Genomic DNA, 86,191 nt, shown 5'->3' with positions numbered 1-86,191 from the left:
CCCCACAGCGCGGCGGTCTCGCTGATCGGCAGCGCCGCCACGCGGACCTTCCGCAGGTCGCCGCTCGCCCCCGGGGACGGATCGGTGGCGGCGGAGTCCGTGCAGCCGGACAGGGCGACGCCCGCGAGGGCGGCGCGGCGCAGGATGGTCGGTTTCATCAGTACGTGGTCCTTGTCGTGAGGTGTGCCGGAACGGAGTCGTCGGGCCCGGGCGGGACGCCGGACCGTGCTCTCCTCACGTGCGCAGGACCGTTGCGGCGCGCAGTCGCAGCCCGATGGGCGGGCGGGGTGGACCTCGACCCGGGCCCGGTCCACGGGACCGAGGGCCGGTCGGCGTGCCGGTGGCACGGCGGGGCCGGCACAGCAGGGACAGGGCGCCGAGAACGAGGACGCCGCCCAGCACCGCCAGGCACACGGTGAACGCGTGCAGGCCGTCGCGGTGCCCGGGCGAGCCGTCCTCTCCGTGTACGACGCCGGGCGCGGCGGCGATCTCGTCGGCGGCGTGGGCGATGCCGGCGTGGGCGGCGCTCGCGTGGCCGGTGCCGGCGTGGGCGGCGCTCGCGTGGGCGGCGTCGGGTCCGGCCGGGTGACCGAAGGTGTGCATCCCGAACACCCCGAACGCCACGGCGACGAACAGCGCCGACCGCAGCAGCGGGTGTGCGCGTCCCATCCCACCCCCTCCGCACGTCCGGCCCGGCGTCAGCGTCTACTACAGGCGCATAGTAGATGGGATACCACGGCGGCCGGGCGCGGGGACGGCAACACGCACAACCCGCTGCCGGGAACGACTACGTGACGCGGTAGGCGGTGTAGCGCACCCGGTCGGCCTCGCGGATCGCCGACGCCACGAAGACGCACTGCTCCAGCACGGCCAGCGCGGGCACCGACGTCTCCAGCCGTACGCCCAGCCGGAAGTAGTACTCGGCGGGGTCGACCGCGTCGCCGCGCAGCAGGGCGTCGAGGACCTCGGGGCGGCCGCTGCGGACGCCGAACGTGCGGAGGTAGACGTGACCGCCGTCTGCGGTGCGGGCCGAGTAGCGCGTGTCGATCTCGATCGCGCCGTCGGGGCGGACCACCTGCCAGTCGGCGCCGCCGGGAAGGATGTCGGCCTCGAACAGGCCGGTGACCCGGCCGCCGACGATCGGCACGACGCGGCGGTGACCCGCGCGGGTCGTCCCGTGGTCCTCCAGCACCCCGAGCCGGGCCTCCACCTCGAACGCGGCCTCCAGACCGGGCACCGGCGGGGCGCTCACGGCGTCCGGCCGGCGGGTCGGCGCGTACTCATGGGGTGTCCTTGGTCTGTGCGAGGGCGTCGCGGAGGCGTTCCAACGCGGGCACCGCGGCGGCGAGGGCCGCGCGGTCCGCCGCCGGCAGGGTGGCGGCGGCGCGGGCGACCAGCTCTCCGCTCGCGAGGTCGAAGCGGTCGAACAGGTCGAGGGCCTTCGGGGTGGCGAGGACGTCGACGTGCCGGTGGTTGCCCGGACGGGGGCGGCGCTCGACGAGACCCCTGCCCTCCATCGTGGTGAGCAGGTTGCTGACCGTCGAGCGGCTGAGGCGGAGCCGTTCGGCCAGCTCACCGGGACCGGAGACGGTGCCCCGGGGCAGGGCCCGCACGATCTCGATCTGCGCGTCCGGGATCTCCGGCAGGTGCTCGGCGGCCCGGGCGGCGGCGAGCAGCGTGCGGCGCAGCGGTGAGATCACCGACGCCAGTCGCGCGGCGTCCAGCTCGGGCGGTTCCGGGCCGGTCACGGCAGGACGCCCGAGAAGACCGTCGGCGTCAGGGAGGCCCGTTCGTTGAGGTCGGCGGGCAGGAAGCCGGCCGCCTTCTTGTATCCGGTGGCGATCTCGGTCAGCTCCTCCGGTCCGATGACGTCGTGGATGTGGTCGAACCCGTCCGGCGCGCGCTCGCGGGCGAGCACCATCACCTGTTCCGGGCCCTGCCGCCGGTTGCTCAGCACGAGCGCCGTGGTCGCCGGCCGCCGGTCCGCCTCGTAGGCGTCGAGCGCCTGCCCGACCGTCGGCGCGGTGGCGAGGTGGAAGGCGAGGGTACGCGCGTCCAGGATCGCCTGCGACGCCCCGTTGGAGCCGTTCGGATACATCGGGTGCGCCGCGTCGCCGAGCAGCGTGGAGTTCCCGTGGGTCCACGTGTCGATCGGGTCGCGGTCCACCATGGGGTATTCGAGGATCTCGTCGGCGGCGGCCAGCAGTTCCGGCACGTCGAGCCACGGGAAACGCCAGCCCGCGAAGAGCGAGACGACCGGCGCGGGGTCGACCGCCCGGTTCCAGTCCGCGTTCGGCCCGGCGAAACCAGGCCCGCGCCGCTCCGCTACGACATTGATCAGGCCGGCACCGATCGGGTACGCGACGAACTTCTGTTCCGCGTCCCCTGCCATGATCATGGTTCGCCCGTCCAGGAATCCGGGCGCCCGAGCGGTCCCCCGCCACAGCGTCAGCCCGTTCCAGATCGGCGCCCCTTCGCCGGGCTGATGTTGCCGGCGCAGCTCGGAGTGGATGCCGTCCGCTCCGACGATCAGGTCGCCCGCGACGCTCACCTCCCCCGCTGCCGTCTCGAAGCGGGCGACGCCGTCCCGGACGCCGACGAGCCGGTGCCCGGTGCGCACCGCGTCGGCCCCCAGCCGTTCCCGCACCACGGCGAGCAGTTCCATCTGGAACCGGCCGCGGTGCACGGAAAGCTGCGGCCAGCGATATCCGGCGTCCAGCCCGCGCGGCTCGCTCCAGATCTGCTGACCGTGCCGGTTGTAGTACGCCAATGTGCCGGGGGCGGCGCCCAGCCTTTCCACGCGTTCGCCGAGACCCAATTCGGTCAGCTCTCGGACCGCGTGCGGAAGCAGATTGATCCCGACGCCGAGTGGGCGCAGCGCGGCGGCGCGCTCATAGACGGCGATGTCCCGGAAGCCGGCCCGATGCAGGCTGAGGGCGGTGGTGAGGCCACCGATACCAGCGCCCACGATCACGATCACCAAGTCGTCGCCCCCTCCGCCGCCGCACCACCAACCACACAGTTTGGTCACAAAATCGTCACGCGTCAAGACGTATTCACATCGAGGCCGGACCACTCGTCCCGCATTGCGATTCGCCTTATCGGAATTCTTGACAATCAATCATCTCTGCATGACGCTGATCGACGCGGTCGGATGGTTCACCTCTCCTCGCCGGCCCTCACTCCTCCGGATGCACCAGCGCTTCGCACGGAAGGGCTCGTCCATGAAGAAGGTCACCGCCCTCGCTGTTCTCGCCGGCCTCACGATCGCCCTGACCGGCTGCACGGACTCCGACGCCACCGATCCGTCCCCGGGGGCGAGCGGCGACCTGCGGAAGGTCCGCGTGGCGGCGCTGCCGATCAGCGAGACCGCCGCGCTGTGGGGTGGCATCAAGGCGGGCATCTTCCGGGAGCAGGGGCTCGACGTGGAGGTGGTGCCCGCACAGGGCGGCGCACAGGCCATCCCGGCGCTGATCAACGGCGACATCGACTTCGCCATCGGTCAGCCGTTCGGCCCGTTCCGTGCCGATCTGCAGAACCTCGGCGTGGTGATCATCGGGAACTACGCGTCGTCCTACGCCGACGGTGACGACATCAACGCCGTGGTCGCGTCCGCGAAGTCCGGCATCACCCGGCCGGCCCAGCTCGCGGGGCGCAAGGTGTCGGTGAACAGCCTGGGCGCGGCCGGCGACGTCACGATCATGGCGGCGGTCGAGAAGGACGGCGGCGATCCCACCAAAATCAAGTTCGTCGAGGTGGCCTTCCCGGACGCGCCGGCCCAGCTCGCGGCCGGCAACATCGACGCCGCCTGGGTGACCGAGCCGTTCATCACCCAGATGCGCAAGCGCGGTGACGTCCTCGTGGTCGCCCCGTACCAGGCCACCGTTCCCGGGCTCACCACCCTGACGACGATCACGTCGAGCAAGCTGAAGGACTCCGACGCCGAGCTGATCGCGGACTTCTCGGCGGCGATGAAGAAGACGCTCACCTGGGCCAAGGATCCGGCCAACGAGAAGGACCTCCGCCAGGCCATCAAGGACAACCTCGAACTGCCGGAGCCGGTGGCGGACTCGGTACGGCTCCCGGCATTCGGGTGGGAACTCGACCGGGCCGGCCTGGAGCAACTGGCGACGCTGGCCCAGAAGTACCGCGTCCTCGACCGGCGACCCGACTTCGACCGCCTCATCCAGCAGCAGTAGCCGGCCGATGCGCAAGATCCTGCTGGGCGCCGTGGGTCTGCTGGGGTTCCTCGTCGTCTGGCAACTGATCCCGACACTGGGGCTGGCCGACCCGCACGACCTGCCGTACGCGACGGACGTGTTCGGGTGGCTGTTCCAGGAGGTCCGCGACCTGGCGTTCTGGCGGCGGCTCCGGCTCACCATGACGTCCTGGGCGATCGGCCTGACGCTGGCGACGCTCGCGGCCCTCGCGCTGGGGACCGTGGTGGGGATGGTGCCGTTCCTGCGTCGCGCGACGCACACGACAGTCGAGTTCCTGCGGCCGGTGCCGTCGGTCGCGCTGATCCCCCTCGCCGTGCTGATGTTCGGCCTGCAGATGCGCGCCGCGCTCGTCATCATCGTCTACGCCGCGTTCTGGCAGGTGTTCGTGCAGGTGATCTACGGCGTCGCCGACGTCGACACCGTCGCCCGCGACACGGCGCGGAGTTTCGGCCTCACCCGCGCCGAACGGCTGCGTTACCTAGTCCTGCCGACCGCCCTGCCGTACCTGATGACCGGGCTGCGCCTGGGCGCGGCCGTCGCACTCATCCTGGCCGTCACCGCGGAGATGGTGATCGGCAACCCCGGCCTCGGGCGCATGATCGAGCTGTCCCGCTCCTCCGGGGACGCCGTCGGCCTGTACGGCCTCGTCGTGGTCACCGGGGTCCTCGGCCTGCTGGTGAACGTCGTGTTCCGCTTCGTCGAACGCCGCTCGCTGGCCTGGCACCAGTCGGTGCTCGGCGACGAGGCGGCGCGGTGACCGCCCTCGGCGCGGGCCGGGCCCGTCCCCGCGACCTGGGCGTCCGGGTCGCCGAAAACGTGCTGTTCGCGGTCGGGCTTCCCGTCCTGGCCGTGGGACTCTGGGCCGTCTGGTCCACCCGGTCGACGAACCGGTTCCTCGTCGGCCCCCGCGCCCTCCTCGACGCGTTCCGGCAAACCTGGATCGGCCCGGCGTTCGTCGACGACGTCCTGCCGAGCCTGTACCGGCTCCTGATCGGACTGTTCGCGTCGATCCTGCTCGGCGTCGCCGCCGGCGTCGTCATCGGCCGGCTCCGCCCGCTACGCGAGATCCTCGAACCACTGCTGGAGTTCTTCCGCGCGATCCCGCCACCCGTGCTGATCCCGGTCGCCATGCTGCTGCTCGGCATCACCGACACCATGAAGGTCGTCGTCATCGTGTCCGGCGCGATCTGGCCGATCCTGCTGAACACGATCGAGGGCGTCCGGGCGACCGACAGCGTGATGATGGAGACCGCGCGCTCGTTCCGGATCTCCCGGTGGGACCGGCTGTGGCTGCTGATCCTCCCGGCGGCGAGCCCGCGCATCATGACCGGCGTACGGCAGGCGCTCTCGGTGGCCCTGATCCTCATGGTGATCTCGGAGATGTTCGCGTCGTCCGCCGGTCTGGGTTACCGGATCGCCTACTTCCAGCGGAACTACCTCATCGCCGAGATGTGGAGCGGCATCCTCCTGCTCGGCCTCATCGGCGTCCTCCTCGCCGTCGCCTTCGGTGTCGTCGAACGCCGCGTGCTGCGCTGGTACCACGGAATGAAGGAGGTGAGCCGTGGCTGACGGGAGCCCGCTGCTGAGGGTCGAGCACCTGCGGAAGGTGTACGCGTCCGGCCGGGGCGAGGTCGAGGCGATCGGGGATCTCAGCTTCACCATGGATCCCGGCGAACTGCTGTGCATCGTCGGCCCCTCGGGCTGCGGCAAGACCACGCTCCTGAAATGCCTGGCCGGACTGCTCCGGCCCACCAGCGGCCTCGTCGAGATGGAGGGATCGCCGGTGACCGGCCCGAGCCCGGCGATGGCAGTGGTCTTCCAGGAGTACGGCCGCAGCCTGTATCCGTGGCTGACGGTCCGGGGCAACGTGGAGCTTCCGCTCCGCCACAAGAAGCTGTCCCGCGCCGAACGTGCCCGGGCGGTCGCCGACGCCCTCGACGCGGTCGGGCTGCCGCAGTCGGCGCGCAGCCATCCGTGGCAGCTCTCCGGCGGGATGCAGCAGCGGGTGGCGATCGCACGCGCCATCGCGTACCAGCCGGACGTGCTGATCATGGACGAGCCGTTCGCCGCCGTGGACGCGCAGACCCGCGCGGACCTGGAGGATCTCGTCCGCGAACTGCACCTGACCCGTGGCATCTCCACCGTGTTCGTGACGCACGACATCGACGAGTCCGTGTATCTGGGCCAGCGCGTGCTCGTCCTGTCGAACTCGCCGACCCGGGTGCAGGAGGACCTCGTTATCGACCTCCCCCGGGAACGCGATCAGCTCACCACCCGGGCCCTGCCCCGGTTCACCGAACTGCGGACGCGCGTCTACGAGCAGATCCAGCGGGCCAAGCGCGGGCCGGCGGCGGCGCCCCAGCCGGCGCCGCAGCCGGCGCCGTGACTGTGCCTCGCCGGTCCCGGCACAGGGTCACGTAGCCCACGCGTACGGGCGCGGGCCGGTGGTCCCGTCCTCGCGGGTCCATCGGCCGTGCCCGCATCGATCGCCGGAGATCTATGTTCGGGTTACGGACCGATGGAGGGCGGAAGCATGATCGGCACCCTGGTGGAGAACGGTCTCACGGCGCTGGCCCGCTACGACTCCTACGGCCAGGAACAGATCGACGAGATCGTGAAGAAGGCGTCGGTGGCCGCGCTCGGCCGGCACGCCGAACTCGCGATGCTGGCGGTCGAGGAGACCGGCCGGGGCGTGTTCGAGGACAAGGCGGTGAAGAACATCTTCGCCTGCGAGCACGTCACCAACCACATGGCCGACATCCGTACCGTCGGGGTGATCGCGCAGGACGACATCACGGGCATCACCCAGATCGCCGAGCCGGTGGGCGTGGTGGCCGCGGTCACGCCCGTGACGAACCCGACCTCGACCACCATCTTCAAGGCGCTGCTGGCCCTCAAGACCCGCAACCCGGTGATCTTCGCCTTCCACCCGGCGGCGCAGCGCTGCAGCGCGGAGGCGGCCCGCACCGTCCGCGACGCCGCCGTCGCCGCCGGAGCGCCGGAGCACTGCATCCAGTGGATCGACGAGCCGTCGGTGGCCGCGACGAACGAGCTGATGCGGCATCCCGCCGTCTCGGTGGTCCTGGCGACCGGTGGCAACGCGATGGTGCGGGCCGCCTACTCCACCGGCAAACCGGCGCTCGGTGTCGGCGCCGGCAACGTCCCCGCGTACATCGAGGCGTCGGCCGACGTGGCCCGCGCCGTCAACGACGTGGTGCTGTCCAAGGCGTTCGACAACGGCATGATCTGCGCCTCCGAGCAGGCGGTCATCATCGACGACGCAATCCGGCCGGCGGCCCTCGCCGAGTTCCGGCGACTGCACGCCCACATCGCGACGCCGGAGGAGAAGTCGCTGCTGGAAAAGCTGCTCTTCGGCTCCGGGAAGCTCAACCCGGACGTGGTCGGGCAGCCGGTGACGTGGATCGCCGAACACGCCGGCTTCCCGGTCGCCCCGGACACCTCGATCATCCTGGCCCCGGTCGACCGGGTCGGCCCGGCCGAGCCGCTGACCCGGGAGAAGCTCTGCCCGGTGCTCGCCCTGCTGCCCGCGACCGGTCACGACCAGGCCTTCGGGTACGCCGAGCAGATGGTCGAGTTCGACGGTCTGGGTCACAGCGCCGTCATCCACACGCGGGACGCCGACCTGGCCGAGGCGTACGGCCGCCGGGTCAAGGCCGTCCGGATCATCTGGAACGCACCGGCCTCCCAGGGCGGCATCGGCGACATGTACAACGCCTTCCTGCCGTCGCTGACGCTGGGCTGCGGAAGCTACGGCCACAACTCGGTGTCGCACAACGTCACGGCGGTCGACCTCATCAACATCAAGCGGGTGGCCCGGCGGACGAACAACCTGCAGTGGTTCAAGGTTCCGCCGAAGATCTACTTCGAGCCGAACGCGATCCGCTACCTCGCCGACATGCCCGACGTGCACCGGGTCACCGTGGTGACCGACCACACCATGACCAGACTGGGGTACGTGGACCGGGTGCTGTCCGTGCTGCACCGCCGCCGCGAGCAGGTGGCCCTGCAGATCATCGACGACGTCGAGCCGGAGCCCAGCGTGCGCACGGTCGACCGGGGCGCCGAGTCGATGCGCTCGTTCCGCCCGGACACCATCATCGCGCTCGGCGGGGGTTCGGCGATGGACGCCGCCAAGGTGATGTGGCTGCGCTACGAGCACCCCGAGGTGGTCTTCGCCGATCTGCGGGAGAAGTTCTTCGACATCCGCAAACGCGCCTTCAAGTTCCCCACCCTCGGCGCGCTGGCCCAGCTCGTCTGCATCCCGACCACCTCCGGCACCGGAGCCGAGGTCACCCCGTTCGCGGTCATCACCGACACCGCGTCCGGCAAGAAGTACCCGCTCGCCGACTACGCCCTCACGCCGAGCGTGGCGATCGTCGACCCGGTCCTGGCCGCCGACCTGCCGGCGGTGGTCACCGCGGACAGCGGCTTCGACGCGCTCACCCACGCGATCGAGTCGTACGTGTCCGTCTACGCCAACGACTTCACCGACGGCCTGGCTCTGCACGCCGTCCGGCTCATCTTCGGCAACCTCGCCCGGGCCGTCCACCAGGGCGCCGCGGACCCGGTGGCCCGCGAGAAGATGCACAACGCCGGGACGATCGCCGGCATGGCGTTCGGCAGCGCCTTCCTCGGCATCGTGCACGCCATGTCGCACACCCTGGGTGCCACCTTCCACGTCGCACACGGGCGCACCAACGCGATCCTGCTCCCGCACGTCATCAGGTACAACGGCACCGTGCCGAGCAAGCTCACCGGCTGGCCCAGGTACGAGACGTACCGGGCGCCGCAACGCTTCGCCGACATCGCCCGTACCCTCGGGCTCCCCGCCGCGACCGACGCCGAAGCGGTGGAAGCCCTGGCCACGGCGATCGAGCGCCTGCGCGACGAAGTCGGCATCGAGCCGTCGTTCGCGGCAGTGGGCGTGGACGAGCGGGCCTTCCTCGCGGCGCTGCCGCAACAGGCGCTGAACGCGTACGAGGACCAGTGCGCCCCGGCCAACCCCCGGATGCCGATGCTCGGCGACATGCAGGAGCTGATGCGCGCCGCGTACCACGGACCGGCGACCGCCGGCTGACGCGGCGGTGACCGCCGCTTCGTTCAGGAGGGAGAGGTCATGAACGGAACAGTGCTCCGACGGCCCGGGCGGTGGCTCACCTGGGGAGCCACGGCGGCCGAGGTGGACGCGACGCTGCCCGGTGACGAGCTCCTCGCCGATCCGGACATCGTCTCCACCCGGGCGGTCACCGTCGACGCGCCACCCGAGGCGGTCTGGCCCTGGCTCGTGCAGATGGGCAGCGGTCGCGGTGGCGCCTACACCTACGACTGGATCGAGAACCTGTTCGGGCTCGACATGCACAGCGCCGACCGGATCCTGCCGCAGTTCCAGCAACTCGCCGGCGGCGACGAACTACCGCTCGGCAGGAACGGGCCGGCCATGCGGGTCGAGATCCTCGACCCGCGCCGGACGCTGGTGTTCCGGTCCGCCGACGGCGTCTGGGTGTGGGGCTTCCACCTGCGACGGTACGGCGCGGGCACCCGGCTGATCAGCCGCAACCGGATCTCCCTGGCCGGGCGTCCGGGGCCGGGCCGGGCCGCGTACCGAATGGTGATGGAACCGGGCAGCCTGGTCATGGAGCGCCGGATGCTGCTGGGCATCAAGCAGCGCGCGGAACGAACGTCATGAATGTGCCCGGCGGTGCGCAGCGGTCGCCGGCGAGGGCCGAAGGTCCCGCGGCTTCCGGCCTGCGGCCCCCCGCGGCCGGGCGCCGCCGGGCCTAGGCTGGGTCCGGACAAGACGAGATCAGTGGAAGGAAGCACGGTGACCGCGGTCGAATCCGAACTCCGTACGCTCGCCGAACTCGACGACACCGAACTCGCCCGTCTGGACGCGTGGTGGCGGGCGAACAACTACCTGACCATCGGTCAGATCTACCTGCAGGGCAACCCACTGCTGCGCGAGCCCCTGTCGGCTGAACACATCAAGCCGCGCCTGCTCGGCCACTGGGGAACGAGCCCCGGCCTGTCGCTGATCTACGCGCACGTCTCCCGGCTGATCCGGCACACCGGCCAGCAGGCGATCTACCTGGCCGGTCCGGGTCACGGCGGGCCGGCACTGGTGGCCGCCGGCTACCTGGAGGGCACCTACAGCGAGATCTACCCGGACGTCAGCCAGGACGAGGCCGGGATGCTGCGCCTGTTCCGGCAGTTCTCCAGCCCCGGCGGTATCCCGTCGCACGTGTCGGTGACCACCCCGGGTTCCATTCACGAGGGCGGTGAGCTGGGCTACGTCCTGGTCCACGCGTTCGGCGCGGTGATGGACAACCCGGACCTGCTGGCCATCGCGGTGGTGGGCGACGGCGAGGCCGAGACCGGGCCCCTGGAAGGCTCCTGGAAGGGCGTGTCCTTCCTCAACCCGGAGCGCGACGGCGCGGTCCTGCCGATCCTGCACCTCAACGACGCCAAGATCTCCGGTCCCACCGTGCTGGGGCGCAAGGACCCCGAGGAGGTACGCCACCTGCTGCGGGGCCACGGTTACGACGTCATCGAGGTCGAGGGCTCCGACCTGCCCGGCATGCACCACCGCTTCGCCGCCGCCCTGGCCACCGCCTGGACGAGGATCCGCGACATCCAGACCGCCGCCCGTGACGGCTCCTGGGACGGTACGCGTCCCACCTGGCCGCTGATCGTCCTGCGGTCGCCGAAGGGCTGGACCGGGCCGGACGCCGTCGACGGGGTCACCGTCACCGGGACGTGGCGCTCCCACCAGGTGCCGCTGTCCGGCGTCAAGGACAATCCGGAGCACCTCGCGCTGCTGGAGCGCTGGCTCAGGTCGTACCGTCCGGAGGAGCTGTTCGACTCCACCGGCGCGCCCGTGGCGCTGGTCCGGGACCAGGCCCCCGACGGCGACCTGCGGATGAGCGCCAGCCCGCACGCGAACGGCGGGCTGCTCACCCGGGACCTGGACCTGCCGGACTTCCGTTCCTACGCGATCGAGGTGCCCCGGCCGGCGCAGCAGCGGGCCGAGTCGACGCGCAAGCTGGGCGAGATGATGCGCGACATCTACGCCCGCAACGCCGACCGGTTCCGGTTGTTCTGTCCGGACGAGACGAACAGCAACCGCCTCGGCGGCGTCTTCGACGTCTCCGACCGCGCCTTCATGGAGCGGGTGACGCCGGACGACGTCGCGATCAGCCGCGACGGCCGGGTCATGGAGGTACTCAGCGAGCACAACTGCCACGGTTGGCTGGAGGGCTACAACCTGACCGGCCGGCACGGCATGTTCGCCACCTATGAGGCGTTCGCCATGGTCAGCGCCTCGCAGACCGTGCAGCACGGCAAGTGGCTGCAGGAGGCCAAGCATCTGCCGTGGCGCGCGAAGGTGCCGAGCCTCAACGTGCTGCTGACCTCGACGGCGTGGCGCAACGACCACAACGGCTTCTCCCACCAGGGCCCGGGCCTGATCCAGGTGGTGCTCACCCAGCGCGGCGACGTCGCCCGGGTCTACCTGCCGCCGGACGCCAACACCCTGCTGTCGGTGGCCGACCACTGCTTCCGGTCACGGTCGTACATCAACCTGATCGTCATCGACAAGCAGCCGCAGTTGCAGTACCTCTCCATGGACGAGGCGATCGAACACTGCGCCTGCGGCGCGGGGATCTGGGAGTGGGCCGGCACCGACGACGGCACCAGCGACCCCGACATCGTCCTCGCCTGTGCCGGTGACGTCGTCACCATGGAGACGGTCGCGGCGGCGCAGATCCTGCGCGACCGGCTGCCCGGTCTGAAGGTGCGCGTCGTCAACGTGGTCAACCTGATGACCCTGGTCCGGCCCAAGGACCACCCGCACGGCATGAGCGAGACCCTGTTCACCGAGCTGTTCACCGACGACGTCGACGTGGTCTTCTCCTTCCACGGCTACCCCGGCGCGATCCACCAGCTCGTCCACGGCCGCCCGGACGCGGACCGGTTCCGCGTGCGCGGCTTCATCGAGCAGGGCACGACCACCACTCCGTTCGACATGACGGTGCGCAACAAGGCGTCGCGGTACCACCTCGTGATGGACGCCATCAACAACGCCAAGCGTCTGCCACGCGGTGCGGCGGACCTCAAGGCGTGGTGCCGCAGTCAGCTCGACCGCCACGAGGCGTACGTGGTGGAGCACCTGGAGGACATGCCCGAGGTCCGCGACTGGGCCCTCGGCGACTGGGCCGCACGCGGCTGAGGTCGACGGAGACGGTGACGCCGGCCGGGCGTCACCGTCTCCTTTCGCGTACGCGGGTCCGTCGTCAGAGGACGCGCGTGCGGCGGGCCCCGGACGCGAGACCCGCGATCGGGCCGACGGCGCCGTCCCGTCCCGGTTGCCGGGGTTCCCCCAGCAGGTCGACGTCCATGACGGCCGGGCTGCCGTCCGCCTCCTCGAACTCCGCGTCGGCGCACCGGACCCGTTCCAGGTCCCGGCCGGTGACCACACCGACACGTGCCTCGGCGAACGCCTCGGGAAGGTCGGTGACGAGCCAGACCGCGTCGCCCTCGACGACGACCGTCGCCGTCGCGGTGCCCAGCACCCGTGGCTCCCGCTCACCCTCGAACGGGCGGGCACCCGCGGCGTAGGCGTTCGCGCGGGCGTACACCGGTTGTCTCACCTCGACGTACTTCTGCTGGTCGCTGGGCGGCTGGTCGGCGAGGCGGGCCAGGTACTCCGCGAACGACGCCGGATGCCCGTCGTATCCGGCCGTGCCGGCCAGCGGCGGTCCCTCACCCTCCGCGCCCGTCCCGTAGGCCGCGCCCGGGTCGCCGCCCACGAAGAGGTTCCCCACGTACCTGTCGTCGCCGCCGTAGATCACCGCGTACCCGGCGACCTGGGTGCTGTGCGGCCGGTGGTAGGGCGTGGCGCGGTCCAGCACCGGCTCCAGCCGCACCGTGCCGCAGATCAGGTTGCAGACGAAGGCACCCCCCTGGCTGAACAGCTCCAGCGCGGCGGGCGAGCCGAAGATGTTGTGCTCGACCAGGTAGGGGCCGTGGCTGACCTCGACGAAGAGGTCCCGGCAGTTGTCGTGGTAGACGTTGCGGGAGAGCCGGGTGCCCTGGGCCTGCCAGTCCAGCCAGGTGCCGAGCGAGCAGTCGTGGATCCGGTTGTGCCGGATCACCACGTCGATGGCGGCGTGCAGCTTGATGCCGGCGATCTCGTAGCCGTAGAACTCGCGCTTCACGCCGATGCGGTGGATGTGGTTGTCCTCGATCGTGGAGAACGCGCATCCGAGGTGACCGACTATCGCGTTCTGGCCGCAGTCGTAGATCGTGTTGCGGCGGATCACGTGGGAGCCGATGTGCTCCCGGTCCCACCCGATCTGGCGGGCCGCGAAGACCGACTCCAACTGGTACTGGTAGCCCGGCTTGTCGCCGCGCAGAGCCGAGTGGTTCTGCCCGGTCGACCCCTCCTTCCCGATCGAGATCGCCGAGCACTTGGCGTCATGGATCACGTTGTCCTCGATGACCCACCCCTTCGCCCAGTTCGGCCCGATCAGGCCCGGCTGGTCGGCGGTCGGCGGCGCCCACGGGCTGGCCGCCTGTGCCAGCTCGAATCCGCGCACGGTGATGTAGTCCAGGTGCGGTTGTTCCGGGTAGAAGACGCTGCGGCGTACGTTGATCTCCACCAGCTCCGTGTTCGGGTCGGCGCCCTGGAAGTTGGCCCAGATCGTCGTCCGCTCACCGACCTCGGCGTACCAGACGAGCCGGGTCTGGTCGGGATCGCTGACCGGACGGGGCAGCCTGGTCCAGTCGTCGACGACCTCCGTACGCCGGGGCGGATCGTCGACCTCCGCCCGGCTCGCCACCTCGAAGAAGCTCAGGCCGTTCAGATAGACGTCGCCGAGGTGCCTGCGCGGCGCATCCTTGCCGTACACGATCCAGTCGCCGGTCACCTCCTCGGCGAACGGGTTGAACGAGCCGAACAGCGAGTTGTCGACGACCGCCCGCCATACCGTCCCGCCGAGCGGCTCCCAGCCCGTGACCCGTTCCGATCCCTTGATCACCACGTGCTCGCCGGGCGCCGCCTCGTAGGTGATGCGGCGGGAGTCGCTCAGACCGCCCCGACGTGGCTTGACCCACTCGCGGTACTCCCCCGCGTGCACCACCACCGTGTCACCGGGCTGCGCGACGCCGGCCGCCCGGTCGATCGTCCGGAACGGCCGCTCGGCGCAGCCGTCGGCGCGATCCGAACCGCTGGTCGCCACATGGAATACGGATGTCATCCGGGGAGCCCTCCTTGTCGATTGATGGAGATGCCTTCGGCGCCGCGGGCGGCGCGGGCGCACCCGTTCACGTCCACACCGGCAGGTCGATCGCGGACGGGTGGGCGCCGTCGTGGGAGACCTCCTGCTGCGCCCGTACCGTGGTGGTCGCGGTGGCGGCGGGTTCGCCGGTGCCGGGATTGCGGGCGTAGCGCGGATGCGCTCCGGAGCTGACCTGCACGGCGACGCGGTGGCCGGCGGCGAAGCGGTGGAACGCCGGCCACAGTGGCACGTCCAGCTCGACGTAACCCTCCCCGTCGGGCCGCGGGTCGGTCGCCGCGGTGCCGACGCCGCCGACGCGGCGGATGCCGTCGCACACGGTCATCGAGCGGCCGTCCGGGTGCACGTCGCAGATCCGGATGAACACGTCCGCGCTGGCTGCCGTCGAACGGAACCGGATACGGGCGACCGGCTCCCCGGCGAGGACGACGGCGTGGTCCAGCGGTGGACCGCGGAAGACCGCAACGTCCGTACGGCGTTCGTGGGCGCTGTTGTCGACCGGCCCGGAGGCCGGGCCCAGGCCGGGACCACCGAGTACCGGCGTGGGCCGGTCCGGGTCGTAGGTGTAGCGGGTGCTGCCCCCGTCGGGAGCGGCGGGGCCGAGCAGCCCGTCCGGATGCAGGTACCACCGCTGCGCGGCGGTGCCCGGCGGCGGCCACGCGGGCAGGTCGCGCCACTGTTCCGCGCCGGTGAGGAAGGCGCGCACGGGCGCCGGCCGGGCCGCGGGCGTACCGGCGAAGTGTTCCTTGAGGAACGCGACCGACTCGGCGAGGAACGGGCTCTGCTCGCTGCTGTGGCCCCACGGGCCGATGGTCAACCGCGGCGGGCGACCGGCCGCGGCGAGCCGAGCGTAGTCGCGCAGCTGCCAGGGCAGGAAGATGTCGTACCAGCCGGTGGCCATGTACACCGGTGCGGTGACGTCGGGCACCGACGCGGTGTGCGACTGCCGGGTCCAGTAGTCGTCGGTGAGCCTCTCGTGGGCCAGCCAGTCCTGGTACCAGCCGATCGGGTGGCCGGCCACCACGGTGTCGCCGCGGGACAGGGGCAGGACGTCGAAGGCTTCGGCCAGCTTCCGGTCCGGCCGCCGCGCGAGCCGCGCCCGGACCAGGGCGCCGCGCATGCCCCGCAGGGCCATCAGGCGCGACCAGCCGAGCGAGCCGCCCAGCGAGAAGGCGCCGTTGTTCCAGGTGACCGCGCCGAAGTCGGCCATCGTGACGTTCAGGCACAGGGCATCGGGGGCGTTACCGGGGTCGTCCCGGCACATCCGTCCCGCCACGGCCCACTGGGTGTAGCCCAGGTAGCTCTCCCCGTACGTCGCGACGGTGCCGGTGAACCAGGGCTGGCGGCGTACCCACCGGTGGGTGGCCATGCCGTCGCGCTGCTCGTCGAGCTGCGGCCGGAAGCTGCCACCGGAGCCGCCCGTACCGCGGCAGCTCTGCACCAGGACCGTGAACCCCTCGCCGGCCAGCGCCGGCGCGTGGGTGAGCGAGCCGTGCCGGCCGTACGGCGAGCGGACGACGATCGTGGGCAACGGCGGTTCCACCGGGCCGACAGGCAGGTAGAGGTCGGCGATCAGTTCGACGCCGTCGTCCATCGGCACACGCAGCCCGCGCCGCACCGTGAAGGCGTACGAGGGCTCCGGGACCGCGCGGCGAAGCCGCCCGGACAGTCGGCGGCGGAGACTCCTCATCCCTCATCCTTGGTTCTGGAGTTCACGCCGGGCCGGCTGTGCGGATGCGCGCGCTGCCACCGGCCGGCGCCGTGCCCGTACGAGAAGGAGCGGATATGGAACCGAAGCCCGCGGACGGTGGCTACCGCAACCCGATCCTTCCGGGCTTCTGGCCCGATCCGAGCATCTGCCGGGCCGGCGACGACTACTACCTCGTGTGTTCGAGCTTCGAGTACACGCCCGGTGTTCCGATCTTCCACAGTCGCGACCTGTTCAGCTGGCGCCAGATCGGCAACGTGCTCGACCGCCCCGGTCAACTCCGGTTGCCCGCCGACACGCTCGCCTCGCGGGGCATCTACGCGCCGACGATCCGCTACCACGACGGCCGGTTCTGGGTCGTCACGACGAACGTCACGCTCGACCGGCACCTGATCGTCATGGCGACCGATCCCGCCGGCCCGTGGTCGGATCCGGTCTATCTGGACCTGCCGCACGTGGACCCGTCGCTGGCGTGGGACGACGACGGCAACTGCTGGATGACGGTGTCCGGGGTCGAGTCGTACCGGATCGACCCGCGTACGGGAGAGGTCTTCGAAGGCCCGGTGCCGATGTGGTCGGGAACGGGTGGCCAGTACCCCGAGGCGCCGCATCTGTACCGGGTGGGCGACTGGTGGTACCTGCTCGTCTCGGAGGGTGGTACCCACACCGGCCATGCGGTGAGCGTCGCCCGCGCACGCTCGCCGCGCGGGCCGTTCCAGCCCGGGCCGGCCAATCCGATCCTGACGCATCGCGGTAGCGACCGGCCGGTGCAGGCGACCGGGCACGCCGACATGGTCGAGGCCGCCGACGGCAGCTGGTGGATGGTCCTGCTGGGCATCCGGCCGAGGGGCCAGTGGCCGCCGTACCACGTCCTGGGGCGGGAGACGTTCCTGGTCCCGGTGCGCTGGGTCGACGGGTGGCCGGTGGTCGATCCCGTCTCGTGCGCGACCGGCCCGGCGGGGACGGGCCGGTGGGACGACCGGGACGACTTCGACGACGACCGGCTGGGGGCACAGTGGATCTCTCCCCGTGAGCGGCCCGCAGCCGCCTGGTCGCTGACCGACCGGCCCGGCTGGCTGACCCTGCACGCGACCGGCGACAGCCTCGACCGCAGTGGCGCCACCGTCGTCGGCCGCCGCCAGCAGCACCACGACTGCCGGGTCAGCGCCCGCGTCGATCCCGGCTCCGGCCGCGCCGGCCTGACGATCAGGATCGACGAGGCTCACCACTACGACCTGGAACTCGCGCAGGGGCGGGCTCGGGTCATCGGCCGGGTGGGGCCGTTCCGCCAGGTGTTCGGGGAATGTCCCGTGCCGGCGGGGGCGGTGACCGTGGCACTGAGCACCCGGACCGCCGACGTGCTGCCACCGACCGTCACCTCGTCCGACGATCTCGCGCAGGCGGGCCTCGTGGGCGTCACAGCTGCCGGCAGCGACACCATCGGGTTCGAGGTCGAGACCGGCGACGGCTGGTCGTCCCTGGCCGAACTCGACGGACGCTACCTGTCCACCGAGGTCGCCTCCGGGTTCACCGGCCGGGTCATCGGCATGTACGTCACCGAGGAAACCGCCGCATTCGACTGGTTCGACTACCGGCCGGCCGGATGACAGACCGGCACGGGACCTCACCCCTTGAACGCGCCTTCCATGATTCCCTGCACCAGACGGCGTCCGACGAAGACGAACAACACCAGCAGCGGAATGGTGGCCAGGAAGGAGCCGGACATCGCCAGGCCCAGATCGATGTCCCGGTTCTGCTGCAGCGCCTTGATGGCGATCTGGACGGTGTAGTTCTCCGGCGACTTCAGGACGATGAACGGCCACAGGAAGTCGTTCCACGCGTAGACGAACGTGAACAGCCCCAGCACGTACGCCGCCGGCCGGACCAGCGGGAAGGCTATCCGCCAGAAGATCTGCCAGGTGGTCGCGCCGTCCACCCGCGCCGCCTGCATCAGCTCGTCGTCGATGGTGCTGCCGATGTGCTGGCGCATCCAGAAGATGCCGAACGCGCTCACCAGCCCGGGAACGATCACCGCCTGGAGGCTGTCCACCCAGTCCAGCTGCGAGATGATCAGGTACTGCGGCACCACTGCCAACTGCGCCGGCACCGTCATGGTCAGCACGACGATGAGAAACAGCGTGTTGCGGCCCGGGAAGGACAGCTTGGCGAAGGCGAAGCCGGCCAACGCGCAGAGCACCGCCTGGCCCACGGCGATCGTGCCGGCGACGATGAGGCTGTTCAGCAGGGACTGCACGAACGGCACGATGGTGAAGACCAGCTCCGCCAGGTGCAGGAAGTTGCCTCCGGGCGTGAGGGTCGGGGGGAGGGTCGTCGCGGTGGCGGAGTCGGTCGTCGCCACCACGAACATCCAGTAGAGCGGGAAGACGCTGACGAGCGCCATGAGGGTGAGCAGCGCGTACACCGGGATCGGGACGCGGTTGGCCTGGCGCCGCCGGGCCCGCCTGGGCGCGGCGGTCGGGGGTACGGGCTTCATGGGCGCTCCGAACGGATTCGGGTGGTCAGCAGATAGTTGAGTGCGGAGAAGGCCACCACGATGACGAAGAGCGCGACGCCGACCGCCGCGCCGTAGCCGAAGTGGAACTGCCCGAAGGACTGCTCGTACAGGTAGAGGGTGACGGTCTGGCACTGCCGTGCCGCCCCGCACGTGAGGCCGCCCACCGGGTTGACCAGCAGCGGCTCGGTGAAGACCTGCAACCCGCCGATGGTCGACGTCACGACGGTGAACGCGATGATCGGCCGCAGCGAGGGGATGCTGATGTGCAGGAACTGTCTCCAGCCGCTCGCACCGTCGGCGGCGGCGGCCTCGTACAGTTCCCGGGGAACCGCCTGGAGCGCGGCGAGGTACAGCAGTGTGTTGTATCCGGTCCAGCGCCAGGCGATCATCGTGGCGATCATGACGTGGCTGCCCCACAGCGACGCCGTGAAGTCGATGTGGTCGAAGCCGAGCAGCCCGAGGAACCAGTTGATCATGCCGTAGTCCCGGTCGAACATCTGGGCGAACACGATGGTCGTGGCCGCCACCGAGGTGACGTAGGGAACGAGCACCGACATCCGGAACAACGCGGCCAGCCGCAGCCGCGCGTGGTTGAGCAGGTGGGCCAGGCCGAGCGCCAGGAGCAACTGCGGCACGGTCGACAGCACCCAGATGCTGAACGTGTTCCGCAGCGCCCCCCAGAAGCGCGGGTCGTCCAGGAGTTCGGAGAAGTTGTCCAGCCCCACGAAACGGTGCTCGCCGATGGGATCCCAGTCGAACAGCGAGATGTAGAAGGTGAACAGCAGCGGGAAGAGGCCGAAGATCAGGAAGAGCACGAAGAACGGCGAGATGTACGCGTACGGCGCCAGGAACTCCCGTACGCCCTGCTGGATCCGCCGGTTGCGAGCGGGCCTGCGGACGTCCGGTGGGACCGGGGCCGGGCCGAGCATGGTGGTCAAAGCGTCACCTTCCCGATGTGCGGCGGCCGGGCACGACCCGGCCGCCGCACATCAGCCCTCCGTCATTCCCGTACGGCGTTCTTGACGTTTGTCAGCGCGGTGTTCCAGGCGTTGGCCGGGGCCACCTTGCCCTGCTCGACGCTGGTGAGCGTGTTGAGGAACTCGGTGCCGATGGGGCCGTCCTGCGGGCCGAAGTAGAAGGGCTTGATCCCCAGCACCGACTGGGTGTAGATCTTGCCGATCGGCGCGTTGCTGAAGAACGGGTCGGTCTTCCCGACCAGCTGCGGGTCGGTGTAGACCGACGGCGTGGTGGGCAGCGACCCCTGCATCAGGAAGTGGTCCAGCTGGCCCTTCGGCGACTGCATCTCGGAGATGTAGTTCCACGCCGCCTTCGCGTTCTTGGCGCGCTTGGGGATGGCGAGGAAGCTGCCGCCCCAGTTCCCCGAGCCACCGGGAATGGTGGCGATGTCCCACTTACCGTTCGTCTCGGGGGCGTTGGTCTTCATCTGGCTGAGCATCCAGGACGGTGAGCACACCACCGCGTAGTCGCCCTTCTTCATGGCCGCGGTCCAGCCGGACGAGAACGACCCCTGCTTGGCGGAGATGCCCGCGTCGAAGGCCTTCAGCGTCACGTCGAACGCCGCCTTGACCTGCTCGTTGTCGTAGTCGAGCTGGCGGTCGGCGCTGTAGTAGCGCTGGCTGCCCTGGTTGACCGCCTGGAAGAAGACGCTGGTCGGCGTGTTGTCCACGAACGGTTTCCCGGTCTTCTGGACGTACTGCTTGCCGACGTTGATGAACTCGTCCCACGTCGGCCAGAGCTTGGAGACCTCGTCCCGGTCGGTGGGCAGGCCGGCCGCCTTGAACAGATCCGTACGGTAGGCCACCGCCAAACCGCCGACGTCGGTCGGCACGCCGATGATCTTGCCGTCCTTGGTCGTCGACTGCGCCATCACCCAGTCGAGGTAGTTGCCCTTGATGTCGTTCGCGCCCAGCGTGGTGAGGTCGACGAAGTTGTCCGGGGACTGCATGAACTTCGGCAGGTCGTCGGCCTGGATCAGCACCAGGTCGGGCACCTTGCCACCGGCCAGCGCGGCGGTGAGCGCCTGCGCGGTCTCGGTCGTGCTGCCCACCTCGGTGAGCTTGACGCGCACATCGGGGTGCGCCTTGGTGTAGACGTCGACGTCGGCCTTCTGGTTGATGTTGGCGAACGACCAGAACTCGAAGGTCTTCGAGTCGGACTTGCCGTCTGATCCGCCACAGCCGGCCAGGACGAGCGCGACGGCGGCCATGACGGCTGTGGTGGTGGTCCGGACGCGTTTCAACGGCCCTCCATCGGTGTGATCGTGAGCGGCGGTGGTGGGGGTGGCGGGTTCCCCCCGGCGCGGACGCGCAGGCGGAATCCGGCGAGCGGCCTCACCGACGGGTCAGTCGTTGTCCCGTCGTCGGTGATCTCGTCGCCTCCGAAACTTATCGAGACATTTACATGCCATGATTTTGTGCGCTGAGGCTACTAACTGCCCCGTCATCCGTCAATGACCTCGCTGCCAGCAAGAGCGCCGCACGGCAGGGTGGATTTCCGACCGGACGGGTACCGAAAGTTTCGGAACAGGTGGCGCGACCCTCTCGGAAGGAGGCCACCGGCGACCCTCTCGTCCGCGCCCGGACAGCGGCCTGACGCCGGTCGCGGGAGCGCGTTTCGGGCTGACCTGCTCGGCGACGGCGCCGTCCTGAGCGGCGTCTCGATCGGGAACCTGGAAGTGCGGATGCCACAGGAGCCGCGGTTTCCAGCTGCGTCGAGGGCCTGGCGAGAGGCGTTGGCGGTGGGCGACGGCCGGCGGGGGGCCGTGTGGCCCGGACCGGCGGGTGAGCCGGTCTACCGGCCGTGGGCCGCCCGCGTTCGCCAGTCGTCGAGGCGCGTGCCGGCGATGCGGGCGCCGTCGGCGGGGACGAGCGAGCGTTCAGACAGCGCGGCACCGAAATAGCCAGCTCGCTGCTGGTGCAGTTGACCGTCGATGCCGGCGCCCGGGTGGTCGCCGCCGCATCCAGCGACGTCAAACTGGCACTGGCCCGCGAGCTGGGCGCGGAGGCTGCCGTCGACTACACGCGGTCGGACTGGATCCGCCGGGTGCGGCAGGCGACCGGTGGCGGTGCGGCGTTGGTCTACGACGGGGCGGGTGGCCCGCTCAGCACGGCCGCCTTGGGCGCGGTGGCCGACGGCGGCCGGTTCGTCACCTACGGCACCGCCGACGGGTTCGCCGCACCGGACCCAGAGTCGGCCGCGCGCCGCGGTATACGGGTGCTCGCTCCGCTACTGGACGGTCCCCCGAACCAGGAAACCGTGCGCGAGCTGCTGGGCCGTGCACTGGAACGTGCTGCGGAGGGACGGCTGCGGCCGGCGATCGGCGCCGCCTACCCGCTGGAGCAGGCCGCTGATGCCCACCGTGCACTTGCCGCACGCACAACGGTGGGCAAGTCACTGTTGTTGGTCGGCGGCCGAACGGCCAGCTGACTTGTCGTCGTTGCCGACAGCGCACGGAACAAATTCGTCACTGCTTCAGTTCTGACTCCCCACTCCGGCTACGGGCGCGGCATTGCCGTCCCACACCGCTGTGCGCAGCAGCCGCTGCATCGCCTGCGGATCATCGTGCCCCGCCCGCTCCGCCAGAGACCAGCAGGTCTTGCGTTCCACTGTCGACAATGGCGCTTCGACGTACACGAACGGTCGCGGTGGGCCGGACGGCGGGGGGTCGTCGTCGGCACCGGGCCGGGCACCGTCGCGGCGGCCGACGCCGGCTACCCCGCTGCCGAACAGGCGTCCGACGGTCAGCGCGACAGCATCCGGCGGACCCGGCCGCCCACCGCCTGCTTGACCTGCTCGCGCAGTGGCTTGGCGCGGCGTGCCTTGAGTTTCTGCTGCAGCGTTCGGTTCTCTTCCCGCAGCCACTGCATGCGCGCCAGCAGTTCGTCCGTGGTGTGGGCGGAGGCCGGCCGGACCGCCTGCGGGTAGACGGTCTGGCGGACCTGCTCGTCGAAGCGGGTGGCGCTGTCCCCGTCGGCGAACGAAAGGCCGAGGTCGTGCTTGGCGAGGAACGCGGTGATCCGCGCGAAGCGCTCCTTGTGCCCCTCGTTCAGGGCCGTGTAGTCGGCTTCCTCGTAGAGTTGAGCGGCGTCGACGTCGGCCGGTACGTCGCGCATCAACCGGTGCGGGATGTCGAAGTAGCGGGCCAGTTCCAGGGTGCGCGAGTCGTGTGCGAGGAGATACCCGGGAGTGCCGGCGATCAGCGCCGTGATGGTGCCGTGGATCCGGGTGCCGAAGGCGAAGTCGAATCCGGAGAGATACTCCATCCAGGGCCACGGGTCCACGAACATCCGCACCTTGTCCTCGACGAAGAGCGGGTGCGAGGTGTGGATCGGCATGTCGTCGGTCTTGCCGCGCAAATTCGGTGCGTCGCCGTAGAGCAGGGTGCCGAGGGTGTACAGGCCCTGTGCCAGGTAGCGCAGGTTCGGGTAGCGCTGGTGGTGGTGGCGGACGATCGGGGCCAACGCGCGGACATATGGCGAGATGACGAACGCGAGCCGATCCTCGGCACCCAGGGTCGCCTTCGCCTTCTCGACCCGGAAGCTGTCGCCGTGCAGGAACATCGACGGGCAGCCGATCTGCTCGACGGCGGAGAAACCCAGCGTACGCAGGTAGGTCTCGCTGATCTCGCCGCGTACACCGATGCTGTGCGACCGGTCCAGCACCGCCCGGCAGAACGCCTTCACCGGCTCGTCGATCGGGCGCAGGTACTCCAGGTCGCCGTCCACGTCGGTCTGCGCCCCGACCCCGAGCACCACCACCGGGATCTTGAGGCGCTCGATCAGCCGGGTCATCGACACCAGCCGGTTCGCGTAGTCGTGGCGAAACGCGTTGGCCAGCGGGATCACGAAGACGTCGTACTTCTCGTTGATCTCGTCGGCATCGCCCGGGTCCGCCCGGAACCGCGACGGGGTGATCTCCGCCGCCGAGGTGGCCAGAAGCTTGTGCGCGGCGTGGCTGAAGACCAGGTTGCCGCTGTTCTTGCCGATCCAGTCCCGCTCGTAGGTCTCCTCGGCGGTGACGACGTCGAACGGGCCCTTGCGGGCTCGCAGCAGGATCCGCTGGTGCATCCGGGGTGTCCACCCTTCGTCCCGGACGCCACGGCGCCCGGCGAGGCCGAATCGGCGCGACCGGCCGAACACGGCCCCGTTCCGTGCAGGAGCCGAAATCCTACCGTCTCCCCGTCGGTCCGGATCCCACTGCCGGCTGAGCGCGTCCCAGCGGTCGGCGGAGCGTCTGGGCGAGCGAGCCGTGGCGTTCGATCTTGACGTCGACCGTCACCGACACCTTCTACATCACCGAGCCGGTACAAGCCCCAGACGTGTCCGGCGTCCCCGAACGGCTCGGCAGCGACCCGAGGCGATGCCATCCCCGAGCCTCGCTACGGGCCCGTCTGACTTGTCGCCGTTGCGACCCAGAACACGAACACGATCGTCACGACCACCCCGGCGACTGCGACCAGCCCGGTCGCCAGGGCGGCACGAGGCGAGTTGCGCCGGCGCAGTTCGAAAGCCGTGGTGAGGGTGAACAGCAACGCGAGCATCTCGAACGCGGCGAGCCAGAGGAGTCCGACGAAGCTCAGCAGGCCCTCGACCATGTCGCGGCCGAGAAAGACAATCCGACCGCCGTACGCCGCGCCGCACCAACACAACGTCGCCAGGGCCGCCAACACGTACACCGCTCGATAGGAAACGGGGGCAGCGCGGCCGTCCCCCGGGATCGGATGGGGGTGTCCCGGCGGAATCGTGGGGCGGGATCCATGGTCGAGGCGTAGGAGAGGGGGCATGAACGGACGCCAGCTACGTAGGTGTGCCACGGGAATCGGTCGATAGGGCCCGTTGCGGCCGTGGGCGGGGCTCGAACTTGCGACCAAGGGATCATGAGATCAGGACGGGCGACTCGGCGAGCTGCGTGGACGGGCTTCTAACAGCGGAAACGCCTCTCGGCATCTCACACCGCTCCCCCGTCGTCCGTCGGCCTCTTGCGGACCAGATGCGGATCGCTCGCCTGGGCCCGGGTAAGCCCTACGCATACGCTCGACAGTGTGGAACCAGATCCTCAGGGCACTCAGCCATCTGCGTCTCGCTGGAGCGTTCGTCGCCGGTGCCCGGAATGCCGTGGGGCTGCGCGGCTTCCAGGCATGGTGAAGACCACCGGCATGGGTAAGGGGATGGGAAGCGTTTTCGGGCCCTGCCCCACCTGCGATGGTGTGGGCTACCTGGTCGAGGACGACCAAGGGGACTGACAGCTTGGGAACTGGACAAGATCGGGCTCGGCTACGGCGATTCTCCTGCTCGGCCTGGTCGCTGGCGGCCCAGCTTGGCCTCCGTAACCCGGCCTTGTTCCCATGGATGGCCCGTCCAACTCGGTGTTGGGAGATCCCGAGGCGAGCTAGTCGTCACCGAAGGGCTCGTCGTGCCATCGAAACCCCGCGTGGTCACCTTCGACTCCAAGCACGAACTCGGGGACCTGGCGGCCGTCGGGACAGGTCATCGTGACTGCGGCGCGGATCGCCTCGTACGCCTGGTCGATCGGCTCCGGATCGCCGGAGTCAACCGCACGGTTCCACTCATCAAAGAGCGGTCGCAACTGCTCGAACGCTGGTTGAGGTCTGAACCTGCCCCGGTGCCAGGGCATGTCGTGCTCCTCGACCTCGATCTCGCCGAGCAGTTCACCGCCGGAGGCGTAGACCCGCCAGACTTCGCCGAAGTCGCCACCTGCTGCCACAGGGAGGACCCTAACCGGGGCAGGGTGCCTTGGGATTAGAAGAGGGTCGCGGATGACTGGTCAAGCCGTCACGCGCCTGTTCAGCCCGTCCGTGGTTGTCGGGCATCGTCGGCCACTGCCGCTGTCCTCGGCTGTACGAAGGGCTGTAGCGGCACCAGCAGGCCGCCCCTATGGTTCACGGCCATAAAAGCCTCCATCGCGGCCGTTCTCTTCTATCCGCTGTGCCTGCTCGTTCTGTACGGGGTGATCAGTCTCGCTGTGCAATCGACTTCCATGCGACGCTTGATCGGGCAGCATCCCCGGCGCCTACAGCTCGCCCTGCTCGTCGCGTTAGGGCTCGCGACCGGCTTCGCAGCGACGGGGGTCCAGGTGGAAAGCGCCCTACCGGACGAATGACCTGGTCCCCGTCCGGGGAGGTTGGTGGCCCTTGTGGCGCGCGGCGAGGTGATCTTCGGCGGCATCTCTGAGGGTCGGGGTTCGGGGCGGAGCCCGAGGTCTTGGGTCAGCTCGCTCCGGCATACTCCGGGCATGAACCAGGACGACCCGCTGAGCGATCGGCTGCAAGTGGGTGCGCATATCGCCGTGCTCATGGCAGTGCTCCTGGTGCCGCTAATGTGCTGTGGCGGGTTGTTCGCGAACTGGTTGTGGAACAACTGACCGCCCCCTCAGCGTCCGCGGTCAGTCCTCCTCGCCGCTGGGGCCAAAAGCCTCCGCGATCATCTCCCCGTACTCGATGTCGGTTGCGCCGCGCCACTCGCCGGACGTCGGGTCCTGGACCAGCCATGGCTGGTACAGCGTGCCCTCGACCCACTTCGAGAACCAGTCAACGATCGTCATGTGTTGCGGGAACGCGCAAGACACGCCGTCCGGGGCCGGGTTCGGGTCGTAGCCCCAAATCTGGCCGTCAGCGAGGTTGAGTTCACTGCTGATGCCGCAGCCCCAGTCGCACAAAGTGAGGACGCCGCCCTTGAGTCCGGTCAGCGCGTCCCGGCCGCCAGTTCGATGTCCGTCCCTGAGGCCGAGGAGACCGTAACCGGGGCCGAAGCCGCCGTTACCGACCTCCAGATAGAGCCGGCGCAGCAGGGACGGCAATGATCGTCCGGCCAGTTGCTCGGCCTGCGCGACTGCGGCAGGCGGCGCGGGTCGGAGCGGCCCTACCCGGCTGGCTGGCACCTCGTCGATGTACCCGCCGGCGGCGATACGTCGGACCACCGCATCGAACACGTGGTCCTCTCTTGTCGACATGGCCCGCAGCGTAGCCGCACGGTGTGCCATTCATCCGTCGGCTCGTCGGCTGGGCTCAAGCACCACACCGAAGGCGGCAGATCCCGCAGATCCGGACGCCCACCGTGCATCTCGATCAGATCGACGTGGCTGATCGTGACGGTGCAGCCCACGGCTTTCACGCACGAACGTGCCGATGCCGTGACGGAGGGTCACCGTCGGTTTGGAAGAGCGCCCTCAGGGCAGCAGCCGCTTTTGCCCCCAGACGATCGTCGCCCGAATTGAAAGCCGAACGGCATGAGGAACGGAAAGTAGGCAGTCCAGATCGCTGTCGGCCGGCCGTTGCGCATCGGCAGATCGAGTAGATTCTGCGCAGTGAAAATGACTGTCGCAACCGTCGACAGCGCGAGTACACCCGCAACGGCAGCCAGCCCGATCACGGCGCGGCGGTGTGCCAGACGCAGGACAGTCCGGGCAAGCAACCACTCTGAGGCTGCCCCGAGTAACCAGCCAGCAACGGTAAGGATCTTCACGGGTACGGGCGTGAAGCGCCACACCCATACCTCGATCGAGTCGCCGCGTGGCTCGGTGTAGGTGCCGCTCGGGCTGGACTCCCATTCCATGACCAGGTCACCGGTCCGTCCGCGTTGCCGGCGGTAGAACGCCTCGAAGGCGCTCCGGTCGCCGCCTGCGGTCAGGGCCAGGAGTTCGGCGTCGTCCTGGGCGGCCATGCCTACCTGTCGCAGCGGGACCGCGTTCTGGTTCGCGACACTGGCCCGGCTTCGTCAGAGGATGGTGACGGTGATCACCTGTAGCACTTGACGCGGTGCTGCACATGTCTGTCCTGGATGCAGTCCTGTATCCAGGACAGGAGCAGAGCATGACGACCGCGTTGCTCGACCGCGCGCCGACGCCGCCGCCCGTCAGCAGCCCTCCCGGGCGGGCGCCACGGTTGTACGTGCTGGACGGGTTGCGGCTGATCTGTGCTCTTGCGGTGGCCGGATACCACTTCGGCGACTCGTGGAGGTTGGACGGGGTGCGCCCGCCGGCATACTTCCTGCCGGACGCGGCACCGGTGCTGATCTATGGCTTCCTCGGAGTCGAGACGTTCTTTCTGATCAGCGGATTCGTGATCCTCATGAGCGGCTGGGGGCGCACGGTTCGCGAGTTCGCTGCCTCCCGCGCCGCGCGACTCTATCCGGCGTTCTGGGTGTGTGTGCTGACCACGACAGCCGTAACGGCAGTGCTGCCGATCAGCGGCGGGCTGCCCTTCCCACCTCCGCCGGACGGGTGGGACGTGCTGGTCAACCTGACCATGTTGGCGGAGCCCCTCAACACGCCGCTTGTCGACACCGTGTACTGGACCCTCTGGATCGAGCTCCGGTTCTATCTGATCGCGGCGTGCATTCTTGCGGCCAAGCTGACCGACCGGGGAGCAAAAATATTCGCTGCCGTGTGGCTGGCCGTCGCCGTGGTCATGCCCGTTTTCCGGGGTGCCGCCCTGGACGAGGTCGTGATGTCCGATTTCGCGCCGTACTTCATCGCCGGAATTACCCTGTTCCTGCTTCGCCGCAACCGATCCGATCGATGGCTGTGGGTGCTGTTGCTCGCCACGTGGCTGGTCAGCCTGCAGCGCGTGCACGAGCGGACCCTGGAGTTGAAGCCCGGCTTCGAGGTGCCCGTCTGGCCGGCACCGGTACTGCTCACCGGGGTGTACCTTCTGATGCTCATCATCGCGCTCGGCTACACCGACCGGGTGAAGATGCTCTGGCTGGCCACCGCGGGTGCACTCAGTTACCCCTTCTACCTTTTGCACCCGCGCATCGGCTACAGCGTGATCCGCAACGTGTACGAGGAGACCAACCTCCCCGCGTCGATACTGATCGGCGGCACCGTGCTCGGGCTGCTGGCGGCAGCCTGGCTTGTCCATCGCTTCGTCGAGCGCCCACTCGCACCCTTGGTTCGCGGCTTCGTATTGGACCGGCGACGACAATGACCATCAGACGCAACGCGCCGAGGAAGAGTGTGGGTCCAACGACCGCGGATGCTGATTCCGCCTTCCGCGAGCTGTTCGAAGCCGCGTATGACGATTTGCTGCTCTTCGTCGAACGCCGTGCGCACCTCGCCGTCGCCGAAGACGTGGTCGCCGAGACGTTCTTGATAGCGTGGCGCCGCTTGGACGAAGTACCGAAACCACTCGACGAGGCCCGCGCCTGGCTGTTCACCGTCGCCCGCAATGTTCTGCACAATCGGCAGCGCAGCGACCAGCGGCAGCAGAGCCTCGCGCTTCGCGTCCTACGGGAACCCGATGCTCCGAGCAGCGCCGAGGCCGACCTCGCGGCTACCCGCATCGACCTGATGAATGCTTGGCAGCGCCTGTCATCCGCCGATCAGGAAGTGCTGACGCTGACCGCGATCGAAGACCTCACCGGGCCGCAGGCAGCACAAGTCCTGGGCATCTCCCGGCCCGCGTTCAGTCTGCGCCTGCTGCGTGCCCGCCGCCGCCTACGTCAGCATCTTGGTCAGCGGCCGAACAGCGAACCCACAAGCATCCCCACACCGGCCGGCCCTTCACGACGCGGAGGCTCCGCATGACCCACGACGATGTCCTCGACCAGACAATCCGCGCTGCCGCGGTCCCGGTGCCCGCACGCGTCGGGCAGGAACCCGCGCGAGAATTGCTCGAGCGGATCGTCGCCACTGATCGGCGACCACGCCCAGCACCAGCGCGCACGCCGCACCGTCGGCCTCGCCTGGCGATCGCCGGCGCGGCCGGAGCGCTGGCCGCCGCTGTCGCCTTCACCATGACACTTGTCAACGCTGGGCCCGCGTTTGCGTCGTGGACGCCCGAGCCGAGTCCGATCTCGGATACCGAGGCACGCGACCTCACCGGCAAATGTCTGTCTGCCCAGGACGCGAGCGTCGCAAGGGTGGTCATCGGTGAAAAACGCGGCGAGTACGCATACGTGAACGCCGTGTCGCCGGCTGGAAGCCAGACGTGCTTCCGCGATCGCAACGGAGACGTGACGAATACCAGCATCCTTACCGTGCTGACCAGCACCGAGCGGCTCGGCGCCGGGGGTGTCGAGCTGTACTCGTGGGGTCAACTACGCACCGACGAAGGCTACGTCCGGATCATGGCGGGACACGTCGGCTCACAGGTGACGAGTGTGGAGATCAACTTGCGGACCAAGGATGGCCATTCGTCACGGACGGCGCGGGCAACCGTTCGCGACGGTTACTTCGGCGCCTGGTACCCCGAGGGCCTCGACGAGTCGAGCAGCAACACCACCACACTGACCGTCCGCCTCGCAGACGGCAGCACGGTGAACCTGTCCGCCCGCGAACTGTACGAACAACCGAAGCTGGATTGAGAGGGCGGTTCGGCAGGCCGGCATGCCCTCGCACCGTTGCCGGTTACGGTCCTGCAAACGCTTGATGTCGTCGCCGAGCCTTCCTGACCTACCTCGCCGGCGCCGGGGTACCCCGATGTCGTGCTGGCGGCCTGGGGCCGGTCACGCCGACGGCGGCACGCTCGCCAAGCGGGTCTACCGTCCACCCCGACAGCAGCCACCTGAAGGTGGCAGCCGAGCACCTCGAATCGGGCCTGTTCGGCTGATTCCCGTGGCACAAATTCAGCAGTACGCGCGTACGTGATGAATTGTGTGGTCCCCAGGACGATCCGGTAAGCGTTCCCGCGCGTCACGCATGCTGTTCCCAAGATCAGGCCGTGCAGCTGACCCGCTCCGCTTGCCGGTTCTGTCGCTCGTCACCCACGACTGTCGGCCAGCTCGGCTGCACCGATGGCTGTACAGCCAGGCGCTCTCGCGCCCTTGCGTCCGCCCTCGCTTGGCTTCATGATCCGCTCACCGGGAACGTGAAGGAGGAGCACATGGGCGCCTGGGATGACGGCCCGTTCGACAACGACAGCGCCGCCGACTGGTGCGGTGACCTCCACGATGCCGATCCGCCTGCCCGGCCGGCAAAGGTTCGTGCTGCTCTGACAACGGCAGCGCTCAACACCGGGTACCTCGACCATGACGACGCTGCCTCGGCCATCGCCGCAGCGGCCATCGTGGCATCTCAGATGCCCGGCGGAGACCCGATAACCTCGCCGTACGCGCCGGACTTCCTGCTTGCTGGTGAGCCCCTTGCATTGGACGACGACCTGCCACAGCTCGCGGTCGAAGCACTTGACCGGGTGCTCGGCGACGACTCGGAGTGGCGGAGCCTGTGGGGCGAGGCGGGAGCGAGTGAGTTCCCGCAAATCAACAAGCTCCGCGCAGCGCTGTCCGGTCCGCCCGAACTGCCCGGCCAGATCGCGCTGCTTTAGGGACCGCGCGTGTCGGCACCGTAAACAGGGCAACGCACGCGTTCGAGGGCAAGACAGTCCGGACATGCGCTCGCCGCTGCGCTGAGAATGGTCCTGCCTCGAGAGTGCTTGCTGTCCCAGCGGGAAGGCACTCGACAACCCACTGGTACCCAGGCTCGGGAAAGGTCACGACATGACCCTCGCCGCCGACGCGATCGAACTGCCGTCCGGCCAGACGATGCCCGTGCTCGGCCAGGGCACGTGGCACCTGGGTGAGCGCCCCGCGAGGCGACGGGATGAGCTGGCCGCCCTACGCGCTGGGCTCGACCTGGACATGACCATGATCGACACCGCCGAGATGTACGGTGACGGTGCTTCCGAGGAGCTCGTCGGCGAGGCGATCGTCGGACGACGCGCTGACGTGTTTCTGGTCGACAAGGTGCTGCCATCCAATGCGAGCCGACGAGAAACTGTGCGGGCCTGCCGGCGCAGCCTGCAACGGCTCGGCGTCGACCACATCGACCTCTATCTGCTGCATTGGCGCGGCGCGCATCCGCTCGCCGAGACCATCGAGGCTTTCGGCGAACTCGTCGAGGCCGGTGACATCGGGCAGTGGGGCGTGAGCAACTTCGACCTTTCTGACATGCAGGACCTCCTGGAGGCGGGCGGGGGCGCCTGCGCGACCAACCAGGTTCTGTACAACCTCACCCGCCGCGGTCCGGAATTCGATCTGCTGCCGTGGCTACGCGAGCACCAGATCCCGGTGATGGCGTACTCGCCGATCGAGCAGGGCAGGCTGCTCGGGCACCCCCAGGTCGCGGAGGTCGCCGCACGGCACGAGGCCACGGCTGCTCAGGTCGCGCTGGCCTGGCTGCTGCGGCAGGGGACGATAGCGGCCATCCCCCGGTCGTCCAACCCGGAACACACACGGGAGAACGCGGAAGCGCGCGACCTGGATCTGGCTGAGGAGGATGTGGCGGCACTCGACGCGGCGTTCCCGCCGCCGACCGGCCCGCAACCGCTGGAGATGTTGTAGCGTCCGGAGGATTCGGCGGTGGAGCGGGGCCACGGCGCAGATCCAGGGCGAGCGCCCATCGTTCCATCTCGTCGAGAGCTGACGGAACAGCACACATGGAGGACCTGCTTCTGCTCAGGGAATGGAGGAGGTTCGAGCGCGCGGTGGGGCACCCAGGCAGCCGACCGGTACCCGGCCGGAGAACTGAGAAGCGGGCTCGGGACCTCGACGGCGGCTCAGGGGTGGAACTCGCCGCGGGTGCGGGGCAGCCACTCGGGGTGGTGGTCGCGCAGGTACCGAATGAGCCCCTCACGCACATCGCAGCGAAGGTCCCACGCGCTCGGTCCGTCGGCCGCCGATGCCTGGACCTGCACGACGACGGTCTGGGGCGTCGCATCCACCATCTGCAACACCCACTGGTGTCGATCCCACAGCGGTGACGATTCGATGATCCGCCTCGTCTCGGCGCGGAGGTCGTCCAGGTCGGCGGTGTGATCGACGTGGAGCCGGGTCTCGCCGACCACCCGCGTCTCGTGCCGGGTCCAATTCTGGAAGGGGTGCTCGGTGAACCAGGTGGTGGGCAGGATGAGCATCCGGTCGTCCCAGAGCCGGATGACCACGTTCGTCAGCTTCACCTCCTCGACGCGGCCCCACTGCCCGTCGACCACGATCACGTCCCCCACGTGAAGTCCGTCGGCGAACGCGACCTGGATGCCGGCGAAGGCGTTGCCGAGCGCGGTGCGTGCGGACAGCCCGAGCAGGGCGCCCACGACACCCGCCGAGGTGAGCACGGACAGCCCGATTGTGCGCAGCGGAGGGAACGTGATCAGGACCAGGCCGATCGCCACGACAGTCACCACTACCGAGGTGAGGCGCCGTACCGGTCGGATCTGGGTGCGGGCGCGGCGGGCCCGGCGGTCGGCCCGTGTCTCGCCCGGCAGCCGGCTGAACGCGGCCCTCTCGGCGATGTGCAGGGCGCGAAGCACCAGCCACGTCACGGCCGCGATCAACAGCACCACGACGACGCGCTGGACGACACGGGGCCCCGGACCCGGGTACGCGCGGATCCCGGCATACAGCGCCGCGAGAAGCAGCACGGTGACGGCAGGGCGTCGGGACGCGCGGTACAGCGGCGCAAGCAGCCAACGGTAACTGTGAACAGCGGCGCGACGCCGGAACAGCACGCGGGCCAGCAGGCCCGCCGCGACAACCACGGCCACCGCGACCACCGGGACCACCGGGACCATCCTCGTGGTCATCAACCAGCTTTCCTGCTACCGGCGACCCTCACCGAAGCACTCCCATCCGTCACGCTCGCGGTCACGCGGCGCGCCCAAGCGGTCGGAGCCTCGATCCGATCGCCGCCGTTCGCCCCTCCTGGTGCGGCCCGCGCGGATGTCCACCGCGCGTCGCGGCATGGACGAAGCACTGGTCCATTTCGCCCACTCGGCTCCGTTGCCGCAGCGCGCGAAGGACATCCCCCGTGTGTCACGACTGGCCCAGGTTGGTTACCAGGTTGACGGCGACGGCCAGGACGCCGGTTCCGAAGGTGTACGAGAGCAGCGCGTGTCCGAGCGCCACCCGGCGCATGCGATTACTGGTCGGTTCGTTCTCTCCCGGCGCGTACGACATGCCAACCGTGAAGGCGGCGTATGCGAAGTCGGCGTACGCCGGAGGATCGTCCTGCTTGAAGTCCATACCACGGCCGTCGTCGCAGTAGTACATCCGGGCGTACTTGAACGCGAAGACTGTGTTCACCAGCGTCCACGCCAGCACCACCGCAACGACGCTGAGGATCACCAGCGCGACAGCCACCACGTCCTGCCGGTCCGAGGCGCGGACGAGCGCCTCGGCCACGGCGGCGAGACTGACAACGGACGCGATCAGGATCGCCGAGTCGGTGGATCGGGAGCGCTGCTCCGCCTCGGCAAGCTGCTCGGTACGCTGCGGGCTCGCCGGCCAGCAGGACCGCCACACCCACACGAGGATTGTGCCCGCCGCGATTGTCCAGATCACCAGCGGCGTCAATTCCGGCGCCCCGATCAGTGCGGTGACCGTCCCGGCGACAACACCGACGACCAGCGACCACAGGACACGCCTGACCGACAGCAGACGCCCCAGATACCGTCCTCCCGATCCCTGCTCCATCCGTCGAGCGTTCCGGCTAGGCCGGATGGGGCACGGAAAATCGGGAGCTATCACCGGATTGGGCGTGAATCCCCGGAATCGCGGAGGCTCCGAGGACCGAGTTGTGTAGTGGTCGCCCCTGAGCCTCACAGGGCTGGTACCGGGCGTCGGCGGCAAATGCCCGTTCAGCCGCTGACCGTCATGCTCGAAGAGGGCGGCATCCTTCACGAGCCGTCGCGCGAAAGCATGGGCTCCCAGGCACCGGGTATCCCCGGGCATGGGAAGCCAACAGCGCAACAAGCATGACAGCGGTGGCGAGTCGGCGCGGGGCCGCCGGCACCCGGGCAGCGGAGCACGGGGCCGGCAGGGGTCCACCGTGGAGCACTCCCCGAGTCAGCGACACGAGCGCACCGCGACTGGATCAGCCGGCACCGAGCGCGACCATAGCCGGTCGAAGGTGGCCCGGGAGGGGCGGGTCAACCGCCAAGGTACGGCCTGACGCTTCTCGGCCAGGCCTACACCGGCACACCCACCGCGGTCGCCAGGGCGTGCCCGGCGGAACCACAATCGCCGAGCACGACGCCAACTCGCCCGCTACCGGGCGGTACTCGACGCTGGCGTCGACCCGCCCGTCGTCGCCGGTCGGATCGCCGAAAGCTCAGGCAGAACGTCAGCGCGCCGATTGGCACCAGCACACGCCATTCCAAGAGGAGACCGACACCCGCGCCCGCTACAGCGAAGAGCAGATCGCGCCTACACCTCCCGCGCCAGTCGCGCCGGGCAGCGCGGAACAGGCGTATCGACTGACACTTGTGTCATGGACCTCACCCCGGATCTCGACACGCCCAGCCCTGCGCGGGTCTACGACTACTTCCTCGGCGGGTCGCACAACTTCGCCGCGGACCGTGCGCTGGCGGCCCGCATGGAGAAGGCCATGCCCGACATCGGGCACATCATGCGGGCCAACCGCGCGTTCCTGCGTCGCGCGGTCCGCGCGCTCGTCGACGCAGGCATCCGGCAGTTCCTCGACCTCGGCTCCGGCATCCCCACGGCGGGCAACGTGCACGAGGTCGCCGGCCAGCTCGCCCCGGACACCGTTGTCGCGTACGTCGACATCGACCCCGTGGCGTTCAACCACAGCCGACGCCTCCTAGTCGACGACCCGCGGACCGTGGTGCTGCACGCCGACCTCACCCAGCCGGACGCTGTGCTCGACGACCCGACGCTGCGCGACGTGCTCGACTTCGAACGGCCGGTCGCGGTGCTGCTGGTCGGCGTGCTGCACCAGCTCACGACCGACCCGGCGCCGATCATCGCCCACTACCGCGACCGGCTCGCCCCGGGCAGCTACCTCGCCCTGTCGCACGCCTCCTCCGACGAGCGTGCCGACGCGCTGGCCCTACGCGACACCTACAACCAGGGGTACGCCAACACCGCCCGGATGACCCTGCGCAGCAGGCCCGAGATCGAACGGCTCTTCACCGGCTACACGCTCGTTGCGCCGGGGCTGGTGCAGCTGCCCGAGTGGCGGCCCGACTGGCCGGTGGACCCGGACGAGGACCCGCGCCGTTTCGCCACATACTGCGGGGTGGGCCGGCTCGGTTGACCAGTCGCGTCGCCGGCCGCGGTCGGCCCGCCCCTCGACGGTGACCAGGCCTGGTTCGAGATCGGCGGTGCCGGCGGGCGCCAGGTCGCCGGCGATGAGCAGGTACGTGGCCGGGGTCCGGCACGCCCGGCATCGGCGGCCCCCAGACACGCCGCGACGTGGGGGTCCCGCAGGTCGTCGAGGTTGCTGCCCCCACGTCGCGGTCGCGCTCTTGCAGGCACACACCGGTACCGGTGATGCCCGATGGTTCCGCCGGGCGTGTCCGACGCCCGGCGGAACCGCAGTAGTCATCCGAGGACGAATCGGAAGAAGCGGGGGCGGTAGATGCCCGGATCGCGGTAGTGGTCCGCGTCCGGGGAGACGCGGGTGTCCATGCTGTTGACGTTGTAGGAGGCGATGAAGGTGTCACCGGAGCTGAGCGCGGGGTGCACGTGGGCGTTGTAGGAGATGACGTTGGGGTTCCAGTAGCTGCCGTAGGGGCCGGGTTCCGGCATGCGGTAGACCGGGGTCTTCTGGGTGAAGGGGCCGTACGGTGAGCAGGACGTCCAGGCGTTGATCTGTCCGCTGAACGCCTCGGTGCTGTCCTGGCTGAGGAGGAGGAACTGTCCGCCCCAGGGGCTGACGCTGTACTCGTTGGCGATGCCGGTCAGCAGGTTGCGGGAGTTCTGCTCGCGGAGCGTCCAGCCCCACGGCGTGTGGTACTGCCAGGTGCCGTTGGCGAGGTCGCTGCCGTACACCCGGGCGATGCGCATCTGCTTGTTGATCGGGGAGTCGTCGACGCCGTAGACGTAGGTGTAGCCGTCGCCGCTGCGGCTGGCCGGCAGCAGCCCCGAGCCCCAGGCGACCCCGCTGGCAGAGGGCAACTCCCGGACGCTGACCGGGGTCCGCAGGTTGGACAGGGCGAAGTCGGCGACGACGTTGCGGTTGAACCGCCAGTCCCAGGCGCCGGAGCCGAAACGCTCGTACTCCTGGTACACCACCTGAAGTTGTCCGCCCGAGAGGTGGCCGTCACCGACCCAGTACCACTTTCCTGGCCCGGACGGCGGCATCAACGCCCGCGGCGCCCCGGCGGTGCCGCCCTGGTAGGTGGTGAGGCTGGCGCCGTTCTGCACGACGAAGGTGTTGTTGACCAGGGGGGCGCTCACCGGGCGGGTGCCGTCGCTGTTGAGCGGGCCCATCCAGGTGTCGGAGAACAGCCAGACGATCCGGCCGTCGGGCAGCTTCACCGAGTACGTGGAGTCGCCGCCGGTCCAGCCGTCCGGCGTGCTGGCGGCGTATCTGTTGAACACGCCCTCCGGCTCGACCGTGGTCTCGACGCTGCGCACCGAGAGCGGGCGCAGCGCGCACGAGCGGGCGGTGAGTGGCAGCACGCTCTCCACATTCGTGGTGAACGTCTTCGGGCTGCTGTCCGCGTCGGCGGAGTGGATGTCCAGTTCGGTCCAGGTGGTCACCAGAGTGGCCACCATGGGGTACGCGAAGTCCGGCACCGTGATCAGTCCACCCGCGTCGGGATGGCGCACGGTGTGGATGCTCGGGTACTTCGCCAGCGTGCCGGTGCTTCCCGTCGGCGACCAGACGACGACGGCAGATCTGCGGTTGGCGTCCCTGGTGGTGTCCACCATCAGTGTCGAGCAGTATCCGCAGCTCGCGTCGCCGGAGTTCTTGACCGCGCGGAAGTCGTGGTAGACAGCACCGCCCTTACGCAGGATGTCCTGGTACTCCGCCTGGGCGCCGGCGGGCGTCGAGTGACTCTTGCGGGCCGGTCTGGCGCCCCCGAGGGCGTCGCCGCTCGTCCCGCTCGCGCCGGTCAGGTTGCTGCGCCACAGGCTCGCGTCGGAGTCGGAGTAGCCGTAGATGCGCCAGGCGTCCACGGTCGGGGCGGGCGCGGCGTTCGCCTTGGCCAGTCGATAGTTGGCGATGTGGTAGTTGAGGAGCATGTCCGCGAAGTTCAGGCCGTAGCCCTCAGCGGTGTGCCGGATCGCCTCGATCGGCAGATGGTCGTGGTCCCGGATGCTCTCCCACGTGCGTCGCACGAAGGAGGCGTCGACCTGCTCGGTGAGGTAGGTCGGCAGCAGGAACGCGCCATACTGCGGACCGCCGCCCAGCCCGCCCCAGGAGTTGAGTGCTGCCCCGGGCTTGCTGAGCACGTCGTAGACGTTGCGGGCGTACAGCTTCTCCTCGCCGGGGATGGGCACGTACGGCGCCCGGGCGTAGGTCTGGCGGGTCGCCCACTCCGCGGTGGCCTCCATCCACCAGTTCATCGAGCCGAACTCCTTGCCGCCCACGAAGAGGGCCAGGTAGTCCAGGCCGACGTCGGACCGATCCCAGTACTGGTACTGCATGACGTGGAACAGCTCATGCCGCGGCAGGTAGTCCCAGTCGTCCTGCCCGTTGGGCACCAGCATGGTCGCCTGCTGGTTCAAGCCGAACGGCAGGACGAACGGCGCGTCGATCGGCAGGCCGGCCCCGCCGACGAGCGGGATCTCATCGACGCCGTAGACCAGCACCCAGGGCTTGCCGTCCCGCACGGGCAGCGGGTAGCCCATCTCGCGATACTCGTCGACGGCGATCGAGAGCGCGTTCAGCAGATGCTGCACCGCCTTCGCCCGGCCGTTCGGGTTGGCGTCCGCCGGGATGCCCGGCCTGCCTCCGCCGGCGATGTTGTAGAGGACGAGGAATTCGCCGGCCGACGCCCGGCAGCGATAGGTGACCCCGAGGTAGTCGTACGGTTCGGCGGCGCAGTCGTCGTAGCCGGCGGCCGTGGCGGCGCCGGCGGGCACCGCGACATCTGGCGCGATCGTCCGCGCCGCCTCCGGATCGGCGCTCGCCGCCAACATCGACAGGTATGTCAGGTATCGCTGCGGGTCGTGGATGGCCCCGGTCGGTCGAAGGTGCGCCGGCACCGACCGGGGCGAGCGCACCGCGCCCAGGCCGTACCGCACCGCGTCGTCGCGGGAGATCTTCCCCCGGTGGTACGCCGAGAGCACGCGTTCCCCGGGGCCGAAGTCGGGCGGGGCGGCCGTCCTGCCGGTGGTGGTGCGCAGCGGCGCCTCCTTGAACGGCGTCGGTTGCGGGACCGGCGGGGCGGCGACTCGCGGCTCGGTCTGCGGCGGCGCGACGGCTCCCACGGCGGCTGGCGCCGCGACCGAATCGGGCGCCGCCTGAGCGGCGCCACTGGTCAGCACGGCCGCTGCCAGCACAACTGTCGCGCTGAGCAGGGCCAGGGGGTCTCTCATCGCACTCCCTCTATTGGATGACCGGCCGGTGCCGGTGCCGGTGCCGGCCGGTGGAGGGCGCGTCCGGCCGGTGGATCGTTGTGCTCGGCCAGCAGGCTTCGCACCCCGGCGACGCGTCGCTCATCGCCCCCCCGGGTGAGCGCACCGGACTCTGCGCACCCTTCGTCGTTCGCAGCCACCCCGTGCTGGCCGCGCCGCGAAGCGCACGCTCGTACCGCCCGCTCACCGTCAGCGGGCTCGACCATAATCAGGGCCGGCGCATGCAGCGATCTTGCAAAATGCTTGCAGAGGAGTCGCGCCGGCCCGCACACGTAGCGACGGCAGGAAGGTGCACATGGAGTTTCGGGTCCTCGGGCCGGTGGAGATCTGGTCCGAGGGTGTCCGCGTCGCCATCGGAGGGCGACAGCCCCGGTTGCTCCTGGCGGCGCTCGTCCTGGAGGCCAACCGACCGGTCCCTGCGGACCGGCTCATCGACCTGATCTGGGCGCAGGCGCCCCCACCCAGCGCACGGGCGACGGTGCAGGCCATGGTCTCGCGCCTACGGGCCACCTTCCGGCAGATCGGTGCATCCGCGCAGCTGCTGAGCGAGCGCGGCGCCTACCGGCTGCACACCGATCCGGCGACAGTCGACGCACACCGCTTCTCCGCCCTCGTCCAGCAGGCCGCAGGCTCTTCCGACGATCTCACCACCGTGGAGTTGCTGGACCAGGCGTTGGACCTGTGGCGAGGTGAGCCACTGCTCGACGTCGTCGACGATTCCGGACGCCAACTGCTCTGTTCGGGTCTCATCGAGGCCCGTTGGACGGCTGCGGAGGACCGGGCGGACGCGCTGCTGCGGCTGGGTCGCACCAGGAGAGTGGTGCGCGAGGTGTCCGACCAGGTGGCCGGACAGCCCTACCGGCATCGCCTCGTCGGTCAGCTCATGACAGCCCTGTACCTCGAGGGCCAGGCCGATCGAGCATCGGAGGTCTACCGCAATCTCCGCACCCGGCTGAACGACGATCTCGGCCTGGAACCGTCACGCGAGCTCAGCCGCCTGCACCGGCTCATCCTCAGGGGTGATCCGGTGCTGCCGGCGGAACGCGACAACGCACTGTCGAGCGTCCCGCACCGTCCGGAAGAGCTGCCACAGGACGTACCGGGTTTCATCGGTAGAACTGACGAGATGACCCGTCTCGACCAGCTGTCGGGCGGATCCAGCGCCACGACGGTCTGGGTTCTCAGCGGAATCCCCGGAGTCGGCAAGACGGCGCTGGCGGTGCGCTGGGCGCACCGGGTACGTGACGCCTTCCCTGACGGTCAGATGTTCATCGACCTGCGCGGCTTCGACGTCGAGCGCCTACCCGTCACACCGTCCGCCGCGCTCGGACAGCTACTTGGTGGGCTCGGTGTCGACCCCCGCGTCGTTCCGGACGATCAGGACGGCCGGGTCTCGCTGTTCCGCTCGACGACGACCGGCCGCAGGATTCTGCTGGTGCTGGACAATGCTCGTGACGCTGACCAGGTGATACCGCTGATCCCGCCCAGCGGCACCGTTCTGATCACCAGCCGTCGCCGGCTCGGCGAGCTGGTCGTCCGGGCCGGCGCCCGATCTTTGCTGCTGGGCGTGCTCAGCCCGACGGACTCCGTACGGCTGCTGGCGGCGATGCTCGGCGACGAGGCCGTTCGGGTCGAGGCCGACGCCGCGGCCCGCCTCGCCCACCTCTGCGGGCACCTGCCACTGGCACTGCGGATAGCGGCAGCGAACCTACAGACGAGCGGCCATCCCCACATCGCCGGACTGGCCGAGGAACTCGACGAGGGCGGTCCTCTCACCAGCCTGACCGTCGACGGTGCCGACGAGGGCGCGGTCACGAAGGCCTTCGCGATGTCGTATCGGGCCCTGCCCACCGCTCAGCAACGAATGTTCCGTCACATCGGGCTGGTCCCCGGTGGCAGCTTCACCGCCCACGTCGCCGCCGCGCTCGAGGGGGTCGCGCCCCCCGTCGCGACGAGAACACTCCGCGCCCTCGCGTCCGCACACCTGATCGAGCACCAGGGAGGCGACAGATACCGGTTTCACGACCTGCTCCGCCAGTACGCCGTGGACCGGCTCGTCACGGAGGACGACGACACCACCCGTCACGACGCCCGGCAGCGTCTGCTTGAGCACTATCGCAGCAGGGCCGACGCCGCCGGACGTCAACTCATCCCCCACTTCCTCAGGCTCCCCGGGCCGGCCCCGCAACAATCGTTTCCCGATGCCGACGAGGCATCGGCGTGGCTGGACGCAGAAGCAGCCAATGTCATCGCGGCGATCAACCACGCCGCCGACCACGGGCATGCACGCTTTGTCTGGCAGCTCACCGACGCCCTACGCGCCTGGTTCCACCAGCGTGGACGCCGCGCCGAGTGGCTGTCCGCAGCCACCGGAGGGCTGGCCGCCGCGGAGGCCGCGAACGACCTGACAGCCCAGGCCAGCATGCACCTGAGCATCGCCCTCGCCCACGTCACCGCCGGCCGATACGAGGAAGCCCGCCAACACCTCCTCGACGGCCTCCGCATCAACGCCCATGACCGGTGGCCGGAGGGACGCACGGCCCTGTTGAACAATCTCAGCGCGGTGCACCAGCGCCTCGGCAACCCCCGAGCCGCAATCGACTGCGCCCGACAATCCCTGGAGCTCAACCGGCAATACCGCAACGACGGCGGCGAGGCCATGTCCCTCGCCAACCTCGGCTTCGCACACTGGCAGCTCGGCGCGCTGTCACAGGCGGACCAGCACATCCGGGACGCACTGGCCTGCGCGGAACGGAGCGGCTCACGATACAACGAAGCGGTTCTTCTGGTTGACCTCGCGGGCATCCGCCGCGACCGTGGAGACCGGGAAGCCGCCGAGGAGTTGTACGACCGGGCGCTGGTCGCCAACCGCGATCTGGGCTATCAGTACGGCGAGGCGACGGCGCTCAGCGGACGTGCGTTGTTGTGGTCGATGACGGACCGCGCACCAGGTGCCTGCGCCGACGCGCGACGTGCAGTGGCGTTGACGCAGGAGATCGGCGACGCCGGCACCGAGGCGTGGGCACGCGAGGCTTACGGCCGTGTGCTGCTGGCCGCTGAACGGCCGGCAGAGGCAGCCGAGGAACACCGCCTGGCGCTCGACCTGGCCCGGCAGACCCGGTTCGTGTGGTGCGAGGCGAGTGCGCTGGTGGGGCTGGCGGCGGTGTGCCTGGCCACCGAGCAGCCCGACGTCGCTCGCGAGCACGCCAAGGCCGCGCTGCGCATGGCGACCGAAGCCGGTTACCGGCTGATCGAGTCGCGCACGCTTGGACTGTTGAAGACGCTCGACGACTGAATTGTCGTGACCGGGCCCGACGACTACCCGCGCAAGGACCTGACCGTCACGTACTTGCCGGACGCCGCCAACGGCATCAGCACGGGCACCGGCGGATATCTGGCACCGGCCCAGCACGGGCCGCGGCAGGGTGGGTACGACGTATTCCAGCGGGCCACCGAGGAGGCGCTGGGGCGGGCCGGCGTGCGCGTCCGCTGGGTCGAGGACTGGGACTACTCGCACTACGTCGGTACGGCCGGTGGCGACATCCACTGCGTCACCAACGTCCAGCGCGACCTGGGCGGCACCACGCCCTGGTGGCGTCCCGCTCGATGAATCCACCAAGGTGGCCGGCAGTGTGCGACGTACCGTCGCCGCTGCCGGCCGTCTTGGTCGCCCGCAAGGGTGTCCGACCACCACGAGTGGCGGAAACCGGATGTCGTGTCGCCGCTGTCATCCGGCTGCCATGATCGGCAGGACAGGCCCTGGGCTCAGGGCTGGGACGCCACGGTGAGCTTTGCGATGTCTGGGGCATAGACGGCCATCCAGTGCGGATGCAGCCGGTAGTAGACCACGTCGTTGTCCCAGTCGAAGAGGTCGTCGCCGTAGAAGTCCTTCAAGTACGCGAGCACGTCCGGCCAGTCCGTGGCCTGGTCGCCGTTGCGGGGGTTGAGAATCTCCACCTTGCCGTGCGTGAAGACGCCGAGGTCCTCACCGCGCATATGTGCGGCGCTGACGGCGGGCCGCGCCGCGAGGTGACGCGCCTTGGCGGCGTCGGGCGCCGTGCCGAAGTACCACTTGCCTCGCAGGAAGTGCCCGTCGACACCGCTGATCCGCGGCTCACCCTTCGCCGTCACGCTGGACAGAGCGAGGGTGCACATGCCGGTGAGGACCTGGGTGAGCTGCTCCGCGTTCAGTGTGCGCGCGGTGTTGATGATCGAGCGGAGGTGGGAGGTGGAGCCGGCGAGGGAGGCGTCAAGGAGGGCTTGGAGCTTTTCGAGATCTTCTGGGGTTTCGCGCATGGAAGTTCTTGTCTCTCCGCATCTGTCTGCGCCGGTGGTCCGCGCCTCTCACCGGCGCCGACCGATGAACCCATGCTCCACCCAAAACCTGACACCTTGCGTCATGATGATATTCGCCGCCTGCACGGCCGCCCGGATCGGCGAGGTTTCCGGCGTGCGGGCCGAGGACATCGACCGGGAAACGTGGATGTGGACAGTGCGCCGCCAGACCACACCCAGCCCCGGTGGCCTCATCGACAAGGGCACCAAGGGGAAACGCGCCCGGACCGACCTGCGGCACACCGGCCTCACCCGGGATGGCCGACGCCGGCGTACCGGTGCACGTCCTACGGAAAATCGCCGGAGACGGATCGCTGACCACGACCCAGCGCTACCTACACCCCGACCGGCAGTCGATCACGGACGCCGGAACGGCGCTGGCGCTCAGCGCCCACTTGAAGGCCCGCCGGTCCCCAGGCGGTCCCTAGCTACGCGCCCTCTTAATCAGTAATGCCCACTAGCCCAAGACGAACCAGAGGCCGTTGACCGCTCCCACCTGCCTCAGTGGGGTGGCAGTGGTGCGGCGGATCTGTCGCAAGCCAGCGAGCAGGCTCGATGGTCGCCGAGCAGGGATATCTCACGCCGCCCTTCGGCCTCACCGCTCGCACAGCCCGCTTGATCCCCGGCAGCACGGTGGTCCGGTCCGAACCTGCCGGCCGGACACGACGCTGCGCGACGAGTCAGGGCGATCGAGGCGTATCCCGATCTCGACGGGGTCCTCGATACGCGGCCTCGACGAGCGACGGAGTTACGAGACATCCTCTAGCCGCCGCCGAGCGGGTGTACCAGGATGACCTGATCAACAACCATCCTTACGCCTCGGCGAGCAAGCTGATCCCTGCCGTCGCGCTGACCGGCCGATTCAACGAGGCGCTGCCGCACACCGAGGCCATGTGGGCCGGCTGGTGCCGGGCGGGCCGGCCCCCGCCCTCTGGCTGTGGCTCCCCGTCAGCTTTATAGATCGTGTACCGACCGGACTTGCGGCAGCCGGTCCTCGGTCAGCACGATCGTCACCCGGGGGTGTCCGGGAGGAGTGCGCCGGGGCCGTCCGGCACGTCCACACGCGGGTCGATCGGCGGGTACACCTCGGGATCGAGGTCGGGGTTGGTCATCGGCTCAGTATTCGACGCCACCGCCGGGACCGCCCGCCGAGCACGACGGCGGGCGACGCTCGCCGGCGCGACAGCCGGAGGAAGCGGCCCTCGATGCGCGGTGAGCGCGACGAGGGCCGCGGCCTGGGCGGGTGGCAGCGGACGGCGGGCGGTGGTCAGTCGGGCGGGGCCATCCGGCGACGCAGTTCCCGCTTGAGCACCTTGTGGCTCGGCCCGAGCGGCAGGTCGTCGACATACCGGACCTGCCGCGGGTACTTGTGCCGGCCCAGATGCTCCCGCGACCAGTCGATCAGCTCCTGCTCGTCGGGCAGGCCCGGGCTGGCCGGGTCCACCACCACCACCGCGCAGACCTCCTCGCCGTGACGCGGGTCGGGCACCCCGATCACCGCCACCTGGCCGACCGCCGGGTGCCCGGCAAGGACCTCCTCCACCTCGCGTGGGTAGACGTTGAAGCCACCCCGGATGATCATGTCCTTCTTCCGGTCGATGATGGTGATGAACCCGTCGGCGTCCTTGCGTCCCAGGTCACCGCTACGGAACCAGCCGTCCACCACCGCCTCCGCGGTCGCCTCGGGCCGCCCCAGGTAACCGGCGAAGACGTTGTGCCCCCGGATGACGATCTCGCCGAGCTCTCCGGTCGGCAGCAGCTCGATTCGCTCGTCCACCTCCGCGCGGGCGATCTCCACCTCCACGCCCCAGACCGGGTGCCCGATGGTCCCGGCGCGGGTGCCGAAGTGCGGCTGGTTGGTGGTGGCGGTGGGTGAGGTCTCGGAGAGCCCGTACCCTTCGAAGACCGTCGTCTGGAAGGCGGCGTGGAACCGTTCCAGCACGGCCACCGGCAGCGACGCCCCGCCGGAGACGCAGAGCCGCAGCCGGGGCAGGTCGTCCCGGTCCCGGGCGGCGTCGAGCAGCGCCACGTACATGGTGGGCACGCCGTGGAAGACGTCCACCCCCTCACGCAGCATCAGGTCGATGGCGGCCGGCCCGGTGAACCGGCTCAGCAGCACCAGCGTCGCGCCGATCCGGAAGGTGCCGTTCATCGCCACCGTCTGGCCGAAGCTGTGGAACAGCGGCAGGCAACCGAGCACTACGTCCGTCCTGCGCGCGTCGTTGGCGTCGAAGACGTTCACGGTGGCGTTCATGACCAGGTTGAGGTGGGTGAGCACGGCGCCCTTGGGCACCCCGGTGGTGCCGCTGGTGTAGAGCACCACCGCCGGGTCCTCCGCCGACCGGGTGACGTACGACGGCAGCGGTGGCAGCGGGTGGCTCAGCTCCTCCAGGCGGGGCGCGACCGCGCCGGCAGCAGCCGGCCCGACGGTCACCAGCGGCACGCCGGCCGCCGCCGCGGCGGCGGCGCCCAGGGCGAGCTGGGAGCTGTGGCACACCAGCAGCTTCGTGCCGCTGTCGGTCAGCACGTGCGCCGCTTCGTCCACGGTCAGCAGCAGGTGCACCGGGACGAGCACCGCGCCGGCGGCGAGGGCCCCGTAGTAGACCCGGGGGAAGTCCACCACGTTCGGGGCCAGCAGGGCCACCTTGTCGCCGGGGCCGACCCCCCGCTCGCGCAGCCCGGCGGCGTAGCTGCGCGCCTCCAGCCACAGCTCGGCGTACGTCACCCGGGTGTCGCCGTCGACCACGGCGACGGTGTCGGCGTGCCGGCGGGCGGACTCGGCCAGCACCATGGCCAGCGACAGCGCGGTCATCGGGCCACGCCCCGCACCAGGCGGCTGACCGTCTCGGCGACGCAGACCGGCTTGCCGCCGGCGTCGCTCTCCACGGCGACCGCGGTGACCACCTGCACGCCGCCGTCCACGGGTGACACCCCGGCCAGGGTCGCGGTGGCGCGGACCGCGCTGCCGACCCGGAGCGGGGCCGGGAAGCGCACCCGGTTGAGGCCGTAGTTGACCCCCATGGCCACCCCCTCGACCCGGTAAAGGCCACCGGCCAGCGCCGGCAGCAGGGACAACGTGAGGTAGCCGTGCGCGATGGTGCCGCCGAACGGGCCGGCCGCGGCCCGTCGCGGGTCGATGTGGATCCACTGGCGGTCGTCGGTGGCGTCGGCGAACCGGTCGACCCGTTGCTGGTCGATCCGGAACCAAGGGCCGGGGCCCAGGGTCTCGCCGGTCGCCTCGGCCAACTCCTCGATGGACGCGAAGACCCTCATGCCAGGTGCCCTCCCAGCTTCGTGTAGCCGCGCAGCAGGTCGCGGGAGATGATCAGTCGCTGCATCTCGTCGGTGCCCTCGAAGATCCGGTACAGCCGGACCTGCCGGTACCAGCGCTCGATCGGCAGCTCACGGGTGTAGCCCATGCCGCCGTGGATCTGCAGGACGCGGTCGACCACCCGATTGACCATGCCCGCGCCGTAAAGCTTCGCCATCGAGGAGGCGTGCCGCGGGTCCATGCCCTGCTCGACGGTCCAGGCGGCGCGCAGGATGAGCCAGCGGGCCGCTTCCAGCTCGGTCTCCGAGTCGGCGATCATCCACTGGATGGCCTGGTTGGTGCCGATCTTCGCGCCGAAGGTCTCCCGGGTGTTGGCGTAGTCGATGGCCATCGATAACGCCCGCTCGGCGATGCCGACGGCGTGCGACGGGATAATGTAACGGCCCTTGCCGATCCACTCCATGCCGAGGCTGAAGCCCTGCCCGGGCTCGCCGAGGATGTTGCGCCCGGGTACCCGGACGTCGTCGAAGACCAGCGAGGCGGGGCCACCCTCGCCCATCGTCTGGATGAACTCCGAGCGCCAGCCCATCGACCGGTCCACCAGGAACGCGGTGGCGCCGCCGTGGCGGGCCCCCTTCTCCCGGTCGGTCACCGCGATCACGATGGCGAAGTCGGCGTCGTGACCGCCGGTGATGAAGGTCTTCTCGCCGTTGAGGATCCAGTCGTCGCCGTCACGGCGGGCGCTGAGCTTGATGTTGGCCGCGTCGGAGCCGGCGCCGGGCTCGGTGATCGCGAAGCAGCTGCGCCGCTCCCCCTCGATGGTCGGGACCAGGTACTCGCGCTTCTGCTCGTCATTGGCGTGGAACAGGATGTTGTCCGCCTCGCCGCCGAACCGGAACGGCACGAACGAGCGGCCGAGTTCGGTCCAGATCAGGGACTGGGTGACGGCCGGCAGGTCCATGCCGCCGTACTCCTCCGGGGTGGCCAGCCCCCAGAACCCGAACTTGCGCGCCTTGAGCTGCAACTCGCGCAGCTCGCTGTGCTCCAGTCCGGGCCGGTGCGCCCGTTCCCGCCGCAGCAGCTCCTGCTCCAGCGGCATGACCTCCCGGGTGATGAAGTCGCGGGCGGTGTCGCGGATCGCCCGCTCGGTGTCGGAAAGCGCGAAGTCCATGTCCCCTCCGGGTGCTGGTCCGCCGACGCGCCTCAGCGCGCGCCGCCGTTGACGTACAGGGTCTGTCCGCTGACGTACGACGCGTCGTCGCTGGCCAGGAAGGCGATCACCGAAGCGATCTCGGTCGGCTGGGCGACCCGGCGCAGCGGGGTGTGCTCGGCGACCGTCCGCTGATGCTCCTCCGGGCTGCTGCCGACCCGCTGCGCGGTGGCGGCGGTCATCGCGGTGGCCACGTAGCCCGGGGCTACGGCGTTGACCGTGACGTTGTACGGGCCGAGTTCGATGGCGAGGGTGGCCGTCAGACCCTGCACCCCCGCCTTGGCCGCCGCGTAGTTGACCTGGCCCCGGTTGCCGAGGGCGGAGCGGCTGCTGAGGTTGACCATCCGGCCGTAGCGGGCCGCGACCATGTGCTGTTGGGCGGCCTGGCAGCAGAGGAACATGCTGGTCAGGTTGGTGGTCAGCACCGCCTCCCAGTGTGGCAGTGGCATCTTGAACAGCAGGTCGTCGCGGGTGATGCCGGCGTTGTTCACCAGCACGTGCAACCCGCCGTACGCCTGCACCACCCGGTCGCTCATCGCGGCCACCGCCGCGGGGTCGGTCACGTCGCAGCCGATGCCGACGGCCCGGCCGCCGGCCGCGGTGATCTCGTCGGCGACCGCCCGGCTGCGCTCCTCGTCGAGGTCGACCACGGCGACGGCGGCACCCTCGGCGGCCAGCCGGTGCGCGGTCGCCGCGCCGATGCCCTGCCCGGCGCCGGTGACGACGGCCACCCGGTCGGCGAATCTGGTCACGGTTATCCCCTTTGCTAGAAGGCGTTGACGCCGGTGAGCGCGCGCCCGATGAGCAGCTGCTGGATCTGGCTGGTGCCCTCGTAGAGGGTGGCCACCCGGGCGTCGCGCAGGTACTTGCCGACCGGGTACTCGTCGATGTAGCCGTACCCGCCGAAGACCTGGACGGCGTTGTTGGCCGCCCGGACCGCTGCCTCGCTGGCGAAGAGCTTGGCCATCGAGGCCTCGGTGGCGAACGCCTCGCCCCGGTCCACGAGGTCGGCCACCCGCCACACCAGCAGCCGGGCGGCGGCGGTGTCCACGGCAATGGCGGCGAGCAACTGCTGCACCAGCTGGTGCCCGGCGATCGGCTTGCCGAACTGGGTGCGCTGCCCGGCGTAGCCGACCGCCGCGTCGAGGCAGCCCTGGGCGATGCCGACGCAGCCGGCGGCCACCGACATCCGGCCCTTGGCCAGGGTGGCCAGGGCCAGCCGGAACCCGCCGCCGACCGGGCCGAGGCGCGCCGAGTCGGGCACCCGGACGGCGTCGAAGCGCAGCTCACCGGTTGCCTGCCCGCGCAGCCCGAGCTTGCCGTGGATCTCCCTCCGGGTGAGCCCGGCGACGTTGGTGGGCACCAGGAACGCGCTGATGCCCCGGTGTCCGGGTCCGCCGGTGCGGGCGAAGAGCAGGACCACGTCGGCCACGGTGCCGTTGGTGATGAACGTCTTCGCGCCGGTGATCAGCCAGTCGCCGCCGTCGCGGGTCGCCCGGGTGGTCAGCGCGGCCGCGTCCGAGCCACTGTCCGGTTCGGTCAGGGCGAAGCAGCCGAGCGCGGTGCCGGCGCAGAGCCGGGGCAGCCACTCGGCCCGCTGCGCGGCGGACCCGTACGCGGCGATGGCCTTGGCGACCAGCCCGAGCGACACCGAGACGATGCCCCGGACGGCGGAGTCGCCCCGGCCGAGCTCTTCCAGCACCAGGCAGTAGGAGAGGTGGTCGCCGCCGGACCCGCCGTCTTCCTCGGAGATGGTCAGCCCGAGGAAGCCCAGCCGGCCGAGCTTGTCCACGATCTCCGGGTCGACCGACTCGCGTCGGTCCCAGGCCGCGGCGTGCGGGACCACCTCACGGTCGACGAACTCGGCGGCGAGCTGACGAACCGCCGCCTGCTCCGCGGAGAGCTGAAGGTCCATGCGACATAAACTAGCGCTGCAAGTTTAAGTACGTCCAGACCCGGCTGTGGCAGAGTTGCCGCGGGCCGACGAGTGAGCGAGGGAGGCGCGGATGCCCCGGCCGAGGCAGGCGTTGCTCAGCCGGCAGCGGATCGTCGATGCCGCCGCCGCGCTGATCGACGCGGACGGGCTGGAGGCGTTCTCCACCCGCCGGCTCGCTGCCGAACTCGGCGTACGCGGGCCCTCGCTCTACAACCACTTCGCCACCAAGGACGACATCCTCGACGCAGTGGCCGACAGCGTGACCGCCCAGGTGGACGTCTCCTTCTTCGGGCGCCTGGACTGGCGCGAGGCGCTGCGCCGGTGGGGGCACTCGTATCGGGCGGCACTGGCCGCGCACCCGAACATCGTGCCGTACCTGGCCCGCGGGCCGGGCCGGCGGCCGGCAGCGCTGGCGATGGCCGACACGGTCTACGGCGGGCTCGTCGCTGCCGGCTGGCCGCCCGCGCGCGCGACGCACATCGGCGCGCTGATGCGCTACTTCGTGGCGGGCTCCGCGCTCGGATCGTTCGCCCGTGGCTTCGTCGAGGACCCGGGGTTGTACGGGGAGCGGTATCCGCACCTGACCCAGGCGCACCGGCTCGCCGAGCATCAGCAACGGGTGGACGAGGGCGCCTTCGCGCTCGGCCTCGACGCACTCATTGATGGGCTATCCCGCACCTACGAGGAGCACATCGGGCCGCTACCACCCCCTCCGCACCCAACTGCCCAACAATGAGGGCGAGCATCTGATCGCGCCGACGAGGATCGCCGATCGCCCCGATAACCTTCACCGATTGATCGATGATTTCCTCGGCAGCACCCGCATCGTTGATCTTGACTGCTGCCGCGACTTCGGTGAACGCGACGGCGCGTAGCTGGACATGTCGAACGATGCACACCGATGACGAACTTGGTTGCCGCACCACGTGAACGGGGTTTTCGGGGGGCGGTTCAAATCTCCATCGAAGAAACTCAAAGCCCTGACCAGTGTTCCCGCTGGTCAGGGCTTTTTTCTTTGTCGGGACGGCCGGATTCGAACCGACGACCCCTTGACCCCCAGGACGATTTGGTAAGCGTTCCCGCACGTCACGGACGCTATCCCCAAGATCAGGACGTGCGGTCAACGCCATGCCGCGCGCCATCGCGCAGGCCGTGTGGTCCCTGCTTGGCCCCCGGGACGCTGAACCGCTCGACGAGCTCAGCACACGGCTTAAGCTCGGCGTTCCTGGGAGTCTGAGGCCCTTTAGGTGCGGAGGACTGTGGCGATGAGGTCCGGGCGTAGTGCGGACCGTGATTGACGCAGTGGCTATGCTGCCCGCCGTGCGAGCTGTGTGGTTCATGTGGGCGGGTGCGTTTCTCAGCCTGGCTAACGTCGCGGCTGGTTGGGGCTGGGCCTTGGTTGACGCCGATCTTCGTCTGATGACCTCCGCCCCGCAGGGGATCGACTGGAGCCAGACGAGCGTCTGGTTGGGCGTGCCGGCCGCGTTGAGCGTCGTTTTGATGACGGCCGCTATCCGTCGTTCGATGGCTCTACTGTCGGTGGGTGCCGTCATGATGGGAGTGCTGTTCGTCCCGTGTGGCGCCTGGGCATTGTTCATCAACCACAAGGGAATGGACGGGGCCAACCTCGACTCATGGGCCGTGGCCGCCCATCTGGTCGGCATGTTCCTCGCGTTGCCCGTTGTGGTCATCGCAGGCTGGCTGCATTGCCGCGACAGCGGCTGACAGGGCGCCTAGCCGACAACGGACCCGGTGAAGAGCGCTTACGGCAGTGCTACGGCAGCCGGAATCCTGCCCTCACGCTTGAGACTTGACCAGCGGTCAAGGAGCGCTACTGGACAGCGCACTTGAACGGCGTGGTCCCCAGAAAGCCGGAAAGGCCGGCCCGATATTTCGGGACCAGCCCTCTGACCTGCTACTTCATCCTGTCGGGACGGCCGGATTCGAACCGACGACCCCTTGACCCCCAGTCAAGTGCGCTACCAAGCTGCGCCACGTCCCGATGCCCCCGCCAGGTCTCCCCCGCGGCAGCCGGTACAGCTTAGCGCAGGATCTTCGCACCGCGCGCACAGGCCCCTCCTGCGCCGCGCGCCACACCCCCTAGAGCGTCCTAGGAGGGTGTGGCGCGGCAACAAAGCGGCAAACAGCGAGCAGAAGGTCAGCCGTGCGCCTTGCCCCGGCCGCCGGGGCCCAGCTTCTTGCGCGGGCGTACCGAGATCTCGATCGGGCTGCCCTCGTAGCCGAACTCCTCGCGGAGCTTGCGCTCGACGAAGCGCTGGTAGCCGGCGTCCAGCGGACCGGTGGTGAACAGCACGAACCGCGGCGGGGCCGCCCCGGCCTGGGTGGCGAACAGGATGCGTGGCGCGCGTCCGCCGCGTACCGGGTGCGGGGTGGCCTGGACCAGCGCGGTGAGCCACTGGTTGAGCTGCGCGGTGGGGATGCGCGTCTCCCAGCTGGCGAGCGCCTTGCGCAGCGCGGGTGCGAGCTTGTCGACGGCGCGGCCGGTCTTCGCGGACAGGTTCAGCCGGATCGCCCAGGGGATGCGCCGCAGCTCCCGGTCGATCTCCTTGTCCAGGTAGTAGCGGCGGTCGCCGTCGACGAGGTCCCACTTGTTGAACGCGATGACCAGCGCCCGGCCGGACTCGACGACCATGGTGAGGATCCGCTGGTCCTGCTCGCTGATCACCTCGCTGGAGTCGATCAGCACCACGGCGACTTCGGCCGCCTCGATGGCCGAGGCGGTGCGCAGGCTGGCGTAGTACTCGGTGCCGCTGGCCTTGCCGACCCGCTTGCGCAGGCCGGCGGTGTCGACCAGCTGCCACGTCTCGCCGCCGATCTCGACCAGGCTGTCGACCGGGTCGACTGTGGTGCCGGCGACCGAGTCGACGACCGCCCGCTCCTCGCCGGAGAAGCGGTTGAGCAGGCTGGACTTGCCGACGTTGGGGCGGCCGACCAGCGCTACCCGGCGGGGGCCGCGCGGCCGGTTCTCCACGATCTTCGGCGCCTCGGGCAGCGCGTCCAGGATGGCGTCGAGCAGGTCGCCGGAGCCGCGGCCGTGCAGCGCCGACACCGGGAACGGTTCGCCGAGGCCGAGCGACCACAGCGCGGTCGCCTCCATCTCGATGTTGGTGTTGTCGGCCTTGTTGGCCACCAGGATCACCGGCTTGGCGCTGCGGCGCAGCATCTTCACCGCGGCCTCGTCCACGTCGGTCGATCCGACCATGGCGTCCACCACGAACAGCACCACGTCGGCGGTGCCCACCGCGATCTCGGCCTGGGCGGCGATGGCCGCGGCCCGGTCCTTGGCGTCGGGCTCCCAGCCGCCGGTGTCCACCACTGTGAACGACCGGCCGTTCCACTGCGCGTCGTAGGGCACGCGGTCCCGGGTCACACCGGGGATGTCCTCCACGACCGCCTGGCGGCGGCCGATGATGCGGTTGACCAGCGTGGACTTGCCGACGTTGGGGCGGCCGACCACTGCCACGACGGGCTGCGGGCCGGTCGGCTCACCGGAGTCGACCTCCGGCTCGCGCAACTCCACCCAGCCACCGAAATCATCGTCACTCATGCCACGCCCCGCTCCGTGAGCATCTCGCGCAAGCGAGCCACGACCTCGTCGATGCCCAGCTCGGTGGTGTCCAGCACCACCGCGTCGGGGGCCTGCTGGAGCGGGTTGACCTTGCGGGTCGAGTCGAGCCGGTCCCGGCGGGCCAGGTCGGCGGCGGTCGCCGCGACGTCGGCCGCGTCCTCGGCGCTGCGCCGCTTCGCGCGCGCCGCCTCGGAGGCGGTCAGGTACACCTTCAGCTCCGCGTCCGGCGCGACCACCGAGCCGATGTCCCGGCCTTCGACCACGATCCGGCCCGCGTCGGCGATCACCCGCCGCTGCCGGTCCACCAGCAGTTCGCGTACGGCGGCGACGGCGGCGACAGCGGACACCGCCTTGGTCACCTCGGCGCCGCGGATGGCGGTGGACACGTCGGTGCCGTCGACGGTCACGGCGTACCCCTGGGGGTCGGTGCCGATGCGGAGGTCGGCCTCGGCGGCGACCTTGGCCACCGACTCGGTGTCGGTGAGTTCCACGCCGGAGCGCAGGACCGCCCAGGTCAGCGCCCGGTACATGGCGCCGGTGTCGAGGTAGCGGGCGCCGAGGCCCGTGGCCAGTCGCCGCGACACGGTGGACTTCCCCGAACCGGACGGCCCGTCCACAGCGACCACGCATCGCCCGGCCGGTACGTTTTCCTCCACCGTTGTCCTCCTCAGCCCGTACCTCGCGGGTCGCCCCGGTTTGTCGGGCGCCGTTGAGCGGATGTTCCGTCTTGAATCATGCCCGCGCCGCGCGGGCGTCCCACCGGGCCGGCGTGTGCCGGCCCGCGGACCGCGTCGAAGCCTACCGGGAGCCGTACCCCGATCGTCGGGGTCAGTCACCCACGGCCTTGAACAGGGCGGCGACCTCCGCGTTGGTCAGCCGCCGCATCCGCCCGGTGCGCAGGTCGCCGAGCTTGATCGGACCGATCGAGGTACGGATCAGACGGCTCACCGGGTGTCCCACCTCGGCCATCAGGCGCCGGACGATGTGTTTGCGCCCCTCGTGCAGGGTCAGCTCCACCTGGGCGGTTTTGCCCAGCGTGTCGACCAGCTTGAACCCGTCGACCTTCACCGGCCCGTCCTCCAGCTCGACACCGGCGGCCAGCCGCTTGCTCAGGTTGCGCGGGATCGGCCCGGCGACCTCGGCGAGGTAGGTCTTGAGTACCTCGTACGACGGGTGCATGAGTTTGTGGGCGAGGGTGCCGTCGTTGGTGAGCAGGAGCAGGCCCTCGCTGTCGGCGTCCAGCCGCCCGACGTGGTAGACCCGCTGCTCCAGCCGCGCGCCGATGAAGTCGGCGAGCTCGGTGCGGCCCTTCTCGTCAGCCATGGTGGTGACCACCCCGCGCGGCTTGTTCATCGCCACGTAGACCAGGCGGACGTCGGCCTGCAGCCGCTCTCCGTCGACGACGATCACGTCGCGGGCCGGGTCGGCCTTGTCGCCGAGCTGCGCCACCCGCCCGTTCACTGTGACCCGGCGCCGGAAGATCAGGTCCTCGCAGGCGCGCCGGGAACCCACCCCCGCGGCGGCGAGCACCTTCTGCAGGCGCTCGGCGCCCTCGTACACGGGGGCGTCGGGCTTCGGGGCACGGTCATCGCGTCGCATCGGCAAGCTCTTCTACGTCGTCGGGAAGGAACGGGGCGAGCGGCGGCAGGTCGTCCACCGAGTTCAGCCCCAGCTTCTCCAGGAACATGGTGGTGGTCCGGTAGAGGTAGGCACCGCTGTCCGCCTCGGTGCCGCACTCCTCGACCAGGCCGCGACCCACCAGGGTACGGAGCACCCCGTCGCAGTTGACACCCCGGATGGCCGAGATGCGCGAACGGGTCACCGGCTGCCGGTAGGCGACCACGGCGAGGGTCTCCAGCGCGGCCTGGGTCAGCCGCACGGACTGCCCGTCCAGTACGAACCGTTCCACGTACGTCGCGTATTCCGGCCGGGTGTAGAGACGCCAGCCACCCGCGGCCCGGCGCAGGTCGAACCCGTGCCCTGCGGCGGTGTACCCGGCGGCGATCTCGTCGAGCATCGCGCCGACCCGCTCGGGGGCCTGTTCGAGGATCTCGGCCAGGACCAGCTCGCTCACCGGCTGGTCCACCACGAGCAGGATCGCCTCCAGGGCGCCGCGCAGCTCCGCGTCGTCCAGGACCGGCGCGGGCACCGGTTCCGGCGCGGCTCGCCGCCGTCCCCGCTTCGGGGGTACGCCCTCAGCACCCGCTCCCCCGCTCGCCTCCGGCGCCGCGTCCCGCGCGGGCAGGCCGACGTCTCCCCCGGCGTCGTCCGTCCCGGCCTCTCCCGAGATCTTGGTACGGTCCCGCCCTCCGAGGGGCGTCCCCGTACCAAGATCCCCCTGAACCGTGGCGATCTTGGAAGGAATGGGCCCCTCTGAGGGCCCTTCGCTTCCAAGATCCGCCGCGGAATCCGGTGTCGCGTCGAGATCTGCTTCCCGGGAATCGGTGGTGTCCGCGATCTCGGGTTCCGGCTGCTCGGCGGCCGCGTCGGAATCGTCCGGTGCTAACCGGGGCGGGGCGGGGCGCTCCCACGGTGGCACCCATGCGGCGGCCTGGTCGGCCAGGGAGTCGCGGCGTTCCTCGTCGCTCATCCGTTCACTCCTGCGTCGGTGCGTGTTCGTCCGCCGCCTCGGCGGGCACGGCGGCGTCGGATGCGGCATCTGCGGCGACGTCGCCCGGCACGGCGGCGTCGCTCACCCCGGCGCCGACGTCTGCCGGAGCAGCCGCGGCGTCGGCCGGGGCGGCGGGGACGGACGTGGTCGTGGGTTCGGGGCTGCCGGCGTACTCGTCGACGGTCAGCTCGGCCTCGCCGTCGGCCGGGCCGGTCCAGCGGACGGTCAGTTCCTCCAGCGCCTGCTCCTGCACGAACGCGACAAGGCCCTGCCGGTACAGCTCCAGCAGCGCCAGGAACCGGGCCACCACCTCGAGCGTCATCTCGCAGTCGGCGCAGAGCAGCGAGAACGTGGCGACCCCGGCGCGGCGCAGCCGGTCGGCGATGATGCCGGCGTGTTCCCGGACGCTGACCCGGACCATGTGCACGTGCGCGATGGAGACCTCGGGCACCGGTTTCGGGCTCATCGCCCTGACCGCGAGCTTGCGCAGCCGCTCCGGACCGATGCCGAGCACCAGGTCGGGCAGCGCCTCGGCGTACCGCGGTTCGAGGGTGACCGCCCGCGGGTAGCGCCGGCCGCCGACCGCCTCCAGCTCGGCGATGTGCGCCGCGGCCTCCTTGTACGCCTTGTACTGCAACAGCCGGGCGAACAGCAGGTCCCGCGCCTCCAGCAGCGCCAGGTCCTCCTCGTCCTCGACCTCGGCCGAGGGCAGCAGCCGGGCCGCCTTCAGGTCGAGCAGGGTGGCGGCGACGAGCAGGAACTCGCTCGTCTCGTCCAGGTCCCACTGGTCGCCCATGGCGCGCAGGTACGCGATGAACTCGTCGGTGACCTTGTGCAGCGCGACCTCGGTGACGTCCAGCTTGTGCTTGCTGATCAGCTGGAGCAGCAGGTCGAACGGGCCGGTGAAGTTGTCCAGCCGGACCGTGAAGCCACTCGTCTGTTCGCCGGTGCCCGGATCGGCGGGCACCACACCGTCGACCTCGGCGGCCAGCTCCGCGGCGACGGCGGGGTCGCCGGTGCCGTGCGGCGGGTCGAGGGGCGGTGCGGTCACCGGGAAACCGTAGACGACGCGGCGGGCGGCCGGCGTGCGACCTACCGGTCCGCCTGGGCGGCGATGACCTCCCGGGCGAGCTGCCGGTAGTTGCGCGCGCCCGAGGAGGCCGGGTCGAGGGTGGTGATCGGGGCACCGGCCACCGTGGACTCGGGGAACTTCACCGTCTTGGTGATGACGGTTTGGTAGACCTTGTCGCCGAACGCCTCGACCACGCGCTGCAGCACCTGGCGGCAGTGGGTGGTGCGGCTGTCGTACATGGTGGCGAGGATGCCTTCGAGTTCCAGGTCGAAGTTGAGCCGCTCGCGCACCTTGTCGATGGTGTCCAGCAGCAGCGCGACACCGCGCAGGCTGAAGAACTCGCACTCCAGCGGGATGAGCACGCCGTGCGCGACGGTGAGCGCGTTGATCGCCAGCAGGCCCAGCGAGGGCTGGCAGTCGATCAGGATGAAGTCGTACTCCTTGCGGATGGTGCGCAGCACCCGCGCCAGGGCCATCTCCCGGGCGACCTCGTTGACCAGCTGGATCTCGGCGGCGGAGAGGTCGATGTTCGCCGGTAGCAGGTGCAGCCCGGCCACGTCGGTCTTGATCAGGACGTCCTCGGCGGTGACGTCGTCCTGCATCAGCAGGTTGTAGACCGACAGGTCCAGGTTGTGCGGGTTGACGCCCAGCCCGACGGAGAGGGCGCCCTGCGGGTCGAAGTCGACGAGCAGCACCTTCCGGCCGTACTCGGCCAGGGCCGCGCCCAGGTTGATGGTCGTCGTGGTCTTGCCGACGCCGCCCTTCTGGTTGGCCATCGCGATGATCCGCGCCGGGCCGTGCCGGTCGGTCGGCATGGGTTCGGGGATCGGCTTGCGCATGGTGTACGCGGCCGGGTCGGCGGGGCCGAGATCGGCACCGAGCGTCGCCTGCTGCTCACGGAGCTCCGACGTCCAGGTCTCGGCACGGTCACCGTTTCCTGCCATGTCCTCGTTGCCCCCTCCCGACGACCACCCGGCGTCGGAGCCGTCCGACGTCCCTCGCGGCGCCGCTGCGCACCCCCGGTCCGTCGTACCTGGAGGCCCGCGCCGATGCCGACTGTACGCCACCGGCCAGCAGCACGTTCGGTAGCGGGTCGGCGTGTCGGCCGCCCGTCAGCCGGGTCTCCCGACGCCGGCGCTCAGCGAGCCCGGGGATGGGCTGTCGCGTACACCTCGCGCAGCCGTTCCACTGTCACCAATGTGTAGACCTGGGTGGTGGTCACCGAGGCGTGGCCGAGCAGTTCCTGCACCACGCGCACGTCCGCGCCGCCGTCGAGCAGGTGGGTGGCGTACGAGTGGCGCAGCGTGTGCGGCGAGACCGCGTCGGGTCCGTCGACCGGCAGGCCGGCGCGGGCGGCGGCGCTGCGCAGCACGGTCCAGGCGCCCTGCCGGGTGAGCGGGCCGCCGCGGGCGTTGACGAACACCGCGTGGGTGCCGCGCCCGGCGGCGAGCAGCGCCGGGCGGCCCCGCACCAGCCAGGCGCGCAGCGCGTCGGCCGCGTACCCGCCGACCGGGACCAGCCGGGTCCGGCCGCCCTTGCCGCGCAGCAGCACGGTGCCGGCGTCCAGGTCGAGGTCGTCGACGGCGGCGCCGACCGCCTCGGAGATGCGCGCGCCGGTGCCGTACAGGAATTCCAGCAGCGCCCGGTCGCGCAGCGCGCGGGCGGCGGCGTCGCCGGTGGCACCGGGCGGGCCGGCGGCCTCCAGCAGCCGCAGGACCGCGTCGACGGGCAGCGCGCGGGGCAGCCGGCGCGGCGGCGCGGGCGGGCGGACGTCGCGGCTGGGGTCGGCGCCGGCCAGCCCTTCGCGCAGCGCGAAGCGGTGCAGGCCGCGGACCGCGCTGGCCGCGCGGGCGGCCGAGGAGACGGCGAGCGGCGGGTGGTCGTCGTCGCCCGCGCGCAGCCGGGCCAGGTGGGCCTCGACCTGCGCGGGCCCGGCGGCGGCCAGGTCGTCCACCCCGGCCGCGGCCAGCGTGGCGAGGTAGCGGTCCAGGTCCCGGCGGTACGAGGCGAGCGTGTTCGCGGACAGCCCGCGTTCGACGGTGAGGTGGTCCAGGTAGGTCCGGACCGCACGGCGCAGGGCCGGCGCGGGTTCCGCGCCGGCCGCGCGCACAGCGGTCTCGGTCAGCTCAGCACCTCGTCCAGCGGCAGCACGTCCATGCCGTGCGCCTCGGCGACCGGGCCGTAGACGACCTTGCCGGCGTGGGTGTTCAGGCCCAGCGCCAGCGCCGGGTCGTTGCGCAGCGCCTGCTGCCAGCCCTGGTTGGCCAGTTCGAGGGCGTACGGGAGGGTGACGTTGGTCAGCGCGTAGGTGCTGGTGTTCGGCACCGCGCCGGGCATGTTCGCCACGCAGTAGAAGATCGAGTCGTGGACCTTGTAGACCGGGTCGGCGTGCGTGGTCGGGCGCGAGTCCTCGAAGCAGCCGCCCTGGTCGATGGCGATGTCGACGAGGACGCTGCCCGGCTTCATCCGGGAGACCAGCTCGTTGGAGATGAGCTTCGGGGCCTTCGCGCCGGGCACCAGCACCGCGCCGATGACCAGGTCCGCGTCGAGCACGGCCCGCTCGATCTCGTACGCGTTGGAGGCGACGGTCTGCAGGTGGCCCCGGTAGATGGCGTCGGCGGAGCGCAGCCGGGCCACGTTCTTGTCCAGCAGCAGCACCTCGGACTGCAGGCCCAGCGCGATGGCGGCGGCGTTCAGGCCGGACACGCCCGCGCCGATGACCACGGTCTTGGCCGCGTACACGCCGGACACGCCGCCGGGCAGCACGCCCCGCCCGCCGCCGGTGCGCATCATGTAGAAGGCGCCCACCTGCGGGGCGAGCCGGCCGGCCACCTCGGACATCGGGGCGAGCAGCGGCAGCGACCGGTCGGGCAGCTCGACCGTCTCGTACGCGATGCCGGTGACCTTCCGGTCGACCAGCGCGTCGGTGCACTCGCGGGACGCGGCCAGGTGCAGGTACGTGAACAGCACCTGGCCCTCGCGCATCCGGTGGTACTCCTCGGCGATCGGCTCCTTGACCTTGAGCACCAGCTCGGCGGTGTCCCACACCTCGTCGGCGGTGGCCAGGATCTTCGCGCCCGCGGCGGCGAACTCGTCGTCGGTGATGCTGGAACCGACTCCGGCGCCTGCCTCCACGAAGACCTCGTGGCCGTGGCGGGTGAACTCGTTGACTCCGGCGGGCGTGATCGCCACCCGGTACTCGTGGTTCTTGACCTCGCGGGGGATTCCGACCTTCACGATGCAGACACCTTCCTCCGGGGCGGCTCACCCCCGACTGCGTGGCCGCGCCGGCTCCGTTGCCGGCGCGGTCCTCCTGTCCCGCCGGCGGCAGTCTAGGCCCGTGGGAAGCCCACGGACGGCGACACTGTGACATCCGGTGCCCGCTGGTCCTGACGGTGTGTCAGGCATGCCTCGGACTGCCCGGTGGAGACGCCATCCGCCGAGAGGACAAACTTCGATGACATCTTCCCACCGGCTGGGTGGCGAGGCCGACATGACGTGAACCGATCACTATTGTGTCCGCTCATGACCACTCCTTATCAGCAGTACCCGCAGGGCGTCTCGGACAAGAGCAAGGTCGTCGCGGGTGTTCTCCAGATCCTGCTCGGCGGCTTCGGCATCGGCCGGTTCTACATGGGCGACACCAAGACCGGTGTCATCCAGCTCATCGTCACGCTCGTGACGTGCGGCTTCGGCGCGATCTGGGGCCTCGTCGACGGCATCCTGATCCTCGTCAACGGCGGTGTCGACGGGCAGGGACGCCCGCTGCGCGACTGACTTGCGGCAAACGGAAGGGGCCGCCCGGCGCACTGCGCGCCGGGCGGCCCCTCGTCGTCTGCGGATCAGCGCGGCAGCGGCGCCTCCGGGCGGCGCAGCTCGGTGAAGCCGGTGTCGCGGGCGCGGGCGGCGGCGAGCAGCCCGGCCACGCAGGACGCGTTGGTGATCTCGCCGGCCAGCACCATCCGCACCGCCTCGTCCAGGTCCACCCGGACCACCTGGAGGTCGGCCTCCTCGTCGTGCCGGTCGTGCCGCTGGTCGGCCGGCACGTCGGCCAGGTCGCGGGCCAGGAAGACCCGCACCACCTCGTCGGCGAACCCGGGCGAGCTGTGCAGGTCGACGAGCACGTCGACGCGGCCCGCGGTCAGGTCCGCCTCCTCGGCCAGCTCCCGCAGCGCGGCGGCGGCCAGGTCCTCGCCGCCGACGTCCATCAGCCCGGCGGGCAGCTCCCACAGGTGCCGGCCGACCGGGTGCCGGTACTGGCGGATCAGCACCACCTGACCGGCGTCGTCGAGCGCCACCACCGCGACCGCGCCGACGTGCCGCACGTAGTCGCGGGTCGCGCTGCCACCGCCGGGCATGGTGACGTCGTCGCTGACCACGGAGAAGATCCGGCCGGACCAGATCTCCCGGCGGCCGGTCACCTCGTACCGGTGCTCGACGCCGCTCACGCCGCCTCCCCGCACGCTCGCGCGGACCCGCCGCTCACTTCGCGGACGCCTTCGCGCCACCGCCGCGGGCGGCCTTCTTCGACGCGCCGTCCAGGTCCACCGGCAGCTGGTCGGCCTGCGAGTACGCGACTGCCGCGCCGACGAACGCGGCGAACAGCGGGTGCGGCCGGGTGGGCCGGCTCTTGAGCTCCGGGTGCGCCTGGGTGGCCACGAAGAAGGGGTGCAGGTTGCGGTCCAGCTCGACGAACTCGACCAGCCGCCCGTCCGGCGAGGTGCCGGAGATGGTCAGGCCGGCCTTGGTGAGCTGGTCGCGGTAGGCGTTGTTCACCTCGTACCGGTGCCGGTGCCGCTCGCTGACCTCGGTGCTGCCGTAGGCCTCGGCGACGATCGAGCCCTCGGCCAGCTTCGCCGGGTACGCACCGAGCCGCATGGTGCCGCCCAGGTCACCGCGGCCGGCGACGATGTCCTCCTGGTCGGCCATGGTGGCGATGACCGGGTGCACCGCCTCCTCGTCGAATTCGAGGGAGTTCGCCCCGTCGAGGTTGGCCAGGTGGCGGGCCACCTCGATGGTCATGCACTGCAGGCCGAGGCAGAGGCCCAGCAGCGGGATGCCGTTCTCCCGCGCGTACCGGGCGGTGCCGACCTTGCCCTCGATGCCGCGGACGCCGAAGCCGCCGGGGATCACGATGCCGTCGACGCCGGACAGCGCGGCGGCGGCACCCGCCGGGGTCACGCAGTCGTCGCTGGGCACCCACTTGAGCTGCACCCGGGCGCGGTGGCCGAACCCGGCCGCCCGGATCGCCTCGCTCACCGACAGGTACGCGTCGGGCAGGTCGACGTACTTGCCGACGAGCGCGACGGTGATCGTGTGCCGGGGCTGGTGCACCCGCTCCAGCAGGTCGTCCCAGCGGGTCCAGTCCACGTCGCGGAACGACAGGCCGAGCCGGCGCACCACGTACGCGTCGAGGCCCTCCCGGTGCAGCACCTTCGGGATGTCGTAGATGCTCGGCGCGTCCGGCGCGGCGGTGACCGCCTCCCGGTCGACGTCGCAGTACAGCGACAGCTTCTCCTTGACCTTGTCCGGGATCTCCCGGTCGCAGCGCAGCACCAGCGCGTCGGGCTGGATGCCGATGCTGCGCAGCTGCGCCACCGAGTGCTGGGTCGGCTTGGTCTTCAGCTCGCCCGACGGCGCCAGGTACGGCACCAGCGACACGTGCAGGTAGAAGCAGTTGTCCCGGCCCAGGTCGTGGCGGATCTGCCGGATCGACTCCAGGAACGGCAGCGACTCGATGTCGCCGACCGTGCCGCCGACCTCGGTGATCACCACGTCGGGCACCTGGCCGTCGGCGTCCGGGTCGGCCATGCCGCGGATCCGGGCCTTGATCTCGTTGGTGATGTGCGGGATGACCTGCACCGTGTCGCCGAGGTACTCCCCGCGCCGCTCCTTGGCGATCACCGCCGAGTAGATCTGGCCGGTGGTGACGTTCGCCTTGCCGGAGAGGTCCCGGTCGAGGAACCGCTCGTAGTGGCCGACGTCGAGGTCGGTCTCGGCGCCGTCCTCGGTGACGAAGACCTCGCCGTGCTGGAACGGGTTCATCGTGCCGGGGTCGACGTTCAGGTACGGGTCGAGCTTCTGCATCACCACGCGCAGTCCGCGCGCGGTCAGCAGACTGCCGAGGCTGGAGGCGGTGAGGCCCTTACCCAGCGAGGAGGCGACGCCCCCGGTGACGAAAATGTGCCTGGTCGTCCGTGCTGTAGGGGCCAAGGCCTGCTCCCGTGTCGTCCGTAGCGGTCGTGCGAACCGCCGTGCCGATCAGCAGAGTGATCACGCGATCCACGGGATTCCACGGTAACACCATCCGGACCGTGAGCCGGCGTCGCACCCGCTGTCGACGCACGTGAGGCCGGTGCCGGCCTCCCCCGGCCCGGGTCCGGCCCGGGTCCGGGCCCTTGATCGACACCAGCTCGCCGATGTGGTGCCTTCCACCGGGCCTCGACCCCGCCACCTCCCCGAACCGGCGGGGCGGCAGACCTGGCGGGCCGCGTGGGCGGCCCGGGTCAACCGGCGGGGATCTCCGAGGACGCCGGGGTCGGCTGTGCGGGCACCTGCGCCCCACGGGCCGGGCCAGCGGCGCGCGGCCCGTCCGGCGCCTCCGTGCCTGCGGAGTCCTGCCCGTCCGGTCCGGCCGGCTCCCCGGCCTCCCCCGGGTCGCCGGCGCCGTCACCGGCCGCACCGTCGCCGGCCGAGCCTTCGGCAGCCGACCGACCACCACCCGCAGCGTCGCCACCCGCACGGTCAGCGGCCGGGCCGTCGCCGGCCGCGCCGTCCCTGGAGGAGTCGTCCGGCCCGCCCGGTGGGACCGCGCCCGTCTCGCCCCCGCCACGGCCGCTGTCGGGCACCGTGCGGTCGGTGGAGTGGTCGAGCACCCGCAGCGCCGCCAGGGCCGCCATCGGCACCACGAGGGCCGCCGCCGCGCCCGCCACGTCCAGCGCCGACCCGCCGAGGACGCCGCCCAGCCCGACGGCCACGCCGGTGCCGGCCATCGCCGCCCGGATCGCTGGGTAGATGCCGAACAGACGCATCAGCCCGCCCCACGGCTGGAGCAACGCGAGCCAGACCAGCGCGGCCCCGGCCAGGGCCAGCACGGTGAGCGGGCTGTTCATCAGCGTCTGGATGTTGGAGCTGCTGGACCGGTGCACGGTGAGCCCGCCGGTGCCGTCGCCCACAGCGGCCAGGAACCGGCCCAGGCTGCCGCGCTCGTCCGCCGGACGGCCCAGGTCGACCAGGGCGAACCCCACGGTGACCGCCAGCGCGGCCATGGTGGCCCAGGCCAACCGGCTCACCGTCAGCCAGCCGCCGCTGCAGATCGCCGCCGCGACGCTCACCCCGGCGGTGAGCGCGATCGCACCGATCGAGTCGGCACCCAGGTACGGGCTGCCCACCACCACCACGGCGAGCCCGCCGACGGTCACCATCACCATCGGCCGCCAGCCCTTGCGGAACCGCTGGGCGAGCCAGCCGCCGCACAGCAGCGCCCCGGCGATGAACACGCCCAGCCCGACGGTGCCGAGCCCGGCGTACCGGCCGCCCTCCAGCGCCGAGTAGCCGACCACGCCGTTGAGCTGCAACCGGGAACCGGTGAGCACGTCCACGCCGACCACGAGCGTGGCCAGGCCGGCGACCGCACCGAGCGGGCCGAGCGTGCGCTCGTGCCCGGGACTGAACCGGACCGCGGCGGTGCCGCCGACGATCAGAAGCGCGGTCACCGAGGCGTACCAGAGGCCGGCGTGGTCCCCGCGCCACCAGGGCACGGCGTCCGCGAGCAGCGCCGCGGGCACCGCCAGCGCGGCGGCGATCAGCAGCAGCTCCACCACCGCGACGATCCGCCGGGACACCGGTTCCGGCCCGTGCGGTCCGGCGAGCCGGCGGGCGCGGCGCAGCAGCGGCAGCACCGCCACCGCGAGGGCGATCTGGGCGGCGGCGAGCAGCGTGAAGAACCAGCCGGCGACGCGGCGCTGGGCGGCTGCCTCCCGGTCCGCGTCGGCCGGCGCCTCGATCGCGGCCCGCAGGTCGTCCGGCCGGTCGTCGACCGTCACCGCGGGCCGGCCGAGGAACGCCCGTTCCGGCATCGGCTTGTCGAGCACGGCGAGCACCGTCGGGGCCAGGTCGATCAGTTGCAGGTAGCCGGACCGGGCGGTGCTGGGCGAGGTCAGCCAGCCGCCCTCCCAGCCGGGACCGTCGGCGATGGCGACGTGCAGCCGGGACGGGGAGTCGGTGTCGGACACGCCGGCGACGAGCACCAGCGAGCGCGGCGGCCGGGCGGCGAGCACCCGGGCCAGCCGGGCGTCGGCCTGCCGCGCCTGGGCGGCCCGTACGGCCGGATCGTCGTCGTCGACGGTGCCGACGTCGACGATGCTCAGCACGCAGGAGCCGAGCAGTTCCGCCGGGTTCTCGGGGAGCGAGGGGGCGTACCTGTCGACCCGGCCGAACGGGCGGGCGGCGGCCACGGCGGCGCCCGGCCCGACCGCCACCGAGCAGCGCACCGACTCGGCCAGCGCGCCCGGCGTCGCGCCCCAGGACAGCTGCTCCTGGTTGTGCGCCACCGCGCTGGCCTGGTCGGGCAGGTTAGCGCCGATGCCGTCGGGCCGCTCGATCGTCACCCCGGCGGCCGGGCAGCCACCGCCCGGGCGGGCGCCGGGCCAGGCGGCGAAGTTCCCCGCGCCGAGCGTGAGCCAGCCGTCCACCGGGCAGGTGGGGCGGTGCGCGGAGCGTACCGAGAGCGACCCGATCGCGCCCTGCTCGGCCATCCGCCACAGCGTCGGCGTGTTCTCCGGGTCGACGTCGTCCCACCGCAGGCCCGCCGCGCCGACGAGCACCACGAAGTCGGCGTTCGGCCGGGTCGCGCCGTCATCCGGGCGGGCGGACAGCGCGGTGATGCCCAGCGCCACCACGACCAGGGTCAGCAGCACCGGGGTGAGTCTGCGCACCATCAGCGGTTCCCGGTCGAGAGCTGGGGTGTCAGCTCGGCGTAGAGGCCGGCGAGCGCGGCCACGGTGTCCGCCTCGGTGGGCCAGGTCGCGGCCCGCGCCAGGCCGCGCCGGCCCAGGTCGGCCCGGCGTACGGGGTCGTCGAGCAGGTCGCGCACGGCCGCGTCGACGGCGTCCACGTCGCCGGGCGGCACCAGCACGGCAGCGTCGCCGACCAGGTCCGGCAGCCCGCCGACGGCGGTCGCGACGAGCGGTACGCCGGCCCGCAGCGCCTCCTGCGCGAACAGCTGGCGGGCCTCCCAGTCGCTCGTCACCACCGCGAGGTCGGCGGCGCCCAGCAGGTCCGCCACGTCGCCGCGGTGCCCGAGCAGCGTCACCGGCGCGCGGGCGGCCGAGATCCGGGCGGCCAGCGGCAGGTACGCCGGACCACTGCCGGCGATCACCACGAGCGGGGCGGGAGTACGGGTCCGCCAGCGGGCGGCGGCGTCGATCAGCACGTCGTACCGCTTCTGCGGGTGCAGCCGGCCCACCGAGAGGATCAGCGGCCGGTCGGCGGCGACGCCGAACTCGGCGCGCACCGCCGTGCGGCGGCGGCGCGGCGCGGGCAGCGCCGGCGCGGCGACCGGGGCCAGGCGGGCGTCGGCGGCGCCGAGCGCGGCGGCGCGGTCGACCAGGTCGGCGGAGGCGCCCAGGGCGACCCGCACGGACCGGGCGACGACCCGTTCGACCAGCCGGGACACGGCGCCGCGCAGGCCACCGGCGAGGACCGCGTTGTGCCAGGTGACGACCAGCGGCGCGGCGGGGCGGGCGAGTGCGGCGACCAGGCCGGCGCGCAGCCCGTGCGCGTGCACCACGTCGGCGGGCGTGTCCGCGAGCGCCCGGCGCAGCGCGGTGACCGCGCGCGCGTCGCCCGGGGTGGGGCTGGCCGGGATCTCCACCGGCGTGAACCGGGCCCCGGCGCCGGTGAAGTCGAACTGTTCCTCGGTCGCGGACGGGCCGCAGACCAGTACGGACGCGCCGGCCTCGGTCAGTCCTCTGGTGATCGAGCGGACGTGCTGCCCGACCCCGCCGGTGCTGGAGGCGAGCACCAGGGCCACCGACCCGGGCCAGCGCGGTGCCGGCGAGGCGTCCGTCATGAGGAAACGGTCTCCCTTCCGTCACCCCGCTCGCCGGGGTGCTGCTGCGCCGGCGGGCCGTCGTCCCCGCCGGCCGGGCGTCGCCGGCTCAGCCGGCGGGTCACGGTCGCGAGCAGCGGCCGCAGGTCGCGGGCGTCGGTCAGCCAGGCGACGGCGAGGAACAGGACACCGACCACGACCCCGGACAGCATGCCCTGCGCGAGGGCCCACGGTGTCGTCGGGGTGCCGTCGCCGAGCCCGGCGAGTCCCGCCGCGACGGCCGCCCCGCCCGCTCCGGCGACCACTGCGGCGAGCAGCCCGGCGGCCCCGGCCCGGCCGATCCCGGCGAGGGCCTCGCCGCCGGCGGCCCGCCGGACCGCGGCGATCAGCAGCACGCCGAGCAGCAGCATGCCGGCCGAGGACGCCAGCGTCACCGCGAGCACCCGGTCGGCCAGCGGCGCCACCTGGGCGGCCAGGACGGCCAGCACGGGCACGCTGAGCCAGCCGACGGCGGTGGCGACGGTGGCCGCCCGGGTCTCGCCCCGCGCGTACAGCGCGCGGGTGAGGACCGCGAACAGGCCGTAGCCGACCAGGCCGGGCGCGAAACCGGCGATCCCGGCCGCCGCGGTGCGCGCGTCGAGGGGGTCGGAGAAGAAGAAGTGCCCGACCGGGATGGCGGTGCCGACGAGCGCGGCGGCGCCGAGCAGGCTGAGCAGCACGACCCCGCGTACCGCCGGGGCCAGGGTCTCCCGGTAGGCGCGCTCGTCGCCGGTGGCCCGGGCCGCGACGAGGGTCGGGTACGCGGCCACCGCGAGCGGCACCGCCAGCACCGCCCAGGGCAGGAAGTAGACGGTCTGGGCCAGGTTGTAGACGCTGACGTCGGCGGTGCGGCCGTAGGTGACCTGGTTGAGCGCGACCACCAGGGCGATCTGCTGGGCGGCCACCGTCACCGCCCCGGCGACCACCAGACCGCCCACCCGGGCCCGGGCGTCGGCCGGGAACCGGTAGCCCGGCCGGACCCGCAGCCGCAGCCGGCGCACCGGGATCAGCAGCGACAGCGAGAGCACCACCACGCCGAGCGTGGTGCCGGCGGACAGCAGCAGCTCACCGCCGCGCCCGGCCTGCCCGATCGTCGCCAGCCGCCCTTCGGCGGCGGTGAAGCCCAGGTAGACGCCGATGACCGTGACGCTCGACAGCAGCGGCGCGATCACCGGCCAGGCGAAGCGGCGGTGCGCCTGGAGCACACCGGTCAGCACGATCCCCACGCCGTACAGCGGCAACTGCGGCGCGAAGACCCGCAGCATCCGCGCGCCGGACGCCTGCTGGGCCTCGCTGAGACCGTTTCCGATCAGGCCCGGCAGCGGGTCGGCGAACACCGCGAGCAGCACCGCCAGCGGAACCAGCAGGCTCAGCGTCCAGGTCAGCAGCGCGCCGGTGGTGGCGGCCACCGCGCGCCGGTCACCCGCCTCGACGGCGCCGGCCAGCAGCGGTACGACGAGACTGGCGAGCGCCCCGCCGGCGACGATCTCGAAGATGAAGTTCGGGACGTAGTTGGCCACCAGGTAGGCGCCGCCGAGATCGGTGGGGCCCAGCATCCAGGTGAACACCGCGGTCCGGCCGAAGCCGGCGAGCCGGCTGAGGACGGTGAGGACGGCGATGAGGGCGGCCGCCCCGGCGACCCGGCCGGCGGCGGCGAGAGGAGCCGGTTTCGTCACGTCAGTCCGGGAGCCGGCCCAGCTCGTCGAGGTGCCGCAGCCCCGGCGTCCGTGCGATGACCTGGGTGAAGCTGACCTTCTCGCTGGCGGCGGTGAGCGCGGCGAGCACGGCCAGCACGCCGGCCCGGCCGAGCGGCCCGGTACGCGCGGCCAGACTCACCCCGAGCAGCGCGCCGAGCGCGTTGGCGCCGCTGTCGCCCACCATCACCCGCTCGCCGAGGTCGTCACCGACCAGCGCGGCCGACGCGCCGACCGCGCCCGCGGCGACGCCGCCGTACGGGCCGGTGGTCAGCGGCGCGCCGAGCAGCATGCCGGACTTCAACGCCCGGCCGGGCCGCAGGTCGAGCAGGTTGACCAGGTTCGCGGTGCCGGCCACCACGCCGGCGCCGAGCAGCACGTCGAGCCCTCGGCCGAACGCCCCGGCGCGCCGGCGGCGCGGGTGCGCGGCGACCCGCCGGTCGGCGGCGAGCAGCGCGGCGGCGCCCAGCCCGGCCACGCCCACCCCGGCGACCTTGACCATCCCGGCGGTGACCTGACCCTCGCGCAGCGCGGCGAGGTGCCCGGCGAACCCCTTGGCGGCCTTCTGTTCGGGGCGCGCGCCGACCACGTCGTCGTAGAGGCCGACAGCGCCCGCACCGAGCCCGGCGACGAGCGCGGCGGCGCCGGCCGGGGCGCTACCGGCGCCCAGCGCGGCCCCGGTGGCCGCGCCGACGGCCAGGGCCGGACCGGCGGCCAGGGTCACGGTGCGGCCCCGGTAGTTGGTGCGCTCCAGCGCCGGCCCGCCCGGCGACGTGCGCGTCTGGCGCAGCGTGTATCGGGCGGCCAGCACCCCCGCGCCCACTGCGAGCAGCCGACCCAGTCTCACGGGACCTCCTCGATCCGGACTTCGAACGCGACGCGGCACGGACCGGGCGGCCCGGAGCGGTCACCGGGGCAGTGTAGGCACCCGGGCGGCAGCGTTGTCGCCCACGCCGTACTGGCCGGTCTTCTTCTCGGTGAGCTGCTGCGCCAGGGCGAGGCTGGTGACCAGCTGGCCCTGCACGGTGTTGGCGTTGTCGACGGTGGAGATGGTCTGCGACAGCACCGGGTCGCCGCGCACCACGGAGACGAGGTTGCCGCCGGTCGAGCCCATGCCGGCGACCACGAGCGCGCTGGCCCGGTCGAACTGCTCGGCGATCTTCACCACCGACTCGTCCTTCTTCGCCGAGTCCTTGTCCACGTACGGCTGGCCGGTGACCATCACCACCGCCTCGGCGGCGGTGGAGATCCGGTCCGCCGGGGTGAGGTATCCGGCGGTGGCGTACTGCTCCAGCACGGCGCGCCGGTCGGCGTCGCTGACCGGCGGGCTCCCGGCCGGGCGGTCCACCAGCACGTTGGCCAGCAACGCGCTGGAGGTCTCCACGCCGTGCCCGTTGCCGGGCAGGTTGCCGGTCGGGGCGCTGTTCGGCCGGGCCGCGGTGACCGCCAGTTCCAGCAGGTTGTTGTTGCTGTCCGGGTTGACGAACTTGTCCTGCACGTCGATGCGGCCGGTGACGTCGGCGCCGGCGGTCTGGAGCATCTTCACCACGCCCTCGGCCTGGTCCCGGCCGCTGGGCAGGGTGAGCACCAGCACCCGGCGGCCGGTCAGCTTGCCGGGCAGCACGAGCTGGGCCATCTCGGCGGCGAAGTCCTCCTCGGTCTCCAGCTGCTTCTGCATGCTGTTGACCGACTGGCGCATCAGCGAGTTGTCCTTGCGCAGGCCGTTGACGTTCTCCCGGAGCGAGTCGGCGACCGGCCCGTTGAGGGCGGCTGTGCCGACCACCAGGCCGATCGCCAGCGCCAGGAACACCGCGGTCAGGGACACCACGTGGTAGCGAAAGTTGATCACGCTTGCAGCCTCTTGATCGTCGGGGAGCTAGAAGAGCTGGCCGAGCTGGAACACGAAATTGTCCCACCATTCGGAGACCACGCCCAGATACGCCTTCCCGACGGTGGAGACCGCCACCGCGGAGGCCATCGCGGCCACCGCCGACAGGACCAGCAGCAGCAGCGACGACCCGGAGATGCTCTGCCGGTAGAGCCGGCTGACGCCCTTGGCGTCGACCAGCTTGCCACCGACCTTCAGCCGGGTCAGGAACGTCGACGCCATACCGCCGCGCCCCTTGTCGAGGAACTCCACCAGGGTGGCGTGCGTGCCGACCGCCACCAGCAGCGAGGCGCCCTTCTCGTCGGCCAGCAGCATGGCCAGGTCCTCGCTGGTGGCCGCCGCCGGGAAGGTGATCGCCGGTACGCCGAGCCCGTTGACCCGGGCCAGGCCCGGCGCCCGCCCGTCCGGGTAGGCGTGCACGATCACCTCGGCGCCGCAGCGCAGCACGTCGTCGGTGACCGAGTCCATGTCCCCGATGATCATGTCCGGGGTGTAGCCCGCCTCGACCAGCGCGTCGGCGCCGCCGTCGACGCCGATCAGCACCGGCTTGAACTCCCGGATGTACGGGCGCAGCACGTCCAGGTCGGCCTTGTAGTCGTAGCCGCGCACCACGATCAGGCAGTGCCGGCCCTGGATCTGGGTCTGGATCTCCGGTACGCCGACGCCGTCGAGCAGCAGGTCGCGTTCCTGCCGCAGGTAGTCCATCGTGTTGGCGGCGAACGCCTCCAACTGCACCGACAGGCCCTCCCGGGCGTCGGCCATCGACTTGGCCACTGTCTCGGCGTCCTGCAACGAGCCGTGCGCGACCGGCTCGTCGCCGGCGAAGACGGTGTTGCCCTCGATGCGGACCCGGTCGCCCTCACGGACCTGCTCGAAGACGCTCTCGCCGAGATCGTCCAGCAGCGGGATGCCGGCCGAGATCAGCACCTCCGGGCCGAGGTTGGGATAGCGCCCGGAGACCGACGGCTTGGCGTTGAGCACCGCCGCCACACCCACCGCGACGAGCGAGTCGGCCGCCACCCGGTCCAGGTCGACGTGGTCGATGACCGCGATGTCGCCGGGTCGCAGGCGCCCGACCAGCCGTTTCGTCCGGCGGTCGAGGCGCGCGGTGCCGACGATGGAGCCCGGCTCCGGGTTCCGGCTCCGGCGCAGTGTGGGTAGACGCATCGTGACCATCCTGGCATGTGAGGCAGGTTTTGCTGTCGCGACATGCCTGAGCAGGGCCGCCTACCCAGGGAAGCACACCGGAACCCGCGGCGGTGTGCTTGCGCTCACAATAGGGACGTCACGGACGTCTTTCCTTGGCCGCCACGGCCAGGAGCTCCTCGGCATGGGCGATACCCAGATCCGAGTCCGGCAAACCGGCGAGCATCCGGGCCAGTTCCCGGGCGCGTTCGGTGTCCTCCACCACGCGCACCCCGCTGGTGGTGACCGCTCCCCCGGTGTCCTTGGCCACCACGAGGTGCCGGTCGGCGAACGCGGCGACCTGCGGCAGGTGCGTGACCACGAGCACCTGGTGGCTGCGGGCCAGCCGGGCCAGCCGGCGGCCGATCTCCACCGCGGCCTGACCGCCGACACCCGCGTCGACCTCGTCGAACACCAGCGTGGGCGGGCCGCCCGAACCGGCGAAGACCACCTCGATGGCGAGCATCACCCGGGACAGCTCGCCGCCGGAGGCGCCCTTCTGCAACGGCAGCGCCGGCGCGCCCGGGTGCGCCAGCAGCCGCAACTCCACCTCGTCGGCGCCGTCCGCGCCGACGCCGGTCTCGACGCCGTTGACCGGCAGGCTCGGCTCGGACCGGCCCGCCGGGCGCGGCAGAACCGCCACCTCGATGCGGGCGTGCGGCATGGCCAGCCCGGCCAGCTCGACTGTCACCTCCTCGGCGAAGCGGACCGCCGCCTCGCGTCGGGACGCCGAGACCCGGCCGGCGAGGTCGGCCACCTCACCGGCGAGCCGGGTCGCCTCGCGGTCCAGCTCGTCCAGCAGTTCGTCGGAGGTGTCCAGATCGGACAGCCGGGTCCGCGCCCGCTCGGCCCACGCCACCACGCCGTCGACGTCGTCGGCGTACTTGCGGGTCAGCCCGCGCAACGCGGCCCGCCGCTCGTAGACGGTCTGGAGGCGGGCCGGGTCGGCGTCCAGCGCGGCCAGGTAGGTGGACAGCTCCGCGGCCACGTCGGTGACGAGCGTGGCCGCCTCCTCCAGCCGGGCCGCCAGCTCGCCCAGCGCCGGGTCGGTGCCGGCCTGCGCCTCCAGCGTGCGCCGCGCGGTGCCCAGCAGCGCCGTCGCGTCCGGCGTCTCGTCGGTCGTCTCGACGCCACCGGCCACGCACTGCTGCGCCACCTGCGCGGCGGTGCGCAGCCCCTCGGCGTGCTCCAGCCGCTGCGCCTCGGCCTTCAGCTCGGCGTCCTCCCCCGGCTGCGGGTCGACCCGGGTGATCTCGTCCAGGCCCAGGCGCAGCAGGTCGGCCTCCTGGTTGCGCTCGCGGGCGTTGCGCCGCCGGTCGGCCAGGTCGTCGACGACAGTGCGCCACCGGGCGTACGTCTCGCGCAGCGCGTCGAGCAGCTTCTCGTGCTCGGGGCCGGCGAACCGGTCGAGCGAGGCGCGCTGCTCGGCCGGGCGCAGCAGCCGGAGCTGGTCGGACTGGCCGTGCACGGCCAGCACCTGCTCACCGACCTCGCCGAGCGTGGACACCGGCATGGCGCGCCCGCCCAGGTGCGCCCGGGAGCGGCCCTCGATCGTCACGGTGCGGCTGAGCAGCAGTGAGCCGTCCTCGTCGGGCTCGCCGCCGGCGTCGACGATGCGGGCGTGCACCGACTCGGCCACCCGCCCGCTCAGGCGCAGCCGGCCCTCCACCACGGCGCGGCCCGGCTGGGCGCGCACCCGGCCGGCGTCGGCGCGGCCGCCGAAGAGCAGGCCGAGGCCGGTCACCACCATGGTCTTGCCGGCGCCGGTCTCGCCGGTGATGACGTTCATCCCCGCGGCCAGCGGCAGCGTCGTGTCCTCGATGACGCCCAGTCCGGTGATGCGCAGCTCTTCCAGCACAGCACCCGACAGTAGCCCCGCCCTGTGACAGTTGACCAGCCGGCAGGGCGGGGCGCGGGCACCCGTACAGTTCAGCCCCGTGCTGGAGGAGATCGGCCTGACCCCGGACGAGGAGGAGCTCTACCGCTGCCTGGTCAGGGCGAACACGGCCCGGGTCGGTGAGCTCGCGCAGCGGCTGGGGCGGCCCCGCGCGGAGGTCGTCGCCCGGCTGGACGCCTTGCGGGACAAGGGTCTCGTGCTGCCGACCGGGCCGGGACCGGACGCGCCGCTGCGGCCGCTCGCGCCGGACGTGCCGCTCGGTGAGGCGCTGCTGCGCCGCCAGTCGGCGCTGGAGGAGGCCCGCGCCGCGGTGACCCAGCTCGCCGAGGACTACCGGGCCGGGATGCGCCGCCACGACGCCGCGCACCTGGTCGAGGTGGTCACCGGCGCGCGGGCGCTGCGCGAACGGCTGCGCGAGCTGCAGAACGGCGCGCGCGAGGAGGTGCTCTGGTTCTGCCGGGCGAACCCGCTGGCGATGCCCGGACCGGAGAACGTCGAGGAGTTCGACGCGCTCGCCCGCGGTGTGCGCTACCGGGCCATCTACGAACGGGCGATGCTGCTGGAGCCGGGCGCGCTGGCCGACGTGGAGCGGGGCGTACACGCCGGGGAGCAGGCCCGCGTGCTGGACCGGCTGCCGGTTCGACTGGCCGTGGTGGACGGTCGTACCGCGGTCTGCCCGCTGGTGCCCGACCGCGACGGCGGCGAGCCGACCGCAGCGGTGATCGGCCGCAGTCAGCTGCTGGACGCGCTGGTCGCGCTCTTCGAGAGCCACTGGCTGATGGCCACGCCGCTCGGCACGCCGGCCGACCGGGCCGCCACCGGCTACCAGCCCGACGGCGACGAGGCACGGCTGCTGTCGCTGTTCGTGGCCGGGGTGCCGGACAAGTCGATCGCGTCACAGCTCGGCGTGAGCCGCCGTACCGTGCAGCGACGGCTGGCCGACCTGATGGCCGCCGCCGGTGTCGACACCCGGCCCGGGCTGGCGTTCCAGGCCGCCCGGCGCGGCTGGATCTGACCGGGGCCGGGGCGGGACGGCCCCAGGACCGCCCCGCCCCGGCGTCTCACCGCAGCCCGTACGCGTCGACCACGGTCTGCGTCACGGTGCTGCCGGCCCGGTCCCGCGCCGACACGCGCAGCGACACCGTGCCGCGCCCGGCCGGGACGTCGACTGTGAACCGGGTGCCGGAGCCGCGTACCGGCGCCGTGCGCCAGGTGCGTCCGCCGTCGAAGGACACCTCGGCGCGTACCGTCGCGCCGGCCGGCGCGGGCAGGCCCGCCGGGTGGCGCAGCGTCAGCCCGACTGTGTGCCTCCGCTTGCCGGGCACCTCACCACGCAGGTCGGCCGGCACCCGGTAGTCCACCTGGAGCAGCGGCAGCGGCCGGGCCGCGTCACCGGCCGGGCGGGCCGAGGTGAACTCCCACGCCGTCTCGGTACGGGTCGCCCACCGCCACTCCGCCGACGACCGTGCCGTGATCACGTCGAGGCGGTAGCGGGCCGGACCGGCGGTGGCAGGCACCGGCGCCCAGCCGTCGGACAGGTCGGCGATCTGCCGCCCGTCCCGGCTGACCCGGCGGGTCACCGTGTCCTGCTCCTCCGAGCGGTTGTCCACGCCGGCGTGACCGTCGGCGTCGACGAACTCGGCCACCCGCAGGTCGAGCGTGTCGGCGGTCCGGCTCGGCGCGGCCGCACCGGCCGGCACCGCGGGGCGCACCAGCGGCGCGTGCCACGACTCGGTGGTCCGGTCGGTGGCCGCGTAGCGCCGGGGCCGGTCGGACAGGCCGCCGGTCAGCGTCCCCATACTGGAGAACATCAGCCGGTGCAGCACCCGGTGCTGCCACCACGAGTCACCGGAACTGACGTACTCCCGCCGGGTCGTCCCGGTACGCACCATCCGCTGGTCGTCGTTCCAGGAGAACTCCTGCCAGGGCCGCCACCCGAACCGCTGCTCGGTGGCCCAGTCCAGGCCGCCGGTGTCGCCGTAACGCGCGGTCACCTCGGCCGTGTTGGCGGCGGTCACCCGGTGGGTGATCCGCTCCGGCACCCGGCCCCGCGACACCTGGAACACGTCGTAGAGGTACGGGCTGTCCACGGTGAGCGTGAGGTCGATGCGGGCCCGGCCGGTACGCGCCGCCGCGAGCAGCCGCTGCCCGTCGTCGTACGCCACCGCCAGCGCCGGCGCCGGAAGCCGGTCCCCGGTCGGACGCCACACCGTCCACGCGCTCTGGTCCGCCGGCCGGACGATCAGCACCGCCTTCGCGCCGGCCGCCGCCGCGGCTGCCACCTGCTCCTCCTCGGACCGGTCGGCGGACGCGGTGAGCAGCGCCGCCGCACCCCGCACCCCGGCCAGCTCACCCGGCGCGCCGGTGCCGGCCGCGACCAGGCGCAGCCGCTGCCGCCCCGCCGGAGCCGGCGACTGGCCCATCAGGTTGACGTCCGGCGCGCCGGACACGCCGCTGACGTCGATGTCGACCATCGGCGCGACGAGCTGCCAGCGCGAGGAGAACTCGAACTCGCCGCGGCGTACCTGCCGGGTCGGGGTGACGTTGAGCTGCTGCACGGTGCTGAACGTCATCACGCCGTGGTCGACCTGCCGGCCGTTGCCGAACACCCGGTGCTGGTAGAAGCTCAGGATCGCCCGCTGCTCGGAGGGTTTCGGCGTCTCGATCCGTACCGGTGTGCCGCGCCGCGGGTCGAGCACCACGGTGAGGTCCCGGTCCACTGTCAGCTCCGGGTCGGTGACCAGGGTGAGCTGCTCGTCCAGCGGCGCGCCGTGCTCGATCAGCGCGTGGAGCAGGTAGGGGCCCTCCTCCACCTGGATCTGCCACTCGTCGCCGCCACCGAGCCAGCCCAGCGCGTCCGACTCGGGGTGTTCGCCGAACAGCGTCACCACCGGCGCCGGTCCGGGCCGACCGGCCAGGTCCAGCGCGCGCAGCGTCACGGTGTGCTGCGGGCCGCTGAGCGTCAGACCGACAGCGGTGCGCACCGTCGCGCCGTCCGCGCCGGTGGCCACCAGCCAGCCGCCGTGCGGGCCCCGGTCCAGCCGGGCCGGGTCGGCGCGCAGCGGCACGTCCACGCCGCCGCCGGCCGGCACAGTGACCGTGGCGGCGCCGAGCGTCAGGCCGTCGGTCTCGGCCGCGCCGCTGTCCAGGTTGCGCAGCTCCAGCGCGAGACGCAGCGTCTGCGCGGCAGCGGTGCCGTTGACGTAGCGCACCGTCCGGGTCGCGGCCGGCCCGCCGGTGGTCAGCCGGCCGAAGTCGGCGGTGGCCGTGCCGTACACCCGCTGGCGCAGCGCGCGGGCCACGTCGATCCGCCCGGCGCCCTGCTCGAACACCGTCGCGCCGGCGCTCGGCCGGGTCGTGCTCACCAGCGCGTCCTTGAGCTGCGCGGCGGTCCATCCGGGATGCTCCTGGGCCAGTAGGGCGGCGGCGCCCGCGACGTGCGGCGTGGCCATCGAGGTACCGGAGGCGCGGGTGTAGGCGTCGTCGACCGGCGTACCCATCGTGGTGCCGGCGGCGCGGGCGGCGACGATGCCGACGCCCGGCGCGGTGATCTCCGGCTTCAGGCCGTTGTCGCCCAGCCGCGGGCCGCGGCTGGAGAAGTCGGCGAGCACGTCGTCGCGGTCGACCGCGCCGACGGTGAGCGCGGCGGTGGCCGCGCCGGGCGAGCCGACGCTGCGCGGCTCGCCGTCGTTGCCGGCGGCGATCACGAACAGCGCGCCGGTCTCGGCGGTGAGGTCGTCGACGGCCTGGCTCATCGGGTCGGTGCCGTCGGTGGGCGCGCCGCCGAGGCTCATGCTGACCACCTTCGCGCCGGAGCGCGCGGCCCACTCCATGCCGGCGATGATGCCGGAGTCGTAGCCGGAGCCGGAGTCGTCGAGCACCTTGCCGACCAGCAGCCGCGCGCCCGGCGCGACGCCCTTGCGCAGCCCCGCGGAGGCCGCGCCGCTGCCGGCGACGGTGGCCGCCACGTGGGTGCCGTGGCCGTGGCCGTCGCGGGCGCTGCCGCCGCCGGTGAAGTCGCGCGCCTCGGCGATCCGGCCGGCCAGGTCGGGGTGGCCGGCGTCCACGCCGGTGTCGAGCACCGCGACCCGCACCCCGGCGCCGTCGCGGCCGGCCGCCCAGGCGGCGGGCGCGCCGATCTGCGGGACGCTGTGCTCCAGCGCCACCCGGGCCTGCCCGTCGAGCCAGACGCGTTCCACGCCGGCGCCGAGCCGGACGGCTCCGGCACCCGCGGCGCGGGCCTGCGGCGCCTGTCGCAGGGACGTCCACAGCGCGCCCAGGTCGTCCTTGTCGACGCGCAGCGCGGCGCCGTTGATGCTGGACAGCGGACGGGACTCGGCGGCGACCGCGAGCGGGCGCACGCGTCCGGCGGCCGGCTCCCGGTAGCGCACGATCAGTGGCAGCGCCTTCTGGCCCGCGTCGCCGTAGCCCTGCTCGGCCAACTCCTGCACGTCGAACAGGTCCGGGTCGAGCACGCCCGCCGACACGTACGGCACGACGTCGGCGGGAAGCACCCGCAGCCCGCCGTCGACCTGCGTGGTCTGGAAGACGATCCGGTCACGGCCCGGCCCGGGGTGGACCGTGGCGGCGATCCGCCCCGGCGCGGCCCGGACCAGCTCGACCTGGTCGCCGGTGATCAGCGTGACGCGGGCGGGCGGCGCACCCGGGGCGGATGTGCCCGGGGGCGGGCCGGCGGGCCGGGCGGGCGGTACGGCGGACGCCGGTACGGCGAGCCCGACCACCAACGCCCCGGCCACGCCGGCGGCGAGCCAGCGGGGGAACCGGTGCATGTGACGCTCCTCTACTCCGAGGCCGGCCTCGTAAGGCCGGCGATCGGAGTCTGCGACGGCGTCCGCTGCCGGGTCACCGGGTACGGGCCGCCGCACCGGCGACATGTCGCCAGGTGGACACGAACACGACGGAGTGGAGGCCGGGACGCCGGAGACCGTGTCGCCCAGCTCGCGTGCCGCCGCTTCCTCCGGCGGCGGCCCTGCGACCTGTCGGCCCGGCCGGAGTCGACACCCGACCGGACACGGCGTGCCGGTCCGCCCGCCGCGGCCGGCTTACGACGCTCCGGCGTCCCGACCGTCGCGGCCCCGACCACCCCCTGGCCGAGCCCGCGACAGGTGGGCCGCATCCGGGAAGCGGCGGGCCTCACCGCCGCGCCCGGACTCACCTCATCGCGGCCCGTACGCCCACCGTAACGCGCGCGAGCGCCGGGACCGGTGGGCCGAACGGAGATTTCCGCTGAGCCGCTGGTCAGCGACGGTTGCCCCGCCAGCCCTGGACGGGAAGGTCGAACTTGGCCACCAGCCGGTCGGTGAACGGGCGGGCCCGCAGCCGGACGATGCGCACCGGCAGCGTGCCCCGGCGCACCGTGACCCGGGCGCCGGGCGGCAGGTCGTAGACGCGCCGCCCGTCGCAGCAGAGCACGGCCAGCGTGGTGAACGGGTCGACGGTGATGACGAACGTCGACGTGGGCGCGGTCACCAGCGGGCGGCTGAACAACGCGTGCGCGCTGATCGGCACCAGCAGCAGCGCCTCCACCTCGGGCCAGACCACCGGACCGCCGCCGGAGAACGCGTACGCGGTCGAGCCGGTGGGGGTCGCGCAGATCACGCCGTCGCAGCCGTACCGGGACAGCGGCCGGCCGTCCACGTCGACGAGCAGCTCCAGCATCTGGGCGCGTTCGCCCTTCTCCACGCTGATCTCGTTGAGTGCCCACGACTCGATGGTCGGCCCGCCCTCGAACTCGGCGGTGACGTCGAGGGTGAGCCGTTCGTCCACCGTGTAGTTGCGGTCGACCACGTCACGCACGGCGGTGTCCAGGTCGTCGATCTCCGCCTCGGCGAGGAAGCCGACCTTGCCCAGGTTGATGCCGAGCAGCGGCACCTTGGCCGGGCGGGCCAGCTCGGCGGCGCGCAGGAACGTCCCGTCCCCGCCGAGCGCGAACACGATCTCGGCGCCCTCGGCGGCCTCCGGGCCGGTCACCGGCACCACGCCCGGCAGGTCCAGGTCGTCGGCCTCCTCGGCCACCACCCGCACCTCGAACCCGGCGGCGATCAGGTCGGCGGCCACCGCGCGGGCGTGCTCGGTGCTGCGTCGACGGCCGGTGTGCGTGACCAGCAGCGCGGTACGGCTCACCCGGACACCTCCTCGGTCGTGGCCGCCGTAGCGGCGGCGCCCTGCGGGCCGGCGGCCACCACCGCGCGGACCCGCTCCGGATCCGCGGCGGGCGCGTCCCCGCGCAACCATACGAAGAACTCGACGTTGCCGCTCGGCCCGGGCAGCGGGCTGGCCGCCACGCCGGCCAGGCCGAGGCCCAGCCCGGCGGCCGCCGCGGCCACGTCCAGCACCGCCTCGGCCCGCAGCGCCGGGTCGCGGACCACGCCGCCGGGGCCGACGCGCTCCTTGCCCACCTCGAACTGCGGCTTGACCATCAGCGCCAGGTCACCGCCGGGGCCGGTGCACGCGGCCAGCGCGGGCAGCACCAGCCGCAGTGAGATGAACGACAGGTCGGCCACCGTCAGGTCGACCGGGCCGCCGATCGCCTCCGGCGTGAGGGTACGCACGTTGGTGCGCTCGAACACCCGGACCCGCTCGTCGGTACGCAGCGACCAGGCGAGCTGCCCGTAGCCGACGTCCACGGCGACCACCTCGGCGGCGCCTCCGCGCAGCAGCACGTCGGTGAAACCGCCGGTCGACGCGCCCGCGTCCAGGCAGCGCCGGCCGGTGACGGTGAGCCCGCCGGGGGCGAACGCGGCGAGCGCGCCGGCCAGCTTGTGGCCGCCCCGGGAGACGTACTCCTGCGCCGGGTCCTCGCCGGTGACCAGCAGCGGATCGGCCGGGTCGACCATCGCCGCGGGCTTGCGCGCCTGCACTCCGCGCAGCTGGACGCGACCGGCCTCCACCAGCGCGGCGGCCTGCTCGCGGGAGCGGGCCAGCCCGCGCCGGACGAGTTCGGCGTCCAGCCGGGTACGACGAGCCATCAGGTGTCTCTCCGCCTCTGCTCAGGCCTGGTCGATGGTGGCGAGGGTCTCGCGCAGCGTCTCGTACGCCGCCTCGTACTGGGCGATCTGGTCGGCCGGGGCGAGCGCTTCGGCGTTGGCCATGCCGAGCACCGCGGCGTCCACCGCCGGGTGCCGCGCCTCGCCGACCTCCTCGACCGGCGCGGGGCGTACCCCCGGGGGCGGTCCGGGCCGCGGACCCGGCGGCGGACCGGGCCGGGGCGCGGTCACGAGCCGGCCGCCCGGCGCCCGGTGGCCTTCTTCGCCGGCGCGGCGTCCGGGGTACGGGAGACCGTGGCCGGTGGCTTCTTCGCGATCGCCTTCTTGGCCACCGTCTTCTTCGCCACCGCCTTCGACGGCGTCGTCGCCGGGGCCTTCGAGGGTGTCGTGGCCGGGGTGTTCGGCGGCGTCGTGACGGGGGCCGCCTCTGCGTGGGACGGCTCCGGCTCGGACGGCCCGGCCTCGGACGACTCGCTCTTGGACGGCCCGCCCTCGGGCGACTCCGCCTCGGACGACTCGGCGGCGTCCGGCTCGGTCTGCGCCGGGGCGGTCCCGGCCGGTCCGGCGGACGGCTCGGGCCGCGTGGCGCCCGGTTCGAGGGTGCCGCGGGCCTCGCGGAGCTGCCGCTCCAGGTCGTGCACCCGGCGGGTCAGCTCGGCGACCTCGTCGGCGGTGGCCAGCCCGACCGCGCCCAGCGCCCGGTCCACCTCGAAGCGGACCAGCTTGGTCAGCGACTCCCGGTTCGCCAGGCCGGTCGCGACCAGTTCCTCGGCGAGCGTCTGGAGCTGGGCGGCCGTCGCGCCGCCCTGGCCGACGACGCGCATGACCGCGTCCTGTGCCTTCTTCCGGGGCGCCTCCGTCAGGCCCATGGCCAGCTCGAGGTAGGCGCGCCACGCGTCCTGCATGCCTGAGTCCTTCCGCGGGGCGAGGTGTGCAGGTGCCACGCTACCGGGCACCCCGGACGCCCCATTGCGGTACGGTGCCGGGAACGGCGTGGTTCGTGGTGAGGAGACGATGTGGCCAGCGTGGACGAGTGCCGGCAGGCGTTGCAGGACCTGGCCGCGCGGCTGGACCGCAACGCCGAGGCACAGGGCCGCATCGACCTGGACCGCACCCTGGCCTGCCGGATCACCGACCTCGGCACCGCGTTCCACGGGCGGCTGGAGGGTGGCCGGCTGGTCGACCTGGCCGACGGCGACGACCCGAAGGCGAAGATCGCGCTGAGCACCGGCAGCGACGACCTCGTCGCGCTGGTGCACGGCCGGCTCGACGTCATGTCGGCGGTGGCCTCCCGGCGGGTGTCGATCAAGGCGAACCCGTTCGACCTGATGAAGCTCCGCAAGCTGCTCTGAGCGGGCCGGCGCCTCAGTCGTCGAGGCCGAACGCGGCGAGCGCTTCCGCCGCCGCCGGGGACTGCGCGCGCACGCGCGGCCCGGCCGCCGTCGACCAGGCCACCGCGCAGAGCGCGGCCAGCGCGTCCAGGGGCGCTCCCGCGCCGTCGAGCACGAGGTCCGCGCCGGACTCCGTCACCGACCAGCCGTCGGCCGTCGCCCGGCCCGGCACCGCCACCACCGCGGCCGGGTCGAACAGGCCCGCCAGGTCGAACGAGACGTACGCGGGGCGGCGCTCCTCGGGTGCGGCCAGCAGCTCGGCGGCGTCGCTGACCCCGGTCAGCACCAGCAGGCTGTCCAGTCCGGCCCGGCGGGCGCCCTCGATGTCGGTGTCCAGCCGGTCGCCCACCACGAGCGTGCGCCCGGTTCCGGCGCGCCGCGCGGCGGTGGTGAACAGCGCCGGCTCCGGCTTGCCCACCACCACGTCGGGGTCGCGGCCCAGCGCGGTACGCAGCACCGCGACGAGCGAGCCGTTGCCCGGCAGCGGGCCGCGCGGGCTGGGCAGGGTGCGGTCGGTGTTGGTGGCGTACCAGGGTGCGCCCGCGCGGACCGCCAGGGACGCCTCGGCCAGGTCGGACCAGCCGACCTGCGGGCCGTAGCCCTGGGCCACCGCGGCGGGCTCCTCGTCAGCGGTGGACACCGGCCGCAGGCCCACCGCGCGCAGCTCGGCGCGCAGCGCCTCCGCGCCGACCACGAGCACGGCCGCGCCCTCGGGCAGCCGGTCCCGGAGCAGCTCGGCGGTGGCCGCCGCGGAGGTGAGCACCTCCGCCGGCTGCGCCGGAACGCCCATGCCGGTGAGCAGGTCGGCCACCTCGCTGGAGCGGCGGGAGGCGTTGTTCGTCGCGTACGCGACCGCCCGCCCCGCGGCGTGCAGCCGGCCGACCGCCTCGACCGCGCCGGGGATGGGCCGGTCGATCAGGTAGATGACGCCGTCCAGGTCGAAGACGACAAGCGAGTACGCCTCGACCAGCGGGCCGCCCGCCCCGGCGCGGTCGGGTTGTCCCCGATCCGCGCCGGAGGCGGAGTCACCGGCGTACCCGGTCATCGGCGGTCCGCCGCCTCGCCCTCGCCGCCCGCGGCGTCACCCGGCGCGGGCCGGTCGCCGCCGGCCTCGTCCGCCGGGGTGGCAGCCGCGGCCTCGGCAGTGCCGGTCGGCGCGGTGGTGGCCGGCGCGGTGGTGGCCGGTTCCTCGTTCGCCGCGACGAAGGTCGGGGTGGTGGCGGTGCTGGCGGCGAGCGAGCCGGCCTCGGTGTCGGTCAGCTCGTCGTCGGCCAGATCGCCGGCGTCACGGTCCCGGTAGCCGGCCCGTGCCGCGTCCCCGCCGGCACCCGAGGTGACGTCGTCGCCGCCGCTCAGCCGCGCGTCATCGTCGTCATCGTCGTCATCGTCGAGGTCGTCGTCGTCCTCGTCATCGTCCTCGTCGTCGTCATCGTCGAGGTCGTCGTCATCGTCGTCGTCATCGTCGTCGTCGTCGAGGTCGTCGTCGTCGAGGTCGTCGTCGCTGGCGGCCTCGGCTGACGGCTCGGACGCGTCCGTGTCGTCCTCCGGCTCGTCGTCGCCCTCGATGACCACGCCGTCCAGCTCCAGCAGCCGCTCGGCCGCGTCGGTCTCCCCCTCGGAGTCGACGTCGGCGGCCCGGGAGAACCACTCCCGCGCCTCCTCGCGCCGGTCCACCGCCAGCAGGGCGTCCGCGTACGCGTAACGCAGCCGCGCCGCCCACGGCTCGGTCGAGTCGCCGGTCAGCTCGCGGACCTGGAGCATCGCCACCGCGGCGTCCTTCTGCCCGAGGTCACCGCGCGCCCCGGCGGCAACGATCAGCAGCTCGATCGCGACGGCCTGGTCGAGCTTGTCCCGGTCCGCGCCGCGGAACAGGTCGATGGCCCGCTCCGGCCGGCCCAGCGCCCGCTCGCAGTCGGCCAGCACCGCCAGGTGGCTCTGCAGGCCGGTCATCCGGTGGTACGTCCGCAGCTCGGCGATGGCGGTCTGCCACTCACCCGCGTGGTACGCGGCCAGCCCGACGGCCTCCCGCACTGCGGCGATCCGCGAGGCGAGCCGGCGGGCCGCCATGGCGTGCGCCAGCGCCAGCGGCGGGTCCTCGTCGATCAGCAGACCGGTCGCGACCAGGTGCCGGGCGACCGTCTCCGCCACCGGCTTGGCGAGGGAGAGCAGCTCGGCCCGGACGGCCGAGTCGAGGTCGCTCGCGACGACGTCGTCGGGCAGCTCCGGCGCCTCACCGGTACGCCCCTCACCACGCTCGTCCTGGCGCTCCCGCTGCGGGCCGTAGCTGCCGGTCCGGCGGTCGTCGCCACCCGGCCGGTCGCCGTAGCCACGGCGCTCACCGTCCCGCTCGCCCCGGTAGCCGCCCGGCTGCCGGTCGTCGCGACGGAACCCACGGTCGCGGTCGCCGCCACGGAACCCGCCCTCACGGCGATCGCCGCCGCGGAAGCCGCCCTCACGGTCACCACCACGGAAGCCACCCTCGCGGCGTTCGCCGCCGGCGTAGCTCTCCCGGCGGTTGTCGCCGCCCTGGTAACCGCCTTCGCGACGGTCGCCACCACGGAACCCGCCCTCACGGGCACCGCCTTCACGACGGTCCCCGCCACGGAAGCCACCCTCACGGTCGCCCCCACGGAAACCGCCCTCACGACGGTCGCCCCCACGGAAGCCACCCTCACGGTCGCCGCCACGGAACCCGCCGCCCTCGCGACGGTCGCCACCGCGGAAACCGCCCTCGCGGGCGCCGCCCTCACGACGCTCCCCGCCACGGAAACCGCCCTCACGACGATCCCCGCCACGGAAGCCACCCTCACGGGTGCCGCCTTCACGACGGTCGCCACCACGGAAACCGCCCTCACGACGGTCACCACCGCCGAAGCCGCCCTCACGACGGTCACCGCCCCGGAAGCCGCCTTCACGACGGTCGCCGCCACGGGCGCCACTGTCACGGTCACCACCACGGAAACCGCCCTCGCGACGGTCACCGCCGCGGAAGCCACCCTCACGGTCGCCCCCACGGAACCCGCCGCCCTCGCGACGGTCGCCACCGCGGAAACCGCCTTCGCGACGGTCGCCACCACCGAAGCCGCCTTCACGACGGTCACCGCCACGGAAACCACCGTCACGGGCACCGCCTTCACGGCGCTCGCCGCCACGGAAGCCACCCTCACGACGGTCACCACCGCCGAAGCCGCCTTCACGACGGTCACCGCCACGGAAACCACCGTCACGGGCACCGCCTTCACGGCGCTCGCCGCCACGGAAGCCACCCTCACGACGGTCACCGCCACGGAACCCGCCTTCGCGACGGTCGCCGCCGTCGCGGCCTCCGCTCCGGAAGCCACCCTCGCGGTCGCCGCCACGGAAACCGCCCTCGCGACGGTCACCGCCGCCGAAGCCACCCTCGCGACGGTCGCCGCCACGGAAACCGCCCTCACGGCGGTCGCCGCCACGGAAGCCGCCCTCGCGACGGTCACCGCCGCGGAAGCCACCCTCACGGTCGCCCCCACGGAACCCGCCGCCCTCGCGACGGTCACCACCGCGGAAGCCGCCTTCGCGGCGGTCGCCGCCACGGGCGCCACTGTCACGGTCACCACCACGGAAGCCACCCGGGCGGTCGTCGCGGCCGCCCCGGTACGAGGGACGGTCATCGCGACGGCCGTCGCGGCCGGCGTCACCACGCCCCTGGCCGCGGTCGGCGCGATCCTCGTAACGACGGGGGCGGTCCCCGCCCTGGGGTCCTGAGCTCACAGGTACATCCTTCCTGATGGCGTTTCCGCCGAGAACGCTAACGCAGTCGAGGGCCGCCCCTGCTGGGGCGGCCCTCGACTGGAAGATTGTCCGGCGGTGTCCTACTCTCCCACACCCTCCCGAGTGCAGTACCATCGGCGCTGGAGGGCTTAGCTTCCGGGTTCGGAATGTGACCGGGCGTTTCCCCTCCGCCATGACCGCCGTAACTC

General features: G+C 71.8%; 69 protein-coding genes, 1 tRNA gene, 1 rRNA gene and 3 pseudogenes. 25 read left to right on the top strand and 49 right to left on the bottom strand.

Going from position 1 to position 86,191, the window contains the following annotated elements; genetic code table 11:
• Positions 1-234: 234 nt before the first annotated feature.
• The 4 genes from M8C11_RS24750 to M8C11_RS24735 all read right to left on the bottom strand — a co-directional run bounded on the left by M8C11_RS24750 (position 235) and on the right by M8C11_RS24735 (position 3,121).
• Positions 235-669, bottom strand: a complete 435-nt coding sequence (locus tag M8C11_RS24750; RefSeq protein ID WP_252453570.1) for a DUF6153 family protein — start codon at positions 667-669, stop codon at positions 235-237.
• A 118-nt stretch (positions 670-787) separates the two neighbouring features.
• Positions 788-1,252 (bottom strand): DUF3237 domain-containing protein, encoded by a 465-nt coding sequence (locus M8C11_RS24745; protein ID WP_252453567.1) that lies wholly within the window; start codon positions 1,250-1,252, stop codon positions 788-790.
• 28 nt (positions 1,253-1,280) lie between these two features.
• Positions 1,281-1,748, bottom strand: a complete 468-nt coding sequence (locus M8C11_RS24740) for a MarR family transcriptional regulator (protein ID WP_252453564.1) — start codon at positions 1,746-1,748, stop codon at positions 1,281-1,283.
• Positions 1,745-3,121 (bottom strand): flavin-dependent oxidoreductase, encoded by a 1,377-nt coding sequence (locus M8C11_RS24735; RefSeq protein ID WP_252453561.1) that lies wholly within the window; start codon positions 3,119-3,121, stop codon positions 1,745-1,747. Before M8C11_RS24735 ends, M8C11_RS24740 begins: the two co-directional genes overlap by 4 nt.
• A gap of 10 nt (positions 3,122-3,131) precedes the next feature.
• Between M8C11_RS24735 and M8C11_RS24730 the strand changes: the two genes are divergently transcribed.
• The 7 genes from M8C11_RS24730 (at position 3,132) to M8C11_RS24700 (ending at position 12,465) form a co-directional block, all read left to right on the top strand.
• Positions 3,132-4,199 carry an ABC transporter substrate-binding protein gene (locus tag M8C11_RS24730; RefSeq protein ID WP_252453559.1) on the top strand — a complete coding sequence of 356 codons (1,068 nt, stop codon included), beginning with the start codon at positions 3,132-3,134 and terminating at the stop codon, positions 4,197-4,199.
• A gap of 7 nt (positions 4,200-4,206) precedes the next feature.
• Positions 4,207-4,977: an ABC transporter permease gene (locus M8C11_RS24725; RefSeq protein WP_252453557.1), complete on the top strand. Its 771-nt coding sequence runs from the start codon at positions 4,207-4,209 to the stop codon at positions 4,975-4,977.
• Complete coding sequence (locus M8C11_RS24720) at positions 4,974-5,789, top strand: ABC transporter permease (protein WP_252453555.1); 816 nt, start codon at positions 4,974-4,976, stop codon at positions 5,787-5,789. Before M8C11_RS24725 ends, M8C11_RS24720 begins: the two co-directional genes overlap by 4 nt.
• Complete coding sequence (locus M8C11_RS24715; protein WP_252453553.1) at positions 5,782-6,606, top strand: ABC transporter ATP-binding protein; 825 nt, start codon at positions 5,782-5,784, stop codon at positions 6,604-6,606. The genes M8C11_RS24720 and M8C11_RS24715 overlap by 8 nt, the downstream gene beginning before the upstream one ends.
• Positions 6,607-6,753: 147 nt before the next feature.
• Positions 6,754-9,318 carry a bifunctional acetaldehyde-CoA/alcohol dehydrogenase gene (adhE, locus tag M8C11_RS24710; protein WP_252453551.1) on the top strand — a complete coding sequence of 855 codons (2,565 nt, stop codon included), beginning with the start codon at positions 6,754-6,756 and terminating at the stop codon, positions 9,316-9,318.
• A 39-nt stretch (positions 9,319-9,357) separates the two neighbouring features.
• On the top strand, positions 9,358-9,927 hold the full coding sequence (locus M8C11_RS24705; RefSeq protein ID WP_252453549.1) for an SRPBCC family protein: 570 nt from the start codon (positions 9,358-9,360) through the stop codon (positions 9,925-9,927).
• Positions 9,928-10,062: 135 nt separating this feature from the next.
• On the top strand, positions 10,063-12,465 hold the full coding sequence (locus tag M8C11_RS24700; RefSeq protein WP_252453547.1) for a phosphoketolase: 2,403 nt from the start codon (positions 10,063-10,065) through the stop codon (positions 12,463-12,465).
• Positions 12,466-12,529: 64 nt separating this feature from the next.
• Here M8C11_RS24700 and M8C11_RS24695 read toward each other — a convergent pair whose 3' ends face one another.
• The gene (locus M8C11_RS24695; protein ID WP_252453544.1) at positions 12,530-14,494 is read right to left on the bottom strand and encodes a right-handed parallel beta-helix repeat-containing protein; all 1,965 of its coding nucleotides are present in this window, start codon (positions 14,492-14,494) and stop codon (positions 12,530-12,532) included.
• 67 nt (positions 14,495-14,561) lie between these two features.
• Entirely contained in the window at positions 14,562-16,223 is a 1,662-nt protein-coding gene (locus tag M8C11_RS24690; RefSeq protein WP_252453541.1) for a CocE/NonD family hydrolase, read from the bottom strand.
• A 95-nt stretch (positions 16,224-16,318) separates the two neighbouring features.
• Here M8C11_RS24690 and M8C11_RS24685 point away from each other — a divergent pair, with 95 nt between their 5' ends.
• A complete protein-coding gene (locus tag M8C11_RS24685) occupies positions 16,319-17,848 on the top strand; it encodes a glycoside hydrolase family 43 protein (protein ID WP_252453538.1) in 1,530 nt (509 codons plus the stop codon).
• A 17-nt stretch (positions 17,849-17,865) separates the two neighbouring features.
• Here the strand turns inward: M8C11_RS24685 and M8C11_RS24680 are convergent, their stop codons facing one another.
• The 3 genes from M8C11_RS24680 to M8C11_RS24670 all read right to left on the bottom strand — a co-directional run bounded on the left by M8C11_RS24680 (position 17,866) and on the right by M8C11_RS24670 (position 21,016).
• The gene (locus tag M8C11_RS24680) at positions 17,866-18,735 is read right to left on the bottom strand and encodes a carbohydrate ABC transporter permease (protein WP_252453535.1); all 870 of its coding nucleotides are present in this window, start codon (positions 18,733-18,735) and stop codon (positions 17,866-17,868) included.
• Positions 18,732-19,685, bottom strand: a complete 954-nt coding sequence (locus M8C11_RS24675) for a carbohydrate ABC transporter permease (RefSeq protein WP_120570424.1) — start codon at positions 19,683-19,685, stop codon at positions 18,732-18,734. The genes M8C11_RS24680 and M8C11_RS24675 overlap by 4 nt, the downstream gene beginning before the upstream one ends.
• 71 nt (positions 19,686-19,756) lie before the next feature.
• Positions 19,757-21,016 (bottom strand): ABC transporter substrate-binding protein, encoded by a 1,260-nt coding sequence (locus tag M8C11_RS24670; RefSeq protein WP_252453532.1) that lies wholly within the window; start codon positions 21,014-21,016, stop codon positions 19,757-19,759.
• Positions 21,017-21,675: 659 nt separating this feature from the next.
• Between M8C11_RS24670 and M8C11_RS24665 the strand changes: the two are divergent.
• Positions 21,676-22,203: pseudogene (locus M8C11_RS24665) on the top strand (zinc-binding dehydrogenase); the annotation flags it as partial.
• Between the two features lie 314 nt (positions 22,204-22,517).
• On the opposite strand, the gene M8C11_RS24660 reads toward M8C11_RS24665, so the two are convergent.
• From M8C11_RS24660 to M8C11_RS24650, 3 genes are all read right to left on the bottom strand, one after another.
• The gene (locus M8C11_RS24660; RefSeq protein WP_252453530.1) at positions 22,518-23,843 is read right to left on the bottom strand and encodes a polysaccharide pyruvyl transferase family protein; all 1,326 of its coding nucleotides are present in this window, start codon (positions 23,841-23,843) and stop codon (positions 22,518-22,520) included.
• Positions 23,844-24,154: 311 nt separating this feature from the next.
• Complete coding sequence (locus M8C11_RS24655) at positions 24,155-24,451, bottom strand: hypothetical protein (protein WP_252453527.1); 297 nt, start codon at positions 24,449-24,451, stop codon at positions 24,155-24,157.
• A gap of 713 nt (positions 24,452-25,164) precedes the next feature.
• Positions 25,165-25,500: a hypothetical protein gene (locus M8C11_RS24650; RefSeq protein WP_252453524.1), complete on the bottom strand. Its 336-nt coding sequence runs from the start codon at positions 25,498-25,500 to the stop codon at positions 25,165-25,167.
• Between the two features lie 528 nt (positions 25,501-26,028).
• On the opposite strand from M8C11_RS24650, the gene M8C11_RS30335 reads away from it, so the two are divergent.
• Positions 26,029-26,157, top strand: coding sequence for a hypothetical protein (locus M8C11_RS30335; RefSeq protein ID WP_255498986.1), 129 nt, complete (start codon positions 26,029-26,031; stop codon positions 26,155-26,157).
• 21 nt (positions 26,158-26,178) lie between these two features.
• Here the strand turns inward: M8C11_RS30335 and M8C11_RS24645 are convergent, their stop codons facing one another.
• Together M8C11_RS24645 and M8C11_RS24640 are read right to left on the bottom strand one after the other, a co-directional pair.
• Entirely contained in the window at positions 26,179-26,745 is a 567-nt protein-coding gene (locus M8C11_RS24645; protein ID WP_252453522.1) for a hypothetical protein, read from the bottom strand.
• 191 nt (positions 26,746-26,936) lie between these two features.
• Entirely contained in the window at positions 26,937-27,455 is a 519-nt protein-coding gene (locus tag M8C11_RS24640) for a hypothetical protein (protein ID WP_252453520.1), read from the bottom strand.
• 149 nt (positions 27,456-27,604) lie between these two features.
• On the opposite strand from M8C11_RS24640, the gene M8C11_RS24635 reads away from it, so the two are divergent.
• The 5 genes from M8C11_RS24635 (at position 27,605) to M8C11_RS24615 (ending at position 32,072) form a co-directional block, all read left to right on the top strand.
• Complete coding sequence (locus M8C11_RS24635; RefSeq protein WP_252453517.1) at positions 27,605-28,720, top strand: acyltransferase; 1,116 nt, start codon at positions 27,605-27,607, stop codon at positions 28,718-28,720.
• Positions 28,717-29,319: an RNA polymerase sigma factor gene (locus tag M8C11_RS24630; RefSeq protein ID WP_252453514.1), complete on the top strand. Its 603-nt coding sequence runs from the start codon at positions 28,717-28,719 to the stop codon at positions 29,317-29,319. The genes M8C11_RS24635 and M8C11_RS24630 overlap by 4 nt, the downstream gene beginning before the upstream one ends.
• Complete coding sequence (locus tag M8C11_RS24625) at positions 29,316-30,098, top strand: hypothetical protein (protein WP_252453511.1); 783 nt, start codon at positions 29,316-29,318, stop codon at positions 30,096-30,098. Before M8C11_RS24630 ends, M8C11_RS24625 begins: the two co-directional genes overlap by 4 nt.
• A 518-nt stretch (positions 30,099-30,616) precedes the next feature.
• Positions 30,617-31,057 (top strand): DUF4259 domain-containing protein, encoded by a 441-nt coding sequence (locus M8C11_RS24620; protein WP_252453508.1) that lies wholly within the window; start codon positions 30,617-30,619, stop codon positions 31,055-31,057.
• Between the two features lie 172 nt (positions 31,058-31,229).
• The gene (locus M8C11_RS24615; protein ID WP_252453505.1) at positions 31,230-32,072 is read left to right on the top strand and encodes an aldo/keto reductase; all 843 of its coding nucleotides are present in this window, start codon (positions 31,230-31,232) and stop codon (positions 32,070-32,072) included.
• Positions 32,073-32,287: 215 nt separating this feature from the next.
• On the opposite strand, the gene M8C11_RS24610 is transcribed toward M8C11_RS24615, so the two are convergent.
• Entirely contained in the window at positions 32,288-33,280 is a 993-nt protein-coding gene (locus M8C11_RS24610; protein ID WP_252453502.1) for a mechanosensitive ion channel family protein, read from the bottom strand.
• 259 nt (positions 33,281-33,539) lie between these two features.
• A complete protein-coding gene (locus M8C11_RS24605; RefSeq protein WP_252453500.1) occupies positions 33,540-34,199 on the bottom strand; it encodes a DUF1345 domain-containing protein in 660 nt (219 codons plus the stop codon).
• A 796-nt stretch (positions 34,200-34,995) separates the two neighbouring features.
• On the opposite strand from M8C11_RS24605, the gene M8C11_RS24600 reads away from it, so the two are divergent.
• On the top strand, positions 34,996-35,784 hold the full coding sequence (locus tag M8C11_RS24600) for an SAM-dependent methyltransferase (protein ID WP_252453497.1): 789 nt from the start codon (positions 34,996-34,998) through the stop codon (positions 35,782-35,784).
• A 287-nt stretch (positions 35,785-36,071) separates the two neighbouring features.
• Here M8C11_RS24600 and M8C11_RS24595 read toward each other — a convergent pair whose 3' ends face one another.
• The gene (locus tag M8C11_RS24595) at positions 36,072-39,020 is read right to left on the bottom strand and encodes a hypothetical protein (RefSeq protein WP_252453494.1); all 2,949 of its coding nucleotides are present in this window, start codon (positions 39,018-39,020) and stop codon (positions 36,072-36,074) included.
• Between the two features lie 334 nt (positions 39,021-39,354).
• Between M8C11_RS24595 and M8C11_RS24590 the strand changes: the two genes are divergently transcribed.
• Complete coding sequence (locus tag M8C11_RS24590) at positions 39,355-42,354, top strand: BTAD domain-containing putative transcriptional regulator (protein WP_252453491.1); 3,000 nt, start codon at positions 39,355-39,357, stop codon at positions 42,352-42,354.
• Positions 42,355-42,360: 6 nt separating this feature from the next.
• Positions 42,361-42,669, top strand: a complete 309-nt coding sequence (locus tag M8C11_RS24585) for a protein-arginine deiminase domain-containing protein (RefSeq protein ID WP_252453488.1) — start codon at positions 42,361-42,363, stop codon at positions 42,667-42,669.
• A gap of 155 nt (positions 42,670-42,824) precedes the next feature.
• On the opposite strand, the gene M8C11_RS24580 is transcribed toward M8C11_RS24585, so the two are convergent.
• Positions 42,825-43,355, bottom strand: coding sequence for a pyridoxamine 5'-phosphate oxidase family protein (locus tag M8C11_RS24580; RefSeq protein ID WP_252453485.1), 531 nt, complete (start codon positions 43,353-43,355; stop codon positions 42,825-42,827).
• Between the two features lie 103 nt (positions 43,356-43,458).
• Between M8C11_RS24580 and M8C11_RS30635 the strand changes: the two are divergent.
• Positions 43,459-43,822: pseudogene (locus M8C11_RS30635) on the top strand (site-specific integrase); the annotation flags it as partial.
• Between the two features lie 839 nt (positions 43,823-44,661).
• Here M8C11_RS30635 and M8C11_RS24575 read toward each other — a convergent pair.
• The 5 genes from M8C11_RS24575 to M8C11_RS24555 are packed head-to-tail and all read right to left on the bottom strand — an operon-like array spanning position 44,662 to position 49,790.
• Positions 44,662-46,206, bottom strand: a complete 1,545-nt coding sequence (locus M8C11_RS24575; protein ID WP_252453482.1) for a long-chain fatty acid--CoA ligase — start codon at positions 46,204-46,206, stop codon at positions 44,662-44,664.
• Positions 46,203-46,667, bottom strand: a complete 465-nt coding sequence (locus M8C11_RS24570; RefSeq protein ID WP_013477301.1) for a MaoC family dehydratase — start codon at positions 46,665-46,667, stop codon at positions 46,203-46,205. Before M8C11_RS24570 ends, M8C11_RS24575 begins: the two co-directional genes overlap by 4 nt.
• A complete protein-coding gene (locus tag M8C11_RS24565; RefSeq protein WP_116507000.1) occupies positions 46,664-47,836 on the bottom strand; it encodes an acyl-CoA dehydrogenase family protein in 1,173 nt (390 codons plus the stop codon). The genes M8C11_RS24570 and M8C11_RS24565 overlap by 4 nt, the downstream gene beginning before the upstream one ends.
• A 32-nt stretch (positions 47,837-47,868) precedes the next feature.
• Positions 47,869-48,627, bottom strand: coding sequence for an SDR family NAD(P)-dependent oxidoreductase (locus M8C11_RS24560; RefSeq protein WP_252453479.1), 759 nt, complete (start codon positions 48,625-48,627; stop codon positions 47,869-47,871).
• A gap of 14 nt (positions 48,628-48,641) precedes the next feature.
• Positions 48,642-49,790: an acyl-CoA dehydrogenase family protein gene (locus tag M8C11_RS24555; protein ID WP_013477304.1), complete on the bottom strand. Its 1,149-nt coding sequence runs from the start codon at positions 49,788-49,790 to the stop codon at positions 48,642-48,644.
• 91 nt (positions 49,791-49,881) lie between these two features.
• On the opposite strand from M8C11_RS24555, the gene M8C11_RS24550 reads away from it, so the two are divergent.
• Positions 49,882-50,547 (top strand): TetR/AcrR family transcriptional regulator, encoded by a 666-nt coding sequence (locus M8C11_RS24550; protein ID WP_252453476.1) that lies wholly within the window; start codon positions 49,882-49,884, stop codon positions 50,545-50,547.
• 584 nt (positions 50,548-51,131) lie between these two features.
• Positions 51,132-51,536, top strand: a complete 405-nt coding sequence (locus M8C11_RS24545; RefSeq protein ID WP_139135487.1) for a hypothetical protein — start codon at positions 51,132-51,134, stop codon at positions 51,534-51,536.
• Positions 51,537-51,739: 203 nt separating this feature from the next.
• On the opposite strand, the gene M8C11_RS24540 is transcribed toward M8C11_RS24545, so the two are convergent.
• From M8C11_RS24540 to ald, 9 genes are all read right to left on the bottom strand, one after another.
• Positions 51,740-51,813: transfer RNA gene (locus M8C11_RS24540), tRNA-Pro, on the bottom strand.
• 156 nt (positions 51,814-51,969) lie between these two features.
• Positions 51,970-53,379 carry a ribosome biogenesis GTPase Der gene (der, locus tag M8C11_RS24535; protein ID WP_252453473.1) on the bottom strand — a complete coding sequence of 470 codons (1,410 nt, stop codon included), beginning with the start codon at positions 53,377-53,379 and terminating at the stop codon, positions 51,970-51,972.
• A complete protein-coding gene (gene cmk, locus M8C11_RS24530; protein WP_252453470.1) occupies positions 53,376-54,056 on the bottom strand; it encodes a (d)CMP kinase in 681 nt (226 codons plus the stop codon). Before cmk ends, der begins: the two co-directional genes overlap by 4 nt.
• A gap of 172 nt (positions 54,057-54,228) precedes the next feature.
• The gene (locus tag M8C11_RS24525; RefSeq protein WP_252453467.1) at positions 54,229-54,999 is read right to left on the bottom strand and encodes a pseudouridine synthase; all 771 of its coding nucleotides are present in this window, start codon (positions 54,997-54,999) and stop codon (positions 54,229-54,231) included.
• Positions 54,986-55,990 carry an SMC-Scp complex subunit ScpB gene (gene scpB / locus M8C11_RS24520; RefSeq protein ID WP_252453465.1) on the bottom strand — a complete coding sequence of 335 codons (1,005 nt, stop codon included), beginning with the start codon at positions 55,988-55,990 and terminating at the stop codon, positions 54,986-54,988. Before scpB ends, M8C11_RS24525 begins: the two co-directional genes overlap by 14 nt.
• Positions 55,991-55,994: 4 nt before the next feature.
• The gene (locus M8C11_RS24515; protein ID WP_252453462.1) at positions 55,995-57,062 is read right to left on the bottom strand and encodes a ScpA family protein; all 1,068 of its coding nucleotides are present in this window, start codon (positions 57,060-57,062) and stop codon (positions 55,995-55,997) included.
• A 41-nt stretch (positions 57,063-57,103) separates the two neighbouring features.
• Positions 57,104-58,027, bottom strand: a complete 924-nt coding sequence (locus M8C11_RS24510; RefSeq protein WP_013285595.1) for a ParA family protein — start codon at positions 58,025-58,027, stop codon at positions 57,104-57,106.
• Between the two features lie 194 nt (positions 58,028-58,221).
• A complete protein-coding gene (locus M8C11_RS24505) occupies positions 58,222-59,193 on the bottom strand; it encodes a site-specific tyrosine recombinase XerD (protein WP_120570445.1) in 972 nt (323 codons plus the stop codon).
• 11 nt (positions 59,194-59,204) lie between these two features.
• Positions 59,205-60,320 (bottom strand): alanine dehydrogenase, encoded by a 1,116-nt coding sequence (gene ald, locus M8C11_RS24500; RefSeq protein WP_018788824.1) that lies wholly within the window; start codon positions 60,318-60,320, stop codon positions 59,205-59,207.
• Positions 60,321-60,545: 225 nt separating this feature from the next.
• Here ald and M8C11_RS24495 point away from each other — a divergent pair, with 225 nt between their 5' ends.
• The gene (locus M8C11_RS24495; protein WP_252453573.1) at positions 60,546-60,860 is read left to right on the top strand and encodes a TM2 domain-containing protein; all 315 of its coding nucleotides are present in this window, start codon (positions 60,546-60,548) and stop codon (positions 60,858-60,860) included.
• A gap of 65 nt (positions 60,861-60,925) precedes the next feature.
• On the opposite strand, the gene M8C11_RS24490 is transcribed toward M8C11_RS24495, so the two are convergent.
• From M8C11_RS24490 to recN, 9 genes are all read right to left on the bottom strand, one after another.
• Positions 60,926-61,531, bottom strand: a complete 606-nt coding sequence (locus M8C11_RS24490; protein WP_013285591.1) for an NUDIX hydrolase — start codon at positions 61,529-61,531, stop codon at positions 60,926-60,928.
• A gap of 34 nt (positions 61,532-61,565) precedes the next feature.
• A complete protein-coding gene (locus M8C11_RS24485) occupies positions 61,566-63,296 on the bottom strand; it encodes a CTP synthase (RefSeq protein ID WP_120570446.1) in 1,731 nt (576 codons plus the stop codon).
• Between the two features lie 293 nt (positions 63,297-63,589).
• Entirely contained in the window at positions 63,590-66,022 is a 2,433-nt protein-coding gene (locus M8C11_RS24480; protein WP_252453460.1) for a hypothetical protein, read from the bottom strand.
• Entirely contained in the window at positions 66,022-67,155 is a 1,134-nt protein-coding gene (locus M8C11_RS24475; RefSeq protein ID WP_252453458.1) for a glycosyltransferase family 4 protein, read from the bottom strand. Before M8C11_RS24475 ends, M8C11_RS24480 begins: the two co-directional genes overlap by 1 nt.
• Positions 67,152-68,849 carry a murein biosynthesis integral membrane protein MurJ gene (gene murJ / locus M8C11_RS24470; RefSeq protein WP_252453456.1) on the bottom strand — a complete coding sequence of 566 codons (1,698 nt, stop codon included), beginning with the start codon at positions 68,847-68,849 and terminating at the stop codon, positions 67,152-67,154. The genes M8C11_RS24475 and murJ overlap by 4 nt, the downstream gene beginning before the upstream one ends.
• A 1-nt stretch (position 68,850) precedes the next feature.
• Positions 68,851-69,714 (bottom strand): hypothetical protein, encoded by an 864-nt coding sequence (locus tag M8C11_RS24465; RefSeq protein WP_121684702.1) that lies wholly within the window; start codon positions 69,712-69,714, stop codon positions 68,851-68,853.
• Between the two features lie 60 nt (positions 69,715-69,774).
• On the bottom strand, positions 69,775-70,716 hold the full coding sequence (locus tag M8C11_RS24460) for a copper transporter (protein ID WP_252453454.1): 942 nt from the start codon (positions 70,714-70,716) through the stop codon (positions 69,775-69,777).
• A gap of 27 nt (positions 70,717-70,743) precedes the next feature.
• Entirely contained in the window at positions 70,744-71,922 is a 1,179-nt protein-coding gene (steA, locus tag M8C11_RS24455; protein ID WP_120573844.1) for a putative cytokinetic ring protein SteA, read from the bottom strand.
• A gap of 118 nt (positions 71,923-72,040) precedes the next feature.
• A complete protein-coding gene (gene recN, locus M8C11_RS24450) occupies positions 72,041-73,798 on the bottom strand; it encodes a DNA repair protein RecN (protein WP_252453452.1) in 1,758 nt (585 codons plus the stop codon).
• A 79-nt stretch (positions 73,799-73,877) separates the two neighbouring features.
• Here recN and M8C11_RS24445 point away from each other — a divergent pair, with 79 nt between their 5' ends.
• Positions 73,878-74,852 carry a helix-turn-helix domain-containing protein gene (locus tag M8C11_RS24445; protein ID WP_120570452.1) on the top strand — a complete coding sequence of 325 codons (975 nt, stop codon included), beginning with the start codon at positions 73,878-73,880 and terminating at the stop codon, positions 74,850-74,852.
• A gap of 46 nt (positions 74,853-74,898) precedes the next feature.
• Here the strand turns inward: M8C11_RS24445 and M8C11_RS24440 are convergent, their stop codons facing one another.
• The 5 genes from M8C11_RS24440 to M8C11_RS24420 form a co-directional block, all read right to left on the bottom strand.
• Positions 74,899-78,627 carry a S8 family serine peptidase gene (locus M8C11_RS24440; protein WP_252453450.1) on the bottom strand — a complete coding sequence of 1,243 codons (3,729 nt, stop codon included), beginning with the start codon at positions 78,625-78,627 and terminating at the stop codon, positions 74,899-74,901.
• A 469-nt stretch (positions 78,628-79,096) separates the two neighbouring features.
• A complete protein-coding gene (locus tag M8C11_RS24435) occupies positions 79,097-79,981 on the bottom strand; it encodes an NAD kinase (RefSeq protein WP_013285580.1) in 885 nt (294 codons plus the stop codon).
• Positions 79,978-80,826, bottom strand: a complete 849-nt coding sequence (locus tag M8C11_RS24430) for a TlyA family RNA methyltransferase (RefSeq protein ID WP_252453448.1) — start codon at positions 80,824-80,826, stop codon at positions 79,978-79,980. The genes M8C11_RS24435 and M8C11_RS24430 overlap by 4 nt, the downstream gene beginning before the upstream one ends.
• Before the next feature lie 21 nt (positions 80,827-80,847).
• The gene (locus tag M8C11_RS24425) at positions 80,848-81,075 is read right to left on the bottom strand and encodes a hypothetical protein (RefSeq protein ID WP_073831637.1); all 228 of its coding nucleotides are present in this window, start codon (positions 81,073-81,075) and stop codon (positions 80,848-80,850) included.
• Entirely contained in the window at positions 81,072-81,749 is a 678-nt protein-coding gene (locus tag M8C11_RS24420) for a phasin family protein (protein ID WP_252453446.1), read from the bottom strand. Before M8C11_RS24420 ends, M8C11_RS24425 begins: the two co-directional genes overlap by 4 nt.
• A gap of 111 nt (positions 81,750-81,860) precedes the next feature.
• Here M8C11_RS24420 and M8C11_RS24415 point away from each other — a divergent pair, with 111 nt between their 5' ends.
• Positions 81,861-82,196: an SCP2 sterol-binding domain-containing protein gene (locus M8C11_RS24415; RefSeq protein ID WP_120570457.1), complete on the top strand. Its 336-nt coding sequence runs from the start codon at positions 81,861-81,863 to the stop codon at positions 82,194-82,196.
• Between the two features lie 13 nt (positions 82,197-82,209).
• On the opposite strand, the gene M8C11_RS24410 is transcribed toward M8C11_RS24415, so the two are convergent.
• Both M8C11_RS24410 and M8C11_RS24405 read right to left on the bottom strand, forming a co-directional pair.
• Positions 82,210-83,280, bottom strand: coding sequence for an HAD-IIA family hydrolase (locus M8C11_RS24410; protein ID WP_252453444.1), 1,071 nt, complete (start codon positions 83,278-83,280; stop codon positions 82,210-82,212).
• A gap of 502 nt (positions 83,281-83,782) precedes the next feature.
• A pseudogene (locus tag M8C11_RS24405) lies at positions 83,783-84,383 on the bottom strand (Replicase polyprotein 1ab); the annotation flags it as partial.
• Here M8C11_RS24405 and M8C11_RS24400 point away from each other — a divergent pair.
• Complete coding sequence (locus M8C11_RS24400) at positions 84,306-85,976, top strand: hypothetical protein (protein ID WP_252453442.1); 1,671 nt, start codon at positions 84,306-84,308, stop codon at positions 85,974-85,976. The pseudogene M8C11_RS24405 and the gene M8C11_RS24400 overlap by 78 nt on opposite strands.
• A 94-nt stretch (positions 85,977-86,070) precedes the next feature.
• Here the strand turns inward: M8C11_RS24400 and rrf are convergent.
• Positions 86,071-86,187 (bottom strand): 5S ribosomal RNA (gene rrf, locus M8C11_RS24395).
• Positions 86,188-86,191 lie beyond the last annotated feature (4 nt).

The organism is Micromonospora sp. CPM1 (assembly GCF_023896895.1).
Classification (GTDB): domain Bacteria; phylum Actinomycetota; class Actinomycetes; order Mycobacteriales; family Micromonosporaceae; genus Micromonospora; species Micromonospora tulbaghiae.
This window is presented reverse-complemented; position numbering and strand designations above follow the sequence as displayed.

What these genes read in the sequence shown, in the direction of transcription:
- M8C11_RS24750 (WP_252453570.1), bottom strand. Translation starts at nt 669, where the DNA reads ATGGGACGCGCACACCCGCTGCTGCGGTCGGCGCTGTTCGTCGCCGTG.
- M8C11_RS24730 (WP_252453559.1), top strand. Translation starts at nt 3,132, where the DNA reads ATGACGCTGATCGACGCGGTCGGATGGTTCACCTCTCCTCGCCGGCCC.
- M8C11_RS24725 (WP_252453557.1), top strand. Translation starts at nt 4,207, where the DNA reads ATGCGCAAGATCCTGCTGGGCGCCGTGGGTCTGCTGGGGTTCCTCGTC.
- adhE (WP_252453551.1), top strand. Translation starts at nt 6,754, where the DNA reads ATGATCGGCACCCTGGTGGAGAACGGTCTCACGGCGCTGGCCCGCTAC.
- M8C11_RS24705 (WP_252453549.1), top strand. Translation starts at nt 9,358, where the DNA reads ATGAACGGAACAGTGCTCCGACGGCCCGGGCGGTGGCTCACCTGGGGA.
- M8C11_RS24695 (WP_252453544.1), bottom strand. Translation starts at nt 14,494, where the DNA reads ATGACATCCGTATTCCATGTGGCGACCAGCGGTTCGGATCGCGCCGAC.
- M8C11_RS24690 (WP_252453541.1), bottom strand. Translation starts at nt 16,223, where the DNA reads ATGAGGAGTCTCCGCCGCCGACTGTCCGGGCGGCTTCGCCGCGCGGTC.
- M8C11_RS24685 (WP_252453538.1), top strand. Translation starts at nt 16,319, where the DNA reads ATGGAACCGAAGCCCGCGGACGGTGGCTACCGCAACCCGATCCTTCCG.
- M8C11_RS24680 (WP_252453535.1), bottom strand. Translation starts at nt 18,735, where the DNA reads ATGAAGCCCGTACCCCCGACCGCCGCGCCCAGGCGGGCCCGGCGGCGC.
- M8C11_RS24675 (WP_120570424.1), bottom strand. Translation starts at nt 19,685, where the DNA reads ATGCTCGGCCCGGCCCCGGTCCCACCGGACGTCCGCAGGCCCGCTCGC.
- M8C11_RS24660 (WP_252453530.1), bottom strand. Translation starts at nt 23,843, where the DNA reads ATGCACCAGCGGATCCTGCTGCGAGCCCGCAAGGGCCCGTTCGACGTC.
- M8C11_RS30335 (WP_255498986.1), top strand. Translation starts at nt 26,029, where the DNA reads ATGAACCAGGACGACCCGCTGAGCGATCGGCTGCAAGTGGGTGCGCAT.
- M8C11_RS24645 (WP_252453522.1), bottom strand. Translation starts at nt 26,745, where the DNA reads ATGTCGACAAGAGAGGACCACGTGTTCGATGCGGTGGTCCGACGTATC.
- M8C11_RS24640 (WP_252453520.1), bottom strand. Translation starts at nt 27,455, where the DNA reads ATGGCCGCCCAGGACGACGCCGAACTCCTGGCCCTGACCGCAGGCGGC.
- M8C11_RS24635 (WP_252453517.1), top strand. Translation starts at nt 27,605, where the DNA reads ATGACGACCGCGTTGCTCGACCGCGCGCCGACGCCGCCGCCCGTCAGC.
- M8C11_RS24630 (WP_252453514.1), top strand. Translation starts at nt 28,717, where the DNA reads ATGACCATCAGACGCAACGCGCCGAGGAAGAGTGTGGGTCCAACGACC.
- M8C11_RS24625 (WP_252453511.1), top strand. Translation starts at nt 29,316, where the DNA reads ATGACCCACGACGATGTCCTCGACCAGACAATCCGCGCTGCCGCGGTC.
- M8C11_RS24620 (WP_252453508.1), top strand. Translation starts at nt 30,617, where the DNA reads ATGGGCGCCTGGGATGACGGCCCGTTCGACAACGACAGCGCCGCCGAC.
- M8C11_RS24615 (WP_252453505.1), top strand. Translation starts at nt 31,230, where the DNA reads ATGACCCTCGCCGCCGACGCGATCGAACTGCCGTCCGGCCAGACGATG.
- M8C11_RS24605 (WP_252453500.1), bottom strand. Translation starts at nt 34,199, where the DNA reads ATGGAGCAGGGATCGGGAGGACGGTATCTGGGGCGTCTGCTGTCGGTC.
- M8C11_RS24600 (WP_252453497.1), top strand. Translation starts at nt 34,996, where the DNA reads ATGGACCTCACCCCGGATCTCGACACGCCCAGCCCTGCGCGGGTCTAC.
- M8C11_RS24595 (WP_252453494.1), bottom strand. Translation starts at nt 39,020, where the DNA reads ATGAGAGACCCCCTGGCCCTGCTCAGCGCGACAGTTGTGCTGGCAGCG.
- M8C11_RS24590 (WP_252453491.1), top strand. Translation starts at nt 39,355, where the DNA reads ATGGAGTTTCGGGTCCTCGGGCCGGTGGAGATCTGGTCCGAGGGTGTC.
- M8C11_RS24580 (WP_252453485.1), bottom strand. Translation starts at nt 43,355, where the DNA reads ATGCGCGAAACCCCAGAAGATCTCGAAAAGCTCCAAGCCCTCCTTGAC.
- M8C11_RS24575 (WP_252453482.1), bottom strand. Translation starts at nt 46,206, where the DNA reads ATGACCGCGCTGTCGCTGGCCATGGTGCTGGCCGAGTCCGCCCGCCGG.
- M8C11_RS24570 (WP_013477301.1), bottom strand. Translation starts at nt 46,667, where the DNA reads ATGAGGGTCTTCGCGTCCATCGAGGAGTTGGCCGAGGCGACCGGCGAG.
- M8C11_RS24565 (WP_116507000.1), bottom strand. Translation starts at nt 47,836, where the DNA reads ATGGACTTCGCGCTTTCCGACACCGAGCGGGCGATCCGCGACACCGCC.
- M8C11_RS24555 (WP_013477304.1), bottom strand. Translation starts at nt 49,790, where the DNA reads ATGGACCTTCAGCTCTCCGCGGAGCAGGCGGCGGTTCGTCAGCTCGCC.
- M8C11_RS24550 (WP_252453476.1), top strand. Translation starts at nt 49,882, where the DNA reads ATGCCCCGGCCGAGGCAGGCGTTGCTCAGCCGGCAGCGGATCGTCGAT.
- der (WP_252453473.1), bottom strand. Translation starts at nt 53,379, where the DNA reads ATGAGTGACGATGATTTCGGTGGCTGGGTGGAGTTGCGCGAGCCGGAG.
- M8C11_RS24525 (WP_252453467.1), bottom strand. Translation starts at nt 54,999, where the DNA reads ATGCGACGCGATGACCGTGCCCCGAAGCCCGACGCCCCCGTGTACGAG.
- scpB (WP_252453465.1), bottom strand. Translation starts at nt 55,990, where the DNA reads ATGAGCGACGAGGAACGCCGCGACTCCCTGGCCGACCAGGCCGCCGCA.
- M8C11_RS24510 (WP_013285595.1), bottom strand. Translation starts at nt 58,027, where the DNA reads ATGGCAGGAAACGGTGACCGTGCCGAGACCTGGACGTCGGAGCTCCGT.
- M8C11_RS24480 (WP_252453460.1), bottom strand. Translation starts at nt 66,022, where the DNA reads ATGGTGCGCAGACTCACCCCGGTGCTGCTGACCCTGGTCGTGGTGGCG.
- M8C11_RS24475 (WP_252453458.1), bottom strand. Translation starts at nt 67,155, where the DNA reads ATGACGGACGCCTCGCCGGCACCGCGCTGGCCCGGGTCGGTGGCCCTG.
- steA (WP_120573844.1), bottom strand. Translation starts at nt 71,922, where the DNA reads ATGCGTCTACCCACACTGCGCCGGAGCCGGAACCCGGAGCCGGGCTCC.
- M8C11_RS24440 (WP_252453450.1), bottom strand. Translation starts at nt 78,627, where the DNA reads ATGCACCGGTTCCCCCGCTGGCTCGCCGCCGGCGTGGCCGGGGCGTTG.
- M8C11_RS24430 (WP_252453448.1), bottom strand. Translation starts at nt 80,826, where the DNA reads ATGGCTCGTCGTACCCGGCTGGACGCCGAACTCGTCCGGCGCGGGCTG.
- M8C11_RS24420 (WP_252453446.1), bottom strand. Translation starts at nt 81,749, where the DNA reads ATGCAGGACGCGTGGCGCGCCTACCTCGAGCTGGCCATGGGCCTGACG.
- M8C11_RS24410 (WP_252453444.1), bottom strand. Translation starts at nt 83,280, where the DNA reads ATGACCGGGTACGCCGGTGACTCCGCCTCCGGCGCGGATCGGGGACAA.